General features: G+C 30.6%; 125 protein-coding genes, 1 pseudogene and 1 riboswitch. Of the genes and pseudogenes, 9 read left to right on the top strand and 117 right to left on the bottom strand.

The features are described from left to right. Positions 1–171 precede the first annotated feature (171 nt). The 8 genes and pseudogenes from GXK57_RS17395 to GXK57_RS17365 form a co-directional block, all read right to left on the bottom strand. On the bottom strand, positions 172–1,335 hold the full coding sequence (locus GXK57_RS17395; protein ID WP_160678797.1) for a D-alanyl-D-alanine carboxypeptidase family protein: 1,164 nt from the start codon (positions 1,333–1,335) through the stop codon (positions 172–174). 309 nt (positions 1,336–1,644) lie between these two features. Further along, positions 1,645–1,791 carry a hypothetical protein gene (locus GXK57_RS26375; RefSeq protein ID WP_202127740.1) on the bottom strand — a complete coding sequence of 49 codons (147 nt, stop codon included), beginning with the start codon at positions 1,789–1,791 and terminating at the stop codon, positions 1,645–1,647. Positions 1,792–2,064: 273 nt separating this feature from the next. Then, the gene (locus GXK57_RS17390; RefSeq protein WP_160678795.1) at positions 2,065–2,934 is read right to left on the bottom strand and encodes a tyrosine-type recombinase/integrase; all 870 of its coding nucleotides are present in this window, start codon (positions 2,932–2,934) and stop codon (positions 2,065–2,067) included. An 11-nt stretch (positions 2,935–2,945) separates the two neighbouring features. Continuing rightward, positions 2,946–3,575: a stage II sporulation protein M gene (gene spoIIM, locus GXK57_RS17385; RefSeq protein WP_160678793.1), complete on the bottom strand. Its 630-nt coding sequence runs from the start codon at positions 3,573–3,575 to the stop codon at positions 2,946–2,948. A gap of 169 nt (positions 3,576–3,744) precedes the next feature. Next, positions 3,745–4,269 carry an NUDIX hydrolase gene (locus tag GXK57_RS17380; RefSeq protein ID WP_160678791.1) on the bottom strand — a complete coding sequence of 175 codons (525 nt, stop codon included), beginning with the start codon at positions 4,267–4,269 and terminating at the stop codon, positions 3,745–3,747. A 247-nt stretch (positions 4,270–4,516) separates the two neighbouring features. After that, positions 4,517–4,873: a hypothetical protein gene (locus GXK57_RS17375; RefSeq protein WP_160678789.1), complete on the bottom strand. Its 357-nt coding sequence runs from the start codon at positions 4,871–4,873 to the stop codon at positions 4,517–4,519. A gap of 285 nt (positions 4,874–5,158) precedes the next feature. Next, positions 5,159–5,259: riboswitch (SAM riboswitch) on the bottom strand. A gap of 466 nt (positions 5,260–5,725) precedes the next feature. Beyond that, positions 5,726–5,929, bottom strand: coding sequence for a hypothetical protein (locus GXK57_RS17370; RefSeq protein ID WP_160678787.1), 204 nt, complete (start codon positions 5,927–5,929; stop codon positions 5,726–5,728). 475 nt (positions 5,930–6,404) lie between these two features. Further along, positions 6,405–6,582, bottom strand: a pseudogene (locus GXK57_RS17365) (sporulation initiation factor Spo0A C-terminal domain-containing protein); the annotation flags it as partial. 472 nt (positions 6,583–7,054) lie between these two features. Between GXK57_RS17365 and GXK57_RS17360 the strand changes: the two are divergent. Together GXK57_RS17360 and GXK57_RS17355 are read left to right on the top strand one after the other, a co-directional pair. Then, positions 7,055–7,735, top strand: coding sequence for a hypothetical protein (locus tag GXK57_RS17360; RefSeq protein WP_160678785.1), 681 nt, complete (start codon positions 7,055–7,057; stop codon positions 7,733–7,735). Then, the gene (locus GXK57_RS17355) at positions 7,692–7,988 is read left to right on the top strand and encodes a DUF1871 family protein (protein ID WP_160678783.1); all 297 of its coding nucleotides are present in this window, start codon (positions 7,692–7,694) and stop codon (positions 7,986–7,988) included. Before GXK57_RS17360 ends, GXK57_RS17355 begins: the two co-directional genes overlap by 44 nt. A 286-nt stretch (positions 7,989–8,274) precedes the next feature. On the opposite strand, the gene GXK57_RS17350 is transcribed toward GXK57_RS17355, so the two are convergent. The 41 genes from GXK57_RS17350 to GXK57_RS17165 all read right to left on the bottom strand — a co-directional run bounded on the left by GXK57_RS17350 (position 8,275) and on the right by GXK57_RS17165 (position 42,501). After that, positions 8,275–8,823, bottom strand: a complete 549-nt coding sequence (locus GXK57_RS17350; protein ID WP_160678781.1) for a hypothetical protein — start codon at positions 8,821–8,823, stop codon at positions 8,275–8,277. Between the two features lie 368 nt (positions 8,824–9,191). Further along, a complete protein-coding gene (locus GXK57_RS17345) occupies positions 9,192–9,887 on the bottom strand; it encodes a peptidoglycan recognition family protein (protein WP_160678779.1) in 696 nt (231 codons plus the stop codon). 12 nt (positions 9,888–9,899) lie between these two features. After that, positions 9,900–10,121, bottom strand: a complete 222-nt coding sequence (locus GXK57_RS17340) for a BhlA/UviB family holin-like peptide (protein ID WP_160678777.1) — start codon at positions 10,119–10,121, stop codon at positions 9,900–9,902. A 200-nt stretch (positions 10,122–10,321) separates the two neighbouring features. Next, a complete protein-coding gene (locus GXK57_RS26905; protein ID WP_279285515.1) occupies positions 10,322–10,444 on the bottom strand; it encodes a hypothetical protein in 123 nt (40 codons plus the stop codon). Between the two features lie 11 nt (positions 10,445–10,455). Beyond that, positions 10,456–12,492 carry a phage tail spike protein gene (locus tag GXK57_RS17335; RefSeq protein ID WP_160678775.1) on the bottom strand — a complete coding sequence of 679 codons (2,037 nt, stop codon included), beginning with the start codon at positions 12,490–12,492 and terminating at the stop codon, positions 10,456–10,458. A 141-nt stretch (positions 12,493–12,633) separates the two neighbouring features. Further along, positions 12,634–13,014: a hypothetical protein gene (locus tag GXK57_RS17330; protein ID WP_160678773.1), complete on the bottom strand. Its 381-nt coding sequence runs from the start codon at positions 13,012–13,014 to the stop codon at positions 12,634–12,636. A 414-nt stretch (positions 13,015–13,428) separates the two neighbouring features. Then, complete coding sequence (locus GXK57_RS17325) at positions 13,429–14,229, bottom strand: type II toxin-antitoxin system PemK/MazF family toxin (protein ID WP_160678771.1); 801 nt, start codon at positions 14,227–14,229, stop codon at positions 13,429–13,431. A 254-nt stretch (positions 14,230–14,483) separates the two neighbouring features. Next, positions 14,484–17,423, bottom strand: coding sequence for a BppU family phage baseplate upper protein (locus GXK57_RS17320; protein WP_160678769.1), 2,940 nt, complete (start codon positions 17,421–17,423; stop codon positions 14,484–14,486). Between the two features lie 38 nt (positions 17,424–17,461). Next, complete coding sequence (locus tag GXK57_RS17315; protein ID WP_160678767.1) at positions 17,462–18,178, bottom strand: distal tail protein Dit; 717 nt, start codon at positions 18,176–18,178, stop codon at positions 17,462–17,464. Further along, a complete protein-coding gene (locus GXK57_RS17310; protein ID WP_160678765.1) occupies positions 18,178–20,658 on the bottom strand; it encodes a hypothetical protein in 2,481 nt (826 codons plus the stop codon). The genes GXK57_RS17315 and GXK57_RS17310 overlap by 1 nt, the downstream gene beginning before the upstream one ends. A gap of 4 nt (positions 20,659–20,662) precedes the next feature. Continuing rightward, entirely contained in the window at positions 20,663–20,842 is a 180-nt protein-coding gene (locus GXK57_RS17305) for a hypothetical protein (protein ID WP_160678763.1), read from the bottom strand. 125 nt (positions 20,843–20,967) lie between these two features. Further along, complete coding sequence (locus tag GXK57_RS17300; protein WP_160678761.1) at positions 20,968–21,414, bottom strand: hypothetical protein; 447 nt, start codon at positions 21,412–21,414, stop codon at positions 20,968–20,970. Positions 21,415–21,488: 74 nt separating this feature from the next. Further along, positions 21,489–22,052, bottom strand: coding sequence for a hypothetical protein (locus GXK57_RS17295; protein WP_160678759.1), 564 nt, complete (start codon positions 22,050–22,052; stop codon positions 21,489–21,491). Between the two features lie 12 nt (positions 22,053–22,064). Continuing rightward, positions 22,065–22,439, bottom strand: a complete 375-nt coding sequence (locus tag GXK57_RS17290; protein ID WP_160678757.1) for a hypothetical protein — start codon at positions 22,437–22,439, stop codon at positions 22,065–22,067. An 8-nt stretch (positions 22,440–22,447) separates the two neighbouring features. Then, a complete protein-coding gene (locus GXK57_RS17285; RefSeq protein WP_160678755.1) occupies positions 22,448–22,777 on the bottom strand; it encodes an HK97 gp10 family phage protein in 330 nt (109 codons plus the stop codon). Continuing rightward, the gene (locus tag GXK57_RS17280) at positions 22,770–23,087 is read right to left on the bottom strand and encodes a hypothetical protein (protein ID WP_160678753.1); all 318 of its coding nucleotides are present in this window, start codon (positions 23,085–23,087) and stop codon (positions 22,770–22,772) included. The genes GXK57_RS17285 and GXK57_RS17280 overlap by 8 nt, the downstream gene beginning before the upstream one ends. A gap of 9 nt (positions 23,088–23,096) precedes the next feature. After that, entirely contained in the window at positions 23,097–23,420 is a 324-nt protein-coding gene (locus GXK57_RS17275) for a head-tail connector protein (RefSeq protein WP_160678751.1), read from the bottom strand. A gap of 34 nt (positions 23,421–23,454) precedes the next feature. Then, entirely contained in the window at positions 23,455–23,580 is a 126-nt protein-coding gene (locus GXK57_RS26900) for a hypothetical protein (protein ID WP_279285514.1), read from the bottom strand. A gap of 15 nt (positions 23,581–23,595) precedes the next feature. Further along, on the bottom strand, positions 23,596–24,522 hold the full coding sequence (locus GXK57_RS17270) for a hypothetical protein (protein ID WP_160678749.1): 927 nt from the start codon (positions 24,520–24,522) through the stop codon (positions 23,596–23,598). 32 nt (positions 24,523–24,554) lie between these two features. After that, a complete protein-coding gene (locus GXK57_RS17265; protein ID WP_160678747.1) occupies positions 24,555–25,115 on the bottom strand; it encodes a DUF4355 domain-containing protein in 561 nt (186 codons plus the stop codon). A gap of 87 nt (positions 25,116–25,202) precedes the next feature. After that, positions 25,203–26,072, bottom strand: coding sequence for a phage head morphogenesis protein (locus GXK57_RS17260; RefSeq protein WP_160678745.1), 870 nt, complete (start codon positions 26,070–26,072; stop codon positions 25,203–25,205). Further along, positions 26,059–27,369, bottom strand: coding sequence for a phage portal protein (locus GXK57_RS17255; protein ID WP_160678743.1), 1,311 nt, complete (start codon positions 27,367–27,369; stop codon positions 26,059–26,061). Before GXK57_RS17255 ends, GXK57_RS17260 begins: the two co-directional genes overlap by 14 nt. A 16-nt stretch (positions 27,370–27,385) precedes the next feature. Further along, a complete protein-coding gene (locus GXK57_RS17250; protein ID WP_160678801.1) occupies positions 27,386–29,104 on the bottom strand; it encodes a terminase in 1,719 nt (572 codons plus the stop codon). Positions 29,105–29,425: 321 nt separating this feature from the next. Beyond that, a complete protein-coding gene (locus GXK57_RS17245; RefSeq protein ID WP_160678741.1) occupies positions 29,426–29,842 on the bottom strand; it encodes a phBC6A51 family helix-turn-helix protein in 417 nt (138 codons plus the stop codon). Between the two features lie 58 nt (positions 29,843–29,900). Continuing rightward, a complete protein-coding gene (locus tag GXK57_RS17240) occupies positions 29,901–30,386 on the bottom strand; it encodes a hypothetical protein (protein ID WP_160678739.1) in 486 nt (161 codons plus the stop codon). A 55-nt stretch (positions 30,387–30,441) separates the two neighbouring features. Next, on the bottom strand, positions 30,442–31,080 hold the full coding sequence (locus tag GXK57_RS17235; RefSeq protein ID WP_160678737.1) for a hypothetical protein: 639 nt from the start codon (positions 31,078–31,080) through the stop codon (positions 30,442–30,444). A 123-nt stretch (positions 31,081–31,203) separates the two neighbouring features. Further along, a complete protein-coding gene (locus GXK57_RS17230) occupies positions 31,204–31,392 on the bottom strand; it encodes a hypothetical protein (RefSeq protein WP_160678735.1) in 189 nt (62 codons plus the stop codon). Positions 31,393–31,473: 81 nt separating this feature from the next. After that, on the bottom strand, positions 31,474–31,908 hold the full coding sequence (locus tag GXK57_RS17225) for a hypothetical protein (RefSeq protein ID WP_160678733.1): 435 nt from the start codon (positions 31,906–31,908) through the stop codon (positions 31,474–31,476). A 110-nt stretch (positions 31,909–32,018) separates the two neighbouring features. Beyond that, positions 32,019–32,306, bottom strand: a complete 288-nt coding sequence (locus GXK57_RS17220; protein WP_160678731.1) for a hypothetical protein — start codon at positions 32,304–32,306, stop codon at positions 32,019–32,021. Positions 32,307–32,375: 69 nt separating this feature from the next. Continuing rightward, on the bottom strand, positions 32,376–32,720 hold the full coding sequence (locus GXK57_RS17215; protein WP_160678730.1) for a hypothetical protein: 345 nt from the start codon (positions 32,718–32,720) through the stop codon (positions 32,376–32,378). Positions 32,721–32,973: 253 nt separating this feature from the next. After that, positions 32,974–33,453, bottom strand: a complete 480-nt coding sequence (locus tag GXK57_RS17210; RefSeq protein ID WP_160678729.1) for a hypothetical protein — start codon at positions 33,451–33,453, stop codon at positions 32,974–32,976. Between the two features lie 50 nt (positions 33,454–33,503). Next, entirely contained in the window at positions 33,504–33,725 is a 222-nt protein-coding gene (locus GXK57_RS17205; RefSeq protein WP_160678728.1) for a hypothetical protein, read from the bottom strand. Positions 33,726–33,918: 193 nt separating this feature from the next. Beyond that, positions 33,919–34,377, bottom strand: coding sequence for a hypothetical protein (locus GXK57_RS17200; RefSeq protein ID WP_160678727.1), 459 nt, complete (start codon positions 34,375–34,377; stop codon positions 33,919–33,921). Positions 34,378–34,752: 375 nt separating this feature from the next. Beyond that, positions 34,753–37,602, bottom strand: coding sequence for a hypothetical protein (locus GXK57_RS17195; protein WP_160678726.1), 2,850 nt, complete (start codon positions 37,600–37,602; stop codon positions 34,753–34,755). Between the two features lie 55 nt (positions 37,603–37,657). Continuing rightward, positions 37,658–38,815: a hypothetical protein gene (locus GXK57_RS17190; protein ID WP_160678725.1), complete on the bottom strand. Its 1,158-nt coding sequence runs from the start codon at positions 38,813–38,815 to the stop codon at positions 37,658–37,660. A 309-nt stretch (positions 38,816–39,124) separates the two neighbouring features. Continuing rightward, on the bottom strand, positions 39,125–39,298 hold the full coding sequence (locus tag GXK57_RS17185) for a hypothetical protein (RefSeq protein ID WP_160678724.1): 174 nt from the start codon (positions 39,296–39,298) through the stop codon (positions 39,125–39,127). 553 nt (positions 39,299–39,851) lie between these two features. After that, positions 39,852–40,457, bottom strand: a complete 606-nt coding sequence (locus tag GXK57_RS17180; RefSeq protein ID WP_160678723.1) for a hypothetical protein — start codon at positions 40,455–40,457, stop codon at positions 39,852–39,854. Positions 40,458–40,537: 80 nt separating this feature from the next. Continuing rightward, positions 40,538–40,792, bottom strand: a complete 255-nt coding sequence (locus tag GXK57_RS17175) for a hypothetical protein (protein WP_160678722.1) — start codon at positions 40,790–40,792, stop codon at positions 40,538–40,540. A 75-nt stretch (positions 40,793–40,867) separates the two neighbouring features. Next, on the bottom strand, positions 40,868–40,996 hold the full coding sequence (locus GXK57_RS26895) for a hypothetical protein (protein ID WP_279285513.1): 129 nt from the start codon (positions 40,994–40,996) through the stop codon (positions 40,868–40,870). Positions 40,997–41,021: 25 nt separating this feature from the next. After that, positions 41,022–42,005 (bottom strand): type II toxin-antitoxin system PemK/MazF family toxin, encoded by a 984-nt coding sequence (locus GXK57_RS17170; protein ID WP_160678721.1) that lies wholly within the window; start codon positions 42,003–42,005, stop codon positions 41,022–41,024. A gap of 100 nt (positions 42,006–42,105) precedes the next feature. Further along, on the bottom strand, positions 42,106–42,501 hold the full coding sequence (locus tag GXK57_RS17165) for a hypothetical protein (protein WP_160678720.1): 396 nt from the start codon (positions 42,499–42,501) through the stop codon (positions 42,106–42,108). A 159-nt stretch (positions 42,502–42,660) separates the two neighbouring features. Here GXK57_RS17165 and GXK57_RS17160 point away from each other — a divergent pair, with 159 nt between their 5' ends. Continuing rightward, positions 42,661–42,825: a DNA-binding protein gene (locus tag GXK57_RS17160; RefSeq protein WP_160678719.1), complete on the top strand. Its 165-nt coding sequence runs from the start codon at positions 42,661–42,663 to the stop codon at positions 42,823–42,825. A 9-nt stretch (positions 42,826–42,834) separates the two neighbouring features. On the opposite strand, the gene GXK57_RS17155 is transcribed toward GXK57_RS17160, so the two are convergent. From GXK57_RS17155 to GXK57_RS16975, 37 genes are all read right to left on the bottom strand, one after another. Further along, positions 42,835–43,800 carry a hypothetical protein gene (locus GXK57_RS17155; RefSeq protein ID WP_160678718.1) on the bottom strand — a complete coding sequence of 322 codons (966 nt, stop codon included), beginning with the start codon at positions 43,798–43,800 and terminating at the stop codon, positions 42,835–42,837. Positions 43,801–44,381: 581 nt separating this feature from the next. Further along, positions 44,382–44,648: a hypothetical protein gene (locus GXK57_RS17150; protein ID WP_160678717.1), complete on the bottom strand. Its 267-nt coding sequence runs from the start codon at positions 44,646–44,648 to the stop codon at positions 44,382–44,384. Between the two features lie 167 nt (positions 44,649–44,815). After that, positions 44,816–45,817 (bottom strand): tyrosine-type recombinase/integrase, encoded by a 1,002-nt coding sequence (locus GXK57_RS17145; protein WP_160678716.1) that lies wholly within the window; start codon positions 45,815–45,817, stop codon positions 44,816–44,818. Between the two features lie 134 nt (positions 45,818–45,951). Beyond that, positions 45,952–46,767, bottom strand: a complete 816-nt coding sequence (spo0A, locus tag GXK57_RS17140; RefSeq protein ID WP_160678715.1) for a sporulation transcription factor Spo0A — start codon at positions 46,765–46,767, stop codon at positions 45,952–45,954. Between the two features lie 149 nt (positions 46,768–46,916). Further along, positions 46,917–48,104: a SpoIVB peptidase gene (gene spoIVB, locus GXK57_RS17135; protein ID WP_160678714.1), complete on the bottom strand. Its 1,188-nt coding sequence runs from the start codon at positions 48,102–48,104 to the stop codon at positions 46,917–46,919. 563 nt (positions 48,105–48,667) lie between these two features. Further along, positions 48,668–50,365, bottom strand: coding sequence for a DNA repair protein RecN (gene recN / locus GXK57_RS17130; RefSeq protein WP_160678712.1), 1,698 nt, complete (start codon positions 50,363–50,365; stop codon positions 48,668–48,670). A 21-nt stretch (positions 50,366–50,386) separates the two neighbouring features. Then, on the bottom strand, positions 50,387–50,839 hold the full coding sequence (locus GXK57_RS17125) for an arginine repressor (RefSeq protein ID WP_160678710.1): 453 nt from the start codon (positions 50,837–50,839) through the stop codon (positions 50,387–50,389). 12 nt (positions 50,840–50,851) lie between these two features. Beyond that, entirely contained in the window at positions 50,852–51,691 is an 840-nt protein-coding gene (locus GXK57_RS17120; RefSeq protein WP_160678708.1) for an NAD(+)/NADH kinase, read from the bottom strand. Positions 51,692–51,703: 12 nt separating this feature from the next. After that, positions 51,704–52,513, bottom strand: coding sequence for a TlyA family RNA methyltransferase (locus GXK57_RS17115; RefSeq protein WP_160678706.1), 810 nt, complete (start codon positions 52,511–52,513; stop codon positions 51,704–51,706). 108 nt (positions 52,514–52,621) lie between these two features. Then, a complete protein-coding gene (dxs, locus tag GXK57_RS17110; RefSeq protein WP_160678704.1) occupies positions 52,622–54,484 on the bottom strand; it encodes a 1-deoxy-D-xylulose-5-phosphate synthase in 1,863 nt (620 codons plus the stop codon). A gap of 21 nt (positions 54,485–54,505) precedes the next feature. Next, on the bottom strand, positions 54,506–55,378 hold the full coding sequence (locus GXK57_RS17105; protein WP_160678702.1) for a polyprenyl synthetase family protein: 873 nt from the start codon (positions 55,376–55,378) through the stop codon (positions 54,506–54,508). A gap of 41 nt (positions 55,379–55,419) precedes the next feature. After that, entirely contained in the window at positions 55,420–55,644 is a 225-nt protein-coding gene (locus GXK57_RS17100; protein ID WP_160678700.1) for an exodeoxyribonuclease VII small subunit, read from the bottom strand. 8 nt (positions 55,645–55,652) lie between these two features. After that, positions 55,653–56,852 (bottom strand): exodeoxyribonuclease VII large subunit, encoded by a 1,200-nt coding sequence (gene xseA, locus GXK57_RS17095; protein ID WP_160678698.1) that lies wholly within the window; start codon positions 56,850–56,852, stop codon positions 55,653–55,655. Next, positions 56,818–57,690 carry a tetrahydrofolate dehydrogenase/cyclohydrolase catalytic domain-containing protein gene (locus GXK57_RS17090; RefSeq protein WP_160678696.1) on the bottom strand — a complete coding sequence of 291 codons (873 nt, stop codon included), beginning with the start codon at positions 57,688–57,690 and terminating at the stop codon, positions 56,818–56,820. The genes xseA and GXK57_RS17090 overlap by 35 nt, the downstream gene beginning before the upstream one ends. Positions 57,691–57,709: 19 nt before the next feature. Beyond that, positions 57,710–58,114 (bottom strand): transcription antitermination factor NusB, encoded by a 405-nt coding sequence (gene nusB, locus GXK57_RS17085; RefSeq protein WP_160678694.1) that lies wholly within the window; start codon positions 58,112–58,114, stop codon positions 57,710–57,712. 203 nt (positions 58,115–58,317) lie between these two features. After that, positions 58,318–58,710, bottom strand: a complete 393-nt coding sequence (locus tag GXK57_RS17080) for an Asp23/Gls24 family envelope stress response protein (protein ID WP_128212856.1) — start codon at positions 58,708–58,710, stop codon at positions 58,318–58,320. An 84-nt stretch (positions 58,711–58,794) separates the two neighbouring features. Then, positions 58,795–59,322, bottom strand: a complete 528-nt coding sequence (locus GXK57_RS17075; RefSeq protein WP_160678692.1) for a SpoIIIAH-like family protein — start codon at positions 59,320–59,322, stop codon at positions 58,795–58,797. A gap of 38 nt (positions 59,323–59,360) precedes the next feature. Continuing rightward, positions 59,361–59,954 carry a stage III sporulation protein AG gene (spoIIIAG, locus tag GXK57_RS17070; protein ID WP_160678690.1) on the bottom strand — a complete coding sequence of 198 codons (594 nt, stop codon included), beginning with the start codon at positions 59,952–59,954 and terminating at the stop codon, positions 59,361–59,363. Between the two features lie 7 nt (positions 59,955–59,961). Beyond that, a complete protein-coding gene (spoIIIAF, locus tag GXK57_RS17065; RefSeq protein ID WP_160678688.1) occupies positions 59,962–60,516 on the bottom strand; it encodes a stage III sporulation protein AF in 555 nt (184 codons plus the stop codon). 2 nt (positions 60,517–60,518) lie between these two features. Continuing rightward, complete coding sequence (spoIIIAE, locus tag GXK57_RS17060; RefSeq protein WP_160678686.1) at positions 60,519–61,679, bottom strand: stage III sporulation protein AE; 1,161 nt, start codon at positions 61,677–61,679, stop codon at positions 60,519–60,521. Between the two features lie 2 nt (positions 61,680–61,681). Continuing rightward, entirely contained in the window at positions 61,682–62,071 is a 390-nt protein-coding gene (spoIIIAD, locus tag GXK57_RS17055; protein ID WP_128212851.1) for a stage III sporulation protein AD, read from the bottom strand. 8 nt (positions 62,072–62,079) lie between these two features. Beyond that, a complete protein-coding gene (spoIIIAC, locus tag GXK57_RS17050; RefSeq protein WP_128212850.1) occupies positions 62,080–62,277 on the bottom strand; it encodes a stage III sporulation protein AC in 198 nt (65 codons plus the stop codon). A gap of 14 nt (positions 62,278–62,291) precedes the next feature. Next, a complete protein-coding gene (spoIIIAB, locus tag GXK57_RS17045; protein WP_160678684.1) occupies positions 62,292–62,810 on the bottom strand; it encodes a stage III sporulation protein SpoIIIAB in 519 nt (172 codons plus the stop codon). Next, positions 62,803–63,717 (bottom strand): stage III sporulation protein AA, encoded by a 915-nt coding sequence (gene spoIIIAA, locus GXK57_RS17040; RefSeq protein WP_160678682.1) that lies wholly within the window; start codon positions 63,715–63,717, stop codon positions 62,803–62,805. Before spoIIIAA ends, spoIIIAB begins: the two co-directional genes overlap by 8 nt. A 673-nt stretch (positions 63,718–64,390) precedes the next feature. Next, complete coding sequence (locus tag GXK57_RS17035; protein WP_160678680.1) at positions 64,391–64,768, bottom strand: CD1247 N-terminal domain-containing protein; 378 nt, start codon at positions 64,766–64,768, stop codon at positions 64,391–64,393. A 100-nt stretch (positions 64,769–64,868) separates the two neighbouring features. Continuing rightward, positions 64,869–65,426 (bottom strand): elongation factor P, encoded by a 558-nt coding sequence (efp, locus tag GXK57_RS17030; protein ID WP_128212846.1) that lies wholly within the window; start codon positions 65,424–65,426, stop codon positions 64,869–64,871. A 247-nt stretch (positions 65,427–65,673) separates the two neighbouring features. After that, complete coding sequence (locus tag GXK57_RS17025; RefSeq protein ID WP_160678678.1) at positions 65,674–66,192, bottom strand: shikimate kinase; 519 nt, start codon at positions 66,190–66,192, stop codon at positions 65,674–65,676. Further along, the gene (locus GXK57_RS17020; protein WP_160678676.1) at positions 66,185–66,610 is read right to left on the bottom strand and encodes a hypothetical protein; all 426 of its coding nucleotides are present in this window, start codon (positions 66,608–66,610) and stop codon (positions 66,185–66,187) included. The genes GXK57_RS17025 and GXK57_RS17020 overlap by 8 nt, the downstream gene beginning before the upstream one ends. Then, positions 66,610–67,041, bottom strand: coding sequence for a hypothetical protein (locus tag GXK57_RS17015; RefSeq protein WP_160678674.1), 432 nt, complete (start codon positions 67,039–67,041; stop codon positions 66,610–66,612). The genes GXK57_RS17020 and GXK57_RS17015 overlap by 1 nt, the downstream gene beginning before the upstream one ends. Beyond that, positions 67,031–67,642 carry a hypothetical protein gene (locus tag GXK57_RS17010; RefSeq protein ID WP_160678672.1) on the bottom strand — a complete coding sequence of 204 codons (612 nt, stop codon included), beginning with the start codon at positions 67,640–67,642 and terminating at the stop codon, positions 67,031–67,033. The genes GXK57_RS17015 and GXK57_RS17010 overlap by 11 nt, the downstream gene beginning before the upstream one ends. Further along, positions 67,639–67,809 carry a hypothetical protein gene (locus GXK57_RS17005; RefSeq protein ID WP_160678670.1) on the bottom strand — a complete coding sequence of 57 codons (171 nt, stop codon included), beginning with the start codon at positions 67,807–67,809 and terminating at the stop codon, positions 67,639–67,641. Before GXK57_RS17005 ends, GXK57_RS17010 begins: the two co-directional genes overlap by 4 nt. After that, positions 67,788–68,258, bottom strand: a complete 471-nt coding sequence (locus GXK57_RS17000) for a hypothetical protein (RefSeq protein ID WP_160678668.1) — start codon at positions 68,256–68,258, stop codon at positions 67,788–67,790. The genes GXK57_RS17005 and GXK57_RS17000 overlap by 22 nt, the downstream gene beginning before the upstream one ends. Then, on the bottom strand, positions 68,255–68,728 hold the full coding sequence (locus GXK57_RS16995) for a hypothetical protein (RefSeq protein WP_160678666.1): 474 nt from the start codon (positions 68,726–68,728) through the stop codon (positions 68,255–68,257). Before GXK57_RS16995 ends, GXK57_RS17000 begins: the two co-directional genes overlap by 4 nt. Continuing rightward, positions 68,712–69,068, bottom strand: coding sequence for a hypothetical protein (locus tag GXK57_RS16990; RefSeq protein WP_243156460.1), 357 nt, complete (start codon positions 69,066–69,068; stop codon positions 68,712–68,714). Before GXK57_RS16990 ends, GXK57_RS16995 begins: the two co-directional genes overlap by 17 nt. A gap of 77 nt (positions 69,069–69,145) precedes the next feature. Next, a complete protein-coding gene (locus tag GXK57_RS16985) occupies positions 69,146–70,174 on the bottom strand; it encodes a type II secretion system F family protein (RefSeq protein ID WP_160678662.1) in 1,029 nt (342 codons plus the stop codon). After that, entirely contained in the window at positions 70,171–71,574 is a 1,404-nt protein-coding gene (locus tag GXK57_RS16980) for a GspE/PulE family protein (protein ID WP_243156459.1), read from the bottom strand. The genes GXK57_RS16985 and GXK57_RS16980 overlap by 4 nt, the downstream gene beginning before the upstream one ends. Before the next feature lie 470 nt (positions 71,575–72,044). Then, positions 72,045–73,046, bottom strand: coding sequence for a hypothetical protein (locus tag GXK57_RS16975; RefSeq protein WP_160678660.1), 1,002 nt, complete (start codon positions 73,044–73,046; stop codon positions 72,045–72,047). Positions 73,047–73,127: 81 nt separating this feature from the next. On the opposite strand from GXK57_RS16975, the gene GXK57_RS16970 reads away from it, so the two are divergent. Further along, entirely contained in the window at positions 73,128–74,843 is a 1,716-nt protein-coding gene (locus GXK57_RS16970; RefSeq protein WP_160678658.1) for an NFACT RNA binding domain-containing protein, read from the top strand. Positions 74,844–75,025: 182 nt separating this feature from the next. Here the strand turns inward: GXK57_RS16970 and GXK57_RS16965 are convergent, their stop codons facing one another. The 21 genes from GXK57_RS16965 to ychF all read right to left on the bottom strand — a co-directional run bounded on the left by GXK57_RS16965 (position 75,026) and on the right by ychF (position 96,367). After that, positions 75,026–76,141, bottom strand: a complete 1,116-nt coding sequence (locus GXK57_RS16965) for a class I SAM-dependent RNA methyltransferase (RefSeq protein WP_160678656.1) — start codon at positions 76,139–76,141, stop codon at positions 75,026–75,028. Positions 76,142–76,168: 27 nt separating this feature from the next. Beyond that, a complete protein-coding gene (pyrR, locus tag GXK57_RS16960; protein WP_160678654.1) occupies positions 76,169–76,705 on the bottom strand; it encodes a bifunctional pyr operon transcriptional regulator/uracil phosphoribosyltransferase PyrR in 537 nt (178 codons plus the stop codon). A 54-nt stretch (positions 76,706–76,759) separates the two neighbouring features. Continuing rightward, positions 76,760–77,662, bottom strand: a complete 903-nt coding sequence (locus GXK57_RS16955; protein WP_160678652.1) for an RluA family pseudouridine synthase — start codon at positions 77,660–77,662, stop codon at positions 76,760–76,762. Between the two features lie 33 nt (positions 77,663–77,695). After that, entirely contained in the window at positions 77,696–78,307 is a 612-nt protein-coding gene (locus GXK57_RS16950) for a TraR/DksA C4-type zinc finger protein (protein WP_160678650.1), read from the bottom strand. 416 nt (positions 78,308–78,723) lie between these two features. Further along, complete coding sequence (locus GXK57_RS16945) at positions 78,724–79,326, bottom strand: DivIVA domain-containing protein (protein ID WP_160678648.1); 603 nt, start codon at positions 79,324–79,326, stop codon at positions 78,724–78,726. Between the two features lie 14 nt (positions 79,327–79,340). Further along, positions 79,341–80,105, bottom strand: coding sequence for a YlmH/Sll1252 family protein (locus tag GXK57_RS16940; protein WP_160678646.1), 765 nt, complete (start codon positions 80,103–80,105; stop codon positions 79,341–79,343). 375 nt (positions 80,106–80,480) lie between these two features. Beyond that, complete coding sequence (gene sepF, locus GXK57_RS16930; protein ID WP_160678644.1) at positions 80,481–80,930, bottom strand: cell division protein SepF; 450 nt, start codon at positions 80,928–80,930, stop codon at positions 80,481–80,483. Between the two features lie 15 nt (positions 80,931–80,945). Beyond that, complete coding sequence (locus tag GXK57_RS16925) at positions 80,946–81,599, bottom strand: YggS family pyridoxal phosphate-dependent enzyme (protein WP_160678642.1); 654 nt, start codon at positions 81,597–81,599, stop codon at positions 80,946–80,948. A gap of 80 nt (positions 81,600–81,679) precedes the next feature. After that, on the bottom strand, positions 81,680–82,417 hold the full coding sequence (locus GXK57_RS16920) for a DUF881 domain-containing protein (RefSeq protein ID WP_160678640.1): 738 nt from the start codon (positions 82,415–82,417) through the stop codon (positions 81,680–81,682). Positions 82,418–82,429: 12 nt separating this feature from the next. After that, on the bottom strand, positions 82,430–82,768 hold the full coding sequence (locus tag GXK57_RS16915; protein WP_128212825.1) for a DUF1290 domain-containing protein: 339 nt from the start codon (positions 82,766–82,768) through the stop codon (positions 82,430–82,432). A 13-nt stretch (positions 82,769–82,781) separates the two neighbouring features. Continuing rightward, the gene (locus tag GXK57_RS16910) at positions 82,782–83,495 is read right to left on the bottom strand and encodes a DUF881 domain-containing protein (protein WP_160678638.1); all 714 of its coding nucleotides are present in this window, start codon (positions 83,493–83,495) and stop codon (positions 82,782–82,784) included. Between the two features lie 11 nt (positions 83,496–83,506). Next, entirely contained in the window at positions 83,507–84,256 is a 750-nt protein-coding gene (locus GXK57_RS16905; RefSeq protein ID WP_160678636.1) for an FtsQ-type POTRA domain-containing protein, read from the bottom strand. A gap of 551 nt (positions 84,257–84,807) precedes the next feature. Continuing rightward, positions 84,808–85,926: a stage V sporulation protein E gene (gene spoVE / locus GXK57_RS16900; protein ID WP_160678634.1), complete on the bottom strand. Its 1,119-nt coding sequence runs from the start codon at positions 85,924–85,926 to the stop codon at positions 84,808–84,810. Between the two features lie 20 nt (positions 85,927–85,946). Beyond that, on the bottom strand, positions 85,947–86,909 hold the full coding sequence (gene mraY, locus GXK57_RS16895) for a phospho-N-acetylmuramoyl-pentapeptide-transferase (protein WP_160678632.1): 963 nt from the start codon (positions 86,907–86,909) through the stop codon (positions 85,947–85,949). 37 nt (positions 86,910–86,946) lie between these two features. Further along, the gene (gene murF, locus GXK57_RS16890; RefSeq protein WP_160678630.1) at positions 86,947–88,311 is read right to left on the bottom strand and encodes a UDP-N-acetylmuramoyl-tripeptide--D-alanyl-D-alanine ligase; all 1,365 of its coding nucleotides are present in this window, start codon (positions 88,309–88,311) and stop codon (positions 86,947–86,949) included. After that, entirely contained in the window at positions 88,305–89,777 is a 1,473-nt protein-coding gene (locus GXK57_RS16885) for a UDP-N-acetylmuramoyl-L-alanyl-D-glutamate--2,6-diaminopimelate ligase (RefSeq protein WP_160678628.1), read from the bottom strand. The genes murF and GXK57_RS16885 overlap by 7 nt, the downstream gene beginning before the upstream one ends. A gap of 205 nt (positions 89,778–89,982) precedes the next feature. Beyond that, positions 89,983–92,187 (bottom strand): stage V sporulation protein D, encoded by a 2,205-nt coding sequence (locus GXK57_RS16880; protein WP_160678626.1) that lies wholly within the window; start codon positions 92,185–92,187, stop codon positions 89,983–89,985. 650 nt (positions 92,188–92,837) lie between these two features. After that, entirely contained in the window at positions 92,838–93,350 is a 513-nt protein-coding gene (locus GXK57_RS16875) for a septum formation initiator family protein (RefSeq protein ID WP_160678624.1), read from the bottom strand. 23 nt (positions 93,351–93,373) lie between these two features. Further along, complete coding sequence (gene rsmH / locus GXK57_RS16870; protein ID WP_128212816.1) at positions 93,374–94,312, bottom strand: 16S rRNA (cytosine(1402)-N(4))-methyltransferase RsmH; 939 nt, start codon at positions 94,310–94,312, stop codon at positions 93,374–93,376. A 12-nt stretch (positions 94,313–94,324) separates the two neighbouring features. Further along, positions 94,325–94,753, bottom strand: coding sequence for a division/cell wall cluster transcriptional repressor MraZ (mraZ, locus tag GXK57_RS16865; RefSeq protein WP_160678622.1), 429 nt, complete (start codon positions 94,751–94,753; stop codon positions 94,325–94,327). A gap of 516 nt (positions 94,754–95,269) precedes the next feature. Beyond that, a complete protein-coding gene (gene ychF / locus GXK57_RS16860; protein ID WP_128212814.1) occupies positions 95,270–96,367 on the bottom strand; it encodes a redox-regulated ATPase YchF in 1,098 nt (365 codons plus the stop codon). A 297-nt stretch (positions 96,368–96,664) separates the two neighbouring features. Here ychF and pdaA point away from each other — a divergent pair, with 297 nt between their 5' ends. The 4 genes from pdaA to GXK57_RS16840 all read left to right on the top strand — a co-directional run bounded on the left by pdaA (position 96,665) and on the right by GXK57_RS16840 (position 100,359). After that, positions 96,665–97,432 carry a delta-lactam-biosynthetic de-N-acetylase gene (gene pdaA, locus GXK57_RS16855; protein WP_243156461.1) on the top strand — a complete coding sequence of 256 codons (768 nt, stop codon included), beginning with the start codon at positions 96,665–96,667 and terminating at the stop codon, positions 97,430–97,432. 239 nt (positions 97,433–97,671) lie between these two features. Next, positions 97,672–98,784, top strand: a complete 1,113-nt coding sequence (locus tag GXK57_RS16850) for a glycosyltransferase family 4 protein (RefSeq protein ID WP_160678618.1) — start codon at positions 97,672–97,674, stop codon at positions 98,782–98,784. A 9-nt stretch (positions 98,785–98,793) separates the two neighbouring features. Further along, a complete protein-coding gene (locus GXK57_RS16845; protein ID WP_160678616.1) occupies positions 98,794–99,711 on the top strand; it encodes a glycosyltransferase family 2 protein in 918 nt (305 codons plus the stop codon). 12 nt (positions 99,712–99,723) lie between these two features. Beyond that, a complete protein-coding gene (locus GXK57_RS16840) occupies positions 99,724–100,359 on the top strand; it encodes a cyclodeaminase/cyclohydrolase family protein (protein ID WP_160678614.1) in 636 nt (211 codons plus the stop codon). A gap of 145 nt (positions 100,360–100,504) precedes the next feature. Here the strand turns inward: GXK57_RS16840 and GXK57_RS16835 are convergent, their stop codons facing one another. The 10 genes from GXK57_RS16835 to GXK57_RS16790 form a co-directional block, all read right to left on the bottom strand. After that, positions 100,505–101,242: a WecB/TagA/CpsF family glycosyltransferase gene (locus tag GXK57_RS16835; protein WP_160678612.1), complete on the bottom strand. Its 738-nt coding sequence runs from the start codon at positions 101,240–101,242 to the stop codon at positions 100,505–100,507. Between the two features lies 1 nt (position 101,243). Further along, on the bottom strand, positions 101,244–102,374 hold the full coding sequence (locus tag GXK57_RS16830) for a glycosyltransferase family 4 protein (protein ID WP_160678610.1): 1,131 nt from the start codon (positions 102,372–102,374) through the stop codon (positions 101,244–101,246). 296 nt (positions 102,375–102,670) lie between these two features. Further along, complete coding sequence (locus GXK57_RS16825) at positions 102,671–103,888, bottom strand: O-antigen ligase family protein (protein WP_160678608.1); 1,218 nt, start codon at positions 103,886–103,888, stop codon at positions 102,671–102,673. Positions 103,889–103,978: 90 nt separating this feature from the next. After that, a complete protein-coding gene (locus GXK57_RS16820) occupies positions 103,979–105,373 on the bottom strand; it encodes a sugar transferase (protein ID WP_160678606.1) in 1,395 nt (464 codons plus the stop codon). A gap of 499 nt (positions 105,374–105,872) precedes the next feature. Then, complete coding sequence (locus GXK57_RS16815) at positions 105,873–106,640, bottom strand: CpsB/CapC family capsule biosynthesis tyrosine phosphatase (protein WP_160678604.1); 768 nt, start codon at positions 106,638–106,640, stop codon at positions 105,873–105,875. Between the two features lie 8 nt (positions 106,641–106,648). After that, complete coding sequence (locus GXK57_RS16810) at positions 106,649–107,329, bottom strand: CpsD/CapB family tyrosine-protein kinase (protein ID WP_160678602.1); 681 nt, start codon at positions 107,327–107,329, stop codon at positions 106,649–106,651. Between the two features lie 12 nt (positions 107,330–107,341). After that, positions 107,342–108,004: a Wzz/FepE/Etk N-terminal domain-containing protein gene (locus GXK57_RS16805; RefSeq protein ID WP_160678600.1), complete on the bottom strand. Its 663-nt coding sequence runs from the start codon at positions 108,002–108,004 to the stop codon at positions 107,342–107,344. A 3-nt stretch (positions 108,005–108,007) separates the two neighbouring features. Beyond that, positions 108,008–109,096, bottom strand: coding sequence for a hypothetical protein (locus GXK57_RS16800; RefSeq protein WP_160678598.1), 1,089 nt, complete (start codon positions 109,094–109,096; stop codon positions 108,008–108,010). Between the two features lie 448 nt (positions 109,097–109,544). Beyond that, the gene (locus GXK57_RS16795) at positions 109,545–111,275 is read right to left on the bottom strand and encodes a phospho-sugar mutase (protein WP_160678596.1); all 1,731 of its coding nucleotides are present in this window, start codon (positions 111,273–111,275) and stop codon (positions 109,545–109,547) included. 494 nt (positions 111,276–111,769) lie between these two features. Next, positions 111,770–112,354 carry a 50S ribosomal protein L25 gene (locus GXK57_RS16790; RefSeq protein ID WP_160678594.1) on the bottom strand — a complete coding sequence of 195 codons (585 nt, stop codon included), beginning with the start codon at positions 112,352–112,354 and terminating at the stop codon, positions 111,770–111,772. Between the two features lie 147 nt (positions 112,355–112,501). Here GXK57_RS16790 and GXK57_RS16785 point away from each other — a divergent pair, with 147 nt between their 5' ends. Then, the gene (locus GXK57_RS16785) at positions 112,502–113,965 is read left to right on the top strand and encodes an aminotransferase class I/II-fold pyridoxal phosphate-dependent enzyme (RefSeq protein ID WP_160678592.1); all 1,464 of its coding nucleotides are present in this window, start codon (positions 112,502–112,504) and stop codon (positions 113,963–113,965) included. Positions 113,966–114,057: the final 92 nt, after the last annotated feature.

Below are 114,057 nucleotides of genomic sequence, written 5' to 3'. Positions count from 1 at the left end.
GCATCTGCCTTTTCTGAACGTATGTGAAGAAATTCTGGCAGGCGACTTAATTTTTTCTTTTTTTATTCTTTCTCCGATATATACATTTAAGATATCTGCACGTACTCATCAACGAATCTATCTAAAATATAACTTCAAAAAGAATAAAAAAAGAAGGATGTAAAATCCTTCTTATACTCCACCTTTAAATAGGTTTTGAAAATTATATTTTATGTTTTCTAGGAAGTTTGCTCTCTTTATGTCTCTATCAGCATACAACTCAACTGAACCTACTAGCTGTTCACCTAAAAAGAATTCACATTTTCCTACTGTCTCGCCCTTTTTATATTTAACTTTATCAGTATTTAAAGTTATCTTCTTAGCAATCTTGTCTGATGAACCTTTTTCACAAGTTATTATTGCATCATCTTTAGCTTTTGCTATAAAGAACTTTTCTCCGTTCTTACTCATACTTATCTTTTCCACATCTTGATCTTTTGCAAATATCTTTTTACTTTCAAATTTTGAAAAACCAAAGTTTAAAAGCATGCTAGCATCTCTGTTTCTTATCTTGAAGGTTGGTGCTCCCATTATTACTGATAGCATTCTTACTCCATCTCTTGTAGCTGTTGCTGAGATGCAGTACTTTGCATCGTTAGTAAATCCAGTCTTCAAGCCGTCACAACCTTTAAAAAATCTAACTAACTTATTATGATTTACTAGCTCTATAGGTGACTTTCTGCCCTCAGAAATATTATCCATATATGTACCAGTATACTTTAATATTTTAGGGTGCTTTAGTAATTCTCTTGACATTAGAGATATATCATAAGCAGTAGAAAGATGACCATCTGCTGGAAGTCCAGTACAGTTTTTAAAAGTTGTATCCTTCATTCCAAGCTCTTGAGCCTTTGCATTCATCATATTAACAAAGCTAGCTTCTGTACCTCCAAGATACTCAGCCATAGCAACTGCAGCATCATTTCCAGATGCTATTGCAATACCTTTAAGTATTTCCTCCACAGTTCTTATTTCACCAGTATCAAGAAGCATTGTGCTTCCACCCATTTTTTTAGCATTTTCACTAGCTGTGATCTTGTCGCTAAGCTTTATTTTTCCGCTATCCACAGCTTCCATGGCTAAAAGCATTGTCATTATTTTTGTTACAGATGCTGGAGCAAATTTTTCATGAGAGTTTTGCTCAAATAATATTTTTCCGCTTACAGCCTCCATAAGTATTGCTGACTTCGCTTCTACCTTTATTTGTTCTTCTGCAAATACAGGGAATGAAAATAGTCCTAAGAAGATAATTATTGATAATAGAAAACATATTAATTGATATTTATTTTTTTTCATCTTTACTCCTCCTTTCGACATTATTTTTACCAAAATAAAATAAATTATGAAAAAAAACATTAATCATATTCATATAAATATTTTTTCAAATATACCTTTCATAATGCATAAAAGGAAGATACAGAAAGTAAAAAAAAATAAACCCTAGGTAACCCTAAAGTTTATTTTTTACTCTTTAACATAAATCTAGCTGTATTACTAGGTAATAAAATTAATATTTTTTGCTCTGTTTAGCAACAATGTTGAAATTACAAAGACAACTAATTAAGGATGCCTTTAGTTAGTTTAATAAGAAGCCTCCGAAGTACCTTAATTTTCTATTTCTCTTTTTAAATAATGCCAAGCCCACCATATACATACTAATTCCCACCCTTGCTGTCCGTATTCAGTTAATGTTCTTGATGTTTTCTCTGCACCACCCCGTATGCAAACACATTTATACTCGTATTTTTTCATATAGATGCCTCCAGTTAAATTAATTCATTATAAATTACTATTTGTTAAATAACCTAATTATACACTATATGGATTATATTAACAATTAAACTTATCTTATTTTCAACAGTATTCTTAAACAGAGTCTTATTTTTAAATTCTTCTCTCAAAATACAGAGGAATCTTTAAAACAAATTTTGCTTTAAAGCTGCACATCTTTAGCTAGTGTATCACATTTAAACCACTAGGTTTAACCAATAAATAATTTTATAATTTTCTTAGATTTTAAAATTTTTATGCTCTTGGGTGAAAATTATTATAAGATATATTAACCTTATCTTTTGAAACATACTCAAAATATAAGTCCATATAATTCATTACATGAGTTCCCATAAGCTGCTGGACAGTCTTAGGGTGAGCGCCATTTTCCAATAGATGTATGGCAAATGAATGTCTTAAGGTGTTTAAGTTTATATCTTTTTCAATATTTGCTTTTTCACTGTATTCCTTAACTATTCTCCATATGCCTTGTCTTGTTAGTCCCTTGCCATTTAGATTTAAAAATAACATATGACTTTCTGTACTCAGCTTTCTTCTTTGTGGAAGATAATCAACCATTGCACTTCTTGCTGCTCTCCCAAAAGGGATTATTCTTTCTAACCCCTTACCGTCTTTGCAATTAATGAAATTTAAGTCTAGGTTCACATCTTCTAAGGTTAAAGAAATAGCCTCTGTTGCCTTTATACCGGTGCCGTAAAGCATCTCCAAAACTGCCCTATCCCTTATACCCTTTATATTGGTAGTGTCAATGGATTCAATAATCTGTTCAACCTCACTTATGGTCAATATAGGTCCTATATTCCTCTTTTCATTTCTATCTAGCTTCGGAAACTTTGGTATTTCCTTCACAAGATTTTTATCACTTAGAAACCTATAAAAACTTCTCAGCGCTATAATGCACCTCTCTATAGATTTTGTACTTTTAACATCAGATATAGCTTGTACATAATAATTCACTGAGTAATCATTATCAAAAGGTTCTACCTTGTTTTCTATAAGATAATTATAATATCCTACAATGTCAGTAACATAAGCCTCTACTGTGTTATTGCTTTTATTTTTAGCTATTAAGTTTTCTTTATATAAGTTAATAAATTCATTCATATCATAACATCCTATACATAAAATTTCTTAATTATTATTTTCATTAGGTTAGGAACTATATATGTTTCCAAGAAAATTCCAGCAACTAGAAATACCGCTGAAAACAAGTAGAAGTTAACATAACTAACTATTGCTTCATTTGACATAATTGATTTAGTAAATTTGCTTTTAAGCTTTGCCATAGAAAACTGTATTGAAAGACTACTACATATTATTATAAATGGAACAATTACAATATTTTGAGGAAGCAGCGCTATGAGAGCTAGTCCAATTCCTCTATTGCCAAGTACATTAACTAATAGCGAAAATGAAAATCCAATTAAAAAACCTTTTCCAAGAACTATAAGAAGAACAAAAGGTGCTCCTATAAAAATAAGTCCTAGAAGCAGTATTGAAACAAAAAATATTAAATTGTTTTTTACAGATTCTATTACCAAGTCCTTATAATTAATCTGCTTGTCACTAACCGAAGAAACAAAACTGTTAAAATAACTTGTAACATCACTTTTACTTGATTGGCTCATATACAAGGTCGAATACACACCTAAAATCAAACCAATTATAAAAGTAATTGTAATTATGATGTAAATCAGTTTATTTTCTCTTAAGTTTTCATTGATCTTATTAATAAATGCGTTCATCTTTTTATCCCCCTTTTTTTCCTTAATAAATATTATGTTCAAATCTTCAAAGATATACTTAAAGAAATTATGTAAATGGTGAATATAAGATGAACTTTTTCCTTACTTAAGATTTTATACATTTAAATATATAACCGATTGTAGTATATATTTTATAAAGCACTAAAGCTTATAAGAACTGAAGCGATGCAATAGTCTTGCCATCCTCAATTTTTCCTTCTCTTATCATTATTTTTAAGTCTTCTAAACTAAATTCTTTAAGATTAATAAACTCATCCTCATCAAATTCCGTGTTTCCTTTAGTTAATCCTGTAGCCTTATATATAGATATATATTCATCACAGAATCCAGGTGCGGTGGCTATTTTACCTAAGTACTGAATATCCTCACAGCTATATCCAGTTTCCTCTTTAAGCTCCCTTTTTGCAGCTTCCAAAGGATCTTCTCCTTTATTAAGCTTTCCCGCTGGAATCTCTAGCAATTCTTTCTCAACTGGCTTTCTAAATTGCTCAACTACTAGTATTTTTCCATCATCCTTAATAGCCACTATAGCAACTGCACCAGGATGCCTTACTATATCTCTATGCCCTTCCCTTCCATCAGGAAGAGTTACTTTCGTTCTTACAACTTTTATAAAATCTCCAGTATATTTTAATTCCTCTTCTAAAGTATTTTCATTCAAATTATATTCCATAATAAACCTCCATAACTGCTTAGCTATTATATAGACGCTCCACTTATTAAGCAATCTATATTGTCAAGTTGAAGTGCCTCATCTTTATAGAGTTCTTAATTCAACTATTAACATATACATGTCCTTCCCCTAAGAAGCTAAGCTTTTAGAGCAAGCATAAGTTACTAAATGTAATGAAACCCTATATACTTTTAAATTCAATAATATACCAGATATTCACAAAAGTAAACAGATTAAATCCTTCTAACTACATAGAAGCTTTTCTCAATTTATCATAATAATTGTTTCTCTTATTTAGCTCAAAACCATTAGCGGACAATATTTCTATTATAAACTTGTCAAAGGCCAATATTCCTGACTGCCTAAAGCTATCTATATATTTTTGTGAAAGATTTAAGATTTCATCCTCGCCATGATATAAATATAGATTTTCCGAATCCATTAGATAATCTACAATATCCTTTCCACTGAATAAATAATTATTAATCAGCGAAATAACATATTCTACATATTCTTCTGTACTAGCAGTATTCCTTATCAAAGAATCTGTAAAAGTTCCTCCTCCGACTACTACTCTTTTATTTGCTGCATTTAGTCCCTTCATATATATTTCTCTCCTTTATAAAATCTTCAATCTCATATATACCCATAGATAATTAAACTTCCCTAAAATAACTTTCTTTAGTGAATTTTTTTGCCATCTGCCTTTCCCCATGCATATGAAAAAAATTGGGCAGGCTCCATAATTTTTCTTTCTTATTCTTTCTGCCATAATCTATATTTAAGCTGTCGACACATACTTTTACATATATTTATATAAAATATAATTTCTTAAAGAATAAAAAAACTTCCTTTGATCTATCAATCATAAGGAAGCCATAATCTATTAATCTTATAGTCCCATATGAAATATGGTAGGTATTAGCACCACACCTTAGTAGGTTGCTGTAAGTTCATCGAGCCCATTCTCTCCCTTACTCTTTATAAGCAATCTTATTCAATTATAATTTTTCTTTATTACTCTTTATCATATATATGCCTTTAAGTCATATAAGCATATTTATTAACAACTTTATTTAAAATATACTTTTTTAAAACCAAAAATTAAAAACCTCTATCAAAAGATAAGAGGTATTGAAGACCAAAACCTACTTATCATTATTAGTTTTACCACCTTGCATTAAGCTGCAGGTTGGTGCCACGGTAATAGCGAGCTAATCCTCTTCCATGACTCTTGATAAATATTATTAACTTTTCTTAATTATATTATTTTTATACTAGTAAGTCAATAAAGTTATATAGCTTTTCAAATTATTAACAATTTATTATTATATCAACTATCTTATAAATCATATAAAATAGTTTTCAAATAATCTCAGTTTCTGAAGAAGCCCATCCATATATATTATTGATAGCCTTTAATAATCATACACTAACCTACTACTAAAAAACTACTTTATCTAGATTCATTACATAAAACATTAAAAATGAACTCTACGTTTCCACATGCAATAACAAGGATACTAATCATAAATTGAAAATTAAGCGATATTACATCAAAACCATATATAGTTTCTATGAGAAGGCATATTACTCCAAACCCTAACTTAATTAATTCTTTAATCAAATTGCAATCATAATATGATAACCGCTTCTTCATAATACTCCCCTTCTAGATAAAATTTCATTATTTATATATTAACTCTATTCCTCTTATAACCATATTATACAACTATATGCAAACAATATCACAAACTTCACTTCTTATGCAATCAGTTCTGAGTCTATCAAATTCCTTTGAATTAATTTATATAATAGTCTCATAATCCTTATTGATCTACTTTTAAAAGACTTTAATAATTAGGCTTCATTCAAAAACAATCCTTCTCACTACTCTTTCTTATCTATTCTTTTTTATAAATATCCCCAGTTTTAATTCAATGTTCTATTCAAAATATTACTATGATACTTCTTACAAATAAAAAGCCTTCTATAATCATATCTCTATGAAAATAGAAGGTTTTTATCAAAACTTTTTAAAGTTTATAAATCATAATTAAATATACTATAAGCTATTGTTATCTTATTGCAGCCTTATAAAACTTTATAATGAGTGTTATAGAACCAATTTATGTTTAGCTAACCTTATTCTTAAGTCTTAATTTATCTGCGACCATAGCAATAAATTCACTGTTTGTTGGCTTGCCTTTATCATTGTGAACAGTGTAGAACCGCTCCGTTGTGCCATTTATTTAAACTATTTAATCTACTCAAACTGTATAAATATTTCTTAATCAGTTGGTATATATCTTTACAATTTATTGGTATATGAATATTATACTTTATAATATCTTACCTTGTAAAGTTACTATACTATATTTTACATTAAAACTATTAAATAAATTATATTTTAAACAATATATCATTTACGAGTATATTACTTAAGATATAATTTATAAAAATCCCTTCATATTATATGTATTCTTTTTCTGCACCTTGTCCATAATCATAAGTGATGTGAATTATATGAAATCTAAAAATAGTTTTATAACAATAGATGCTAACATAAAAATAGCTACAATACTTTTGCTTGTAATTGTAGCTTCAATAATATATAAATAACTAAAAGGTACAACTTTCTATGCTAAAACCAGTTCTAATTTATTAACATTTTTTTACTTGTTTTAAAAAAAATAACTTTTTGTCTGTTTACATTTATACTCAAAAGAAGTATCATATTTATATTGGATATCCAAAAAAAAATTTTTTTTATAGGAGATGTGTTATGAAAAAAATTATAACTTCCATAATAATAGCAAGTACATTAACACTTAGTCTTAATAGCGTTGCATATGCAAAAACAATTGATAGTTCTCAACAATCTACTTCAATCGCACAATCTTCCCAGAATTCTAACTATGAGAAGATAATGGATTCTGTCGATAAATATATCGAAAAGCTACCTAAATCAAAATTAGACGAGTTATCAAAGGATCCAAAACAATTTGTTGAACATGACAAATTCTTAAAAGATCAACTATCAAAATTACCTTCTAATATTCAAAGTGCTTTTTATCCATCAGTTAAAGAATTCTACTCCACTCATTCACCTTCAGATGGCTCAAATACTAATGGCGTAATGAAACCATATATGAACACAGATCCTGGATTATGGTTACTTGAAGCTGAATTGCTTATCGCTGGATATCTTAATGTTCAAGTTGATGTAAGCTACCACGCTGCTCAAGAAGCAATAGCAGATTCACTATCAGAAGAAACAGTTGCTGAAGCAATGGAGGATGGTCGTCACTATGAAGACTTATTTACTGATGCTAGAATTATTTGGGACAAGACTAGAGACATAGCAGTAGTTGTTGATAAAGAAGTCAATAATGTAATTACTATATATAAAAATGTAGATTTTGGTAAAACATGGAGATGGGGTACCAGCAATTGGAGGTGGTAATATTATTAATTTTAAAAACACAAAAAAAGTAATTGATAAATGGGATCCATTCAAACTTATAGACTTTACAACTCCAAACGAATACGACAGAGAAATAAAAAGAATCGTTGACCTCGCCAATTCTAATCAAGATATTAGTACAGAAATACTAGGACAAATTATATTTGACGTTTTCAATTTTAGTTTTTCTGGAATTTTTAGACAAACTGAATCTGACTGCTTAGAAATAGCTAAGCAAATAATTCAGCTCTAAAACCAAAGTTCAAACTATAATTCATATTCTGACTGCAATATGCAAAGTAATTATATATTTCTTGAATATAATAATATTGACTATTGCATATTGAACCCAATAATGGATACAGTCAACAAATGGATTATATCCAGCACAAAAGGTCAATAAATAGCATTTGTTTTATTATATAATAAGCTATTTATTGACCTAATAAATGCTCATAGAATGACAGCTCTATTAAGCTATCCCATTTATGACCATATTTCTCAGTCTTTTTATTATTGTATTTCTGTTTCTTCATATATTATGCTTGAACTGCTTGTTGTACATTATTTAACTTACTTTGTAGTTGCATATTAGACTGTTGTAAATCCTGTACCTGAGCCTGAAGCTGATTATTGCTTTGTTGTAATTGAGCTTGTAGAGTCTTATCTTGCTCAGATTGATGAGGTAGAATACAACATACTTCATTTATAGTCGCATCAACAAACTCTTTCACCGCATCAGTCTCTTCTATACCTAAATCTTTTAGCATATTTGATACTTGTTGCTTAACTACAGCATTTCTAGCATCCTTATCCAGCTTATTGGCTTGATATAATTGCTCAGCATTTTTAGTATACTTTACCGCAACTTTTTCTACTAAATCCATAGCGTTAACTATCTTATTATCAGGAAATATTGACTTCGCTATGTTTATTCCTTCTCCAGCAACATTCTCTATTTCTTCTGCTGTATCAATTACTTTCTCAACATTTACACCTTTCTTCTCTAAGTAGCTCACTACCAAAGCGGAAATTGAAATTAAGCAACTTACCATTAATAAAACATCTATAATTATTTCTATATTCATATATATACATCTCCTTGTAATTTAAAATTTATTTTGTTGATGAGGTGGATAGTATCGACCACACCGAGTGACACAGAACTAATCAAAGATATCGCTAAGAACGATAACAATGTCCACAATGTACACACCGTACACCAAACTCAATACCATTTCGGTAACCAGTTAATCGCGAAATCGCTAAAAACTCAATCGGAATTATCTATCGAGATTACTCGGAAAACTCCGAAAAACTATTCAAAAAATGAATGTTGGGACAGCCCCAATATTCGAGTATCAGAGATTACTCAATCGCTTTGGGAAATCCCAAAATATAAACGATAGCGAAATCGCAAACATCAATTTAAACTCATTGGTATTTCCCCAATCAGTTATAGTCCTCCACGCCACACTACAAACCCTGTCTTTTTACATGCTCTTTTATTAGCATCTACACCATTATATATAACTACCATTCTATTTCCTAAATCAGCTATAGCTTCAGCTTCTTCATGTGGATCAATAATCCCAATTTGATTAGTTAAATTATAATCATTATAAACTCTTTCTTCACTATTTCCATTTCTCCAAACCTTAGCCATATAATCACCTTCTACATTATTATTTTGTGTTACTGTATTAACTTGTGCTTGACCATTCTTTATATTATCCAAAGGAAAATTAATACCAGGGCAATCTGTTTGCCATAACTCCCTATGTCCATAACTAGGCATATTTCCATATAAACCTTGCAAGTATGCTTTAACTTCTAAGCAAGCCTGTAATTGAGTTGCTGGCATTTGTTCAGACATATATTTACCTTCACAACACACTCCAATACTATTGTAATTTGCAGTAGGACAGTGACTTCCCCTCCAACCAAATTGTCTTCCTTGATATACTGATCCATCTTTCCTAATAAACAAATGATACCCTATACCAGCCCATCCATTAGCAAGATGCCAACTATGTATATCTTCTACAGTGCAACTTGAAGCATCAGCATTATGCCATACTATTTTGTTAGGCTTGTTTTCACCATCAGTGAAAGTACCATTCCAAGCAAAATTATTTTGTATTATATTCAACCTAAACATCTCCTATCTAAATATCTTGTCTTTTATACCTTTTATATCTTCTTTTATATCTTCAACTATATTGAACTTCTCAGTTAGCTTTACAATTATATTTTGATTTTCTGTTATAGTTTCGTTTAACTTTTGCTCTCTATCCTTAGTAGTTTTTAATACATATATCAGTAAAAATACAAAAAGCGCATAGCCAAGACCTTGACTAATCGCTGCTTTCATTAGTTCATCCATTTCACTTCACTCCTTCCTTGGCAAAATAATAAAAGCCACCCCTTTAACGGAAGCGACTAATTATACTTAATATTAAATTGTTCAGCTTGTTTTTTCTCTAGTTGCTTAGTTTCTAAATTCACCTTATAATTACCTCGAATAATTTCATTTAGAAAACTATTTTCTTGATCTATATTTTCTAAGCTAAAAGATAAAGAATCTTAAATCAACTTCATTTCTTCAGCTCTCACACCGAAAACACTATCAAAGATTTGCTCTGTGCTACTTACAATGCAAGGAGCCGTAATTTCTCCATCCTTTTTATAATATGTTATGTATATCATGTTCTCCCCTCCTACTTTTGACCTATAACCATCCAGTGCACATTTATTTGTCCATCTGTAACCCAAGTATCACTTCCATTTTGTACTAATTTATGGGTTACTCCACCTTTAAGCACAAGCTGATTATTCTCTATGTAATAACTATTCAAATAAAATTCTCCTAGAGCGTTGTAGCTATTTCTGTATGTGCCTATAATACTTACTTTTATTGTTTTAAAGCTACAATTATTAAAAGCATCATCCAAATTAATCCTTACTTCTTGATTGGTAGTTATCCACACATTTCCCCATTGGACATTAGTAGCAGCATAATAGTATTTATCACCTACTTTGTGCAAGAAATCCCCTTTAGCAGAAACATCTTTATACAAAGTTATTGGATAAGCATTTCCCAGCGCTCCCATGTCGAACTCAACATAATCTTCACTTGTGTTTTGTCCTGTTGGTAGAGTTCCTGTAATTTTAGATATAGCAATAAATTTTTCAGAAGGTGCCATTATAGCAATTCCACTTTTGCTTGTGTCTGTGTTATAATATCCACTTGTTACTCTTCCAACTTCTTCGTTTTCAGCACTATTAAAATTAAAGAATTTTATAATTTGATTTACCATTTTAATAGCTTTTTTACCGTTGTAATCATATGTTGTAAGACTTCCACCACCTAAATCTAGCCTAAATGTGCCATCAAGAGATTGTATTACTCCAGTTCTAACCATATTACCATTTATAGTACCATCAATCATAATAGCAACATTGGGAGGATTATTAAAACCATTAGAATATCCTAAAAGTCCATCCTTAGTTAGTTGTAACCCTTCGGTTGCGGTAGCTTTATCCTTAGTATTCATAGCAAGTATTTCATTCTGTTTACAAACAACATAGCTATTACTTAAACCAGATTTCATTTGTTCATATGCTTGAGATAGGAAACCACTTTGAGGATCTTTGAACTGATTTATAGTATTTATAACTTTATTTATTGTAGCTATATTACTTTGAACTGCATAGTTGCTTAGTGTAATACTAGTATGCTCCTGTCTTAATACATTCCAGTATCTTTCTACTGCTCTAACCTTAATGTTTATATCAAAGTTTTCTTCGTACACATTTACAAAGTCACCTAGGTTTATTCTCTCTAGTACTGCATAATTCTTATATTCCTCTGTTTTACTAAGTTCAACAAAATTAATTTTATATTGAGCTTTTAATATATCAACCTTATCTACACTAAATTTCTTTTGCGCTTCTTCAAGTAATCTTTGCTTTGCTATTGCTTCAGTTATCCCATTTTCTTCATCTACTCCAATATTAAATTGAATTTCAGCAGACTTGATCTTTGAGTAATTGCTGATGTAAGGCGAATCAATATATTTAGCATCAATAGTTAGCCCATTATTGCCCTTTGGATATATTCTAGTAATCACTGTATCTATATCAGTGTAAGCTTCAAACCCAGTTAAATTCTTTCTACTTCTTATGCTTACTCCATTGTCATAACCTATCTGATTATTAATAGTAATATTATATTGTCTTCTAGCTACTTCTCCACCTAGAGTATTTAAGAAACTATTATCGGAATCAAAAATAGCATTATAAATACTTTTATTTAAAAAATAGCTTGTACCTTCATTTGTAATATTACTATTATAAGTAAAATCCGAGTTAGGATTAGTGGTATGAGTAAATAACCAATCTAAGAAGTGATATCCATTTTGTCCTGTTGGTCTTACATCTTCAAGCCACATATCATTGGTATCATATGTTATATGCCTAGCATAAATTTCTATCCTACCATTTAATGTCTTAGTCAACTTGGCAATTCTAAATACTTCATCTCCATATATATCACCACATTTAATAATAGTTTCTTGCTCTATATACTCATGTCTATTATGTTCTTGATCTATTATAAATGTTGCATTTAATCCATACTCCCCGTTCATTTTCTCAGTTATTCTTGCATTTAAGCATATGGTGTCAAGTACTGCTAATCCATTTGTATTAATCACCGTATTTTTATTTGCCAATTTATCATAAATATTTATCAATATATCACCTCATCTTCTATTTATTTTTAGACATAAAAAAAGAACCTAGATTTTACTCTAAGTTCTTAATTTTGATTGCAATATTTTTCTACCTGTATTCATCAATTTTCAAAAAATATTATTAACTTATTACTTCCTAAATTAATTATCATCTACAGAATTCAAGCTATTAGCTTTATTATAATCAACATGGAAATATCCCAATATTGCTTTATCAATACTTTTAGATGGATTGAGATCATTAAAGTACTCTTTAAGATCGCCAAGTTCTGCATTTGAAGAATCAGCAATTCGTTTTTGATAATCATTATAGCAATTATGTAATACTATGCTTATAACTATAATTATAACTAAAGATATTATTCCAGAAACTTTAAGAGACTTATTGATATCCATTTTTAATTTCAAAGTTAAAGCCAATAAAAAGATAAAAGCTATAATAATGAATGTGAATATAAGACTTGCCCAAAACTCCAAATGTTGGTGTAAAATAAAATAGCTAAACGAACTTGTTTTATTCATATATTTCCCCCTTATCTATTAAAATTCTATTAAATTTAAATAAGTATTACCAATATATATAATTATATTAAGAATATACATGTTTTTCAATCGTTTTTAATAATATTTTTAATTATATTAAAACCAATATTATATTTTAAATGAAATGGTTGTGTTTTTCTACCATAAAACTTTTATTTCATAGCATTAAAAAAGACTCTGAAATTAATCAGAGTCTTTTGATATGTATATTTTATAAAATTATTATATATAGTAAAAAGCCCATTGAAAAATCCAACAGGCTTATACCGATGTCTTCTGTACAAGAAGTCATCTATCACATTTTATTATATTATGAGTTCAACTAGGAACTCGATCAAACATCATTATGATATTATAATATCATGTATCTAAAATTTATGCAATAGTTTTTTACTATTTTATACCACATTTTTTAATAGCTGTTGATATAGAATCTAATATTTCTCCACGAACCTTACCTATGGTAGAATCAAAATCTACTCTTGCCATACTTATTGGCACTATTCTATGAATATTAATCCATCTGGATTTTTTTACTGTAAAATTATCAACTCTATTTACTTTTACATGATAATCTTTTATTTCTTTAGGTTTTTTACTTGATAAAGGTGCTACTACAAAGCCATCAGATATATTTTTTAAGATTAAAGCAGGATGCTTACCACCAAATTCATGACCTATATTAAAGCCAAATTCAACCCAAATTACAGATCCTCGTTTTAGTACTAAAGCTTCTGCCAAACTCTTTACTTCAGATTCTAAAATTTCTTTATTTACATCAAGCTTATACATAAAATCCGCATCAGAAATTTTAATTTTAACATATAATTTTTCAATAAGTTTTTGAATATCTAATTTAAGTTTTTTATATACATAACTGTTTATGGTTGATGGTATAATATTTTTAGGAATTTTTATATCATTTTCTTTTAATATCATATCTATCTTTATTGTAGTCCAAGATAAAAAATTATATGTTTGTTTTAGACTTTTTGTATTAGATATATCCATGTGTTCGGTATATTTACTTATGGATTTTATGGTATTTCCAAGCTGGCTATAAACGTCTGTGATTGTTCTTACTTTTGTTGTCGATTCCGTTTCAGAAAGCTCTACAATTTCATGTTCTGAAAGCTCAGTTTCTATATCACAGATATCTGTTGTTTTCTTTGTTTCAATGGAATCTTCCTCCATCTCCCTCACTCCTCTCACAAATACTTGTCCATTATACCACAATATGTAATATAATTAAATATATTGTAAGAGAATGAAGAAATTTGTATCTAAGTAACAAAGAGTTCAAAACTGCAAAACTTACAATTTCAAACTCTCTGAATCTCTTTAATACTCTGTTTTACTACTGTTTTCAAAATCAATTTTCTAAAATCTTATCATAAAATATCTGTTTTATATTGGGTGGTTATGTCGTAATATTTTTCTAGTATAAATTAACTCATTGGATTTTTTACCTTAACAAAACCTCCACCAACACTCATGCCAATTTTATTTGTTGCACTTGCAGATAGTGCTCCGTTATCTACGCCGTACTGTATACCAAATGTTAAATCTGTAGTATATCGATAATATCCATTTGTGATAACTGTGGCATAATTGCCCGTTGCTGTATCCCCAATTGTATAACCAGCAAATATATTAGCACTATCTGTATTCAACATTTTACGAATTTTTGTAATATCTCCATCGAAACACACCAATGTTCCAGCAGGGATAACTGCTCCAGTATTATTCAGTAAGTGCTTTGTATATTCTGTATATAATGCTGATGAATTTGTTGCAAAATATGTTGTTGTACTACTTGGTACTTGAGTTGAACCGCTAACTATACATTGAATTGTTAAAGCGTTTGTACAATATATATTTCCATCAAGAAAACAGTTTTTAATATAAACCTTGTCATTTTGAATACTATTAAGCCCCTCACATCTTACAGAACCATATTGTTTAGAGACTAATTCACAATCTTCCAAAATATGAAGCATTGGTTTCGTAAATCCAGTATTATTATGAACGCTCCATGCAGCCCCACCAGCAGCATTTGCAACAAACTTACATCTTGTGAATTTAGCATAAGAACCACTAGAGGCACCTTCAATCCACGCTCCTGGGGATGTCCATACTCCACTATAGTCTAGATTATTTGCAATTCTATAATTAATAACATCTTGGTTTCCATAATGTTCTAAATAACAATTGTCAACTATTTGCGTCCAATCTTTATAAAAGTTCGCCGACTCTGAGTGTATTACGTATCTCATATTTCTTGCCGTTATGGTTAAATTTTTAATTGTATTTGACTGTTGTAGATTGATAGTTGATATGTTTGTTATATCTGTATCATTTGCAGTATTAGGTAATGAACCGTTAATTACAACATTTTCTCTTACCCCACTATAGCCAATAAGATTAACGTAATTTGGAATATATCCAGAAATATTCTCGTTATAAACACCATCATGAATATATACATTTACTTGATTATTTACAGTCTGATCTGTCAACGATGCAATAGCAGATGAGATAGTTGTAAAATTCCCTGTACCATCTTGTTTTACATGAATCTCTGTATATTTTACCAATCCAGAACCAGTCGCATAACCTTGAAGATCTTGTGCAGAAGCATAATCAGTGAGGTTATCAATTTTTCTTTTATATACCACATTATAAGGCTGAAATGTAGAAGGTAAGGTTCCTTCTACCAACATAATTGTATTATGAGATAAATTTGTTGCTATTGTCAAATATAGACAGCAATCCTGCGTTGTTGTAAAACTACCATTAGTAATAATATCTGATAGCTTTGCAATTTTATTACCATTTGAATCACCTATAAAAGTATATGTTCCCTGATATTTGCTTAATGAATATGTCGTATTTGCCTTTAGTTTTATAGCTGGAAAATTTCCTAAGTTTGTTCCAGTTCCACTGCTATTAACAATAGTAGTGCTAGGGCATGTGTAGTAATTGTCGTTTACTAAAGCAGCATCATTATACATATTATAATATGTTTTCACAAAAGATGTTTTTGCTTCTGTTATAGAACCGTCATTGGGTTGATAGTTTGATAATTGCGTTTGTGTAACATAGTTAAGCAAGTTGCTTATATCTCTTTTATAAACAACGCCATATGATTGAAATGTAGAAGGTAATGAACCTTCAACTATCATTATAGTACTATGTGAAAGTGAAGTGTTAACTGTGAAATATAAATAACATTCTTGTGTGGTTGTAAAAGAACCTCCACTTGTTGAAAACGATAATGTTGAAATCCAGTTCATACTTGCATCTCCAAGATAACAATATCCACTTGTCTGTCGGCTAATACTATATGTAGTATTAGCTTTTAAATGTATCGCAGCGTGTTTTGATAAATTGCTTCCACCACTATTAGAAATTATAGCAGAGCCACTTAAACTATAATATCCTGTAGTTATACTTGAATCATTATACATATTATAATATGAATTTATAAAAGTTGTCATAGCCTCATTAACTGAGTTAAATGCAATTCCCGTACTTTGGTAAGTTCCACCTCTAGTCCATGTGCTTCCATTCCAATAATACCAACCACCATCTGCCGAAATTACATATGTTTTTGTTTTACCAGAAGTAGTGTTTGCATTTGCATCAGATTGCAAAGCGGTCAAAGTTAAAAATACATTAGCTGGACTTCCACTTGCTAATGATTGTATTTGATTTGTATGTACTGATATAGCGTTAGCATTATTGGCTATGCTTGTATTTAAACTATTAATTTGAGTCTGTTTATCTGCTAATTGTGTTGTATGTGATGCCAATTGCGTTCTGTTATTTTTTATAGCTTCAGAAAGACTTGATTCTGTTATTCCATTCGCAGATAAATTGCCTATTTTATTTGTATTTGATGTTAGTTGACTAGCATATTCAGCATTTAACCCATCATACTTGCCTTGAAACTGCTGATCCCATCCGTTTAACTTGGTTATTCCTTCGGTTAGTGCTGTAAATTCATTTGTGCTCTCTATTGCACTATCATTTCTTATGCTTGCAAGTACATTAATCATAAACACCTTACTACTTAGTACGCTATTGTCTGTTCCGTAAATATCCAACTCACATTGTAATTCTCCTACAACTGCTAAGGCTTGAGATGTCAATTCTACTAATACCTTACCGTTTGTTGCATCTGTTATTTGTACATTATTAAAAATGATAGTATTATCAACTTTTAAAGCAAATATCTTTACTGTATGTCCAGTTAAATCTACTGCTACTCCATTATTCGTTAGTGTAAATTCTATGTATCTACTTTTTATATCGTTTTGTTTTGCGTCTATTCTTGTATATATTTCATTATTCAAATCGAATATTATTTTCCTAGTTATATTCAAATCATATCATCTCCTTGTAATAAAAAAGACAAGATATATTATCTATACCTTGTCCTCAAATTAATCTCTATTTTACTTACATCACCAGTTATTTCTATATTATTTTCACCTTTCTGTAGATGCAAAAATTCAAATTTACCAGTCATATTATTCGTGTAATTATAAATATCTTTCCAGCATAAGTATAAATTGCTATCTAGTTCTATGTATCCACTAACACCTGTTATGGTTATGTTATTATTATTAACTTTAATAGTTATATCCCCGTTGCCAGTAAGTTTATAGTAAGGTTCACAATAGATATTTCCTGTGTTATAAACCTTAAATATCTTATCTGTAGTTTCAAAACTATCCTCATACAGAGGATAACTAAAAGGTTCATATGTAAATGTAATCTCAAATTCTCCATACCACTCTAGTTGTCTTTTTATATCCGTTGCTTGTATACTCTTTACTATTAATTTTCTCTCATTATAAAAGCTAAATATCATTGTTTTATCTTCTACAACATTCATCCACTCTTCAATTTCTTGTATTCTGTTATAGTATAGTTCATCCTTAGTATTCAATCTAAACTTAATTGGAATAACCTTATCTTTATAAGTTCCTAACTTTCTCGTCAATGTACCGTTTCTTCCGTCAACTTCTATGTTTTCAACATTTTCCAGACTAATAGGAATAGAAGGAGTCTCTACAAAAAGTAAATCTAAGTCCTTCCAACTATCCTTATTATTAAAATATAAGCTATTTACCATTATGCAAAAACACCTCCTAAATCATTGCTATTATATCTATCTAATATATCTTGGTTTTCGGCTACTACGTGAGCTAACTCTCTTCCATCTACATTTAAATGCACATGTATTATTTGTTGATTATCTTTTTGTGCATTATCTCTTGCAGTGTCATTCTTTCTATCTTTTGTAATTGTACTATTAGCTTTAACCGGTTTTACGTTACTGCTTAGGGTTAGATTGCTACTAGCATTTATCCTTGTATTTAAATCAGTGTCAAACTTCATATCGTCACTAAGTTGCTTTAACTGATCATTAATTACATCACCATTTTCTGATATACCAACAGCTATACCAGCAGGTATATATTGTCCTATTTCATCCCTAAATTTACGGGAAGGAGAGTGTATTCCTAGAAAACTTTTAACAGCACTTAAAGCTCCACCAGCTACATTCTTAACACTATTAGCTAAACCACTAGCCATAGCCTTAACTCCTTGTATAATACCATCTATAATATTTCTACCAATACTCCCCCAGTCCATTCCTTTTAGTCCATTCCAAATAGCAGAAAATATCTGAGGTAAAGATGCGATTAGCTGAGGAATAGCTCTACTCAAACCTTGAATTAAAGCAACAAGTATCTTAATGCCAGCTTCTATAATAGCAGGTAAATTCTGAGCTATAACTTGTACTAGTTTAATTATTATATTAGTTATTGTATTTACAATTTTATCTGTGTTGTTACTAATCCCTTGTACTAATGCTACTAATAAATTTAATCCAGCCATTATAATCTGTGGTAGGTTGTTTACTATAGCAATTAGGATAGTTTGAATCAAATCCAATACCATAGGAATTAATCTAGGTAAGTTTTGACTTACTCCATTTACTAAGGATGTTATTAAAGTCGCTGCTCCATTTATTAAGGCTGGTGCCGATGCTATAATCGCTTCTAGTATCTTCATTAATAAATCAGTACCAGTCTTCATCAACTCAGGTATTTTAGCAACTAATCCATTTATAAAATTGTTTATAACAGTCGGTGCTTTAGCTGTAATACTAGCTATTGTTGCATCCAATTGAGTACCTAACTGCTGGTGCGCTAACCCTAATCCAATAAGCAAAAGTCCAATTACTGCCGCTGGAGCAATTAACTTCATAGCTATTCCAATAACATTGCTAAGTCCTGTTACAGCAGTTCCCCCTAATGTACCTAAAACTCCTGTTACTCTTGTAAATGTATTAGTTAAAAATTCAGGTATAATACCACCAACTCGTCCTAGAAATCCAGTAAAGCCATTGCTTAGATTATTAAAGACTCCAGTAATAGGAGTTAATCTACTACCAATCAATTGACCCAAAGGATTCAACTTAGTTGTAAATCCACCAATAGCATTCTTAGCTTCTCCAAATTTACCAACTGCACTACCAGCAAACTTACCTAATGATCCTATACCACTAGTTAATCCTTTATCTAACGCCATTATTACTTGTGTTCCCTTGCCAAGTCCAATTAGGGCGGGCCCGACTGCTGCCAAACCTAATCCAAGCTTACCTAAAGTAGCTATTTTGTCTGGTGTAAGTTTAGATATCCCATTTGCAATATTATTTATAAATCCACCTAATGTTGCTGATTGATTTTCTCCACTAAGAGCTTTATTTAAAGCAACAGCATAGCTATTTAATCCTTTTGTACCTTCTAAAACAGATGGTAAGAACTTGCTACCAATAGTTGTTGCTAAGTTTTCTAAATTTAATTTTGCTACTCTGCTTTGGTTAGCAAAAGAACTGTCTAAAGTTCTTCCAAAGTCTCCTTGTGCATCTTTAGTTACACTAAGCAAATAATTATATCTTAACGTTGTTTGCTCAGCTTGGCTCATTTCCTTATATTGCTTCTTAATTCCAGTAGATAAGGCATAAGCTTGTAAATTCGCAACAGACATATTAATCCCTAATTGTTTTAGCGGTTCTGTTTCTCCAGATATACCAGAACGAATCTTTTCCCACATATCATTAGTAGATACATTGTAAAAAGAACTCATATCTCCAGTAAGCTGTACTAATTTCTTAGACATATCGCCAGCGGATTGCTCTGTAACACCACTTGATTTAAGCATTGCTCCCATGAAGCCAACCCATTGAGTTGAAGCAGTTTGCGAGATACCAGCACTAGTAGCTGTAGTTTTTGTCCAATCTTCTATCGCTTTTGAAGACTTTTTAAATGTGTTTTCTACAACATTTTGGGCTTCTCCCAGATTGCTCGCAACATCAGCTAACTTTATTATGCCAACACCAGCCGCTGCAAGGGGCAATGTTAATTTTTTAGTTAAACTTTCACCTAAAGATGTTAGTTTTTCTCCAAACTTAGAAAACCTATCACTTAAACTATTTAATTTGCTATCAGTATTCTGAGCTTCAGCTTGTATTTGCTTTAGTCTATCTGTTACTGTATCGCGTAAGTCTACCGTAGCTTGTAAGTCAAAAACATCATATCCCATCCATCTATTCACCCCCTTGCTTTTTGGATTTTATAAAGCTTAGTAAAATATCTTCATTTCTTTTCTTTAATTTCTCTGTATCAACAATATCTATAGTTTCAATTGCCTTATTGCCGTACAATTCTTCCTTATATTCTTTAAAAGTTTTAGATTCTTCCATAAATAAAGATTGTAGGCTATACATACCATACAATCTCGAATCGTTATATTCTTCTAAAGCCGCAACTATCTCATCTATACAATCATCTAACTCCTCACTTAAAATGCAGAAATAGCAATTTTGTTTAATTAAAATTCCTCGTAGATTTTCTACTTCTGCACTAATGTAAAAAGTTTTATAAAACTTTCACTAAAGATTATTTCTTTTAGCTTTTCAGCAACATCACCTAAGTCTAGAGCTTTTACTTCATTTTCTTTCAGTTCATATATTGTTGATAAAGCTTTATAAAATTCTGTTTCAGCAGAAGGTATCTTTTCTAAAATCGTAAATACTAATTCTAGTACTATTGAAACTTGATCCTCTCTTGCATTTTGTAATTTCTCTGCTATATCTAAATGCTCATTCAAAAGTTTCTCTGTTAATTCGTTTGTCACTTCTTCTCCTTCTACAACAAAGTTCAATAATTCAGAGTATGCTTTCTTGCTATTTATTTCAACTTTACTTATTTCTCTTAACTTGCTTATGATATCTTGTTTAATTCCCATCTTATTAACTACTTTTAATAAGCTCATGCCTTGTTTTAAATCTATATTCATCTATTTAAATCCTCCTCTAACTAAAAAAGGACTAAGCCTAATATTTGCCTAGTCCATAAAATTCCTATATTAAATTAAGATACTTTTGGATTGTATATCTTGAAAGGTACTTCCTTCAAAGAATTTATATCATAACGAGGTTCCAATGTTAGTTTATAACTTGCTTCATCCTTATCTTTGGCTTCAAAACTAAATCCATCAGCGTTAAGCACATTTTTAAGCTCAATTATGCATGGATTATTAGACTTAGCTAATGTTCCTACTAGAATAACATTGTGGTAAACGCTGTCTTGTAGTATCTCATTTACAGCTTTCCACACATCATATTCTGTGCTAGTAACTGTTGTATCCTTTTGCATTAAGCATAGTCCTAAAACCTTATCACTTAACTCCAATGCTTCAGTTTCAGCCTTTATATCCCAACCAGTAATTCTGTCCATTCCCTTTACTTTCTTATCTAATTTCCCATCGAAATCAACTTCTCTTATCTTCGGTTTAGCTTCAAATTTACATCCGCCCTTTGTTAATCCTATAAACTTTTGTGCTACAGTAGCACTTGTTAAATCTAAAGTATCTATATTAGTTAAATCTACATCATAGTAAATACTACAACTATCTAACAGTAAATTTTTATCCATCTAATCACTCTCCTAAAATTTATAAATGTAATAAGACAGAACTATGTTATTTAGATTCATATCGTCAATAAACGAACTAAAATAACTGTTCTGCCTTACTATTCTGCAATGTTCTAACTTAACCTTATTTAATCCTGTATCAAAGGTATTAGCTAAGTCTTGTATTGCTATTTTATTCTCTTTTGCACTAACCAGATTAATAGTTAATGGTATCGTATCTTTATATTCAGTATCAATAACTGAAGGCATACTATAAAACATCCCTATGTTATTTACATAATCAAAATCATTATTTTCGTTACTACTCTTGATCTCATCAGCTTGTATATTTTCATTTATACCAGCTAAATAACTATATATTTCAGCTTGTATGCTATTAAAACTCATATATACACCTACTTTCCTATAGTATTAAGGTGCTTTATTAATATTTTCTTAAATTCCTCAACCTCTGACTGTAATGCTGGTCTTAAATGAGGTCTTCCCCCATTACTTTGAGGTTTTAGTTCCAAATATATTGAGTAAGGTATATTAGTTCCAAACACCACTACAAAGTGCTTATTTTCTATAAATATCTTATATGTATAGCTTCTTCTCAAATTACCCGTCAAAACAGGCGTATCCAGTTGTATTTGTGCCAGTCCAGCTATAGCAATTTCCTTTATAGCATTTTCTAAAGCTCTATTATATTCTTCTATAATTTTATTTGTATTATCTTTAAGCATTCTGTACCTTCACATTAGCTGATTGAATAGCATAAATTTTGTACTCAATCCAATCAACACCTTTTTTAACCAAGTAAGGTTTATTGTTATAAACAACAATATCTCCTTCAGCAATAGCTTCACTGCAAAACACTATAAAATTACAAATAATATCATCACCAAAGCTCTTCTTCACTAAAGTCGCATCACTTGGCTGAATATCACAATTAATGCTTATTGCCTTTACATATACATCTATAAGCTGCCCTAACTCATTTTTAACCCTTGTTTTAGTTGTTCTATAGATAGTAAAATCATAAAATAAATCCATATCCATCACCTACATTAAACCAATCAAAGGTAGCGGTAACATAGATTTTACTGTATCTTCTATAGAAAATAAGTTTACATTATCTCTATATATAACGTTTCTCTGTCCTTGTTGTATTTGCTTTATACCATCTTTTGTATTATTTTTAGTGTTATAAGCCTTTTCTACAAGATAAATTATAGCTGTACTATAAAGCTCCTGTACTTCATCTGTAGTTTGTCCTCTGTTTAAGTACTGTTGTATTACTAAAGTTGCTCTATCAATATAAATATTCAATAAAGTATCCTTACTGTTATCCTCTATATCTAATAATTGTTTTAAAGTTTCTAACAAAGTATACCACCACCCTAATGTAAAAAGGGCAAGGTTATTTTGCCTTACCCTTAGTTTCTTTTATTTGTTCAGAGAGGTCAAAACCTTCTTTTAAAAGTTCATCCCTTTCTCTTTCTGTTTCTACTATTCTAACTACATTTAGTTTTTTCAAAGTAAACATTATGTATCACCCAAATTAAGATAATGCTTCTTTAACATTTACAAAACAACATCCTGCAAGTTTGTTGTCTGGTATAAATAGGTCATGGTACTTTCTATAATCAACCTTCCAAGCATTAGCAGATTGGTTTGTCTGTGGATCGAATATTCTCATATTATCTGTTTTAGATATAGCCACTGGTGCATCTAAACTACAAATTATCCAGTTAATATTCTTTGCTCCAGCTGCTGCAACAAAGCCACCTGATGTTTGTCCAGCTGTCTTACCATCATTAAAAACATAAGCAGTTTTAAGTCTTGCCGAAGGTACTGGAATTATTACATTTTCATCAATCATTGTAACCTTAGTAGAATATTTACCACTTGTAAAATCATCAATTCTTAATTGTTTAGCTATTTCAGTTGAGCTTTCTAATATATTCTTAGTTATTGTTGACATCGTTATAACTAATGGAACATCACCAATAACATCTTTAATTGCTGCTATATCAGATCTTAATTTAGTAAGTATATCTGACGCCGAAGGTGTATAACCACCACTTGCTTTATTTGCTGCTATAGCTAAAGATGCGATCTTACTGTATCTGTAAGCATCTATCTCAGGAATAACTTGAGTCTTTTGGAATGTAGACATAACACTTGAAGCATTTACTACAAATCCAGTCTCATCCACATCCATTGCATCTATTGTAAATGACTTTGATCTATCTTGAGTCATTGTAAATGTTTCATATGTTAGGTTTACTGAACCACCATTATATCCATTTACTCTATCATAGTTACCAAGTCCATCTACTGTCATTTTTGGTATTTTAATGTCCTTACCACCGCTATAAATTACTTGTCCTGCGTTAGCTTCCATCCAACCAGATGTAGCTCCTTGAATCATTTGTTCATCTAATGCCTTTTGAAATAAAGTTGTATAAGCTAATGTATTTGCCATATTAATATCTCTCCTCGTTTTCTATTTTTTTATTATTTAATTCCCATAATTTCATTTATCTGTGCTTGTAACTGTTGTTCTTCAGTTAAACCTGTTTGCTTATCGCTCGGAGGTGTATATCCTCCAGAAAGTTTAGTTTGGACTTGTTGCTCTAAGCTTGTATTAAATACACTTTCAAACTTTTCTAAGTTCTTAGTTGTACTTTCTTCATCTTGTCCAATAAGAAAATCAATCATATCTAATGGAAGTTTCTTTTCATTAGCAATCTTTATAGCCTTATTGGTTAAGTCTTTTCTTACAGTATCTTTTTGCATTTGTTCTATTTGTTTTTGTAATTCCTGTAGCTTTAAGTCCTTTGGATCAGCTTGTGGAAATCTCTTAGTAATTTCATCATCAATTAACTTATTAAGATTATTGCTCTTCCAAGTCTCGAGTGCCTTAGAATGATGCTTATCCTTTTCACTGTCTAAAAAAGACTTAAATGTATTGTCGTTTAATAAGTTGTCCTTTACTTTATCAAAACTAAATAAAGAATCAACACTATCCTCATCTTGCATATTTTCTATCAATTTTAATAACTCTGTTTTTTTCATGTTAAACCTCCTATGCCCCTATAACCTCTCGACTACAGACGCAATTAATTTATTTTATTGCATAAAAATAACACCATATTAAGGTGTCTATAAATCTTGATTATCTAACCAATTTTCATAAGTTGTATAATCTATTATTTCATTGTTTGCTTGGTCTCTCCTTTGCTTTGCTTTCCAATCTGGTGATGGAATGTTTATATACAAACTTCTCTCGAAAGGATGATGCGGTAATTCTGGTCGATTATCATCATCAATTCCATACCTATTCCCATCATGTTCTCTACAGAAATTTGAAGTTCTACCATCTAAAGTAGCTGTAAACATCATATACTCAACACCTTCATTTTCTGCAAAGAGTTCATTTGCTTGAAGCTGACATCTAGCAACTTCAGTCTGCGTAAGTCTCCTTGTATTAAAAGCGTTTTGTCCAAACCTATCTTTTATAACTTGGCTAATTTTATTAACGTCAGTTTTACCTTGTAGAAACTTTTCAACTTCAGCTCTTAAATTTGCTTCAAGTTCTTTTTTATTAGTCCATAGTCTATCGCTCCAATTCTTACCATCAATTGCACTGTTAACTATTTTTTGTATCTCTTCATCAGTTATTTTCTGTAGCTTAAAGCTATAGCCAATATCAGTTGCATAGGCATTGGTGTAATATTTATCTTTAGTTGCTGTAGTAAGAATATCATCAATAATTGCATTTTCATTTTTATATTCATCTTTTGCAATTTTAACTATGATATTATTGAAATCAGATATAATAACCTTCTGATCCTTACTACTAACATTTAAGCCACTATCAATGATAGTATATTCAAGCAAAATTTTTGCTATAAAATTCAACACTTCTTCTCTATCTTTCTTTTGCAATGTATAAGCTTTCTGCTCTTCCTTTTCAGAATTGTCAAAAATAAACTGGTTAAATTTTTCTTGAAGTTCTTTATACTTGTCCACTATTATCACCTACCACTGGTGCATTATCTAGTAAACTATTCCCCTGTGAAACTTCTTCTTGTTCTTTATTCCTCTTCTCAATCTCAAGTGAAGGATTATCTACAAAAGAGAATAGACTTGCTTTAGTTTCATCACTAAATAAATCGCCAACTTTACTTACAATATCAGCCATTGCAGTATCGTCTTGAGGTATATTAGCAGTATATTTTATCTTGATATCACTAGCATCATAAGTTAAATTCAGCTTACTTAAATATGTAAATAGCATTTGTAATCTAGTCTTAATACAATCTGTCATGGATTGCTGATTAAGCTTACAACGTTCTTCTAAGCTTATTAATCTGCTTCTCAAAGCAACTCCAGATAAATTGCTCTGCATTTTTTCATTGTGATTAATGTGGCTTGATAGTTGATACATCTTATCTTCTAATGTATTCAATGTGTTTTGAATAAAGGTATCATTAATATTCTTAATTAACCAATCGGCATTAGAATCCTTATTCTTCATTTTAAGAATACCCATTTCCTTCATTTGTGTTGCTTGCTCATCGGTTATATCAACACCAGTTAGCTTTAAATAAGCTTGTCTAAAATCACTTATTTCATTACTTATATCAGATAGGTTAGTCTCATATGCATCTTGCAAAGACTTTATATCTCCATAGATAGTATCATATTGCAATTCATCACTAAGCTTTGCAATCCCAACTGGAACCTTACCAAAATAATGAAAGTCAGGATCAGCTAGTTGTACTCCAAAGCTATCATCGAAATGATATATGTACTTATCATCATATATATCAATATAAATCTTATTTATAGCATCAAACTGCTTTGTAAATCTTCTAATAAAAAACATAACTTTATTATTTTCATCTACATAAGCATATCCATTGCGAGGACTTATGACTTTACTGCTAAATCCATTGCTATCAGTGTAGTATATCTCATAGCCAATAGAATATAGAAGCATATTTTTAGCTAAATCAGTGTCATGTTTTTCGCTCCAATGCCAAGTATTCTTATATATATCTTTTATAGACTTATTATTGCCATTGTTGCTAGTATAGTTTATTGCATTACCAAAGCTATAACTCATTTCTTCTTTAATAAACTTCTTTATAAAATTAGTACTAATCTTATTATTGCTTCTACTAGTAACCATCTTATAATTAGCCAGTGCATCAGTATTCCCCTTGTAGTACTCATACATCTTCTCATATATGTAAGAACTGCTAGAGAAATAAGTATATACTCTCTTTATTAAATCCATATCTTTATTTAAATCTAATATCATTCAATCACTCCTTCCATTAAAATAATAAACTTCTCGGTAGTAATTCTAGTTTACTTACTACTTCAATTGTTTTAATTCTTATAGCCCACTCTGCTACACAGTCTATAGCATCATCATGAACAGTCCATTTTTGTCCCTGGAATTCTAATATTTGATTTATAAATTCTTTGTTATTATCAACAAATATTATCTGTCCATTATTAACACTATCAACAATCGTAGATATCTTTTCGTCCTTATTCTTTCGCTGCATTTCATTTATAAATTCAATAGTTCTATTTCTTAGACTTGGTTCATTCTCAATTAATTCTTTTATCTTAATTACATCAGCAGATTGATATGTATTTTTTTCTATAAAAATATGATTTATATCATCATATTGCTTCAATAACTCAATAACCTTTTCACAGTATTCATTAAATGTATATCTTTCAAGTACCAATTCCCTCATATAACTAAAATCATTATCAGATTCAGAAGCGACAACCATAGCTGTAAAGTCACTTTTCTTGCTTGTAGTTGAAGCTGGATCTATACAAAGCATTGTCTTAACGAAATAATGATTTTCAATCTCTTCTTTACATTGAGTTGCAATGGATTTAAACCACTTAACACCAATGGAAGTAGCATCATTCATCATTTCAGACATAAACGCTTGTCTATTTTCCCAATATGAAACTGCTATATCATCAAAACAATTCCATTTTTCTTCCCATAGTACAGGAAATATCATATTATCTTTATTATCAAAATAGAATTGTCTTGCCGTTTCCTTTGCATTTGCATCTTTATCATTAAAATACAGCTTTTTACATTGAAGCCATAACTCAGACTCTAAAATATCCTCTACAGTTTCATCAGGCTGTAGTAATATAGCCCTTTTTAACACAGTATAATAGTCCTTATTTCTTGTAAGCCTACTTATCAAACAGTCATTATGTAATACAGTACCGATACTAATTATCTTTGTAGCTGCCTTTACTTTCTTATTATTTCTATATACTGCTGTATCTCCAACCTTCTCAATTTCCTTACAGAATTTATTCCATTTCTTTTCTCTAGCCTCTTCAGTAAGAATATCTTTCTCGTCTTGGAAATCATCAAGTAATACTACTTGAGGTCTAATACCTTTAAAGTTAGCACCTCTGACAGAACTTGCAGAACCTACAGCTCTTATATATGTACCATTAGCAAATTCAATTTCATTAGAGTTTACTTTGTAATGTTTTTTATCTATAAGTAGGCCAAAGTTATCTATTATTTTCTTATTCTCAGTAATAACCTTTTTGATAGAATCTATAAATTGCTGTGCATCATCATCTTTCTTAGCTCCTATCAAAGTAAATTTAGATTTCTTGTAGCATATAAGCCATATGACCAAGGATAGGTTATTAACTGTTGTTTTAGCCATACCTCTTGGACATACTACATTCAACTTATCTATTTCATCTAATACAAATGATTTGTTTAGTAAGTCCCACATTTCATAATGGGTTGAGCTTAGCTGTCTTGCTTCATTATTATCTTTAACAACAAAGATATCTTGTAAATAATATAAACAGAAGAAGGCTATATCTCTTTCCCCTAGAGCTTTAGCTATCTGAGGTAGTTTATCAACATTATTTTTAATAATAGAAATAGCTTTTTCTTCTGTATAATGTATTGATAGGTATTTTCTTAATATGTAAGTATTGTATTGTTGATTTGTAAATTCTCTATTATCAAAATAAATTATAATAACCACCTCCTTCATCGAATTTTAGATATAAAAAAAGAAGGTATTGATTACCCTCTTCATTTGCTTGAGATATAAAAATATAATATAATTTTTTAATGCTTACCGATGGGTTTCCGAGAATTCCATTTTCAGAATACCCCCACCCCCTATATTTTCAACCATATCAAATTATTTCGTCAAACATTTATTTAGCGAAATAATTTAAAAATACACTATATATAGTAATTAATAACTCAATAAGTACTATATATAGTTTTATTCATTTCAATAAGTATACACTTATACTATTGCAAACTATAAAACTAAGGTTTTATTATACTAATTAGCCTTTATATCTAACTCTATTACATTATCTAGATCATCTAAACTAAAGTCATCAGCCTTCTTTTCTTCCTCGCTTACATCAGCAATTTTACTGGTTGGAGTACCTGCAACCCTGTTAATAGCGTATATTATAGCATCTAAGCTAGTCTTATCGCTATCACTTTTCAGCGCTATTTTCATTAATTTATCTAACAAAGGATTCAGATTAGTTAATATTTTCTTCTCTATGCCAGATTTTAGCTCTGCAACCTGTCTGTCCAGCTCAACCTTAAACTTCTCCTGTTTTTTCCACTCAGTTATTGTCTTCCTATTAACACCTACTAACCTCGCAGTTTCACTCACCGTTTCGCCTGTTACCAACAACTCTAAAGCCTTTAATTGTTTATCAGTTAGTTCACTTCCAAATGCCATTTTTCATCACCTCACCTTCCCACTCAAATATTTTTAAGCAAAATAAAAAAAGACTATCTTAAGATAGTCCAAAACTTTTATCTAAATCTTCCAATGTAGGATAATAGACACAATCATATTTACTCAATTTTATTCCATAGTAATTTTCGATTTTTCTACTAAACATATCTGACAATTTATCTGCTTCTTCATCTTCTACCCTCCCATACTTTTGGAAGTTTGTAAAATATATAGTTAGTTTTTCATCTAATGAACCAGTATCATTATTACTATTTTCTTTTATATCATTTATAACTTGTCTCAATTCACTACTGCTCATTTTTACATTTGTTTTTGCAAACTGTACGTTCTTACCACTATATGAAATTACAAATTCAAAATTAATGACTGGTTCAATAACAAACCTTTGGTTTACTTGATCATAATTTATACAAATCGAATCATCATCTTCAAGAATAATATTATTACTAATTAACTGATCCTTAATTATTTTATCAATTCCAACATCCATTAATTCATTAAACTTTATAGTATTATTTTTCATTAAAATTCACCTCAACATACCATATTCGACATATTAAGGCAAAATCCTGTTAACTTCATCTCTTTATTTTTCTAAAAATTCTTCTAACAATGCTATCTTTATCTAACAATGTTGCTGCAATTTCTAATACTATTGGATTAATACCACTCTTAGAATTAACATCGCTATTTATATCTTCAACCTTAGCTTCTGCTTTATTATAGCCTTTAACTTTTTTAAGTTCTATTTCTTTCTCGATACAACTTAAAACCTTTAAAGATACATTATAAACTACATCTTTACCCTTATCTGAATCAACGCTTTTAGATAGCTCTCTATATACAACTCCAAATGCTACTAATGTAGATAGAATGTATATTATGGCTTTATTACTTGGATTGAGTTCAACGAATCCTTGTATATAAACAGGAGTTAATGCACAGAAAAATCCAAGCATTATAGAAATATTCGCTTTATATTTCTCTCCATTATATTTTCCAGCTCTTTTTTCTAAAAGTATTCTTTCAATGCTAATGTCAAAGTCGTTCTCTTGCATTCTCCCTTTATAAAATTTGTATATTTCACTGTAAAGATTATTTAAAGCTACATATTCATTATTTTTATCTATACTATCTTTGAAGTCAATAAATTCTGAGATATATTTATTATAGTCAAAAGCCTCATTTTTCTTTTTACTTCGTTTTAATATTTTCATCCAAATCACCTCAATACGTCTATTCTACATATTGAGATAATTTCCTTTTTATATTTATTAGTGTTAATTTTCTACAAATAAAAAGGACTATCCTAAGATAATCCTTAACCTTACTCATAATTTTTAGTGTGGTATAATCATATTTCTAATTGCTCTAACATCTTCCTCATCCCATCCACGAATAGTTAGTCCATTCAATGATCTTTCTATACTTGCTTGAAACTCTTGTGGAGTTATCAGTCCTTTTTCCATTAATAATGCTGATAGACTTCCGACTTGAATCCATGTAGCATCCTCTCTTGTAACCATCATCTCACCCCCCTCACAAACATATTTCTATATCTGTTAGGAAGTTCCTTCATATTTCATTCGACATATCAATAAATAATTTACTTAACACAACCCTTGATCTTTCCTATACTTATATTCATACTCAACGCTAGCAAAAGCTCCATCCAAACTATACTCAATCATCCAATCTATCATGCTTTCCTTGAACTCCTCAACATCCTTGTATAAATCCTTATCTCCATACCTCTCATAATTTTCTTTCCAATATTCCACGTCATTGTCATACCTTGCCATAATTTCAGCCTCTGTAAAATCCCAGTCATCTTCATTCAATCTCTTATTATTCTCCAATTCATCTGCCAACATATCAACAAAAGTATCAAATTTATAACCAGCTATATCACCAGTAACCTCACTCAATCTCTTAATCATATCATCATAATTAAGTCTCTCAGACTTCTCACAAATACTTTTTAATCTCTCATGTGCTTCATTATGTTCTCTATCTATTCTTCCCATCATTTCTACAATACTCATTTTACAAATCCCACCTTTAATTATTATTTTTAGATAACTAATTGTAATTAAAGACAATCAATGATAATCATTGGTTCTCAAAGACTATCAAAGGTTATCATTAATGATCATTATTCAGAATATTTAAATTCCATAACCATTTGCTTAAGACAGCTATAAATATGATTAAATTCTATAATATCCACCTGTATTGCTGTTCCATTCTTAACCGCTTGTACATAATGTTTATAAGCTTCAAGTTCTTCCATAGAATAATCACTTAACACAAACATTCTCTTGCCTGTCTCATTATCTAACACAACTTTAACCCTATTTAAGTCCACATTATTCCTCAACACACTAAAAGCCAATGCACTACTATTGCAAGTAATAATATCTTTCTTATAATTAAATTGCACTCTCTATCCCCTCCTATTTTATTTTTAAGCATGAAAAAAGAGTCGCTGGTTAGTGACTCTAAAAAGTTATTATAAATTCTGAAATTTTGTAATTTTATCAGTAACTATTTCAATATCATTACTTTTATAATCTATTTTTACATTTGTTAGCTTATAACATGGTTTTTCATTATCTAATTGTATATCAACTAATTGATTTCCAATTTGTTGTTTTATTGTATCTGCAACTCCATAAATTTTTATAAAGAAAAGACGTTCTTCTCCAATCATTGAAAGTAGGGGATTCCCTTGCCCAGCTCTTATTTCAATAGGGTTTTTAGCATTCTTCGAACATATTTCCACTTGAATATTTTTAATAACACAAAGATCTGCGGTTTCATAACCGAATACAGATAAAGTTTTATACAATTCCATTACAAACACTCTCCTCCATATATATATTTACCTAAATATTCCACAGAAGCATCCTAATCCCTTTCCCAATTACAAAAATTAACTTAACTTTATTTTACAATTTAATATTGCATTTTCCAGCTTGTCCAATTATAATGTTAAGTGAAGTCAAAAAGTTACTATTTTTTTGATTTTCATTTTCCTAAAAAGCTTGTCTACAAACTGCTTAACCACGCTTTTTATTATGTATGTAATTAATCTAACTATGTATGTATTAAATATTTGGCCAACGTCTATTATTTCTAATACGACTAATCTGTGTAGCACTTACATTATACAACTCTGCAAGTTCTCCGTTCTTTTTACCTTCATTTATAAGCTCTCTGATTTTTATAACATCTTCTGGATCAAGACTTCTTTTATAGTTACTTACATATGCTTTAACCTTATTACATACTACTACCCCATCAATTTTCTTAAAGTAATCCATATAGAAGTTTTCTAAATCTCTAGCTTCCAAATCTGTTTCTATATCATGTTCCAAAATTTCCAATTTAACAAATTGATGTATATTATAAGCATCCTGTAATTCCTTATTAGCGTGTACCCCTCTTTTTACCTTGCTTAGGTTTCCAGATAACCTTTCATAGTAACCAGAACCTATGTACACGAAATCCTTCACCCAAATCGCATAAACCACTTGTTTATTAATATCAATGCCTTCAAATTTTTGTTTTCTTCCTCTCTTACCCATATAAAGCCCTCCATATCATTTAATATATTTTTTTGTAATAAAAAAGAAGCTTATTTTCTAAGCTCCTGATCAATCTCTTCCAACTTTTCTAAAATATCATTTTCAAATTTCGAATCAATCTTATTTAGATCATTTTTAAGCTTTGCAAGTAACACTTCGATATTATCCAAACTTCCCTTAATGCGCTCTTTCCTGTCCTTAGCGTTAAAGTATATAACAGTAAAGAACATAATATTTAGTGTAATACTCATCGCTAATAATTCTTTTACCATACAAATCACCCTCCATATTATTTATTAACACTTTATTAATATTTTAATTGTTGTATTTACAAAACAATAGTGTATAATATAATTGGATATATTATAATTAAGTTTTAAAAACATCTTTACATACCCTATACAATATGATATAATGTATATATAAGATATTTAAACAAAATAAAAAAGGATACTAATATATCCTTTAAGCTGCTATTTCATATTTATCTTTAATATGATAGAACATCTTTATAAACTGTTTATTATGAGCAACCACATCTTTGGCTTCTGCAAATCTTTTATACTGTTCTACTAATTCTAGTTGAATTTTGTTTACTCTATCCATGTTATTTCTAATAAGCCATGTATTTATGGACTTAACCTTTCGAGCTGAGTATCCACTCCATGATCTTATGATCCTATTATAGTGGTTTATGTAATCCTCATAAAATTGACTAATCATATTCTTCAGTAATTGATCCATATCATCAACTATTGGAATATTCAAATCCCAAACCAATTCCTTAGTATCACCATCGTAGCAAATTACACTGACTTCTTCTCCTTGATCCTTCACTTTAAAGCTATACTCTTCCTGAAGAAAATCAAATCCATAGTATCTGTTCATTCTTTCTTCTAATTCCTTTAAATTTGTATTAACCATAATATCCTCCTGTTGCTTTTAGGATCAAGCATAACCATAATATTTATTTGACGTTTGGAAAAATCCAATCGTTTTTTTATTTTAAATTTTAGTTTGACAAATCATAGTTTTAGGTTTACTATAAAATTAGGATAATTATATAGTAAAATAATCAAAAAATATTGTATCTAAGCAGTTACTTATTTAAAGTTGCTAACTGCTAGTACAACTCACAATTTGTATGTTTTACCACATTCATTGCTAGACATATACCGCCATGGTCGGCTATATCCATGAGAGTTATTACTACTCTTTACTCTCTCCTATAGTGGTGTCAACTCCCCCCTTCAACATTAGCATCCAAGCCACTCTCAAAAAATATCGGTAGGAATTTATCTATTTTTTTATGATTTTGAAATATGTGTTATATAGCTTAATTGTATCTAGTTTTTCAATATCATCATTTTTACCTATGTACTGCAATACCTCTAAGGATTCTTTCTGCTCTTCAAATATCTTTAAAAATTCAGCTCTATGTGCATTATAAAGTACAGTTAATAAAAATCTACCAATTGCAAATATTTCATATTTTTTAGTTTCGTCAACTACCTTACCACTAGCTTTTTTATTTTCATTTCTTTCTTTTACAATCGCCTTGGTCTCTTCATCTAAGTCTTTTATAATTCTTTTTATATCTTCTGCTTTTACTTTAAGCTTTGCTATTTCTTTAATACATTCATTTTTTGTATTTAGAGAATCTTTATATTTTTTAGTATTAATTTCTTTTATTTCATCTTCTGTTGCACCTTCTGCTATATCTTTACCCCATATATTTTTTATTTTTGCTTTGTATTCTTTGTTAATTTCCAATATTCTTTTAACCCTGTCTTTATCACATTTAGAAGTTAAAATTTTAGTTTCAGTTTGAAAAATTTCTGTAAAAGTTAATATATTATTTTCCCTTTGTGCCTTTATATTCTTAAATTCTTTATCTACAATATCTTCTAAAAAATCCATAGATGTTTTATATTTAATAAATTCAACGTTTTTATTTGCTTCAGACATTTCCTTCTGCTTCTTTTTACTACCTGTAAATTGCATAAAATAAGGTTTAACATTTTTTGTATAATATCCTTCTAGCCCATTTTCTTTTTCAAAGTATTTATAATCTTGTTCATCTTCTTTTAAAGCTACCATTTCATTAAAAAGTCTAATTTCTTTCATCGTAGCTTCTTTTCCTTGTGCATTATACAATACTGTAATTTTATATTTATTCCTAAGTTCTTCAAGTTCCAATACACTATCAATGCTAAATTCCTTCTTGGCTTTATCTATTTCGATGCAACTTAGTATGTCAAGTTGTGCTATATCAGCATATAAATCTTGTATCTCCTTGCTATTTATATCAGCACCATTATTCACCTTGTCCCATAGGATTGTATTAAGTTGTTGTGACAGATTTATAATCTCTCCAATTTTATTAACACTAGTCTTTATATCTAAATCCGCTTTATCTTTAGCTGTATAATATCTTGGAACCTTTTTAGCTTTAACAAAACTTGTAGGAACTAAGAACTTATTGTAATTCTCTTTTACCTCGTCTATAATTTGTCTATCTGCTGTTAGGAGCATCTGATCCGAGTCGAAGTCAGCCGATGATAATCTTTCCAATATGTTATCCTTTATACTGTTCACACAAACTATTTGCTTACTAAGATTAAAATATTTATCTATAGCTTTGCAAGCTACGTTTTTAGCTAATAAAAGGTTTCCCATGGTCACATGAGGTGAACGACATCCAAGAATCTCGGTCTCATATGCAAAATTACTACAATGTATTTCCCCTTTAGATAAAATACTATTACCAGTAAAATAGAACTCATTACTTTTATCTTTTATAGTAGCCTTAAGCATTTCCATTCCATTTCCAAATAGAACTGCATATGTACCTTCTATCAAAACATGACCTTTTCTAATATTTTTAATAAAGCTCTCTCTGATATCTGTCCTGAAATCAGAATACATTTTTGTCTTCGAAAATTTGTCATTTAACTGTAGCATATTAAGCATAAAACTATTTGTTGTACTTATATCACCCATATCTAAATCTTCATCTATTTTCATTTTTAAGTGATTACGCATAACTCTAGTATCATTCAAAATCTTATCCAAATAATCCACGCTTGGTTTCAAAAGTTCCAGCATTTCTTCACGATCAAAATTTATTGTTTGCAAAAGTTGATAGTGAGTTTGTACATATCTGCCACCAAAATAATGAGTTGGTTTTTCGTATTTAACTACGCCCCATTTATCTTCTAATTCTTTAAGCCATTTTTCTACACTACTAAACTTTGAATACTTAATACAACTCTTTGTACAAATCATTTTAATTTGCTTAATATCTTTTGCTAAGGTAAAACCATTTAGTTGTGAGACTTCAGTTATGCCTGCATCCTCAAAGAATTTTTGAATATTTGTATTAAAACATGCCGCTTTATAATACCTGTTACGAAGCAATAACATTCCTTTATCAGCATACTTTTCCTTGAAAATTTCAGCAGAAAGCAAACATTGACCATCCCAAATATTATTTGATATTTCTACTTTTTCTTCTCTGGTCTGTAATCTATCTACTCCATCCTTATTGATAACTCTAGTAGCCATTACTGTATCATCAAATACGCTATTATATTCATCTATAACAAGTATATTCTCCTTGCTAATACCACTTATAGTATCGATTATTGCACTTGTCGTAAGAGCTATATAAGCTTCTAGTGCTGCTAAATCTACTTCGTCACCTTCATTTATATTCAGATTCATAAAAGACCATTTTATAGCTTTCTCATACAAATCCTCTCTAATAAAAAGGCATTTACCTACTCTACTAGACCCACTCGATCTCTTATATCTAACAAAATGAATCTTACTAGATTTTTTATCAGTACTAAATGTTATATCAAACCCATTCGCATATAACTCTTCTCTTAAAGCATTTGTCTTCACAGTAGTCTTACCATCTTCATCCTTTACACTATATTTAAATGTTACGCTAATTACACTGTCACAATACTGTTTATTATCAACTTGATAAAACTCATTTTTTCTACTAGATATAAAGTCTATTTCATCAGAATCCAAGCTATAATCTAATGTAGCTTTATATCTTTTATAATTGCCTTTCTTTATTGTAACTCCTGTTAAAATATCCTTTGCTTCTAGTTGTAATATATTTGTATTCATCATAATATCCTCAATCCTCCATAATCGTAATTTAAATTTTTCAATTGTACTAAATTGTTTAAAAAGGTAGTCCATCACTTTCATCTAACCCTAAATCAAAACAAACTTGCATTGCATCATATATATTTCTTTGTTCTGGATTAAGCTCAAAATATTTATAACCTTGTGCTAATAGTTTCTTAACCTCATCTTGTTTTTCTTTTTCCGTTTTGGTTTTAAATGGATCATATTTAAATTCAGGTGGTGGAGTAGAATTATTATTATTAAAATTAGCATTAACAGCATTCGTCTTATCTGCTTGCCAAATCTCATTATTGTTCTCTTCTCTTTCAGCAATAATCTCAGCTTTTTCTTTTTTAAGCTGCTTAATTTTATCTTCATCTGTTTCCTCAGCAATCTGCTTGTCCTTATTGTTTAATTGCTGTTTAGAACGTCTATTATTATTGCTTTTTTCTTTATCCTTTTTAATCAACTTACGCTCTTTAACTGTATCTGCAAGTTGCTTATCAAAGTTTTCCTTGTCATCATATAAAGAAAAATATGTACTGCAATATCTAAATTTCTCTGTCACGTAGTCATTGTTGTAACGAATAATATGTAAATCTTCTTGTAGAATGTTATTATATGTAGTTATTGTCCTGCTGTTCAAAAATTCGACTGATCCTTGTGTAAGCCATCCAAACCTTGAATCGCAAGATATAACTCTTAACACACAACACAAGTATCTAACCAAGCTAAACTTCTCTAGTTTCTTCCCTTTGGAATAATTAAATATTTCATATAAAAATTTTTCGTGAATCTTGAAATACTGTTCTTCAGGTAAATCCAGTTCATAGTAAAAGCTATCTATATTACTAATGCCTTTAACATTAGTTGTTTCTTTTCCTGTTTCTTCATCTTTTTTAACTTCAAGTCTTATTTCTATCTCTTCAAAATTTATTGTATATATATTAGAAACAAGTCCTTTTACTATAAGGTTGTATAAAGCAATTCTAATATCACCAATAATTCTTTTACTGTCTCTCCTTAGACACATAATATCTAATAGAGTAATAACAGAAGTAATTCCCCTGCCTTTAGATATGTTATAGTTTAATTGCAATAGTAGATATAAAACTAATTCCTGATCTGGAAGAGTAATATTTTCATCCTTAAATAAAGGAATATTGTTGTGTAGTATAATGTAGTTGTTATTGTCATATAATTGTTTGTTCATAGTAATCTCTCCTATCATTTAATTGTTATTAGTTGTAGTTGGCGTTTCTTACTTACGCAAAGCTTTTTTGAATAGAAAAAGTTTGTGGAAGTATAATTCTCTTTATTAATATTTTCTCTTTATATATTGTTTTCTCTTTATACACTGCACATTTGTCCCTTTTTATTGGCATATATGTAATATGTATTTGCAAATATATCCCTTATTCTTGGTATATTTACTTTAAGTGTTGTAAATATGTCACCTATTCTTGGCATATATGTTTTAGGCTATGAAATAAATATGTCACCAAATTTAGGTATTTTTGCGTTAGTTATATGTACCGCATTGTTTTTTAAGCTGAAGCAATGATGCATAAGCACTGCTAAATTCTTCAGTGTTTATAAATGCATACTCATCTCCTATCTTTTTATAATTAAATCCCATCCAGCTAAGTGCTTGTGCTAGATATTTGTTTTTAATTAAGTAAATTGGGTTGGTCATAAAACCTTCACTCTCCTTCTCATAAAATCTTGTTGTAAAATGTTGACTTGCACTTGAAATATGCTATAATAAGTACATAAGTTAAAAATAGTCTACATAATAATATGATTATCACGACTATTTTGATTGCATACTTATCCTATAATGCAGTATAGGATACTATTTAAATAGTGATATGTGTATATAATTTTAATAGTTGGTTATAATTAAGATATGAATCAATATTTAATTTTCAAAGAGCATAAATATAATTAAAAATAAGTATAGAAAATATAAACTACCCCAATATCCTAAAAAAGGATATAAAAAGCCCAAGGACTCAAGGTAGTCTATTTTGTGTTTTCCTATGTACCTTTAATAATACCACGAATCACTATTGTTAATCAATGCTCATATTGGTTTATTTTAGGTCATATTCAGTTAAATATTGGAATTATATTAGATTAGCTAAGAATTGCTAGTCTTTTTTAGTTTTCTTTAGTTTTTTTGAGGCTCTCCTTTGATATGGTATAACGGATTTATCTTTTGTAAAGTCAGTCGTATATACATATTTCTAATTACCTATTTCTATTTTCTTTCTTAATCTTTCCCTCACTTCTTCCGTAAGAGGTTTATCAAAATAAATTTCATCTATAACTTCAACTTCTGAAGCTAATACTTCGTTCTCATTTCTATCATTAAAAACTGCCAGTATATCATCCTTATGAACTTTAGCTTTAAGCAGTCTCGGCTCTTTGCTTTGTTGTCTTATTCTTAGTCCGTGGGCAAATAGAATCGCAACTTCTTCAGAAGTAGTCCAACTTAATCCTAAATGTAAGGCTTTTTCATGTTCTCCTCTATATAGAATTGTATAGCCTTCATTATCAAATTCTAAGTTTTTAAAGTCTACCTCAACTTCTGCATCTTCAATCCATTCTCTTATTGTATCTTTAATCTCATAAAATTTCTCATGACCTACATCAATAGAATCCCACCACTCGCAAAACAAATAATAATTCAACTCTCCCCATCCATAACCATCATTATCTGTTAAAGAATTATACAAACAGTAACCTCTTTCTACGGAACCAAGATATAGAAGTTCTCTATTAAAATATTCTGTATTTTCCTTATCATATTTATCATTCATAATTTTTTCTACATACTCTTTATATTTCATAGCAATACTCCTTTGATGAAATTATCCTATATATTAAATTCTAGGTTGATGTACTTAAATCCTTTTTTTAAGCAAACTGCTTATATAATTTGTGCTAAATGTTCTGCTCTTTCCTTTTTCTTAACTAATATTTGTATAGTATTTGCTATTGCTAATTTGTATATCTTATACTCCATATTTGTATGTCTATCTTTATATTTCTCTATATACTCCTCTGTTGCCGCTATTTCGTACTCTAATCCTTTTATCTGGTCTTGTAAAGCATAATATTCTTCGAGTAATTCTTCATCGTCATGATCCTTTTTAGCTTGTTTAAATTGTATTACTTTGCCCATAATAATCCTCCTTGTATGGTTATTTCTTGGTACAGAACTAGACTGAATTGTCTAGCTTGTACCTATGTATTGTGGTTATTTTATAAGATATATGCCATTGATTGGCACTACACCTCCACCTCCAAAAGGTGTTATAACTCCAGCTCCTATTGCTAATATCATAGCAACTGCAAATATAATAGCTTTCTTCTTCAAGTTCTTCAAATCAATCACCCCCTTTCGTGATGAACTATCTTATGTTAAGCTTGTCTCCAAGTCTTTTAACCTCACTTTTCAAATCTTCTAATACATACATTTTGTCAGCCTCCCCGTACCAAACATTATCCTTGTGGTTTTCAATCATATTAATAATTTTATTCATTTTATTAAAGTTCCTGTTGCAAAAGGCAATATTAAACACACAAACATATCTTTCTTTTTGTAGGTTGTTATTCTTATAATATTTGCTTAATTGTTCAAATACCTTTGAAGCTTCAAATTCTCTATCAACTTCAGCAAAACAATTACCCAAGCACCACATTGCGTTTGCATAATTATGCTTATCATCCACGTCATTTATATACTTTAAGCTTTTTTCTATATTTTCTATTGATTCATTAATATTTTTTACATTATAATTTGACATAGCAATCATATAATAAGCATTAAAAAGAAAATTGTTTTTTCTAGCTCTTGGTATATTGGTTTTCTTTGTAGCTTCTACAAGCTTATTGCACAATTCCTCAACATTCTTATAATCTTTACTAAAGTAATTATCACGGATATCCTTCATTATATTATTTAATTTTTCTAGTTCAGCTTTTTCCTGTAGCTGCATGTTAAAAGTAGAAATTACATTATCTAAGTTAAGCTGACTTTCACTATCGACTAAAATTACTTTCTTAATCATTGCATCTATTGCTTTGTTGGTTTCTACATCTTCAACTTTGCCAAGCTTCATAATTATTTGATCTCGATGGAGTGTAGTAACTTGCTCAAAAAGAACTTTGCTATCTTTATCTAGACCATAGCCATTTAACTCAAGATGACTTCTAAGGAGTCTTTCTGTATTAGATGTTACTGGAGCGACCTGTATTAAATCTTGCTTTCCTAATGTCTTATAATCGTTTAGAATAAGGACAGGATGGGTATCTTTAAGTAATACACCATTTGCATTTTTATTTTCTTTTAAATCCGCTAACCATATTTCCCTCGGAAATACATTTTTCTTCATTCTCGTAGCCCCCATTTTATATTTAAAACTTAAATAAATTTATCTTTAGTTTTTTAATACTTTATCTTATTAGGCACACTACCTATATAATGTCATTTTATTAGTCCAAAATATTATTTGTTATTTCTATTAGTACATTGTTGGGCATTTCAATGCTATATTTAAAGTAATCAATCATAGAATCTTCTCTTTCTATACCTATTACATTATCAAGATCAATCTCTGCCGAACAACACAATTGCTCACCTATTACTGTAGTTATAAGTATAGAATTATCTACATCTTCATCTAATTCAACTACAGGATTATCTATCATCAAATTATTTTCCAATATCAAATCTCCTCGTCTTGTAAGTAATTTAGTATTTATAAAGATTCTTTCTGCCGCTTCAATTTCCTCAATCATGTTTTCTTTTATTTTTTTCTCTTGTTTTATTAACTCATTTATCTCATTGTCTGCATCTTCAACCATTTTGTTTACTAATTCTTTGTTCATATTAATTATCTCTCCCTTTCATTTTTATTTTTGTAATGCTTGGATTTATTTACCTTATGCATTTATAATACATTAGGTGATATCACTTGTCAACACTTAATAAAAATAATATTCACTTTTTTATCACTTATTGATATAATGATATCGAGGTGATATATAGTGCCTATTGGAGAAGATAAGACAAGAATTCTTGTAACTGTTACTAAGGAATTAAAAGAAAAATTAGAAAAACAAGCCAAAAAAGAAAATAGAACTGTAGCCAATTTATTAAATACTATCGCAATTAAGTATTTAGAAGAACAACAAAGAAGACTAGGAGATTAAATCCTAGTCTTAGATTTGTAAAAAAGTATTTCCTTCTACTGCTTCCATTATTAATATAAGTACATAGTAATAAACCACATCCATAATGCAAGTTAATCTATTAGAAAAGATTTTAACTTTCAATACTCCACTTTCTTGGTTATTTGAATAACCTAAATAAGCATTGACATAATGAGCTAGAAAGTTATTTTCCGTTCTTATTCTTTTATAAATATTATATATAAGATCATCTGATTCAATATCTCTCTCATGTCTCAATTTATTTCTATCAAAAATGTTTTTACGTTTTTCCTTTCCTAGTATATCATTCAATATAGACAATCCTATATAATCAAGTGGCATTTTTATAAAATTATCATACTCATGATTATACTCATTAAGAAAATCGAATATTTCTTTACTTTCACACTCTTCAATCCATCTAAATTCTTCTTTCGATTTAATCTCCATTCCAAATTTCATAGCATTATTCAAATACTCCTCAAATTTGACTATCAGTATCTTTTCCTTTCCAATGCACTTCCATTTCTTGTGTTCTTCAATTATTATCCTATACATATCTGGAATTCCGTTCAACATTATTCTTTCTTTTTCATTTATCCGTTGCCATTCAAATCTTGTAATTGAGCCTCTATTATTTATTGTCTTTAGTCCGTAATTTTCTATGTACGCACTCTCTGTATATTTATTCATAAATTCAGCACATATATATATTGGGATAAATTCCAGGTCATCTTCACCATATTCATTATATATCTCTTGTAACTTTATATTGCTATGATTACCTAATCTTAAATGATATTTATGTTTTGGATATCTTTCTTTAAAAGGGTTTTTAGTTTCACCAACATAACAAAAATCTGTCGAACAACTATATATCAAATATACCCCGCTTTCGTTTTTATCTATATTGTTGGTAAATCCATGTTTTTTTTTAAAATCTTGCACTATTTTATTCTTTATAAATTGATTCATCCGATCTCATCCTTTATCTTTAGTAAAAGCTTTTATATAAATATCGATTGACTTCAGTACAAATTAAGAGTAAAGTTTTGGAATGCTAAGCAATTGCACATAGTTGGCCCTGTTTTTCAAGGGCGTAAAGTTTTGTTTATGCTGAAGTTTCTTGCTTTGTGCTGTTATTGTTATCTATATTTTAATATACACAATACTACCCATGTATACGCTTGTAAACTTATATAGAAAGCCGCATTTCTGCTAGTATAATCCTACCTACTTAATTTGTTAAACGGTCAAGTACACCCGTTTCAGGGGCAAGTAATACAATAACAGAAATACTGCTTGTCCCAAACGATTTTATAGCATCGGCTCGTCCACACCTACTGGATTTTTTATACTTGCTCCAGTGCATCTCAAGTAACCTATTGCTAAAAAAGGCAATAAGAAACTAGACCTCTTTACAACTCAATTTTTTTATTTTATAATATAAATATCGTTACATGAGTTGAATAAAGGTTTCATTAATCTATATTCAATTTTCGGAAGAGTGGAGATACTGCGAATATCACTACTCTTTTTTGTTTGTCATAATTTTTTTAATTAGCTACATATCCAAGAATTTCTGTGTTAGTATAGTTTCTTATCTCATAGCAACATTGAAATTCAGTATTCATATATGGTATCTTGTCCACTTTCACGATTCTATCTAGATACACATCTAAGTTTCCAGAGTTTAGAACTACATGCAAAGTGTTATTGTTAAGTTTAATAATGCTACTAATCTTACTATAGATATTAAGACTATAGTTTTGCATATAAAATGTAGATTGTTTAAATTGTTGTATTATTTCTTCTATATCCATTTGATTACCTTACTCCTTTGATTGATTTAATAGCTTTTGCAGTATCCCAAACAATACAAAATAGAGGTCTGACAAGTATATCTATCATTGTATAAAAGGCTGCTAATAGTATTATGAAGATCAGAGGTATTATAATTATATTTATTAACATTGCTTTGATCTCCTTCCTATTTCATGTTTTCTAGCGGACTAAATTGTTGGTAATTCTTTCTAATATCTTCTACTGTCAAATCTAAGTATGCTTGCTCCGTCACGGTAACTGAGCTATGTCCTAAAATTCTTGATAATCCATAGATATCGTTTGATGCTAATAAATATCTTCTTGCGAAATTATTTCTAAACACATGGGCTGTAATATTCTTGTTTATATTAGTTCTAGCAACATATTTCTTTAAGTTTTTTTCAAAGTTTGATATATCAAGCTTGTTATTTCTGTTCGATACAAATACTAGATCAGTATCTAAATACCTGTCTTTATAAGCTAACCATTTACTCAGAACCTTTTTCATTGTTATACTAAAGAACACATACCTATCCTTTTTTCCCTTGGTAATATCAGCAGGGATAAATATAGCTCTTTTATCTAGTAAGATATTATCCACTTCAAGCGCTAAACACTCACCTATTCGCATTCCTGTATCAGTTAAGAGCTGTATTATTACATAGTCTCTATACTCGGCAAAAACTGTAATATCAAGACTACTAATCAATTTCTTAAAATCAGCATCTGTAATCTCAGCTTTAGGTTTATGACTATTTTTGTATTGTTTTACTTTCGATACAATATCTTTAGGAATCAAATTATTCTCATATAAAAAATTAAAGAAAACTTTTATATTTCTTATATAGTTATTTAGTGTACTAATACTAATGTCTTTACCAAAATCTTTACGTGCGGAAGGATTGTTTAAATCAATAGAGTTATTACTTGATATAAAAGAATATTTTCCTCTTTCTTTAGTGAATTCGATATACTCTCTTATGTTTTTCTCTACTACAGATTCTACATTTGTAATATTACATTCTTCTTCTAAAAATTTAGAAAACAGCTTTAGAGTAGATTCGTAAGATTTTCTTGTCTTAATACTTAAATTTTTGTTAGTGCAATAAATTAAGAAATCCTCTATTGCATCTTCTACAGTTAAAAATTTCTTCTGTATTTTTGGCAAAACAAAAAACACCTCCTAATCCATCTGATTAAGAAGTGTTTTTGAGCAAACCTATATAGTTTGTTGGTATAAAAAATAGTTTATTGGTATATGTTTGATAAAATTCATTATCAAGAATAGCTCAACCAAGCCACTTAGCTAACCTTATTCTTAAGTCTCAATTTATCTGCGACCATAGCGATAAATTCAGAATTTGTTGGCTTGCCTTTATCATTGTGAACAGTGTAGCCAAATAGTTTGTTTATAGCATCCACTTGACCTCTTCCCCAAGCAACTTCTATAGCATGTCTTATAGCTCTTTCAACTCTACTTGCAGTTGTGTTATATTTTTTTGCTATGGATGGGTATAATTCTTTAGTAACCGCAGATAATAACTCCATATCATTAACAACCATGCTTATAGCTTCTCTTAAATACATGTATCCCTTAATATGTGCAGGAACACCAATTTCATGAATTATATTTGTGATTTCGGATTCTAAATCAACAGGTTCCTTCTTTGACTCTATCTTGATTTCAGGTGTTTCCATCAATGGTACAGTTTTTCTAGAAGAATCTCCTGATATTGTATTATTAAACATTTGTCTTATTCTCTTAGTGAATACGTCCATATCAAATGGCTTAACAACATAATAGTCTGCGCCTAAAGTGATAGCTCTTTGTGTTATTTTGTCTTGCCCTACAGCAGAAAGAACTATTATTCTTGGAATCGGATCTAAATTCATAGAAGCTAGTTTTTCTAGAACTCCAAGTCCATCTAAATGTGGCATAATTATATCTAGTACGACTAAATCTGGTTTTCTTTCTTCGATTAATTTTAAAGCTTCTAAACCATCTTTAGCGATTCCGGTAACTACTATATCTCTTTGATTTAGTAAATAGTCATTTAATATATTACAGAATTCCTTATTATCATCTGCAATTAATACTGATATTTTTGATTCTTGCATAAAATTCTCCCCTTCGCATATGATTCCATTTATTAACAATTAACTAATTCGACAAAACTTCTTCAATTCCTTCTTTAAAAAAGATTTTAGATAAAAAAGATATCATTTAAGATATCTTTTTTAATTATACCACAATATTACTTTTTTTGTTAGTTAATAATACCTGCATCTTTTAGCATCCATTCTATATAAATACCATATCCTACATCTGGTTTATTTATAAGAACATGTGTAACTGCGCCTACTATCTTATTATTTTGAATTATAGGACTTCCACTCATTCCCTGTACTATCCCACCTGTTTTTTCTAAAAGTTTAGGGTCAGTAACCTTAATAATCATACTCTTTGGTCCTGGATTATCTTGACTTAATAACTTTACAATTTCTATATCATACATTTGTGGACCACTTTCATCAATTGTAGTTATTATTTTTGCTTTTCCTTCTTTGATTTCATCCCTAAACCCTACCTTTAGAGGTTTATTGCTTCTAGTATTAAGTTTATTATCTGAAGTACCAAATATCCCACAAACTGTATTATTTCTTATTTCTCCTAGGGGATTATCTTCTTCTACAAATACTCCTTTTAATTCACCAGGATTTCCTTTTTGGCCTTTTCTTACGCTTATTATTGAGGTATTAATCAATGAACCATCTTTTATACTCAAAATTGTATTTGTGTCATTATCTGTTATTGGATGTCCTAAGGCACCAAACTTTTTAGTATTTGCATCATAAAAGGTTAAAGTCCCCACACCAGCTGTTGAATCTCTTACCCATAATCCTATCTTGTATTTTTCATCAGTAGATGACTTTATACTAACAATTGTCTTTTCCATTATTTCGTTATTATGACTTATTGTCACCTTCACATCAGAATTAGTCAAATTATTCAACTTTTTAATTAAATCTTTTGAATTTTCTATTTCTTGACTATTTACTTTTAGGACTACATCTCCTAGCATTATTCCAGCTTTTCTACTAGGACTTTCTGCTTTTCCCTCATTTGTTTCTATATCTGAAAAACCTACTACTAATACACCTTTTGTTTGTATCTTAACACCAACACAGCTTCCTCCAGGATATATTTCTAAGTCTTCTGATTTAGAAGAAAATACAGATTTCATTGGAGCTGTTGCTATGTTTTTACCCTGAGTCTGCCTTTCTTTGCTATTTACTTTTTTACTATCAGTAGACGCGAAAATATTATATCCCTTCTGCACTATATTCATATAACTTCTAGTGGGTGTTGTTGCATTAGAAGAGAATATGTAAAAGCTTACGAACAACACTAAACTTATGGTATAAAATATATTTCTGATAAGCTTCGTATTCATTTTATCTCCTCCTTTTCTTTACCCTTAAGTTACCCACAAATATAGTTGCATATGCTATATTAACTCTGTTATAAAAGACAATAAAATTTAAAAGCTACTAATTTTATCTTCTTTTTTTTAAATTTTAACTTGTAAGCTACGAGTAATTTTCTTTCATCTATTTTTCTTTAATATGCTGTCAAGATTGTTAAAGCTACCTTTATAATGTTTCTAAAAAAATAGGTAATATTAAAGCATAGCTATGCTAAATATATATGAAACAATAAACTTTAAAAATTGAAAGCTTTATAAAACCAATTAAATACTACCAGCTTGAATTTAGAAATTTAATTTCTACATATATAATTAAATTTATTTAAAAAGAATAAGATAGGTAAGTGATTAATTATAGAATACTTTAAGGATCTTACTCAAGTAATTAATATATCTTTATTTATATTAAGGATTTATATCTATTATTATGGTATCAAAAAATTGTTTAAAGGAACTTTTACATATTATACATTTATAAATAAAAAAAATAGAACTATCATATAGTTCTATTTTTCCTAAATCTTCATTAATTATGTATTATATTTCATATGATTTTTTTTAATATCTGCCATCTCAACCATTTCTTTTGCATTAGTAAGTGTAGCCGAGGTTACTTCTACTCCACCTATCATTTTAGCAACTTCTAGGTTCTTTTCTTCAATGTTTAAAACTTTTACCTTAGTAAAGGTCTTATGATGATCAACATGCTTTGAAATAAGGAAATGATTATCTGACATTGATGCTATTTGCGGAAGATGAGTTATGCAAAAAACTTGATGTTTAACAGATATCTCATACATCTTTTCCCCAACAGCTTGTGCTATCCTTCCACTAATACCGGTGTCTATTTCATCAAATATTACTGTAGGTATCTTATCCTTATCTACAAAAACTGTTTTTAAAGAAAGCATTATTCTAGAAAGTTCTCCTCCAGAGACTACCTTTTCCAAGGATTTTAATGGCTCTCCTGGATTTGTAGATATTAAGAATTGAACTTTATCTATTCCATTATAGTTGAACTCTTCTGAAGAGACTATTTCTATACTAAAAGTACTCTTTTCTAGTCCTACATACTTAAGTTCTCTACTTATTCTGTCTTCAAGTTCTTTTCCTATATTTACTCTTATATGATGAAGTTCTTCGCCTACTACTCTCATTTCATCGTATATCTTATTTTTTTGTTCTATAAGCTTATTGATGATCTGTTCAGAGTTAACTATTTGATTATATTGTTCTTCTAACTGTTTTCTATACTCTAGGATACTCTCAACAGTTTCTCCATACTTCTTTTTATAGAGACCTATCTCGTAAGTCCTTCTATTAACCCTGTCCAATTCATCCTCATCAAAGACATATTCTTCACTAATATCTCTAACCTCATTGGCAACCTCGGCTAGATTATAGAATATTTCATTAAGACTTTCATAAGCTTTCTTTATTCTATCAGAATACTTAGTTATGTTAGAAAGATCGTGAGTAATGCTAGCCAGTTTATCAATTATGGAGCCTTCATCACTTCCACCTCTTAGTCCATTATATGTATGAGACAGTGCTTTACTTATCTTTTCAGAATTTGATAATATTGAAAAAGTCTCATTAAGTTCTTCTTCTTCGTTTACATTGAGCTTTCCTTCATCTATATCATCAATCTGATACTTAAGGTAGTTTACCAGCTTTTCATTATCCTCATTACCTCTTAGTTCTTTTATTCTATTTTCTACAGCTGCTGCTTCTTGATAAAGCCCTCTGTATTTACTTAAAGGTTTGAGTATTTTTTCCTCCCCGAAACTATCAAGATAGTTTACATGACTGGATTTATTCATAAGATTTTGATTTTCGTGCTGTCCATGAATATCTATAAGTGTCTCTGTAAGTTTTTTTAATGATGTGATGATTAAGCTCTTACCATTCACCTTGATTACAGACTTGCCATTCTGAAAAGATTCTCTCGATATTATTATAAGATCATCAGTATCTATGTCCAGCTCCTCAAGAGCCTTCTTAGTTCTACTATTTTCAATATCAAATATAGCTTCTACAAAGGTCTTATTTTCGCCAGTTCTTATAATATCTTTATTGAACTTTCCACCTAAAACATAATTTATAGCATCTATAAGTATTGACTTACCTGCACCTGTTTCACCAGATAATATACTGAATCCCTTATCAAAGGATAAGCATACTTTTTCTATAAGTGCAAAATTTTCAATAGTAAGTTGTAATAACATCCTAACCCACCTTACTCTTAATTAAGTATTTATCATTTTTCTCATTTTAGATACTAACTCTTCTGCGGTTTCTAAAGTCCTTACAATGATAAAAATAGTATTGTCTCCAGCTATAGTTCCTGCAATATCAGCGAAATGTAAAGTGTCTATAGCTTCAGCAGCAGCTGGTGCAGATCCAGACAAAGTCTTTACAACCACCATCTTATCTACATTCTCAACACTTAATACAGTATTAGTAAAGATACTTGCCATCTTATCTGTCATGTCATTTGTGCTATTATTGATAGAAGCATATTTATATCTGCCTCCATCACCAAGTACCTTTATAAGTTTCAAAGTCTTTATATCTCTAGAAACCGTAGCCTGAGTTACATCGAAACCTTCCTTCTTAAGTATTTCTGCAAGCTCTTCTTGAGTTTCTATAGACTTATTATTAATTATTTCTAAAATTTTTGTATGTCTTCTTGACTTCACGTTTCCCTCACCCTACCAATCGCCATCTTGGCTTAAGATTTTTTTTCTAAGAACGTTAAAATAATCGTAATCGTCCAATAATATTAAATTACAAGATTTATGATTTTTACCTACCATTATTTTAGAATTTTTACTTAACTTTATAGACTTTTGACCATCCACTGTTAAAAAAGTTTCTTCTCCAAAACTTTCAGCTTGTATTTCAATAGTGCTGTTGCCGTTTACTATAATTGATCTCATTGTAGGAGTATGCGAGCATATCGGAACTATGGTTATGATTTCTAAAGAAGGCATTATCAAAGGTCCTCCAGCAGAAAAAGAATATGCAGTGGAACCAGTAGGTGTTGATATGATAACACCATCTCCTTTAAAAGAAGAGTAAAACTTATTATCTACAAAAATCTTATATTTTACCATTCTGGAAAGAGTACCTTTTGCAATAACTATATCGTTTAAGGCTATATTATCATAAACTCCACTTTCGCATGACACATTACATTTAAGCATCATTCTTTTTTCATATTTAAAGCGTTTATTTTTAAGACACTGTAGTGCATAGTCAGTGCACTTGCTGTCAACACTAGTAAGAAACCCAAGATTGCCTATATTTATTCCAAATATAGGTATATCCTCAGGTATAGCAAGGTCTCTTGTAGCACCTAGAATTGTGCCATCACCGCCTAAAACAATTAGACAATCCGTAGCTTCCTTCCTACTTTGTATATCTTTATGACTCTGAACTGTAAAAATACAGGAGTCTGGAAAATACTCTTTTGTCTTTTTAGTTATTGTATCTAATATAGAACCATCTTTATCCTTGGATGGATTTATAAAAACGCCAATATTTTTCATAGTTCCTCCATGTTACATATTATTATGAGAGTCTTGAACTACTTTTTCAATTCTTTCTTCAAGGTCAAAGGAAGTTTCGACCTTATCCTTAGTGAAATACACTAAATATTCTATATTACCTTCTGGGCCTTTTATAGGCGAGAAGTCTAATCCTTTAATAGATAAATTTAATGAAGCTATGAAACCAACAATTTTTTCTATGACTTCCTTATGAGTGCTCGGGTCTCTAACTACACCTTTTTTACCAACCTTTTCTCTTCCAGCTTCAAACTGTGGTTTTATAAGTGCTACAACCTCACCCTTATCATCCAACAGATTAATAACTGCTGGAATTACTTTTGTAAGAGAAATAAATGATACATCTATAGAAGCAAAGTTAGCTTTTTCAGCTAATTGATCTTCAGTCACATATCTTACATTAGTTCTCTCCATACAAACTACTCTCTCATCTGTCCTAAGCTTCCATGCAAATTGTCCATAACCAACATCTATTGCATATACCTTCATAGCATCATTCTGCAGCATGCAATCTGTAAATCCTCCAGTTGATGCTCCTATATCTAAACAAACAGTACCTTTTAAATCAATATCAAAAGCTTTTATAGCTTTTTCTAATTTGAAACCACCTCTGCTGACATAAGGTATATCATTCCCCTTTACTATTATCTCAGCATCAACTTTTACCTTTTCCCCACTTTTATCTACTCTTCTGCCATCTATAAAAACACTACCAGCCATTATGCTAGTCTTTGCTCTTTCCCTAGATTGAAAAAATCCTTTTTCTACAAGAAGGATATCTAATCTTTCCTTTTTATCTGCCATCCTTATCTCCTCTATACAGGTCTTCAAACTGAACTTTTAATTATTAATTTTCAACTCTAAACTCTCCATTTTAAACTCTTAACTAACAGTTCTCCACTCTCAACTATCTCAGCCCTCAACTATCTCCACAATCTTATCTCTTATGGAATCAGTATCAAGCTTATTTAGTTTATATAAAGTAGCTAAATCACCATGTGTAATAAAGCTGTCTTCATATCCCATATTTATAATTTTGCCATTAAAGCCAGTGTTGTTCAAATAGCTTAATATTTCTCTGCCAAGTCCACCATTAAGTACGTTATCTTCAATTGTTATTACATTTTTGTAGTTGGAGGCTACTTTATCTAAAATAGCTTTATCAATAGGTTTAATAAATGTAGCATTTATGAGTCCTACACTATACTTATCCTCTACTAATTTAATTGCTTCTTCAGCATGCTGAACCATTTTTCCAGTTGCAATAACTACAACCTCTTCCCCATCTCTTAACTGATCCCACTTGCCCTTCTTTATGTTATCAATTGGTTTTAAATCTATATCTTTTTGATCTCCACCTCTTGGATATCTTATAGCAATTGGCTCATTTTGCTTTAATGCCCAAGTTAATATTGGTTTAACTTCTTCAAGCATCTTCGGTGCAACTATAGTAAGATTAGGAATATGAGACAAATAAGAAATATCAAATACTCCTTGGTGTGTCTCTCCATCTTCACCTACTATACCAGCTCTATCAATAGCAAAAACTACAGGTAAGTTTTGTACGCATACATCATGAAGCACTTGATCATAGGCTCTTTGCAGGAATGTTGAGTAAACAGCAAACACAGGTTTAAGTCCTTCTTTTGCCATACCTGCTGCAAGAGTAGTTGCATGCTGCTCCGCTATACCCACATCAAAAAATCTATCTGGAAACTCTTTTGCAAACTTTTTAAGTCCAGTTCCATCTGGCATAGCTGCTGTTATTGCAACTACTTCCTTCATTTCTTTAGCTATATCTATTAAACTTTCTCCAAAGGCATTGGAATAAGTTCTAGAATTAGATGGATTTAATACTCCGCTACAGCAATCAAAAGGTGCTATGCTATGAAACTTATTAGGATTTTCCTCTGCAAAATTATACCCTTTACCCTTTTGAGTTATAGTATGTATAATTACAGGTCCATCTTGTTTCTTTGCTTTATAAAGCATATCACTTATTTCATCTATGTTATGTCCATCTATAGGACCTAGATACTTTAAGCCCATATCTTCAAACAACATACTTGGAACTACCAGCTGTTTTATACTATCCTTTATCTTACTTAAGGAACTAGCAATATTCTTTCCCATTGTCGTGTGGTTTAGTGTATTATTAATTTCATTTTTCAGCTTATTATAATTAGGATCTAATCTTACTTTACTCAAATAAGTAGATAATCCACCAACGTTATCTGAAATAGACATTTGATTATCGTTCAAGATCACTATTAGATTTGTTTTACTATAGCCTACATCATTTAGCGCCTCAAAAGCCATTCCACCAGTTAGTGCTCCGTCACCTATAACAGCAATAACATGCCCATCCTTTTTAAGTAAATCCTTAGCCCTAGCAATACCTAACGCTGCAGAAATAGATGTGCTGCTATGTCCTGTGTCAAATGAATCATATTTACTTTCACACCTCTTAGGGAAACCACTTATACCACCATATTTTCTCAAGTTATCAAACTTATCTTTTCTTCCTGTTAGAATTTTATGTATATAACTTTGATGCCCTACATCCCAAACTATCTTATCTTTTTCCAAATTAAAAACTCTAAATAAACTTAAAGTTATTTCTACAACTCCCAAGTTCGATGCTAAGTGTCCACCTGTTTTAGAGACCTTATCAATAAGGAACTCTCTTATTTCATTTGATAATTCATTAAGTTCAGTTCCATTAAGTTTTTTCACATCATTAGGACAGTTGATTTTATCTAAATATTTATACATATTTTTCATTCCTTTTATATTTTATGATTCTCTATGTAAAAGCTCTAGAGTTAACTCCTTAAGTTCACTTGTATCACTATTCAATCTATCTAAAAGAGCTATACACTGTAGAGTAATCTCTTTACATAGCTCAACTGACTTTTCTATACCATAAACAGATATAAAGTTAGTCTTATTATTGTTTTCATCACTTTTCACATTTTTACCGAGCTTTTCTGTACTTCCCATAACATCGAGAATATCGTCTTTTATCTGGAATGCAAGACCTAACTTATACCCATATTCACTTAATATCTCAATATCCTTACTAGAGGCCTCTCCCAAAGTAGCTCCTGCTACTATTGAAGCTTTAATAAGTTCTCCGGTCTTTTTTTCATGCATATACTTTAGTGTGGCTTCTGATATTTCTTTACCTTCATAAATTATATCTACTACCTGTCCTCCAATCATTCCTTCCGCACCTGCAGCATCTGTTATAACCTTAGAGGCCTTCATAGCTTCAAGCTTGTTTTTCGATATGGAATAATCAATCATTATAGAAAAAGCCTCGTTTAATAGGCCATCTCCTGCTAAAACTGCTATAGCATCACCAAAGACTTTATGATTAGTAGGTTTACCACGTCTCAAGTCATCATTATCCATACATGGCAGATCGTCATGTATAAGTGAATATGTATGAATCATCTCTATAGCTGCTGCCATCGGCAATATATCTTTAATATCTTTTTTATAAAGATTATAAGCTAACATCATCAATATAGGACGTATTCTTTTGCCCCCTATATTTAAGCTGTAAGCCATAGCTTCATAAATAAGCTTATTTTCTCCCTCTCTTGACTCAAAATATTCTTTAAGATATTCGTCTATGAGTAATTTGATATTTTCAGTGCTCATAACTTGCTCCTTTTATCTATACGAAATTTTAAGACTTTAACCTACTTTCCTTCCACTGTAAAATCTTTAATTTCTTCCTTACCATTAATAATCTTTATTTTACCCTCCATATCATTGAGCGTTTTATAAAGTTTATTAACTAATTTTACACCTTCTTCGTATGCCTTTAAAGACTCTTCCAGGTTTAATTCTGAACTTTCAAGGTCTTTTACAATATCATCAAGTTTTTGTACCATATCATCATAGGATTCATTTCTTTTAACCATAAAACACCTCACCCTTTAGGTTCTATTTTAAAGTCAGCACTTCCATCTTTCATTTTCACGTTTACTTCCTCTAAAGTTCTTAGAGTATCAATATTCTGAATTACATTTCCATTGTTATCCTCTATTATAGCATATCCCTTGTTTAATACATTTATTGGATTAAGCAATGTTAACATATTATTTATATTAATTAGATTCGATCTATTATTTTCAATTTTCTTCATCATAATATTAGTTAATTTTTCTTTTATGCTGTCAATATCCCTATATCTATTTATTATCATATTTCTAGGGCTATTATTTTCTAATATTCTGCTGATGTAGTTTATCTTTTCTTTTTCATTTATCATCCTAGTACTTATAAATTGATCTAAGTACGCTTTATGCCTGCTTAAATTATTATTCAGCTCTTCTAACTTAGGAGCAGCCACTTCAGCTGCTGCAGATGGTGTCGGAGCTCTCAAGTCGCTAACAAAATCTGTTATTGTAAAATCAATTTCATGCCCAACTCCTGATATTATAGGAAGTTTAGACTTAAATATTTCATATGCTAAGTTTTTATCATTAAAAGCCCAGAGTTCTTCTATAGAACCTCCTCCACGGCTTATAATTATTACATCTACGTTTTTTTCTCTATTAAAATACTTTATCCCCTCTATTAGGCTTACTGGTGCATCTTTCCCCTGAACTAAGGATGGATATACCATTATATCTACATAGGGACTTCTTCTTTTTAACACATTTAGTATATCTCTTAAAGCTGCTCCTGTTTCTGATGTTATAATACCAATAGCTTTAGGAAGATAAGGAATAGGCTTTTTGTACTTTTCATCAAAAAGCCCCTCATTAAATAACTGCTTTTTCAATTGTTCAAACTGAGCATGCAAGTCACCTACTCCATACTCATTTATTTCTTTACAATAAACCTGGTAAGAACCGTCCCTAGTGTATACGGAAAGCCTTCCTCTTACCTCAACCTTTGTTCCATCTTTAATATTAGGTGATACATTTACGGCATCGCCTTTAAAAATCACACAGTTCACTTTGCTATTCTCATCTTTAAGCGAGAAATATATATGTCCACTGGAATGTATCTTATAATTAGATACTTCACCCTTAACCTTCAAATTATTTAAGATAAAGTCATTATCTGTAATTTTTTTTAAATAGTTATTAACTTCTGTTACTGAAAGAGTCTTTAGAATCATATTCTTCCATCGCCTCGCATACATTTAAGAATAGAAGAGTAGTAGTTAGTGCTCCTACGCCTCCTGGTACTGGGGTAGTCATTGCTGCAACATCTACTACATCATTAAACAAAACATCTCCGGTAATCTTACCATTTAGTGAAGAAGTTCCAACATCAATTACTACAGCATCTTTTTTAATATAGCTCTTATCTATAAAGTGTGGTTTTCCCATAGCTACAACTAGTATGTCTGCTTCCTTGCAGATTTCTTCAAGATTATTGGTTCTTGAATGACATATGGTTACTGTAGCATTCTTCTGAAGCAGCAACTGAGCCACTGGTTTACCAACTACATTACTTCTTCCTACTACTACTGCTCTTTTTCCAGATATCTCGATGTTATAATACTCTAGAAGCTTCATAACACTTCTAGGTGTGCAAGGGATAAATCCGTCACTTCCACTGTAGAACTTTCCTATGGATACATCCGTTAGGCAGTCAATATCCTTTGATGGAGATATTGAAGAAATAATCTTTTTCTCGTCAAAGCCTTCTGGCAATGGAAGTAATAAAATGATTCCATTAACACTGTTATCATTATTTAATTCTGATATTACCTTAATAGCCTCTTCTTCACTACAGCTAGAACTTAGATTTATCTTTTTGTAGTTTATTCCTAGACCCGCTGCAATTTTGCTCTGGCTATTTTGATAATATATGGAACCATCATCATCACCTATAAGAACAGAAGCAACTGTCGGAACATTTTTCCCGTCCTTATTTCTGCTATCTACAAATTCTCTTATGTGATCCTTTATACTAGCAGCTACTTTTTTGCCATCAATGATTTCCCCCATATTTTCGCCCCCAAGCAATCTATATTTCTTTTAAAGCCTTGTCTAAAACTCCATTTATAAACGCTACAGATTTCTCATCTGAGAACTTCTTAGCAACTTCTAAGGCCTCATTTATTGCAACTTTGTTAGGTATATCTTCCAAGTGAAGCATTTCGTATATAGCTACTCTAAGTATAGCAAGATTAACCTTAGAAACTCTATTTAACTTCCAATTTACTAGATATCTTTCTACTATTTTATCAAGTTCCTCTTTAGTATCTTCTATTCCTTTTAAAACTTGTTCTAAGTATGTAGAATCTAAATCGTTTATGTCATCAGTATGAGCTTCTTTATAGCTTTCTATAGCCTCGATCGGCTCTTCTTTATTGATCATCATTTGGTATGTAAGCTGTACTGCAATTTCTCTAGTTTTTATTCTATTCATATGTCCTCCTAGACTTAAAAAAAGGTAATATATTTTATAAAAATTAAATTATATCATTATTATATATATAGATAAACCATTTCGCTTTATTAATTATTGCCTCATAACTAATATATAAGTATTTATCTTTATTATAGTCGCAAAATCAAAAGCTTAAACATCTATAAACAAGGAAATACCCTCTGTAAACAGAGGGTTTTTAATTACTCATGAACTTCTTCTGACTTTTCGTCGTTTTTAGGAACAATTATGTTTTGTATAAAAATATTAACTGCTGCAACAGAAAGTCCTGTCATTGCTTCAACAGTTTTCTTAACATTGTCTTGAACTTGAACAACTACTTCAGGAATTCTAGTTCCATAAAGCACTGCCAATGTTAATTCTATCTGTGCTTCTCCATTTTCAATTGATACCTTTACACCTTTTCCAGTGTTTTTCTTGCCTGTGAATATTTGAGTTATCCCACCGGCAACACCTGGATTACTTTCTACAACTCCATTAACTTCTGATGCTGCTATACCAGCTATAACACTAACAACTTCATCAGAGATCTTAACCACTCCGATGTTTGTCTCTTCTCTATTTAATTCCTCCAAGCTCACTACCTCCTTAAGCTTTGCACTAGCAAAACCTGTTAATCATAGGTACATTATATCAAAAGATTAATGTGAATACAATTATTATTGTTTTGACTCAATTACTATATCCTTTATCTTTGCAACGCTAGCTACAGAATCTTGTATCTGTATGCTTTGCTTTTCATTTATATTAGCCTTAGACTTGACTATTACTCTTGCCTTATTTCCTTCTATGAGACAAAGTGCATCATCAAAGCCTTTTCCTTTTACGCTAAGTTCTATTCTAGTCTCATAATCTCTAGCCATAGTTAATGCTGTAAGTTTCTTTTGTGCTTCTGTTTTTTGATCTACTGAAGTATTTTTATCTTCTATGATTGACTTTAAGCTTTGCATTGTTTGAGAATCCTGTTGTTCTCTATCATTCCTCGAATCATAGAAATAATCCTTTGTGTTTGATGTTTGCTTGTCCTTATCTTTGTCTTTATCAGAATCCTTTGTGAATGATAATGATGAACTTAGGCTACTGCCTGTCCCATCGTCAACTTGTCCATTAACCCTCGCTGCCAAAATACCAGCACATACTATAAGTGCTAGTAGTGTTAAAATTATACCTGCTTGTTTTCTGTTCATATACAAAAACCTCCCATCTGTTTCTATAAAATTATATGCTACTTTTTCATCGGATATACATTAACTTTATCCATTGGCAAATCGTATAAATTCGACACAGCTTTAGAAATGTCGTATTTTACCTTACTGCTTTCTGAACCTTCTGCTACCACAATTACACCAACAACCTTTGGTTTATAAGTCTTAACAATTAAAGGTTCACTACCATTGTTGTTAGAAGTAACTACTACCTTACTTGAATCTGTTTCCTGACTGTTGCTCTGCTTACTTCCTTCCTTATCAGAATTTTCATTAGTGTTCTTCTGAGAACTGGTGTCTACAGCTGGCACCTTGGTCTCATCACTCTCAAAAGTTATCATCACGTCTACATTTCCAACCCCCTCTATCTGTTTTAAAATCTGTCTAAGCTCACTCTTTTGTTCATCTTCATATTGAGTTCTCAATTGTTTTTCTGCACTGCTTTGCTGTGTATTGTTTTGGTTTGAAGAAAATGTAGGTATCATGGGTTTATTGGTAAAGAAAGTGAATACTATATAAATAAAAATAAAGGTTAAACATATTAATAATAAATATCTTATCTTAGCATTATCTGAAGAGTTTTTTAGCTTTTGGATTAGTTTTGAAAGATCCATTTTCTACTCACTCACCTTTATAAACATATATTTTTTTCTCATCTATATTTAGCTCCTTACTTAATATGCTTTTGATTTGCTTACTTGTGCTTGAATTTAGCTGCTTTTTAGTTATGTCATTAGAATTTTTATTTATATCATCAGTGCTTCCCTCACTACCTACATATACCTCTAAATGGTCTATGTCAACTTTAGTGTCCTTCATATCTAGTTTCCCAATAATTTTCACATCAGTATTGGTTCCGTTTAAGTCTTTCTTTATAAGTTCCTCACAATTTTTCTCTAGATTAGAAAAAAATCTTTCCTCTGTGGCACTTGAAGACCCAGCATTATCTGACTGTACATTAACTGCATTTTCATATTTAGTTATAAAGTTATCTACATTAATGCTATTTTTTGTGAATAGCCTTATGAATGGATTTATGATCACAGCAATTAGAATTAGTCCAAGAACAAATTTTACATACTTTTTTGTGCTGTTATCTGGCAAAATCATCTCTACTGCTGTCATGAAGATCAGTGTTGCACATAAGGAAATAACCCAACCTCTAAGTACATCCATAGCTAACCTCCTACAACAAACTTTCCTGCACTTGCCATTAGAGCTGTCATAATAAAGAACATAACTGTAATACTTATAAGACTGGACATTATTAGCACTAATGAATCTCCTGCGGTAGTAATACAGCTAACTATTCTTTTGTCAGCTACAGGCTCAATGACAGCTGCAGAAATCTTGTAGATAAATACCATTACTACAATCTTTATGATTGGAAATAACATCACAATTATCATTATTAAAAGTCCTACTGAACTTATAGCATTTTTTAATAATAGTGAATACCCCGCTACGGTTGCAATGGCATCTGACAGCGCCTTTCCTACTATGGGAATAAAGTTATCTACTGCAAATTTAGCTGTCTTTAAGGTTACAGCATCTATTGTATTAGAGGCTATTCCTCTTACAGTAAGCAGTCCTATAAAAATTGTAAGCACAATACCTTGGCCCCAAAGTACAAACTGTTTAGCCACTTTCACTAACCCATCAATTTTATGTTCATTTGATATATTATTTACAAAGCCCAAAACAAAAATCATTAATATGGCTGGTATTAACACATCAACATAAAATCTAGGAGTCAAGCTTACTGCACCTAACACAATAGGATCCATAGTAGTAGCTTGCGCTATTCCTCCAGCTGTTGATAAAAGCAATACAAGTGCCGGCAATAAAACTGCAGTAAAATCAGATAAAGTTTGAATAGTTTCTTTGGCTAAATTCACCGATACTAAAAAGCTTTTACTAAGCACTAATATCATTACTGCATAGCATGCATAAAAAGCTATATTGCTAATACTTTCATTGGAAAATGCTCCTTGCAGATTTTTTAAAAGCGTACTTATTATAGCCAGTATTATAACTGATATCATAAGCTTTAAAGTAGCTTGTACTTCTTTTATAAAAACCCCTATGAAAGCTTTCACAAGCTTATCCAAACTTATAGGATCTTTTCCATCCTTCAGATAACTTTCTACATAATCCTTAGGATTCAAACCATTCATTATTTCCTCATTAGTTTTCATATTGTCCATATACTGATATAATCTCTGTATCTGGTTACTATTATCTATCTTTTGCTTGTCCACTCCATCATCTGCGTATACTACTTTACTGGTCATTATAACCAGAAAAAAACTTATTATTAACGTACACCATTTTTTCATATTCACACCTGCATAATATTTAATATTGAGTCCAGTACTGCCATAAGAACTGGTATAGATAGTACCAATATCATTATCTTCCCTGAAAACTCAACTTTTGTTGCTATGCTACTGGCTCCTGAGTCTTTACAAATTTCACTGCAGAAAGATGTAAGGTAGGCAATAGCGACTATTTTCAGCACAATTCCAATATAAAGTATGTCTACATTGGCTTTATTGGCTATATTCTTTATAAAATCAATTATCTGTGTTATTTCTGGAACAAGTACAAGAAATATTAATATTCCTGCAACCACTGATATAAATATTGAAACTTCACTTTTTCGTTCTTTTAATAGCAGATATAAGAATAAAGATACAAAACAAAATCCAACTATCTTAACAATAAGCATGTCCACACCTACAGCATAAACATAGTCTTCACTGAATCAAATAATTTACTTATTAGGTTTATAACCATAGTAAGTATTATTACTATTCCAGCGATATTAGCTATTGTAGCTACATCATCTTTTCCGCTACCTTTCAAAACTTTGTCAATGATCAGAAGTATTATACCTGCACCTGCAATTTTAAAAATGAGAGAAAGATCTAACATTTACTCGCCTCCTACTAAATCAAGAAGATAACTAGCATAAATCCTACGCAAACGCCTAAAGATTTATACATTTTAGAATATTTATCGCATTCTTTTTCTGCTTTTTCTGTATTATTTTTCATCCTATCTACGGTAATAGAAAATATCTTTTTTTGCCCTTCTATACCAGTAGTTCCTAAAGACTTAGCTAAATCTAATAGTATGCTAGCATCATCTTCATTGATATTTACCTTTTCTTTGCATTCTTCCAGGCTTTTTTTGGTAGATAAATAAACATTTTCTGCTTCGTTATTTTTAAGCTTACTTCCTATAGCTTGAAAAAGCTCTCCTACAGGTTCTTTAAGCTTACTGCCTGTACTTACAAAAGCCTCAGGTAAAGGCGTGAAAGTATAGGTCATTTCATTTTCAAGGTTTATATAACCATTCATAAGTTCCTTTAAACAAAATACCCTCTTTTTATACCTATCTCCATATAAGAAACCTGACGCTGATGATAAGCCCATAATTATCAGTAGTAGAAAATACTTAAACAACATCTACCACCTGCCTATCCAAGGTAGTGTCCACTATCTTTTCTATGGTTCCTACTCCGTTTTTATTACTCAAAACAATAATTCTTTCTATAACTTTATTTTCTAAAAGCTTGTTAAATACCGGCCTATTGTAGAGGTCATTTTCGTCATTCCCATGAATAGTAGAAATAATTTTCACTCCGCAATTAAATGCAGAAACAATAGCTTCCACATCCTTTTCAGTACCTATCTCATCGCATATAATAACGTCTGGTGACATACATCTTATAGCCATCATAAGACCTAGATACTTCATACAATTGTCATAGATATCTGTTCTTACTCCTACATCCATCTGAGGAACTCCTAGATGACAGGCTGCTATCTCACTTCTCTCATCAATAACACACACTTTTTTACCTGTTAAATCATATTTTAGATATCCATTAGATATATTTCTCGTAAGATCTCTTAATAAAGTTGTCTTTCCACACTTTGGTGGAGAAACTAAAATTGTATTATATAACTTGTCCTCTTTTATAACATGTTCTAATAACTTATCCGAGCATCCAATAATTTGGCGTGCTATTCTTATATTGATAGAAAATACTGACTTCAAGGACTTAATTACTCCATCATCATTTACCCAATGTCCCGTAACCCCAATCCTATGACCACCTTTAATGGTTATAAAGCCTTGCTTTATATCCTCTTCAAAAGCATAGATTGAAAAATTACTTATCCTATTAAAGATATTGTTAATTTCCTCTCTGCTGGTGGTATAGTTTAGAATCACCTCTTTGTTATCGATATTTAGCATAACTGGTTTATTACACTTAAGTCTTATCTCCTGTAACTTACTTAAATCAGGCCTATCTTCAATGAGCTTCAATAAATTCATTGGTAGAACATTTTTTAAATCATCCATAAAATCCCCCTCTCTCAACTTTTGTAATCTTATATAATATTTATTAGGTTAACTAAAGAAATATTACATAATATTTAAAAAAGTTCTTATCCCTTTTTCAAAATACACATCTGACCTTCACAAATGTACATGAGGAAATTCCTGCACAGAGCTATTAAATTTCTTTAGGCTCTACTGTAATTGCTTTAATACTCTAAGAAAATTCAGTTTATTTAATTCTTAATTAACATAACAATTCCCCCAGAAACTCAAAAATCTCTAATACGTTTTTTATTAAAGATTTTTTGCGCATCTGCCTTTTCTGAACTCATGTGAAGAAATTCTGGCAGGCGACTAATCACTTTCTTTTTGCTCTACCGTAATTGCATTAATACTCTAAGAAAATTCAGTTTATTTAATTTTTAAATAACATAACAATTCCCCCAGAAACTCAAAAATCTCTAATACGTTTTTTGTTAGAGATTTTTTGCTCATCTGCCTTTTCTGAAAGTATGTGAAGAAATTCTGGCAGGCGACTAATCACTTTCTTTTTGCTCTATTGCAATCACTTTAATAACTCAAGAAAATCTTTACTTATCCTAAAATTCAAGAAATATATCAACACGCAAAAAGAAGCAAGCAAATTATTAAAAAAATAATTTGCTTGCTTCTTTTTAAGCGATGAATCCCAAATTTAGTTTTTAGTTGATGTATATATATCTGCCCCACAATACGGACAAGGAATTTCAGTATTATTATCTAAGGCTGACTGCTCAAAGAATATACCTTTTCCGCATTTATTACAAGTGATTTCAACATACTCTTCATCACCACAATCCAAGTCATCCACTGATACATCCTCAAATAAATCCTCTTGTATGTCCGATATATCATTATTTAAGAATTCTATGTTTTCTGTTAGATTTTCTTGATTTACTTGTAATGCTTCAACTTCATCACAAATATCGCTCAAAATATCTAATACATTAACTTTAAAATCCCTGTTATCAGTGTTCGAATCTTCACTTATTAATGCACTTAGCTTTGATATTTTCTCTCTTAGTTCCTTCATTATTTACACATCCTTCAAACATAGGAATAAAAACTCTTCAATATGTTTTTCTTATGAAATGAATATGCTAAGTCCATATTGAACTTAGCATATATTCAGCCTATACTCTTTCCATGTATTCCCCAGTTCTTGTGTCTATTCTTATAACGTCACCTTCATTAACGAATATAGGTACGTTTATCACAGCTCCAGTTTCAACAGTTGCAGGCTTTTGAACATTTGTAGCTGTATTTCCTTTAACACCTGGTTCAGTTTCAGTAACTTGTAATTCAACAAAGTTTGGAGCTTCAACTGAGAAAGCTTGACCTTTGTAGAATTTAATTACTGCAAACATATTTTCCTTTAAGAACTTTATTGCATCTTCAACCTTTTCATGGTTAAGAGGAATTTGTTCAAATGTTTCTTGATCCATGAAGTAGTATAACTCTCCATCTGAATATAGGTATTGCATTTCTTTTCTTTCAATTACAGCTTCTTGAAGTTTTTCAGTTGGGTTAAAGTTTCTATCTACAACTCCTGCTGTCATTACGTATCTTAATTTTGTTCTTACAAATGCTGCTCCCTTTCCCGGCTTAACATGTAGGAAGTCAACAACAGTATACACTTGTCCATCTAATTCAAAAGTTGTACCTTTTCTTAAATCTCCTGCTGATATCATAGTGGTATCCCTCCAAAATCTATTAATTCATTATATATTATAACCCGTTCAGGTATTTTAATACCAACAACCTTAAGCTGTGAATTCAAAATCGAATTCTTTATGGGCTATTGAGCGTAGTGCATAAATCTCTATAAAATATCTAATATCGTTATATTTCGTTTTAAAAATTCAATGATCATTACCCCTCACTCACACACAACAATGATATTTTATCAGAAGGTGAGCTTAATTGCAATTATTTTAATTAAAAATGGATGTTCATACTATTTATGGACACTAGAATCTTTTCGCAGATTTCTTCTGGTGTTGCACTAGCACAATCAATTATAATATCAGCTTTTTCATATATTGAGTTTCTTGTATTTAAAAGTTCTTCTAAAGTTTCTATTGCATTAGGATCTTTAAATAGCGGTCTGTTTTTTCTATCTAATCTTTCATTTAAATTTTCTACAGTATTTTTAAGATATATTACCATACCGCATTTTTTCAATCTTTCCATATTATCAAACTTTGTAGGCATCCCGCCACCAGTTGAAACTATTGTGTTATTGAAAGCAGAAATTTCATCTAAAATAACAGCTCTTTCTAATTCTCTAAAATAGCCTTCTCCATATTCACTAAAAATATCCTCAATGGATTTCTGAGTTTTTAATTTTATGTAATCATCACTATCAAAAAACTCCATTTTTATCCTCTCTGATAACATTTGCCCTACAGTAGTTTTACCAGAACAAGGCATCCCTACTAAAATTAAATTATCCATTTGCTTCCCCCTTATATTGCCCCAAAATATTGCATAATAAATTATTATCTTTCTCTTCGATATCATATCTTATAATTATAATATCATTGTCTTCCAAAAAATCAAATATTTTAAGTAATTTCGAGGCTTCAGTATGGATATTGAAATTAATTTCTTTGTATCCTTCTTTGGTATTAATACTTGTTATATTCAATCCTTCTATATTTTTAAACTTATTGATAGCTTCGTAAAAGGGAATTTTGTCACTTTCATAACTATTGGATTTATTTCCTTCTGGCTTCATATTAGTAGGGTTAGTAGAAACAGGACTATTTTCATTTGTATTATGTCTAAAATAATCCAAATTGAAAAATATTTGTGATATCAAAACCAATAATAAAATAATAATTATATACATTTTTACAAAAAACTTTTTCATTACATCCTCACTACTATTCTCAATATGTTATTTTGATTTTCTACAGATATAACTTTAATTTTATTTTCCGAGAAATATTTAAGATATTTATTTATGTCAGCGTAATTGCCACTAAAAGTCAAATTGTTATCAGCATAAGAAAAATCCTTAACTGCTAGTTCATCTATAAGCTTAGTTATCTTATTTATAATTGTTTTATCTATATGTTTCTTTTCCTGACTATTAATCACTATAGGTTTTGGCTGGTTAAGTAACCTTCTATTTTCCAACTCTTTTTGTACCTCTATATATTTATTGTAGGAGAAAGGTACAATCACCAAATTTACTATTATTATATATATTATTACTCTACCTAAAGTACTCAACAGCTCTTTGTTTTTTTCTTCAATTATATTTTCAGGCCAAAATTCTTTATATTTTCTAAGGTACATTAATAGTCTCTCTTTCTATGCTCTTAAATTCATATACATCCTCAATATCTACAATTACTTCATTCTGTTGTTTTATCACATAAAGAGGCTTTTTTCTGTCATACTGACTATAATTCAGTAGTACTCCAAGATCTATTTTATCTTGTTTATACATTTTGAATAATCTGTTGTACTGTATATGTCCATGTTCTACATCTACTATATATAAACTTTCCTTAAGACTATATATAACCACAAATCTACTTTCTTTTGAGACCTTCTTAACTGCATAAACTAAAAGATACTGTATAGGTAATACCTTTTTCACCTTATACTTTTGCCATATCTCCTTAAGCTTATCAGCAGCATTTATACCATATAATATCAACTTTATTTTATTTCTTGATTTAATTATTTCGTAATGAAATAAGAACTTTGCTGTCTCAAAAGCTACTTTTATGTCCTTATGAAAAAAGTTTTTAAGTTGTTTACCACTAGTAAACTCAAATTCCTTTACAAACAATTCCTTATCAATGATTACAACCTCTACTTTTTTACTTTTATCAAAATTCACACCAAAATGTTCTTTATAAGAATCCACAAGCAAAAAATTATTTTTCATCTTACCTCGCTCATCTCGTTAATTATCTCCTGTTCCTCTAGCTTATCTATATTATATATTCTCTCTGTGCTAGCTATTGCCATGGCACTTAAAGAAAGAGCTAAGGACAATATTATCAATATTTCTAAGGATGCATATCCTTTTTTTAACTTCTTAAAGGTAAACATTTCTTTATCTCCTCTTCTCCAACCTTTATATAGATATACATTAAGTTATTCTTTTTATAGAACTTTGCATCGCTAACTCCAGAAAGCAGTGTTTTACTTTCTTTTAATACAGCTGTTTTAGAGGCACCGCTACTAATATAATCAATTCTTAAAAATTTCAACTCACCTGATGTAAAATTTAATATTTCGTCCTCATGATCAGTATTGTTTAGAGATATTGTAAGTTTGGTATCTGTGATGGTAAAGCTCTTGCTTATAGGTTCTCTAATTGCATTATCTATATAAGTGATTAAATTTATCATATTATCGTAGGCTATCTCATCTCTTTTTCCCTGCTTTAATTCCTTCAAGGACAAAATCAGAACATTAAACGCAAGTACTACAATCACCATAGCAATAGATATGTATAGTAATAACTCTGCCAAAACATATCCTTTCTTTTTCATCATATCTTTACCTTTCTCATGGAATAGCACTTACTTATATTTACTCCGTTTTTTATACTTTCCAAATTTATATCAATTTTTATAAAAGCTCCGCTTATATCTTCTTTCATTTTAAGTTGAATATAGTTATTACTACATTCTTTATCTAAAGAAAAAATTTCTCTTTCTTTGATATTATCTATATTTAGATCTGCTACAGGAAATTTATAAATTCCAGACTGCTGCATAGCTTTTGCTTTTATTTCATCATAGCTGTAATTATATTTAAGTTCTTTTACAACATAGTCAAGGACTTGAATATTCAAGGTACTTTGCTTATTCAGAGCTAAATTCTTTTCATTTACCTCAAGTGTAAAAAAGACAGCTACAGACATAGATAATAAAATCGCTGTTCCTACTACAGCATCAATAAGTATGTTTCCTTTTTTCTTTATTTTCCTAAGCCTTGTATATTTATTATTTAACCTTAACATATAAACTATCTACTGAAATACTCATTGTAATTCTGCTCTTATCTGGCACATTTATTACTATAGTTCCGGCGGTATAGATCTTGCCGTTATTATTTATGACCATAAGATTATTTATTGAGCTAGCATTAAAACTTACAGTATACCCCTTTCTTAAATCTATTTCTTTCTTCTTGTCCTCACCTATCTTTAAGATAACTCTATCCTTATCGAAAATTATCCTTCCATCTTGTTTATTGATTTTACAGGCGTAAGTAGAATAGGTTATTAAATTGTGAATTTGATTTTTTACTTCTTCTTTATATTTATCTTCATCTAATTTCTTTACGCCCCTGTAACACATATCAAAGACACTTAGAAAAATAAGCAATATAGCAATGTAAACCACAAGCTCAATTAAGGTTAAGCCCTTCTTTATTCTTAAACATTTAGACTTGAATAAATAGGAACCATCATTATTAGAATGAGAAAACATACTATTACTCCAATTACTAATATTAAAATTGGTTGGATAAGGGCAGTTAACCTATCCAATGCCTTTCTGAAGTTGTCCATAAGCATATCTTTCAATCTTTCCAAGGTATACTCAAGTCTTCCTGACTCCTCTCCAACAGTAATCATGCTTAAGGTTAAATCCGAAAAACTTTCCGTGCTAGCAAAGGCCTCGCTTAGAGTTACTCCATTGTTTATTGATGCTTTTATGTCGCTAAAACCGTACTCAATATTTCCATTACTGAAGGTATCTATTAGTATTTCTAGTCCATGTACCAGAGGAATGCCACATTTTATTATAAGTAGCAAGGCTTCTATCTCCAAAACCTCTTTAAATCCTCTAATTAATCCACTTCTACTAACTACTGCTATTACTGCTTTATTTTTTGCTATAAGATATAGTAAAAAAATAGTTCCTATTCCCCAGCAAATTAAAGCTATCATAACAAGAGCATTATTTTCCCTTATGAATTTACAGCTAGATAATATTTTTTCAGTATACCATGGGATTTTATTGTCCATACCCTTTACAAATTCTCCTATGGACGGTGTTATAACTTGAATATAGAAAACTATCATTGTCATTAATGTACCTAACAGCATCATTGGATAGATTGATAAATTAAAAATCTTCTTTCTAATTTCGTTTTTTATTTTATAAAACGTACTAAGTTCTTCTAAGGCAGTAACAAGATTACCACTACTTTCTCCTATAAATAGCATCTGTATAAATAACTTTGGGAAATAATCTGTAAAGCTTCCAAAAGCCTCAGATAAAGTACTTCCTTCACGCACCTTTTCCATAATCTTTTTCAAAATATTTTTATATTTTTTATTACTTATAGAATTAGCTAATATCTCAAATGAATTGAAGATAGATATGCCAGAACTTAACAGTATGGCTAAGTCTGAGCTTATCCTAATTATTGAATCATAATTTATCTTATTTTTAATCAAAATGCTTCTCCTTTTATAAACTCTAAATAATCCTGAAAAGAGATTACACCATTCATAAGCATCATCTTGCACTGAAGTTTAAGTTCCTTTTGTGGATCTATGGCTTCTTGGTTATTTATAAAAGTCTTAATTCTGCTTTTGCTTTCAATATCTACAGTTAATATCTCGCTTATCAAAACTCTTCCAGAATACCCTGTTCCCCTGCAAATATCACAGCCTTTAGCTCTATATAGCTTTGTACCAACCTCAATCTCTCCATGGATTTTCTCATGTTCTTCTGAAGCATATTCTTCTTTACAGGTACATAGTTTTCTGACTAACCTTTGAGATATTACACCTTTAACAGCGTCCACAAGCAGATACTCCTCTATACCCATATCCTTAAGTCTAGAGAATACCTCTATGGCAGAATTAGTGTGTATGGTAGAATACACCTTATGGCCAGTTATCGATGCCCTTAATGCAATCTTTGCAGTTTCTTCATCTCTAATCTCTCCAACCATGATAATATCTGGGTCTTGGCGGAGTATACTCCTCAATCCGCTTGAAAATGTTATGCCAGCCTTATCATTTACATTGATTTGACTTATTCCATCTATAAATATCTCCACAGGATCCTCTATGGTTGTAATATTTACATCATTTCTATTTACACTGCTTAACATGGAGTACAAGGTAGTGGATTTTCCACTTCCAGTTGGGCCGCAGACTAATACTAAACCATGCTTCAATTCAACTATCTTCTTTATATTTTCAATTTGATCTTCACTATAACTTAAGCTACTTATATCAAAAGGAAGTATCCTATTATATAATATCCTTAAAACTAGCTTTTCCCCGTAAACAGTTGGAATAGATGAAACTCTAATATCATATCTATTACCTTTCTTAGAAAAAAGTATTTTCCCATCTTGAGGCTTTCTTTTTTCCGTTATATCCATATTTGATAAAAGCTTTATTCTAGTAAGAAGTGAATTATATATAACTTTATCTGTCTTTCTAAAAATATAAAGCTTTCCATCAACCCTTACTCTTATAACAGCCTCTGCTTCCATTGGTTCAATATGAATATCGCTTGCCCCTTTATCGATTCCATAACTTATATATTCTTGCATTATGTCTGAAACTATAATATCTTTGTTTAATTTATTGCCTTTATTACTAACTGCAAGGTAAAATTCATTTATTAACTTGTCAAATTGATCCTCTGATATCTTCTTATATTTTATAGATTTTTCAAACACAAATCGTAAATATTTACTGTTTTCAATAGAATCCGTTACACATAAGACATAGACATTTTCCTTATCTTCTCTGTAAGGTAGTATCTTCATAGACACCGCCGCATCCATAGAAACTTTCTTCAAGGTATCTATATTTAATTCATCAATATTTATCATAATAGCCCTCCTAGCTTACATTGTATCCTAGTTTTAGTAACCTTAATCACTTTTTTTAGTAACACACGAATATTTTTTATCTTTTTTAGGTAAATAATCTAGCTATTATGTAATATTACGAATGTTTAAAAATATATAGGGTTCACGGCTCGAAGTTTAAGTTATACTTACCATTAAAGTCTTGCAAAATCTATTGCAAGTAAAACTCATAACTTAAAGTTTGATATTGTAACCCTATATATCCATACTACTTCAAAATAATATATATAAATAAAGCTTCATAGATTCATCGAAAGCTCTATTTTCAATCTAATCATTGAATTAGTATGTCTGGTCAGAGGAATAGATAGCTAAGTTCTATAATCTTAAAAAGCACTTGAAATCATTCTAACTATTAATGGAACTTTTATTAATTTATATATATACTAAAAGAAAAAAGCATGCACTTAAATTCTCATTTAAATACATGCTTAGAATAATATATCGTATTGTCCTATATTATCAACCAATATCTCAATAGCTTTATCAGGTATATTATATTTTGCTACCAATTCGTTATTATCTTCATCCTTGCCTACTAAAATTATCTTACTTCCCAATTTTAATATTTTTTTATTCTCAGCTACTTTGCTTGGCAAGTCATAAATTAATCTTAATGGCTTCTCTTGAGCCATGGTTATCTTATATAAACTATATAAATTATCTTTTATTATTCCAGTAAAGTACAAATCTTTTCCATCATAAGTCATATCCCCAATACTTTGTATCTTGTCAGAAACTAATTTATTCTTGAAGGTATTAGCATCCAATAGATAAGTTTTTCTCTTGTCATCTTTATTTAAGATATAAACTATTGATCCCTTATCTTGCAAAAACTTTTCTACAAATCCTTTTAAAATCAGGCTAGATTCTATTTTCTTAGTATCTAAATTATACTTAAATATTCCTCCTTTGTTTTCTCCATCAATTCCATAAAAGATTATACTATCTTTATCTTTCCAAAAATACATATCACCAGAAATCATTAAATCACTTAATTCTAGGCTTTTATTTTTTTCCACATCATAAAGAAAGTAACTTACTGAACCATCCTCTTTTTCTACACTATAAAGTATCTTTTCACCATCAGGACTAATTTGACAGCTCTTTATTTGTTCTTTTATGCTTAATTTTATATTTTTTTCATCCCTACTTAAATAGTATCCCTTTTTATCTGTATCCTGATATAACAATATATGTTTATCAGCATTGACACCTAATATATTTCCCTGTACCAGCGCCTCTGTTTTTCTAACACTCTCATCAGTTATGCTATAATAAGTATTATCATCACCACTAGAATAGAGCATCATATGTTCAGGCCACTGAACAGCAACCTTTTCATTTGTTGAAGGCTCTTTAATGTCATCATCACAGCCAAATAAAATTACGCTCATGACTACAAGCATTAAAGCAGCTATTATTTTTTTCATTTTTATCACCAGCTCATTTTATTGATATAAAATGGTGAAAAATGTTATACTATTTTTAGTTAAGTATGAAAGGAAGATATTATGGCTTTAGACGGAGTATTTTTATCAACCCTAATAAAGAGTTTAAAAGAAAACTTATTAAATTGCAAAATAGATAAAGTCAATCAGCCTGAAAAGGATGAGGTTATTCTAACGATTAGAGGCTCAAGCCGCCAAAAATTGCTTATTTCAGCAAGCGCCAATAATCCACGAATACATTTTACTAAAATCTCAAAGGAAAACCCGAATCAACCACCGATGTTTTGTATGGTTCTAAGAAAATACCTCATTGGAAGTAGAATCTTAGATATTAGCCAATACAAAGGAGATAGGATAGTCTTAATAGACTTCGAATCTACAGATGAACTTGGCTTCGATAGTATCTATAGCTTAGTAGTTGAAATAATGGGAAGACACAGTAATATAACTTTAATTAGAAAAAGAGATAATAAAGTTATGGAATCAATTAAACATATAACTCCTGATATAAATAGTTATAGGGTACTTTACCCAGGAGTTAAATATGTTCTACCTCCAGATAGTAATAAAATAGATCCTTTTTCCTTTGACAAAAATGCTTTAGAAAACTTTTTATCTGATAACAAAATTGAATTTAATGAAAACTTCTTTTCAAAGCTCTTAACTGGTGTTAGTAAAATTTTATCAAAAGAATTATATAATATGTTTACAAAAAAGTATATATTTGATATTAATAATTTATACCAGTTTACAAAAGATTTTTTTGAGTCCTTAGATAGTAACAAAACTTTTGTCTCCTATATGGATAAGGATACTAAAGCACTAAAGGATTTTTATTGTTTAAGGCTAGATTTATATGATGGTTATGAGGAAACTGAGTATGAGGATGGTTCTAGTTTACTTGAAGGCTTTTACTCAGCTAAAGATAAGCAAGATAGACTTCATGCCAAATCACAGGATCTTCAAAAGCTCATAACCACAAACATGGACAGATGTTCAAAGAAAAGAAGAATCCTAGAAAGTACCTTAGAAGAATGCTCTGAAAAAAATGACTTTAAGGTAAAAGGAGATATTTTATCAGCCTTCATCTATAATATAAAAAAAGGTCAAAAGGAAGTTTCTCTATCTAACTTTTACAGTGAAGAAGGAGAAGATATCCTAATAACTCTAGATGAGAATAAAACTCCTTCAGAAAATATTCAGTATTACTATAAAAGATATAATAAACTAAAAAAATCTGAAGAATCAGCAATACTTCAATTAGAAAAGAATGAAGATGAATATAGTTATCTAAATTCAGTACTTACAAATCTTCTTAATGCTGAAAATTATACTGAAATACAGGATATAAAATCCGAGCTCATTGATGAAGGATATATAAAATTCAAAAAATCAAAAGGAAAAGCTCCTAAACCATCAAAACCTATACACTTTATCTCTTCAGAAGGAGTAGACATTTACGTTGGTAAAAATAATATTCAAAACGACTACTTAACTTTAAAATTTGCCGACAAAAATGATACTTGGCTTCACACAAAGGTTATCCCTGGATCTCATGTTATCATCAAGGGAAAAGATTTTTCTGATGTTACTCTTAATGAAGCTGCGAACTTAGCGGCCTACTATAGTAAAGGCAAAGATTCAACAAAGGTGCCTATAGACTACACTATAGTAAAAAACGTAAAGAAGCCTTCTGGTGCAAAACCTGGAATGGTAATATATTATACTAACAAAACCCTATATGTAACTCCTGAGGAACCAAAAATAAAAAGAGTGTAAAAACACTCTTTTTTTACTGTTATGAACATTATATATCTTTGTTATCTGCTTCTAGCAATATCAAGGGTTTACAGTAGCTGTTTAACGTAAACAGTAAAAAAATAAAATTATGTCGCCTACCAGAATTTCTTCACATACGTTCAGAAAAGGTAGATGCAAAAAAAAGTCGCTTAAGCGACTTTTTATTTTGCAAGATATTGATAATAGTAACATTTTATTTTACCATTATATAATTTTCTATTTTTGCTGGCTTTCTCACCAAACAATGCTTCAAAGCCTTCAAAGGAGGTAAGAATATTCATATCCCAACTAGGAAGATTCTCATGAAACTCTCCTAACTTTTTATAAAGACTCTTTACTTCATCTAACTCTCCAATTCTCTGTCCATAAGGAGGATTTGTTATAATAAAGCAATTTTTCTTTCTAGATGACAATTCATTAAAGTCTAGTTTTTGGAAATCTATATATCTATCAATTTTAGCCTTTTGAGCATTTTCTCTTGCTTTTCTAAGTACAGGTCCATTAATATCATAACCTATAAGCTTCATATCATTGTTTTTTATGGAACTTTGTGCACCTTCTCTTACCTGCTCCCAGGTTTCAGCATCCATAGTAGGCCAATTTTCACACTCAAATCTTCTATATAGACCTGGTGCCTGATTAATACCTATCATAGCTGCTTCAATAAGTATTGTACCTGAACCACAGAAAGGATCTATAAGCAAGCTCTCGTTATTCCATCTAGAAATCAAAACTAAGCTAGCTGCTAAGGTTTCCTTTAATGGAGCTTCGCCTGCGTTTTCTCTATATCCTCTCTTATGAAGTCCTGGACCAGTAGTATCTATTGTTAATGTTACAATATCTTTAAGCAGTGCAACTTCAATCTTATAAACTGGGCCATCTTCTGGGAACCATTCTGTATTGTACTTGCTTTGCATACTCTTCACTACTGCCTTCTTGACTATTGACTGGCAGTCTGGAACACTAAACAAAGTAGATTTTATTGACTTACCTACTACATGCATCTTTCCATTAGCAGGAATTAAGCTTCCCCAATCAACTGCAAGAGTACCTTGGAATAATTCCTCAAAAGTTGTTGCTTTAAATTCAGCCATTTTTATCAATACTCTATCGGCAGTTCTAAGCCAAGTATTAGTGATGGCTATATCCATTTCATCCCCTGAAAAAGTTACTTTTCCATTCTCAATCACTAAGTCTTCATAACCTAGCTTTTTTAATTCCTTTGCAGTAATCGATTCTATCCCAAAAGTACTGGTAGCTATCAAATCGTAATCCATTTAAAAACTCCTATCCTTAACTTAAGTTTATCTTTCATATATTTTAACAGAGTCAATACCGTCTATCTCAAGTATTTCCACTCCTATATTTTCTGTTTTTGCTGTTGGTACATTTTTCCCTACAAAATCAGCTCGTATAGGAAGTTCCTTATGTCCCCTGTCTATTAACACTGCTAATTGTATATTCGTAGGTCTTCCAACATCCATAATAGCCTCAATTGCAGCTCTTACTGTTCTACAGGTATACAATACATCATCAACAATTATAACCTTTTTATCCTTTACTGCAACCCCAATATCGCTCTCCTTAACTGTTGGTTTGTCCCCAATATCAGTTAAATCATCTCTATAAAGAGTAATATCAACGCTTCCTACTGGAACTTCTATGCCTTCTATCTTTTTTATTTGTTCTGCAATTCTTTGGGCCAAAGGAAATCCTCTTCTTTTTATTCCCACCAAAACAACTTCTTCTACACCTTTATTTTTTTCAATTATTTCATGAGATATTCTAACTAGACTTCTCCTAATAGCTTCTTCATCTAAAAGTATTGCCTTTAGATTCATGTTATACTCTCCTCCAAAATTATTTATTTACCTTCAATTTACTATTATCAATAATTAAAGCTTACTTAAAACCTCTAAAAAGTAATCTGGCAGATCTGAGTTAAACTCCACATATTCATTTTTAGTTGGATGAACAAAACCTAAAGTCTTAGCATGTAGCATTTGTCCTTCAAGCTTAAACTTTTGCTTCTTATATCCATATACCGGATCTCCAACTAAAGGATGTCCTAAATATGCCATATGAACTCTAATCTGATGAGTTCTGCCTGTTTCTAAGGAGCATTTAACTAAAGTATTACTTTTATATCTCTCTAAAACCTCATAGTGAGTTACCGCTCTTCTTCCATCCTTAACTATGGCCATCTTTATTCTGTCCTGCGGATGTCTTGCAAGAGGCTGATCCACCACTCCACTATCACTTTTAAATACTCCTTCTGTAAGTGCATAGTACTCTCTTTTAATCGAGTGAACCTTGAATTGCTCTGTTAGCTTGCTATGTGCCAAATCATTCTTCGCAACAACTATTATTCCAGAAGTGTCTTTATCGATTCTATGAACTATACCAGGACGGATTACCCCATTTATACCAGATAAATCTTTACAATGATATAAAAGAGCATTCACAAGGGTCCCATTATAATTACCTGGTGCAGGATGAACTACCATTCCTTGTTTTTTATTGACAACTATTATGTCTTCATCTTCATACACTATATCAATTTCTATATTTTCCGGTTCAACCTTTAGTTCCTCTGGTTCTGGCATGTTCACTGTAACAACATCATTTTCTCTTAATTTATAATTACTCTTTATGTTTTTACCATTGACCAAAACCGCGTCATTGTCTATTAGATTTTGGATATGTGATCTTGATCTATCTACAATTTTTTCCGATAAAAACTTATCTATCCTTATACCTTTTTCATCTAAATTTATTTGAAAAATTACTTCATCCATATCGTTTATTTAAATATCCCCCATCCATAAAAATTAATCTGGTAGTTGACTTTTATATTGTTCGTTACTTATTTTCTCCACTGGATCTACGTACATATCGTCATCATCATAATTATCAAATACATTATTTATTCTGTTAAAGCTATTTACAGACTGAAAAGAGTCCTCTGCATCAAACCCAACCTTTTCATACTCATTAAAGTCATTATAGCCATATCCAAAAGGATTACCTATAACAGACTCTTCAACCGGTCTCCTATTGCTTCTATACTCTTTTATAGATCCAATAACATTTTGACACTTTATACAATATTCTGCATATGGAAGAAAGTCAAGTCTTTCTTTGCTTATTTCTGTACCACATCTTTTACAAACACCATACTTGCCTTCATCAATAGCCTTTATGCCGTCATCAATTTTTCTTAAAATCTCTCTTTCATTTCCTTTAAGAGCTTTACCTCTCTCAAAATCAAAAGTCTCCGTAGTCAAATCCGATGGATGATTGTCATAAAATGAAAGCTCTGATGCAATTTCAGCATAAGAGTCTACAGCCTCATTTTCTTTAAGCTGCTTGATTAAGCTTAAAACTCTTTCTTTTTCACTGTTTAATTTAATACGATATCTGTCTAAATCCCTGCCATCCATAATATCATTCCTTTCAAAAGAATTTTGAAATATATTATTATTCTTTCAAAAGAAAATATTTTTATTACATTGAATATAATAAACCAATAGTGTAAAGAAATTCTGGCAGACCACATATTTTTTATTTCTCCAAGAATATACAGCTCTAAACCATCCTTGAATACTTATCCATAGCTTTATATAGACTATAACTTCCTAATGAATAAAAACAAACCACTTCCTGTATATAATATATTAATTCTAATCATTGAAGATATGCCACTTTAATACTGAATATATTTTCAAAGCTCCTATGGCTTCTAACAAAATGTTGGAAAAATATATTCTAAAAAACGAAGTGGTACATCTATATAAATCAATGAAAATCAAAAATATTATATAACTATGAAGTGGTTTAATAGTCTAACCTTTATAGTTTACTTATTGGCAAAAAAGCTCTTTATTTCATCCATGTTATTGCTTTCAACTTCTTCTTCTTTATAAGTATTAATGGTATTATCTTCCGGAACAATATGTATATCTTTTTCTACTATATCGTTAATAGGGTGTGATATGTTATAGTTCTTTACAAGATCTTTCTCCAAATCGTCAAAAGTTTCTAATTGAGTTTTCATAAAGTTTCTGAATTTAGCACGGAACTTTACAAATTCTTGCTTAACTCTGTCAAATTCATCATTTATCTGTATTACATCATTATGAGCCTTATCCAATATCCTTTGCGCTGTCTCATTAGCATTACTAACGATAAGTTCAGCTTCCTTCTGTGCATTTAACTTAGCCTGTTCAGCGGTATTCTGTGCTAAAAGCAAAGTATTTTGTATAGTATTTTCTATCTTTGCATAATGCTCAACCTTTTCACCTACAGCAGCTAACTTTTCTTTAAGCAGTCCATTTTCTTTATATAAATTCTCATACTCTTCAACTACTTGCTCTAAAAACTCATCTACTTCTTCTGAATTGTATCCTCTTAAGCCTCTCTTGAATTCCTTATTTGTTATTTCCATGGGAGTTAACTTCATATTAATCACCTCAGCTATTTATATTTTTTTACCATTAGTTTTAAATTATCGCTCTTTGTCTTTCCCACTGTATCAACTATGATAAACTTTCCTGTCCCTCTTATTGTAATTGTACTATTTAATTTCACTTCCGTACTCTTATTACGATTTTCTTTATAGTTCAAAAGCACACTCCCATTAGAAATTAGATCCATAGCATCATTTCTACTTTTCCTACTTATCGACGCAACTATGGTATCCAACCTCATAGAAGCGACTTGTATAATAATTTCTTCAAAATCAACTGCTGGAATATCTTCTGGATTTGCAACGGTTTTAACTGAAACACTATGCCTACCTATTTTTGTCACATTAGAAGTTATATAATCCTTTATATCGCTGTGTATAGCAACAAAGCAACTAAAGTCTTTTACTCTTAAATCACCAATTTTTTCACGCTTTATTCCAAGGGATAAAATTGCGCCTAAAAAATCTCTGTGTGCCAAAGTTCCAAACTTACCATTATAGCCTAATTGTATTATTTCAAAAGGCCAGTCTACACTATAACAATTTATAGCCAAGACCCTTCTTTCGCTATCTGTAAATCCACCTTCGGCAACAGAATTTATGCCTATTCCCTGTAAATATTCAAGCAATTTAGTCCATACTACAGGAGAGTAAAACTCATTTGTGACTATAGGTATTTCTCTTTCTAAGGATAGTGATATTTTATTATATAAATTACTATACTCGCCTATGTCATCTACACCTAATATAGAAATAAATTCTTTCTTGTTCATGTTAAATAAAACTTAAAAGAATATTTTGCACTAAGGATAAAACTATTATAGCTATCATTGGTGAAAAGTCTAAAGGTGAATTTGGTGTAATCTTATTTTGTAATTTTTGAAAAGGCGATAGTATAGGTGCTGTAATTAGCTTTATATAATAAGTTACTTTATTTTCCTTCCCCATAAAGAGAACGGATGAAAATGCATCAATTAAAATCATAAACTCAATAAAATTAAATAATATACTTATAAATTCTCTTATAAAAGGTATAAAAATCTCCTCCGATCTTTAAATATACCACTCTATAACTAAATTTTAGTTTTAGGATGTCTTTGTAACATCTTAAATCTTACAACTTAATAAACTTACAAAATGATATATCTCTACTTAGACCAATTGAAAAGTCCTTTAGTTGAAAGTTCACTCTTAAGTTCATTAGTAACCTCAACATTAGATGGTGATAGTATGTATACTCCTCTTTCAACTTCTTGAAGTTCTCCAGCTAGAGCAAAACACGCACCACTTATGAAATCTAAAAGTCTTTGAGCAATTCTGTTTTCTAAACTGCTAGTATTTACAACTACGATTTTTCTGCTCTTAAGTGCATCACATATTTCAGTTGCATCCTCATAAGCTGTTGGCTTAGTTATCATCACTTTCGCAGAAGCTGCGGTATGAATGTTCACAACCTTATTATTCTTCTTTCCTGCTAATACAGGTTCAATATTCTCATCTACTGCCATTTCCTCTGCTTCATCAAATTCATCGTACTCTTCATCATATTCCTCAAAGCCTAAAATCTCTTTCATCTTGCTAAACATCTTTGCAGCCATAGTTAATCCTCCTATTTATATTCTCTTACCAAAAATACCCTCACCTATCCTTACTAAATTAGCACCTTCTTCTAGTGCAGTTTTATAGTCATGAGTCATGCCCATAGATAGTATTTCCATAGTTACATTTTGGTATTTCTGTTCCTTGATTTTTTCATAAATATTTTTTGTTCTCTTAAAATAATATCGGTTACTTTCTTCATCACCTTTAGGAATTATAACCATTATTCCTTTAATTTTAACACAATTACATTTTTCTACCTCAATAAAAACTTCATCAAGGTCTTCCTCATAAAAACCGTATTTGCTTTCCTCTTTACCGATATTAATTTGTATAAGTGTATTTACTTGTAATTGTTGCTTATCACATTGTTTTTCAAGCTCTTTAAGAAGTTTTATGCTGTCTAAAGAATGTATCATAAAAGCCTTATCCAATATATACTTAACCTTATTAGTCTGTAAATGACCTATAAAGTGCCACCTAACATCCTTATGAAAAAGCTCAAACTTTTCCATTAACTCTTGAACTTTATTTTCAGCAAAATCCCTAATGCCTGCTGAATAAGCTTCCTCCAAAAGTTCAATAGGTTTAGTCTTAGAAACGGCAACTAAGGTTACATCCTCTGGCATTGATTCTTTTATCTGCTCTATATTGTATTTGATATTCAAAATAATCATGCCTCCACTTCTTTAAAATATTATATTCTTCATAAATATGAAAAATCCTTCAAAATATTTAAATCTTACACCTATTTTGTTTTAGGTGTAAGATTATTATAACTTATATCTCCTATATATGGATCAATTTTCAGATTATTTTCTTTTGTAATATCAACTTGAATACCTCTGTTGATAAGTGATCTTATAAAACCATCGTCTCTTTGAAGAGTGCTATCAAGAGTTTCCGGATCCCCTATAGCAGTTACTTCGAATGGAGCTGGTATTTGATGACCGTTAATTCTCAAAAAAGCCCAACTACATAATATCTCTGTATTAGGAAGAACTCTTTGGCCGTTTATGGATATAGCTTCAGCACCGGCTACTCTAAGCTCATTGACAACTTTTATCATATCATCATCATGAAGTGTCTTTAATAAAATAAGTTGAGTATTTTCCTGTTCATAGCCTTTAGGATCATCTATAGTGCCATCGTTAATAACTAATTTCACTCCATTGCCTTTTACAGCACTAAATCCTATTTCCATATTATTATCATTAAATTCATTGTCAATATCCTGAGTTAATTTTTGATTTTTAGTATCATCATATTTATATTTATTTATTTTTTCGGACATCTTTGAATTGGAATCTTTAAGGTTTGAAACCTCGGCATATAATTTATTTTTTTGGTTATAAGCATCTTGGTACTGCTTAGCGCTCATTTGAAAACTTCTTGATGTTCCCTTTAAGTTAATATTAAGAGCTATAAGAATTCCTATTATAATAGAAGCTATAAAAACAAAAATTGATGCTTCATTATTTTTCATAAATTCCCCCCTTTATCGGGATCTTGCTTTCTCTATTAAAAGCCTTCTCACAATAGCAAAATTATCGAATATTCTTCCACCAAAAACTATTACCGCTGCAATATATATAGGAATTCCAAGTTTATCTCCTAAATAAGCAAGGGCAACTGCAAGGGCAGCATTTCCAAAAAATCCAGATATGAATATATCTGCTTGAAAGTTTTTTGACAAACTTGCTCTAATAGCTCCAAAGACTGAATCTAAGCAAGCTAGTATTGCAACAGACATGTAAGGTGAAAACTTTTCAGGTATATCAACCTTCCATACTATTCCTACTATAATTCCAATTAAAAGTCCTATAAATGCAATCATTAATAATCAACTCCTACTGTACAGCTTTAATATTATCGTTATGAATTACCTGAGAAGATTTAGGGATTGTTATCTCATTACTTTTTTCTATTTTTCTTTCGTAATTGAATAAAACTCCATAATCTAAAGCTCCTTGAAAGGTTAATCCAGCTTCAAGGGTACTCTTTACACCTATTGCCTTTATTACAATCTTATCATTAGGTGATATTCTTTCATTTGCACCTATCCATATGTAGTTACTAGCATTTTTTATACCTGTCTGAGTAGTAACCCTCTTATCATTTATAGAAATCGCCTCTGCTCCTGAAAAGTTTAATATATTTACTATATGAATGAGTTCATTTTCGGATATATAATCAGCACCATTGGTAGTAAGGAAAGAAGACTTAGGAGTAAGATATAAAATTACACCTGGTCCCTTTACATCTACAGTTCCAAGTATCATTCTGGTTTTATCAAGTTGTTGCTTTATCTCAGTATTAACATCACCTTTTTTTGCAGCAGATTCCTCTATTTTCTTTAAATCATCTGACAAAGAATTATTCTGCTTTAAAAGTTCTTCTTTTTCTTTCTTTAGAGCATCTAGTTCAGCTACAACATCTGTTTTATCTACATTATCTTTTATCGCACTCTCTTTATTGTTTATAAGCTTAAATTGATAAGCCAACAAAAATCCTAATAGAGCGCATACGATAGCAACAACTATCTGAGAAGTCATCTTTTTCATTGCTTTGCCTCCTATTCCTGTTTTATAACCGGTTCTCCGTTAAAACTAACATCTATATATCCTTTTTTAAGTCCTATATTATTATCTTTTAAGATTCTTATGCAATTATTAAATTTATCCTCTAATTTTTCATCAGTACCTAAAGAGATTCTTACCTCTCCTACCATCATAGTAAGTGAAGTAGGATCCTTTATCTGTAAAGAATTAAACTTCACATCACTTCTGTTTGTTTCTAGATATTTGCCTATATTAATTGCTATCCTCTTAATCTTCTCATCATTTGATAGATATGAACCAACTTCTGTAGCTGTTGGTGTTATCCCAGTTAACTCTGTCAAACTCATCCCATCTATTTTGTCTCTTTTTTCAAGTATTTTAAGTTCTGAGTTTAATACATAAATTCCATCTGAATTTTTAAAGAAGTATACAGTTTTTCTTTCAGTGACGTCTATTATTATTCCATTGGGAAATACTCTTTTTAACTGAACGCCATCTATATAAGGATTAACTTGAATCTTAGATCTAACATCCTTCTGATTTATGTAAAAAATATTTTTACCATATAGCTCTGACCTGTCTACAATTTCTTTACTGTTTATAATCTTATTATTTTCTACCTTTATATCCTGTATATTAAAAAAAGGAGCCTTCAATAATATAAGAATAGTTATAGAAAAAAAGAACGCAAAGAACAAAATCAACTTTTTCCTAACCTTTTTTCTTTTATGCTTTTTTATATATTCATTTATCTCATTATTCATATATTACCTTCTTAAACATTTGATATAATTACTAAAAATATTATTATATTACCATATAATATAATAACACTATATCCTCAATTTTTCATTACAAATTTATTAAAACATTTAGCTTATTACTTACATAATTTCAGGTCTATCGGATAATTCCTAAGTACATTAATACTATTATTTATATTAAAGTGTTATGTTGAAATCAATTAATTTTAACACATTACTTTAATAGAACCTAATTATATTATCGTACTTCATAAGCTATAGTTAATATTTACTTTTCTCTAGACTACAATATTTTTTAGGCTGCTAAAAAATAAAAAAGTCGCTGAAACGACCTTCTTCAGGGAGCTCTTTTGCACATCTACCTTTACTAAGGTATATTATAAAAATCTGACAGGCTAATATTATTTTTTCTATTTACCATAAACATCTCCTCTAAATCTTTCATATTGCTAGATTTAGATATTGAAAAATTTTATATCCTGCTAGACAGTAAAAGAACCACTAAGCCTAAGCCTTAGTGATTCTTTTATTAAATATTAATGTTAAATATTCTATATAGCTCTCTTTCTCTCAACCTGCCTCGATATATTTAACAGCACACCCATGGCGGCCATATTTATGACCAGAGAACTCCCTCCATAACTAATAAATGGTAGCGGTACTCCAGTAACTGGCATTGATCCAGTTACAACTGCTATATTGATTATAGCCTGAACTGCAACAATAGAAGTAATTCCTGTAGCAAGTAATGTTCCAAAGGCATCCTTTGCTCCCATAGCTATTCTAATACCTCTGAAAACGAAGATTATAAATAATATTATTATCAGAGCACAGCCTATAAGACCTAGTTCTTCACCTATTATAGCAAATATAAAGTCATTATGTGGCTCTGGCATATAAAGTGTCTTTTGTCTTGACTGCCCTATACCAAGTCCAGTAACTCCTCCAGCTCCTAAAGCATAAAAAGACTGAATTAGCTGATATCCATCACCAGCTGGATCTTGCCACGGGTTTAGGAAGTTTAATAATCTTCTTCTTCTATAATCTTCACTAAATATGAAAAAGGTAGCAGCTGCAAACATTGCTGGTACTACACCAAAACCAAGAGTAGTAGACTTAGCACCTGCAACGAACATTACTATAAGGGTAACTATCATTATTACTGAGGCTATACTTAAGTTCTTTTCTAAAAGTATCATTCCAGCATAAAAACCAGATACAATAAGGTAAGGTAAAACCCCTTCTTTAAAGGACTTCATCTTCTCACCTTTTTTTTCCATGCTAGTAGCCATAAACAGTACTACAACATATTTTACTAACTCAGAAGGCTGAAACTGTCCTAATGGCCCAAGCTGTATCCATCTCTTAGCACCATTAACGTCTTTAGAAAATAAAACAGCTACTAAAAGCGGTAATGATATTATCATCATTATTCTAGTATATTTTTTCATCTTATGATAATCTACCGACATCATAAACAACATAACTGCTATTCCCAGCACTGACCACTGTAGCTGTTTCTTTAAGAAAAACATACTATCATTATTCTTATACATCGCATAGTATGAACTAGCGCTATAAACCATTACTACACCAATAGCCAATAGGAAAAAAATCGTATAAAAGGTAACATAATCGATTTGTCCCATTTTAGGCTTCTTTTTTTTCATTCAAATTCCTCCTATAATTACTACAAAGACAAAAAGGCAACAAGGCAAAGTACAACTGTACAAATAGCAAAGACTGAAACAATCTTAGTTTCGCTCCAACCTAACTGTTCAAAGTGATGGTGGATCGGTGCCATCTTGAATACTCTTTTACCAGTTAGCTTAAAAGAACCAACCTGAATTATAACCGATAGCGTTTCTAATACATATATTCCACCAACTATCACTATAATCAGCTCCATTTTAAGCATCATTGCTACTGCAGCCACAGCCCCTCCTAAGGCTAAGGAACCAGTGTCCCCCATAAACACCTTGGCTGGAAAAGCATTAAATCTCAAGAATCCTAACAAGGCTCCTGCTAAAGAAACACAGAATATTGAAAGTCTATAATGTCCCATATTTAAACTTAGTATGGATAAGAAAGTCATAACCAATATTGTTATAGAGGTTGCCAACCCATCCAATCCATCTGTCAAGTTTACTGCATTGGTTGTTCCTGCGAAGTAAACTATTATAAAAGGTATAAATAACCAACCCATCTCCCATTGATGTCTCGAAAATGGTACATTTATTGAAGTACCTATAGTGTTATATGCATAGTAAGCTAATGCTCCAGATACTATAAGAAGTAAAACCATCTTTTGCCAAGCTCTAAGTCCTAAGTTGTTTCTGTGAATTATCTTTAATATATCATCTAGAAAACCAACAAACCCAAAAGCTAAAAATGCATAAAGTACAACCATTGATTCATCAGTAAAACTTGGTATCATAACTAACATTGTTATAAGCGTGGCTAACATAAATATTAATCCACCTATTGTAGGTGTTCCAGCCTTTTTTAAATGACTTCGAGGACCATCTTCTCTTATATTTTGTCCAAATTTAAGCCTATGTAAAAGAGGTATTATAATTGGACCTATTATTGATGCCACTATAAAACTTATTAAAATTGATATTATTAATGCTGTATTAGCTAAATTCCCCATATATTGCCGTCCATTTAAAGACAGCTCACCTCCTTGGTTATAAAATATTTTTTCTAAGCTCGCTGACTATATCTTCGAATTTCATACCTCTAGATGCCTTTACAAGCACAGTATCTTTTTCTTTAATTAGATCTTTAAGCGAATTTATAAGCTCTTCTTTAGAATCAAAAACAATACAATTATCTCCTTCAAAGCCGGATTTAAACCCTTCTGAATACTGGCCACAGCAAAGCAATAAATCTATATTATTCTCTTTTGCATATAACCCAGTTTCAGTATGTGCCTTTAAGGATTCATCTCCTAATTCTCTCATGGTTCCTAGTATAGCTACCTTTCGATCTTCAGCTATATTGTTAACCACATCAATAGCTGCTTTCATTGAAGAAGGACTTGCATTATAGCAATCATTCACTATAGTTATCTTTTCTTCCTCAATTATCTCTAATCTCATGGAAGTGGCCTCTATATTATTTAAGCCATCATTCATCTCTTTCATAGAGATACCAAGTAACTTTCCTACCTGTAAGCACAACAAACAATTTTGAATGCTATGTTTTCCAAGCATAGGAAGACTAAATCTAAATTTAGTAGCTTCAGACATAACTTCAAACTCGCTATGATCCTTAAATAAAGTCACATCACTAGCAATTAAATCGTTATGACTCTCTAAACCAGTCTTTATTATGTTGTATTGTTCACTGACAACATCTTTAAGAAGATCATCATCACCGTTAACTATTAAAGTATTTTCTTCGTTGAAATAATCAACAATTTCCATCTTAGCTTTTAATATATTTTCCCTACTTTTGAGGTTTTCTATATGAGATAAGCCTATATTAGTTATTAACGCAATATCAGGCCTCGCTATATCTGCTAGAAGATGTATTTCTCTAAGATTACTCATGCCCATTTCTAGTACAGCTATATCTATACTTTTATCTAATTCTAGAATCATAAGTGGTAATCCTATATCATTATTAAAGTTTCCCTTTGTTTTAAAAACTGAATATTTTTCTCCTAGTATAGCTGCTAATATATCTTTTGTAGAAGTTTTTCCATTTGATCCTGTTATACCAACAACTTTAAGCCCAAGTTTATTTCTATAATACTTAGCTAGAGCCTGAAGAGCTTTTTTCGAATCAAGTACTTTTATTATGTTACACTGTAAATCAGCAAATTCAGTTCTTTCTTCATCTACTATACAAACACTTGCACCTTTTTTAACAGCTTCTTCAATATAGTTATTGCCATTAAAATTCTCGCCTCTTAAAGCAAAGAATATACTTTGTTTCTCAATTTTTCTTGTATCCGTACTAACTTTTACAAAGTGTTCATCTTTATTTCTTTTGATAAACTGACCATTTATGGCTATTGAAATTTCTTCCAAGGTTAAGTCTAACATTTTTCCACTCCTAATTGCTCTAGTATTTCAATCACAACTTCTCTTTCATCAAAGTGAATTGTCTTATCTTTTAGTATTTGATAATTTTCATGTCCTTTTCCTGCTATAACAATAACATCTCCGGACTTGCCAAGCTTAAGTGCTTCCTTTATGGCTTCTCTTCTATTTTCAACAATTTTATAGCTATCTGCTTCTAAGTTCTCAACTATATCCTTTATTATTGCCATAGGTTCTTCAGTTCTTGGATTATCGGAAGTAACTATAGCAACATCACTTAGTTCTACTCCAATTTTCCCCATCATAGGTCTCTTAACCTTATCTCTGTCTCCCCCACAGCCAAATACAGAAATCAATCTATTAGAAGTAAACTCCCTAGCTGTTTTTAGTATATTTTCTAATCCATCTGGCGTATGTGCATAATCAATTATAACTTCATATGGAATATTGTATTCTAACGCTGTTCTCTCACATCTTCCTGGAACAACAGCCTTATTCAATCCATCCATTATCGCATCTATTGGCAAGCTTAAAACTTTTGATAAAGTTAAAACTGAAAGTGCGTTGTATACATTGTATAACCCAGGCATTTGAAGTTTAATGTCATAGGTTGTACCTTCTAAAGATACATTAAAATGTACTCCTTTAGAAGAATTAATTATATTATCAGCCTTAATATAGCTGCTATCGTTAATAGAATAGGTATAAACCTTTGTATCTATATTCTTTTCTTCTAAGTCCTTAATTATATTTTTACCATAGGAATCATCTATATTAATTACCGATATATCAGTTCTTTCGAACAACTTAAATTTAGCCTTATAATAGTTTTCAAAGGTCTTATGAAAATCTAAATGATCTCTAGTCAAATTGGAGAATATAGCCCCAGCAAATCTTACTCCATATACTCTATCAAGTTCTAAGGCATGAGAGGAAACCTCCATAACACAGTAATCAACTTTTTCTTCTACCATCTCATTGAAAAGTTCTTGAAGCTCCAAGGATTCAGGAGTCGTACGTTCAGTTTTAATTACCCTATCTCCTATATAGTTAGCAATAGTACCTATTAATCCAACCTTATATCCACTTGCTTCAAGTACCTTCTTCATCATAAAAGCAGATGTTGTCTTACCGTTGGTACCAGTTATTCCTATAACCTTAAGCTTCTTAGTAGGATTATCATAATAGTTGGCACCTACTAAAGCCATTGCTTTTCTAGTGTCTTCTACCTTGACAATAGTCACATCCTCATCAAGATTTATATCATCCATACAGATAATAACCTTGGCTCCGTTTTCTACTGCACCTTTTGCAAACTTATGACCATCACTGGCAAAGCCTTTAATACAAAAGAAAACATCTCCTTCTTCTGCTTTTCTATTATCATAAGTAATTTTATTCACTTCTTGCTCCAAGCTTCCTTTGATAAGCTCATGTTTTACATCCTTCAACAACTCTTTTAAAAGCATTGTCCACTCATCTCCTTAAATAATATGCTATAAAATTCTCCTAAATGATGTATGGTATTTAATAATATCTACCATGTTAAGAAAGCTGTATTTTGCACATAAAGGCGGTTTTCAAGCCTAAAAACTTTTGATAAGTATATTCTCTTATATTTAAGCTTATCCTAAATATATCAAAATACTAGCATGTGGCTGAGCCACATGCTAATTAGTCATCTACATCATCACTTAAGGTAAGTCCGATTGAATCTCCTTTTTTAACAACTTCACCTGGTTGAATAGTTTGTTCATCAACCATAAGTCCCTTGCCAGAGAATTCAGCTTTTAGACCTACTTTTTCTAGAATTTTAGTAGCTCCCTCTTTAGTATAGCCTTTTATATCAGGAACAATAACATCTCTATTATAATTTCCTGAACTTCCACTGTAAAGATTAACCTTGCTGCCTTCCTTAACGGTATAGCCAGGTGTAGGCTTTATATCTGTCACATACTCTCCCTGTCCCTCAATATCAAAATCTATCTTACTATCCTTAAGTTTCTTCTTAGCCTCATCAATCTTCATACCCCTAACCTCAGGAATTATAACATCTGGGGCATCTGTATTGCTACTGGTATCCTTGGATAGAACTGAAGGATCTAGATAATTGAATATATCATTAAAAACAGTTTTAGCTACTGGAACTGCTATAACTCCACCATAGTACTCTCCAGCACTAGCCTCATCAATTGAAACCATAACAGTCAGCTGTGGATCATTGGCAGGTGCCATACCAACAAAAGAAGATATATACTTCCCTGCCTCATAGGTTCCATTAGCAGGATTTACTTTCTGAGCTGTTCCAGTCTTACCAGCAATGTGATATCCATCTATAAAGGTTCTCTTTGCAGATCCTTCCGAAACAACCTTTTCAAGATATTCTCTTAGCTTTGTTGTCTTTTCTTTACTTACTACCTGCTGGGTCTTTGGTTCAAACTTTCTATCTACTACTCTATTACCTTGATCATCTACATGGCTTACCTCTCTCATTACATGAGGTTGAATCCAAGTTCCATTGTTTGCTATTGTATTAAACCCAGCCATAAACTGTATTGGATTAACAGTATTGGTCTGTCCAAAGGATATAGTAGCAAGATCTATATCGGTTATTGTCGCCGGTGACTTTGTTATACCTTTTGCTTCACCTGGAAGATCTACTCCTGATTTTGATCCAAACCCAAACTTCTTAATATACTCTGCCAGTTTATCCTTACCAAGCTTCTTTCCAACCTCTATAAAGGCAACGTTACAAGAATTCTTTAATATCTCTCCAAAGGTTTCAGTTCCATGTCCACTTCTCTTCCAGCACTTAATTATCCTATTCAATACTTTTACACTACCAGCACAAGAATAGGTCTCTCCCTTATCAGCAACTCCCTCTTCCATGGCAGCAATTGCTGTGAAAACCTTAAATATTGATCCAGGTTCAAAAGAGTCACTTACTGCTCTATTTCTCCACATCTTTTGAAGTTTATCACTAGCTGTGGCCCCATCAAAATTTTCTGCTCCTTCGTAAGGGTTGTTAGGATTAAAATCTGGTTTGTTAGCCATGGCTAATATCTCACCACTTTTAGGATTCATTACAATTACACTTACAGCTTTTGCCTTGTTGTCACTTAAAGCTTGAGATGCTGCCTTATCTGCAAACATCTGTATCTGCTTATCTATAGTAAGCTCAACATCCTTACCTTGTATAGGTGCTGTGAAGTTTGATATGGTATATGGCAATTCTTCACTTTTTCTATTAATTTCAGCTATTCTTACACCTGGAGTTCCTGCTAAATCTTTATCATACTGATACTCAACTCCATTAAGCCCTTTACCATCTGAATTTGTATTACCTAAAACATGAGATAAGAGATTGTTATTAGGATAATATCTCTTTGTATCTGGTGATACCATTACTCCGTTTATCTGTAAAGCCTTAACCTTGTCAGCCACATCTTTTTCTATTCTTCTAACTACATGTGCGGCTCCAGCGTCTGCTCCACTGGGCAATTTAGTATTTAGCTTTTTAAGCACATCTTCTTTTGTCAAATCTAATGCAGCTGCTATCTTAGGAGCAATGTCTTCGTTTGTACTTTTATGCTTCTTTAAATATTCCCTTATAGCATTGAGGTCAAAGTCCACTCTATAGACATTACCACTAACAGCTAGTTCTGCTCCATTTCTATCTAGAATCTTACCTCTTACTGCATCAATTTCTATTCTACTTGTCCACTGTTCAGTTGCCATTTTAGAATACTCACTGCCTTTAATTATCATTACATAGGCTAATCTTAAAGTTAATCCAAAGAATAATATAGTTAGAAAAACTACTGTTATCCACATTCTCTTCTTAGTGGTAGCTTCGTCTCTGTAATTATGCTCAAACAATAACTATACCTCCAAAAACATTGCTCATACACTCAGAACCGAAGTTATTCCATATATTAACTTATAATATTACATTGTTTTAATCTATAACCTTATTCATAAATCCTATTCAATTACAAAAAAACTTCTACCTCCAGCTGTGCTAATTAATCAGCTTATATAAAAACAAACTTTTCCTATATAAACTAAAAACTAACTTGCATATCCTTAATACCTGATATATAGCTATCAAACTTCAACTATTAATTTATGCATGCCAGATAATCCCCATATGCCCGCATTATCGAACATGTATAAATTAAATCATCATAAGGATACCTACAAAGATGTACCACTTCAAACCCGCGACAAAATCTCAACCCATCATTTTAATATCCGAAGGAATTGAAAAAATATCAAAGGAGTTATGAAGTGGTACATCTTTATCAGCTCAAGCAGCTTATATATTTCGATAAATACTTTATAGTGATTAATGTAGTACTTATCAATTTTATAAAGTTTCAAAAACAATGTAAAATACTTTCATACAGCTTAGATTCCTAATATCTATTATACATGTACCACTTTGTAATAAAATTTATCTTTTCAAATTCTCCTCTAAAAACCCAGAGGAGTTTTGAAAATACATTTGGTATCAAAGTGGTACATCTTTAAAATAAAAACTCTTTTATTTTTGCTAAAAGGTTCCAAGAATCTTTATTTTCTACAGGCTTGTCCTTTGTTTCAGCAGCAAAGTAATTTTCTTTAGAACTTGTCTTTAGAATATCATCCTTTCCAGGAACAATCATTCCAAGTTTGCTTTCAGCTGTGGACTTAATACTATCTAGTGAAGATACTTTTAACAATTCTGCCTTTAATGCCTCATTCTCAGCATTGTATTCATTAATATCTGAGTTTATTTGAGTCAATTGAGCTTGAACTGTATAAACCTTAACATCTCTCCAGATAGTTGCTATGCCTAAAACAAAAATTGCTAAGATAACTTGAGTTGCTGCCCTTCTATTCTTTTTATGTTTCTCTTTTAGTCTTCTATCCCTGTCTATCTTAGACCTTTTGAGGTCCTCATACTGCTTATCTCTTTGCGGATCATTGACCTTTCTCTTAGGATCTATCGCTGTATTTCCGTTAATATAATCGAATTCCTTCACTACCAACTTATTCACATCCCCACCATAATATAACTAATTTATTTATTTTTTTGTACAACCCTTAGTTTTGCACTTCTACTTCTTGGATTTTCTTCAACTTCAGCTTCTGTAGGATCTATAGGTTTTCTAGTAAGCACCTTTACTTCAGAAACCTTACCACACACGCATATTGGAAACTCCTTAGGACATGTGCATGGATTTTCTAATTCCTTGAATACTGTTTTTACAATTCTATCCTCAAGTGAATGGAAAGTTATTATAGCCATTCTTCCATCTTCATTTAGCCTTCTAACACCATCCTTTATAGCCTTATCTAGAATAAATAATTCCTTATTTACCTCAATTCTTATAGCTTGAAAGGTTCTCTTAGCTGGATGAGGACCTTCTCTTCTAGCTTTCGCAGGTATGGCAGCTTTTATAATATCTACCAACTGGAATGTAGTCTCTATTGGCCCCTTTTCTCTTTCCTTCACAATAAAATTAGCTATTCTACTAGCAAATTTTTCTTCACCATAATTTTTTATTAATATAAATAATTCTTCACTGCTATATCCATTAACAACTTCATAGGCCGAGAATTTATTTTCTCTATTCATCCTCATATCAAGTGGCGCATCCTGCATATAGCTGAAACCTCTTTCTCCTGCATCAAGCTGATAGGAAGAAACACCTAAATCCATTAATATTCCATCAACTTTTTCAATATTTAACTCTTCAAGTATGGAGTCTATATTGTAGAAGTTGTTGTGTACTAAAGTTACTCTATCTTTATACTCTTCAAGCTTTTTTCCAGCAGCACTTAGAGCATCTTTATCTTGATCAATTCCTATGAGTCTACCTTTACTTGACAATCTTTTTACTATTTCTGAAGAATGTCCTGCTCCACCTAAGGTGCAGTCCACATAAATTCCATCTTCTTTTATATTTAAAGCTTCTATGCATTCATTTAATAATACTGACACATGCTTAAATTCCATATTTATTTCTCCTTATATTCCTAAGTCACTCATCTTTTCTGCTATAGCATCAAAATCCATATCAGAATTGTTGTAGTCTACCCATTTTTCTTTGCCCCAAATTTCTATTCTAGTTAATACCCCAATACTTACTATTTCCTTATTTATACCTGCATATTCAATAAGATTTTGAGGAATAACACCTCTTCCTTGTTTGTCTGTCTCAATTTCAGTTGCACCTGAGAAGAAGAAACGTACGAAGGCTCTAGCATCTTTATTAGTAAGTGGAAGGCTTTTAAGCTTTTCCTCTAAGATTTTCCACTCACTCAATGGATAAACGTATAAGCATCCATCTAGTCCTTTAGTCATGATGAACTTACTACCTAGTTCTTCTCTAAATTTAGAGGGCATGATTATTCTGTTTTTACTATCTAATCCATGCTGATATTCTCCAATAAACATTAAACACCTCAAAACTAGGTATAGATGTGGAAAGTCACACCACTTACCACCACTTTTCACCACTTTAACTTTAATATTCTATGTAAATTCTAAAATCCCTCTTTTTTTATATATTTTTTAATATTTTTCAAAATAATATTAATGTTTCCCAATATATTAAATACTTATTTTGGATTCTTATTCATTTTTAGTTAAATATTCAAGTTTCAGATTAGCTTATGTCTATTTGCCTTTCAAAATCTAAAAAACAGAAAACTAGTATATTTATCTGCAGTAAAAAATATCTGAAGCGACCTTCAGTGACTTTTTATTCTCATCTGCCTTTTTAAACCCATGTGAAAAAATTCTTGCAGGAGACATATTTTTACCGTTTACCCTAAATAGCTGTTGCAAATTCTTGATATAGTTAGATTTCACTAACAAAAAAATTTATATAGCTGCTCTAGACAATAAAAAAAGCTTAGGTCATTTCAAACCTAAGCTTTTAAAGATTCACCATCTCAATCCATTATATAATTAAACATTAAATCTAAATAAGATTACATCTCCATCTTTAACTATATATTCTTTGCCTTCTAGCCTGTAAAGTCCTTTTTCCTTAGCAGCTGCTTCTGAACCACAGTTAACTAAATCATCATAAGCTATAACTTCAGCTCTAATAAAGCCTCTCTCAATATCTGAGTGAATCTTACCAGCAGCTTGAGGAGCCTTCATCCCTCTAGTTATAGTCCATGCTCTAACTTCTTGCTGTCCTGCAGTTAAGAAACTGATAAGTCCTAATAGTCTATAGCTTACATTTATTAATTTATCTAAACCAGCTTGATCAAGTCCATATTCTTCTAAAAGTTCTTTCTTTTCATCATCTTCTAATGATGAAAGCTCTTCTTCAAGCTTAGCGCATATAACAACTACTTCAGCATTTTCTTCTGCCGCATGCTTCTTAACTATTTCAACATATTTGTTGTTAAGATTCCCTTCCATCATATCATCTTCTGATATGTTCCCAACATATAGCACTGGCTTTGAAGTTATTAAGAATAATGATTTCACAAACTCGTCTTCGTCTTCAGTAACCTCTAATGTTCTTACTGGCTTACTCTGTTCTAAATGAGCCTTTAATCTCTCCATTAGTGCATATTCTTCCTTGGCTTTCTTATCACCAGATCTAACAAGCTTCATAGTCTTTTCCATTCTTCTTTCAAGAATTTCTAGATCAGAGAATATAAGCTCTAGGTTTATAGTTTCAATATCTCTTATAGGATCAACAGAACCTTCAACATGTACAACATTGTCATCATCAAAACATCTTACAACATGACAAATTGCTGCAACTTCTCTTATATGGGACAAGAACTTATTTCCAAGACCCTCACCTTTACTTGCACCTCTTACTAATCCTGCAATATCATAAAACTCAACTGAAGTAAATACTTTCTTCTTTGAGTTATACATTTCTTCTAATACATCCAATCTTTTATCCGGAACACTAACCACACCTACATTAGGTTCTATTGTACAGAATGGATAATTAGCTGATTCAGCTCCTGCTTTAGTAATAGCATTAAACAAAGTACTCTTTCCTACGTTTGGCAATCCAACAATACCTAATTTCATTTATGTACATCCTTTCTAACTTTAATACCTCATAATAGTTCTAAATCTCTTAAATGTAAATTTATTTTTATCTAATTCTGAAGTTTCAAAATAATACACCTTTACTCTAGCTTTCATAATACCCATAAAATTATACCTTAGTGTAAGCAACATTTCAATAAGTTATATTATGTGGAATTTAACCCTCTATAAAACCAGTATTTCAATGGATTTTATGAAAAAAATATAATGGAGGTGATTTAGATGCAATTTTCATTTTTAAAGAGCACTTTAATAAGCTTATCGTTGGTTACATCAATGGCTACATCCAATTTAAATTTTGATCTTAGAAAATTTGATTTTTTTAAGTTTAGCAGCAGTTCAGAGCAATCTTTAAGCAATAAGGAATATAGCTGGTATTATCTATACAACAAGGGCGAAGCACCAGATCCACCAAAAGAAACAAAAGACTTTGTATTTAATTATAATTGTTATTTTCTTGGAGATACATCAAAGAAAGTCTTATATCTTACCTTTGATGAAGGCTACGAGAATGGTAATACAGGGAAAATACTAGATATTTTAAAACAAAATAAGGTCCCAGCTGCTTTCTTCGTGGTTAAGCCTTATATTGTTCAAAATCCTGATTTAGTTAAAAGAATGGAGTCAGAGGGTCACCTTGTATGTAATCATTCTTCACATCACCCTTCCATGGCGAAAGTTACTGATTCTGAAAAATTCAAAAAGGAATTTACAGATGTTGAAGAAGAGTACACAAAGATTACAGGTAAGGAAATGCCTAAATATTTTAGACCACCAATGGGAAGATATAGTGAAGCATCTCTATCCAAAACTAAAGAGTTAGGCTATAAGACAATATTCTGGAGCTTTGCCTACAAGGATTGGATTGTAGATAATCAACCTGATACTGTTTCCGCCAAAAAGAGAATAATGGAGAGAACAAGTAACGGTTGTGTAGTATTGCTTCATGCAGTTTCCGATACAAACACAAAAATTCTTGATGATCTACTAAAAGAATGGAAGTCTCAAGGTTATGAATTCAAATCTTTAGAAGAACTAAAATAAATGTTTATAAAACCATGTCTATGAGATAATTCTAGTTTTATCTCGTTGACATGGTTTTTAAAGTTGTCTATGCTCAATGGTATTGTTAGCGTTAAATTATCAGATTAGTAAACATTTGTCGACATAGTTCTTTAATATATCATTGATTTTTAATGTAACTAAATAAGGTTTTATTTATTTATTATATATATTATAATGGTAAATAAATTAATTATTTTGTGTACAAGAAGGTGAAGTTTTTGAAATACTGCGTTTTGTTTCCTCAAGCAAAGAACGTACATCTTATTAAAGATGTTGGTATGATAGCTTACAAGCTTAACAAGCTATGTTCCTGTGAAAGCTATGTAGCATGCTATAATAATGATAAATATGATTATATAGATGGACATTTAAAAGGTCTAAAACTAGACTTTATTGATAAAAAACGTAACAATGATATAATTGATGGTTCTATATACTTGAAGAAAAATGCAAAAAGCATTGATGTTCTTCAACTATTCCACGTAACCATAAGATCAGTAATTTATGCAATAGTGTATAAGCATTATAATAAAAAAGGAAAAATATTTCTCAAGCTAGACTGTACAGAGGAATTACTAAATAAAATAAAGAATCTTAATTTTGCTGGGAAATTATTGTTTAACTATTTCTTTAAAAAGGTTCACTTAATCGGAGTTGAGCAAAAGAGACTCTTTAACGAGATAAAATCCCTTCTACCTCAATTTGAAAATAAATTTATATATATACCTAATGGTATTGATTATGACTTAATTCACCTAGATGATCTTACTTGTGAAAACAAGAAAAATTATATTCTTCATGTAGGAAGACTTGGCGCTGAAGAAAAAAATAGTGAGATGATCGTAGATGCCTTTATTAAGCTCTACAAAGAAGATAACTCTATGCCTTGGACTTTAGTGCTTGCAGGGGATAGCACTTCTAAATTCAATGAGCTTATAAAAAATTATACTGATCAGTATGCCGGTTTAAGTGAAAAAATAATGCTTCTCGGACAATTATCTGATAGAGAAGAGCTATTTAATATATATAGTAAGTCAAAAATTTTCTGTTTAACTTCCCACTTTGAAAGCTTTGGTATAGTTCTCATCGAAGCTGCTGCTGTTGGAAACATAATAGTGTCTACTGATGTTGGAATAGCTAAGGAGCTTACTGAACAAGGTGGAGCTATAGTCAAGGACTCTGATATAGATGATTTAGCTTCAAAGTTATTAAATTTTATAAACGATAAAAACTCAAAGAACATTTGTAAGCACAATATTGATTTTGTAAAAGAAAATTATAATTGGGATAAAATAGTAATGAGATTGTACAAAGAGATTACTAGATATTAAGGAGAATTTATGAATAAAGAACCACTAGTATTTATAGTAATATTAAATTTTAATTCATACATGGAAACTTTAAGATGCTTAGAAAGTGTTTTAGATAATGATTACCATAACTATGAAGTTGTTGTAGTTGATAATAATTCTACAGATACTTCTAAGGAAGAATTAAGCAAACATTTAGATAAGTTTAAACTAATTACCAACAACACTAATCTCGGTTATGCTCATGGAAACAATGTAGGAATTAAATATGCTTTAGAAAATAAGGCTGATTATGTATGTGTTTTAAATAATGATGTAGAAGTTGAGAAAAACTTTTTATCAGAGCTTATAAACTACATGAATACAAATAAAGATGTTGGTATAGCTGGCCCCTGTATATGTGATTTTCAAGAAAGAGATAAAATACAGTCCATGGGTGCAAACATTAATTTATTTACAGGTCTAGCTCAGGCAAAAGGGAAGAATACTTATTATATTTCCGTTAGAGAAGACTCTCTATCTGTAGATTACTTAGGTGGTGCATGCTTTGTAGCTAGAAAGGAAATATTTGAAGAAATAGGTTTGATCCCAGAAATGTATTTTCTGTTTTTCGAAGAAACAGAGTTTTGTTTAAACACAAAAAAAGCCGGTTACAAACTTATATGTTTGAATAGCAGTAGAGTTTATCATAAACAATCTGCTACCATATCAAAATATAAAGGTTTGAGCTATTTCTTCTTAAATAGAAATAGAATTGTATTTATGAGAAGAAACTCAAAACTGTATCATAAGGTAATATTCTCTTTTTATATAATAATAGAAACCTTTGCAAGAAAGATTTTAAAAAAGGAACCTTTATCCTTATTCAAGGTATATCTCGAAGGTCTAAAAGCTGATGTTAATCATATAGATATGAACCAAGTAAATTCTTTTTTTAAGAAAAATTAGGGAGGAAAAAAGATGAATTTTAAAGATAAAAGCATATTAGATTTCGTGAACGAACTAAGTTCAAATAGTCCAGTACCAGGAGGCGGAGGTGCTGCTGCCCTTGTTGGTTCTTTATCCGCTGCATTAAGCAATATGGTCTTTAACCTTACCATAAATAAAAAAGCTTTTACAAACTTAAACAACTCTGAGCAAAGCTCAGTTATGGACGCCTTAGCTACTTGTGAAAAAAAAGCTAACGAATTTCTTGACTATATTGATAAAGATGGAGAAGCATTTTCTACATTAATGAAAGCTTATAAACTACCTAAAGACAGTGAAGAAGCATTAAAGGTAAAGGAAGAAAAAATTCAAGAAGGCTTAAAGATCGCAATGCAAGTTCCATTAGATCTTTTAACAAACTTAGCTGACATGATGTCTTATATAGATATAGCAGCCACCTACGGTAATTCAAACGTAATATCAGATGCAGGCGTATCCGCAATACTAGCATATGCTGCTATAGAGAGTTCGGTATTAAATGTAATGGTAAATCTAAACTTTATTAATGATATCAACAAGGATGAGCTTATAAAAGCTTGTACTGATTTACTAAATAAAGCTGAAAAACTAAAAAAAGAAATAATGGTTAAAGTTTATAATAAAATTTAGTTATAGATAAAGTAATCTAAAAAAATATAATTTTTAGAACTTAAGATGGTATATCCATATGCTCTTAAACTCTAATATAAAAAAACATGCAAGAGAAATCACTTTCTTTTGCATGTTTCTTCTATGTATAATTCATACTACTTATTTATATATTTTCTACACTTCTAAGTATACCTATTTTATTAAGAATTACTATTAGTATGAACTTAGGTATCTTTCCTAGTCGCTTTATTCTAAAAGGCTCTTTCCATACTCTATAAAGCCACTCAAGCCCTAGCTTCAACATAATCTTAGGTGCCCTTTTAAGCTTTCCTGCAAAAATATCGAAACTGCCCCCTACCGGCATATATACCTTACATGGCAACTCCTCCATATATTTCAGTATAAAGTCTTCCTGTTTTGGTGATCCTAATGCCACAAATAGCATATCCGCCTCTGATTTTTTTATTTCATCTACTATTTCATTAACATCCTCATTTTTAAAATACCCATCTCTAAAACCGCAAATATCTATAGTTGGATACTTATTCTTAATATTTTCACTACACTTACCTATAATATCTCTTGAAGCACCTAAGAGATACACTTTAAATCCCTCTTTGGCCGATATACGTAAGAGTTCATCCATTACCTCTATTCCAGCAATCTTTTCTTTAACTGGTTGTCCAATTAGCTTTGCTGAAACCACAGTACCTACTCCATCTGGAATGATAACAAACTCATTACTATTAAACTTATCATAAAATTTCTTATCTTTCATTCCGTTTAAAAGCACTTCTGGATTTCCTGATATAACACATACCTTATCCTTACCAAGTACATATTGAATAAGCTTATCCTTGTTTAAATTAAAAATCTTATATCCAAGTATATTACTAAACACTTTATCTACTCTCCATTGTTATATTGTAAACTTTTAATACATCTCTTATAAATAGGTCTACAGTAAAGTTTTCCCTATAATAATTATAACCTGTTTTGCCTATTTTATTAAGTATATCTTTATGTTCAAAAATATATTTTAATTTATTATATAACTGCTCAGAACTTTCTGGGGCAACAATAAATCCATTCTTGCAATCTTCAATCATATCTGTCAAAGCACCAACTCTGGTACATAGTATCGGTTTAGAAAGAGTCATAGCTTCTAAAATAACATATGGCATGCCTTCTTTTACTGATGGTAGCACAAATAAATCCATACAGTTTATCAAATCATAGTTGTCTTTTCTATATCCCAAGAACTTCATATTAGTATAACCTTTAGTTCTCTTTACCATATCATCCTTAGTAGTTCCTTCTCCTACAAAAATGCAACTAAACCTATATCCTTCATCAGTTAATTTAAGTAATGCATCTATCAAAAATTTATGACCTTTTGTTTCATAAAAATTTGCCAAAACTCCTAAGACAAAGGTATCATCAATACCTAATTGTTTCCTTAATTCTTCACTGTTATTTAAAGACTCTCTATCGATTTCATACACAGCATTGGGTATATAGTATATATATTTTTTATTTCCAAGTCCATAATCTAAGGCACAGCTATAATCCTTCTTAGATACAGCAATAAGTCTGTTTCCGAATAAAGATCCTATTTTTTCAATTGTTATATATATTCTTTTCTTAATTTTACTCATAGGTTCATTAAAAACAAAACCATGAGCTGTATATACAACAATTTTTACGCCTGCCAATCTTGCAGCAATTCTTCCTATAAGCCCTGCCTTTGAACTATGACAGTGTACTATATCGTATTTCTCCTTTTTAAATATCTTCATGAACTTTATAATAGCTTTGAAATCATTTAATAAAGAGATTTCTCTCTTCAATAATTCCACTCTTTTAAAATCTATATTTAACTGTTCTAATTCCTTATCAAGCCCTTGGCCTTCTCCCGCATATACTGTAACACAATTACCAAGTTTCTTCAATTCATCGCTTAAGATCAGAAGATGCTTTTGAGCTCCCCCCATCTCTGCCTGAGTTATTATCTGAGCTATTTTATAAGACATCTCTTCACACTCCTAAAAGCATTTTCTAATTTAATATATACTCCTCTGAACAAACATAACACTTCAATCCTTAGCCCCAAAACAAAGCTTCGCATTAATCTATGAAGATTTATTTTGATAGATTTCATATGGAAATGGTGCATCTTTAGATGTACCACTTCGCAATAAAACTTACATTTTCAAATTCTCCTCTCATAACTCAGAAGAGCTTTGAAAATAGATTTCCAATCCAAGTGTTTCATCTTTAATTATGGTTTAGAAGTTACTAAAAAATTATCATTGCTTATCCGTATTTCTTATATTTCTGACTCCTTATGTGAGAATAACATCGCTACCATAATCCAAAAGAAAGTTGAAACCTTAGGTACAAATAAAATATTATCAAAACAGTTCATAAACAAAAATGGAATTAATCCAACTAAGAATCCTTCAATAAAATAGGATGTCAAAGTTTGTGATTTATTTTTCATGAAATGTACAGCTTCTCTAAGAATAAATATAATTATCAGCCAGAAGCTTAGTTCCCCAACCATCCCCAATTCACTTGCTATTTTTAAATAGGAGTTATGACTAGGAAAAACATCTACACCTTGCTCCTTAAACTGTGGATAAAGCTTAGTATACTTAGGATACTTTACTATAAAATTACCATTTCCCACTCCAATGTATGGTTGATCCTTTATCATTTTTATAGCCACATTCCATATTCTTATTCTTGATTCATTTTGATTACTGTCAGTAATCTGCTTTATCCTACTAATACTGCTTGGAATCGCTAATATTATCCCTGCAACTGGAATCAGAATAAGCAAGAGCCTCTTTCCAGAGAGCAATAGTAACAGTACCAATCCAATTGCAAATCCCATCATAGCACTTCTAGACATAGACGTAATTAAATTTATAAAGCACATTACACTCGTTACTATAGATAATACTTTAAATACAACGCTCTTATTTTTTGCTCTAGTGATTGATATTAAAGGAAAAAACATTAGAACCTGAAACGCTCCCAAAGTATTGGGATTATCTAAAGTAGATTGTACTCTAGGCCTTACCGAAGAAACTATATGTGTTTCTGCTCCTATACCTGTGAAGTACTGCACTATACCTAATATAGAAACTGTGAATGAAATAAGTAAAATAGTAAATATAATTCTTTCTCTTTCTTTTTCTTTAAAAACCCTGTCAATCATAAACATAATTATGATATAAGTAAAAAATCTCATACTCTCTTTTAAAGCTATGGATTTATCCTCAGCATAAATTGTAGATAATAACATCAACAGTAGGAAAACAACCATTAGTATGTAAACTTTCTTACTAAAAAAACTAATTATATCTAGTTTTAATTTTATAAAGTTCTTATCTTTAATAAAAAGATAGATATATAGAATAAGTACTATAAGTAGGATCATTTGAACTGCATTATTATAATTATTTCCTCTTATTCCAAAAGGAATCAAAGGGATCAAAAAAATATATATACAAAATACTATACTTATTAATTTCTTCATAATACCTCTCTCCCTAAAATAATTAGGAGACTAAAAAGTCTCCTAAATTAAAACCAAATAAAGTACTTTCGCTAGTATTTTATACATTAATTAATCTTCCATTTTATCTATTGTTATTTCAGCATTTGTATTTTTTATAAGCTTATTTAATGGCAAATCATCCTTAAGCCCTTGTGAACTTTCTCTCATAAACATAATCTTTATAGTTTGAAGTATTAACTTTAAATCTAAAAGTATTGAATAATTCTTGATATATAGAATATCGTATATTGCTTTATCTTCCGGTGTTGTTGAGTATTTACCTAATACTTGTGCCAGTCCTGTAAGCCCAGCCTTAACAATTGTTCTATATTTGTAATCTGGTATTTCATTTTTAAATTGCTCTACAAAAAACAGCCTCTCAGGTCTAGGTCCCACAACACTCATATCTCCAAATAATATGTTTAAAAATTGAGGTAGTTCATCTATTCTAGTGGCTCTTAATATTCTACCAATCTTTGTTATCCTTGGATCTGACTCACCAGCAAGTACAGGTCCTGTAAGCTTTTCAGCATTCATTACCATGGTCCTAAATTTCAGCACAAAAAATTTTTTTTCATTTATTGTAACTCTTTCCTGCTTATAAAATATCTCTCCACCATCTGATAATTTTATAGCTATTGTAACGAATATCATTATTGGACTTGTCAAAATTAAACCAATCAAAGAAACTATTATATCCAGCATTCTCTTAAATATCCTAGCTTCAAGAGTAAGCCCAAGTTTCTTCACCTTGAACATAGGAATGTCATCTGCCCTGTTTAGTTTTGAATTTAGTATTGCAATCTCATATATTCCAGGAATTATATATACACTTTTCCTACTTGTAAGACAGTTATCAACAATTTTCTGCTTTACATTTAACTCTACGTCATTGCATATAAAAACTACATCTACATTAGCAACATATTGATCTAGACTCTTACTTTTACTTCCACATATATATTTTATGTTGTATAAATCTCTCTGCTTCATAAGTATTTTCTTAGTTAGATACTCTAGTGAACCTTCCCCAACAATGAGACATTCCTTCACCCCATGAAGCATTCTGCTTATACTCCAAATAACCACTCTCCAAATAGATAAAATTATAAACTGTACAATAGTACTAATAACAAGCACCATTCTAGGATATGCAAATCCTCTTGCAAAGAATGTTATTCCTGCAGTAGTTATAAACAAAGCTACCACAGTTAGGCCTATTGAATAAATAGTTTCACCGATTCCCTTTTTTAATAAATCACCAAGGCCGAATACATACATATATATCAAATAGGCTAAAACAATAAAGGGGATTATATTAAAAAATGGAATAATATTATATTCTGGCGGATCTGACTTAAACTGTATTAAAAAAGATAAATATACTGAAAAAACTACTAGTACTGCATCTACAAAGTAAGTTGCGAATTTAAAAAGTTCTGTTCCCATATCTTTTCTTTTCATAATATACCTCTAAATCATTTTAAACTCTTACTAATTTTACACTTATTACAATTTAAAGTCAAATTATACGCAAAAAAATTTCCAAATATAACCTTTGTCCTATTTTTGCCATCAAGTAACCTGAGTTAGACAGACATTTTTCGACTTACATATTGTAATAATTCTTAACTTTTACAATATATAGATAAAACATTCTCGTTATACTTTATAAAATTTATGCTTTCATGATCAATTATCGAAAAAAGCAAAGCATATTTCAATTATATTTTAGCTATACATGTAATTGTTAAAATTATAAAAAGTCGCTGAAGCAACCTTCTTCAGTGAGCATTTTTACACATCTGACTTTTCGAATATATTTTTACAAAACACTACAGGTGACATAATTTTTTTGCTGTTCCCCTTAAATATCTGTTCTAAGCCCCCTGAAATCAATAGGTTTAGCTAACAAATATTCTTATACTTCTTAACAAAAAAAAGAAGTAATTAGAATTTCTAACTACTTCTTCTTAAATAATCTTGATAGAAGCCCTTGTTTCTTAGGCTCTCTTATAACCAACGGATTTACTTCTTCACCATTCAAAATACTAAGCTCATTACTTTCAATCCATTTATATAACTCTATATTGACTTCCTTTATTACTTCATAAGCCTTATCAATATAAGTATTTCTTTTTTCATTGTTGTGACCATCGCTGCCAACCATGTGAACTAAATTTCTAGCTACCAGCTGTTCTGCGACACCTTTTATAGTGTTACCATATGCTCCTGTTAAGCTACCTGAATTTACTTGAGCTAAGTTTCCTTGTTCTACAAGGTTCTTTAATAACTCTATGTTGTTAGCGATTTTAAAATTTCTCTCAGGATGAGCAAGTATTGGAGTAACTCCCTTTAACCTAAGTTCATAAAACACATCCTCAGTATAAAGAGGAAACTCTCTCATAGGAAGCTCTATTAGCATATATTTTTTATTATTTATGCACCAGATTAACCCATCACTATAAAGATCAACAAGATTAGGGGTTATATATACTTCTAATCCTTTAATAACCTTTATACCTTCTTGTTTTCCAAAGTCACTCACTTCTGAGAAAATGTTATCATAATTATTCTTTTCTTGTTCAAACTCCCCAGGAATATAATGAGAAGTCGCGCAAATATGGGTTACTCCTTGACTTATAGAATTTCTTATCATATCTTTTGTAATCTCAAAAGACTGAGATCCGTCATCTACATTTGGTATTATATGACTATGAAAATCTATCATAATTTCACCTACTCTTTATCGTAGTATCCATAATATTTACTATAGTAATACTCATTTGCCTTAGATGGTACCATGTTTAACACAACACCGATTAATTTAGATCCAACTTTGTCCAGCATTTCCTTAGACTTAACAATCGCCTTCTTCTCAGTTTTTCCGTAAGAAGCAACAAGAAGAGTACCGTCGGCATTTACAGAAAGTATTTGAGCATCAGTCACAGCTAAAACTGGTGGTGCATCTATTAATACAACGTCGAATATTTCTTTAAACTCGTTTAAGTACTTAGTCATCGCCTTACTACCCAATAACTCCGATGGATTAGGAGGAAGAGTCCCACAAGTAAGTATGTACAGATTTTTTATTTCAGTACTCTTTAGACATTCTTCAATTTTATTTTCTCCAATTATTATATTAGCTAATCCTTTTGAATTAGGAATTCCAAATTTTTTATGAACTGTTGGTCTTCTAAAGTCGCAATCTATCAAAAGAACCTTCTTACCAGCTTGAGCCATTGATGAGGCTAAATTAGATATTACTGTACTTTTTCCTTCAGAAGGACTAGAAGATGTTATTACAATAACGCGCATTTTTTCATCTAACGATGAATACTGTATGTTTGTTCTTAAAGTTCTAAAAGCTTCAGCACCTCTAGATTTATTATTAACCAAAGAAATTAAGTTTTTATCCATTTTAAGCCTCCATTATTCTTCTATAATAGGAATTACTCCTATTACAGGAACTTCAAGTAGTCTTGATAATTCTTCTTCATCCTTAACGGTGTTATCAAGGTATTCAATTAGGAAAACAAGTCCCACAGATAACATGAGTCCTACAAACAATGCTACCGCAATATTTAGCAGTGGTCTAGGACTATCTGGACTAGTTGGAGCAACGGCCTCATCAACTAACTTAACATTATCTCTATTATATATCTCCATAGATTCTTTTTTTAGTGATTTAGCGATTTGGTTAGCAATTCTTGCCACTTCATTCTTATTCTTTGACTTTACAGTTATAGTTAAAAACTCTGTATCTCCTTTAGGCGTAACAGAAGTCATTTTTATAAGTTCTTCAGGTGTCATATCTAAGCCTAGCTCTTTTATTACATCATTTGCTACAACTTTAGTCTGAACAAATATACTGTAGGTCTTAACCATCTTCTGATACATCATCACATCATTATAGTTTTCTTTTGCCTGATCTGCTTTATCATTTTGACCTATTATTACTGATATATCAGCCTTATATACTGGCTTTATTACAAAATAACTTACTGCTGCTGTCAACAATGTACAGCTCAATGTTATTAGTATAACTAACAGTAGTCTTTTTCTTATAATGTTGAAATATTCTCTTAATTCCATTACTTATCCCCCTATTATATTATTTAATTGTTTTACAATTTCATCATCAGCATTTAATTTATTTGCTATATCAAGATGAAGCCTTGCTTCTTCAAGCTTACCTATATTGTAGTAACACATTATCAAATTTGTACAAACTTCAACGTCCTTTGTAGCTTCAAATGCCTTTCTAAAATACATTATAGCACTTTCAAAATCCCCAATTGCTGCATGATTAATACCCAACTCATTTACAGTTTCTACTATAGAACTATCTATTCTTAAGCTTTCATTAAGATAGTAAATAGCTTTCTCATAATTTTCTATTTTTCTATATGATAAACCTACATAATAATATATAAGCGCATTATCCTCAAACTTATCTACTAAAGGAAGAAGCTTTTTCAAAGCTTCCAAAGGATTTTCATCAATCTCTTCCTTACCTTTTTCATAGTTAGCTATATCAGAAACTTCATCAATTAAATCGTCAATATCTGAAGTTCTAGCTCCCCCTAGTCTAATATATTCATTTAGACACACAAAAGCCTTTGAGTACTCACCCTCAGCTTTAAGCAAAACTGCCTCAAACATATAAGGTATCGCACTCTTAGGATATTTGTATTTGTAAAAAGAAATATCCTCTAAGAGAACACTATTAAAATCTTTATTAGCTGATCTAATTACTTCTCCAATGCCAACAAGTCTTTCAAAAAATTCTTCTTTTCCATATACTCTACACAGTCCTCTTAAAAGTACATAGCCATCATTATAATTTTCTTCTTTTACTTTATTTGCTACTATTCCTTTAATACACTCTTCGGAATCATTTATAGAAGCTATAATTTTTATATAATCCTCGTTATATTTAAAGTCCTCATCTGCACCTATAGCATAAAACATACCTTCAATAAATTGATATATAGGTATTTCTTTAAGTTCCTTATTCTTTTTTACTTTATCAGCCAAAAACTCCATGCTGATTGGCATAAACAATTCTTTGCTTGCAAGTTTCATTCCATTATAACTAATCTTTCTCAAAAAGGCGCCGATATCTTTTATTTCAAGGAATAACAGTTTTGATAGCTTATCCTTAAAAAGTGAATTATAGTCCATAATATTCACCCCTATTTATAAATCTTTTGTTTCTAATATTGAATTTGAAATTACTCAAGTCAATTACTAAAAGTATGTGATTTAAATATGTATAGATTACCACTTCATAACTTTCAACTATATCCTCATCTTTTACTGCAATATTTACATAATGCCAATGAAAATATATATAAAGCTGAAGTGGTATCTTTGTAAAGACCTCCTATAACGAAACTTAATTTATAGTTGTTCAAAAATCACAGGTTCTATGGATTTTCTGTCATATACAAATTAATAGTTAAGTTAGGAAATCAATAGATATACTAGTTAATTAACTATTATTATAAATTTTCAAAATACATCTTTATAAGAACCAATTCATAATAATACCTTTTTGTTCACTAAGGACATCCCCCTGTACAACATAAAAATATTTACCTACTAGAACTGGCTCATTTATAATGATTTTTTAATTCAATTTGTCATTAATAATTTGCATCACATCATCAGTATACTTCTTAATCTTATTTTCTGCATCCTCTAAGCTGCTGCCAACAATGGATAAGTATACCTTCATTTTAGGTTCTGTACCAGAAGGCCTTACTACAAACCATGAATCATCTTCTAAAATATATTTAAGAACATTTGATTTAGGTAGGTTTATAGTGCTCACAGCATCTTTTTCCACATCTGTTTCTTCACTCTTTTTGTAATCAAATCTCTTAACAATTTTAATTCCACTAACACTTGAAATTGGGTTATTTCTCATATTATCTATGCAACTTGCTATTTTTTCTTGACCTTCTTTTCCTTTAAGTTCAATTGACACCAAGTTTTCTCTGTAGAAGCCATATTGATTATATATATCAATCAACCCATCGTAGAGAGTTTTACCCTTAGACTTATAGTATAATGTCATTTCTGCAATTAACATAGATGCAATTACAGCATCCTTATCTCTTACGAATTCTCCTGCTAGATATCCGTAGCTTTCTTCAAAGCCAAAAAGGTACTTATGACTACCTGATTCCTCAAATTCTCTAATCTTTTCACCAATATATTTAAAGCCAGTTAAAACATCTATAAGTTCTACCTTATACTCTGCTGTCATTTTTCTTACTGCTTCAGTCGTAACAATTGTCTTTATAATAGCGCCGTTTTCAGGAAGCTTATTAGTATCTTTAAGTGAGTTTAAAACATAATGAGTTAATAACATTCCAGTTTGATTTCCAGTTAAAACTCTATATTCACCTTCATTATCTTTAACCACTACACCTATCCTATCGCAATCAGGATCTGTACCAAATATTATATCTGGTTGCACTTCTTTTGCTAAATCTAAAGCTAACTTAAATACTGCTGGTTCTTCTGGATTAGGATAAGAAGCTGTTGGAAAGTTCCCATCTGGCTTTTCTTGTTCCTTTACTACATGAACATTAGCATAACCTAATTCCTTTAGCACTCTTCTTACAGGCATATTTCCTGAACCATGTATAGGAGTATATATTATCTTTAAATCCTTTGCTGATGATTCAACTAATTCTTTTCTAATGGTTAGTTCTTTAACTCTATCAATATATGCTTTATCAACATCTTCTCCTATATATTGAAGTAAGCCTTTTTCTAAGGCCTCTGATTCAGTTAATGACTTTACATTAGCGTAGTCCTCTATAGCATTCACATAACCGATTATCTTCTTTGCAGGTTCATCAGTAACTTGTCCACCATCATCACCATAAACCTTATATCCGTTATATTGCTTAGGATTATGAGAAGCTGTTATTACTATACCACCTTTACAATTAAGCTTTCTAACAGTATATGATAACATTGGTGTAGGTCTTAAATCTTCAAAAAGATATACCTTTATATCATTTGCACACAATGTTAAAGCAGCAGCTTTAGCAAATTCTCTTGACATATTTCTTGAGTCGTATGCTATTGCAACTGACTTTTCGTCTTTATAAGCTTCATTTATATAATCTGCTAAGCCTTGAGTCGCTTTCCCTACAGTATATATATTCATTCTGTTAGTTCCAGCCCCTATAACACCTCTTAATCCACCTGTACCAAACTCTAACTCTTTATAAAATCTATCTTCTATTTCCTTTTCGTCAGTTATATTTTTCAATTCATCTTTTATTTCATCGTTAATAGTAGGTGACTGCAACCATTGATTGTATTTTTCTAGATAAGTCATTGATATCCCTCCTTATAATTTAACATTAAATATTATACAACAAAAAAAATATAATTGAAACTTTTATATGCAAATTTATGAAATTCTGTGCATTTATATATATAAGTACCACTTATTTCACATTAATATCCTTTGAATGCTTATTATTGCTTGTATCTCAACTTTCTCAATTATATATATTTTTTTGCTAATTAACCAAGTCGTACAACCTTGTGTTAACCATCCTTATACTTTCATCTATTTAAATGTAATCACTTCTTATAACTTCATGCTAATAAAAAATCACTGAATCTACCTTCTTCAGTTAACTTTCTGCACTTCTGCCTTTCCGAATGCATCTAAGTAAAATCTTGTTGGCCAATGATTTTGCTTTTTCACTGTATACGCTACCCTAACAAGCTGGTATAATCCTTGATATTGTAAGGTTTAGCCAATAAAAGTTTTACAATTACCTTTTCAGTAAAAAAGAAACCCTATGTTATCATAGGGCTAACTTATTCTTTTCTTTCCTCAGGTTCTACAGATTCTTGTATTTTATGTTCATAGCTAACAGATCCAAGTACTGTATTTAAATCATCAATTATGGATATCTCTTGACCTACCTCTATATCACTTACTTTGTAAGTACTTCCTATTGAAGACTGAGAAATATCTACTTCCAAATATTTCGGCAAATTATCCGGAGTACAGCTAACCTTTATGCTTGATTTCTCTTTTTGAATTATAGCACCATATGAATTAAGTATTCCCTCACCTTTGAAATGTAGTGGTACTGTAGTTATAATTTTTTGATTTTTATCTATAGTTTCTAGATCCAAATGTATAACTTTATGAGTTACCGGATCTCTCTGAAGCTCTTTAATCAGTACAGTCTTCTTTTGTTCGTTTAGATCAATGTCTATTACTCCGTGTTCACCGTATTCAGTAATAACATGATTTAATTCTAACTCACCAATTTCAAACATAAAGTTCTGCATACCTTTTCCGTAAACTATGCCTGGAACCTTTCCTGACCTTCTTACTTTACCTGCGGTCTTGCCTATTTTGTTATCTCTACTATTTAATTTAATATTTTCCACTTTAATCCCTCCTGCCCTATATTATTGTCATAATAAATAAATCTTATTCATATTAATTTTTTTATTGCATTACAGTTACTCATAACATATAATTATATTGTTTTTCATAAGAGATATTTATTTGTTGAAAGAAGGTGCGGTATCAAAGTGTACAGATTTGACCAAAATGAAACTCCTTTGTTTGATGCCCTAATGGAATATGTAGATAGAGATACAATTCCATTTCACGTTCCCGGTCATAAGAAAGGCGTAGGAATAGATGAGGAATTCAAAAACTTTATAGGTGAAAACCCATTTAAGATAGACGTAACGGTGTTTAAGTTAGTTGATAGTCTACATCATCCAACAGGACCAATAAAAAAGGCTCAAGAGCTTGCTGCTGATGCATATGGCTCAGATGCTTCTTTTTTCTCGATCCACGGAACCTCTGGCGCAATTCAAGCTATGATTATGTCAGTTGTAAATCAAGGCGATAAGATAATTATTCCTAGAAATGTTCATAAATCAATCACCGCTGGGATAATCCTTAGTGGAGCAATTCCTGTATTTATGCAACCAGAGCTCGATAAGCAGTTAGGAATAGCTCATGGTGTTACCCCTGAAACTGTAAAAAAGGTTTTGGAAGAAAATAAAGATGCTAAGGCTGTGTTAATAATAAACCCAACTTATTATGGTGTTGCCACTGCTATCAAAGAAATCGCTGATATTGTTCATAGTTATGATATTCCTTTAATAGTAGATGAAGCACATGGTCCTCATCTAGCTTTTAATGAAAAACTACCTATGTCTGCAATGGAAGCAGGTGCTGATATCTGTGCACAGAGCACTCATAAAATAATAGGTGCTTTAACTCAATGTTCTTTACTTCAAGTAAAAAGCAGCTATATAGACCCGGCTAGAGTTCAGCAGGTTTTGAATCTACTTCAAACAACTTCACCATCATATATATTGATGGCAAGTTTAGATTGTGCTAGAAGACAAATTGCTTTAAATGGAGAAGAGCTTTTAGATAAAGCTATTGACCTAGCTAATTATGCTAGAACTGAAATAAATAAAATAAATGGTTTCTACTGCTTTGGAGAAGAAATCTTAGGCAGACCTGGAGTTGTATCATTAGATCCAACTAAGATTACAATAACTTGTAGAGACCTTGGAATAACAGGCTATGAATTAGATATGATATTATCTAATAAGTATCACATACAAATGGAACTATCTGATTTATACAATGTCCTTGCAGTAGGATCTTTTGGTGACACAAAAGAAAGTATTGATAAATTAATTCAAGCTCTAACAGAAATCTCTGAAGAATATTCTTCTAAAGGTAAAGTAAGACCAGACTTTTTAGATATTCCATCTATACCTGAAAGTGTTTTGATTCCTAGAGATGCTTTTAACAGCAAAAAAGAGTCAATACTTCTTAGAGATAGTATCGGAAAGATAAGCGGTGAATTTTTATTAGCTTATCCACCTGGAATTCCACTACTTTGTCCTGGTGAAATAATCACAGAAGAAATCATTGATTATGTTGAAGAACTAAAAGAAGTTGGTTTATACGTACAAGGTACGGAAGACTCAAAGGTTGAATATATTAAAGTCGTTGCTAAATAGGCTTTATATAAAAAAATCACTGAAGCGATTTTCTTCAGTGATTTTTTTTGCGCATCTGCCTTTTCTGAACGTATGTGAAGAAATTCTGGCAG

The sequence above is a fragment of the Clostridium sp. C8-1-8 genome, assembly GCF_009928445.1.
GTDB lineage: Bacteria > Bacillota > Clostridia > Clostridiales > Clostridiaceae > Clostridium_AR.
Note: the sequence above shows the minus strand (reverse complement) of the source record. Positions and strands in the feature narration are given on the sequence as shown.

What these genes read in the sequence shown, in the direction of transcription:
- GXK57_RS17200 (WP_160678727.1), bottom strand. Translation starts at nt 34,377, where the DNA reads ATGGTTAATACAAATTTAAAGGAATTAGAAGAAAGAATGAACAGATAC.
- GXK57_RS17240 (WP_160678739.1), bottom strand. Translation starts at nt 30,386, where the DNA reads ATGAAAAATAATACTATAAAGTTTAATGAATTAATGGATGTTGGAATT.
- GXK57_RS17215 (WP_160678730.1), bottom strand. Translation starts at nt 32,720, where the DNA reads ATGGAATTGTATAAAACTTTATCTGTATTCGGTTATGAAACCGCAGAT.
- pdaA (WP_243156461.1), top strand. Translation starts at nt 96,665, where the DNA reads ATGGCTACATCCAATTTAAATTTTGATCTTAGAAAATTTGATTTTTTT.
- GXK57_RS17185 (WP_160678724.1), bottom strand. Translation starts at nt 39,298, where the DNA reads ATGACCAACCCAATTTACTTAATTAAAAACAAATATCTAGCACAAGCA.
- GXK57_RS17330 (WP_160678773.1), bottom strand. Translation starts at nt 13,014, where the DNA reads ATGAATAAAACAAGTTCGTTTAGCTATTTTATTTTACACCAACATTTG.
- GXK57_RS17395 (WP_160678797.1), bottom strand. Translation starts at nt 1,335, where the DNA reads ATGAAAAAAAATAAATATCAATTAATATGTTTTCTATTATCAATAATT.
- GXK57_RS17265 (WP_160678747.1), bottom strand. Translation starts at nt 25,115, where the DNA reads ATGAAAAAAACAGAGTTATTAAAATTGATAGAAAATATGCAAGATGAG.
- GXK57_RS17150 (WP_160678717.1), bottom strand. Translation starts at nt 44,648, where the DNA reads ATGGATATAGAAGAAATAATACAACAATTTAAACAATCTACATTTTAT.
- spoIIIAE (WP_160678686.1), bottom strand. Translation starts at nt 61,679, where the DNA reads ATGAAAAAATGGTGTACGTTAATAATAAGTTTTTTTCTGGTTATAATG.
- spoIIIAA (WP_160678682.1), bottom strand. Translation starts at nt 63,717, where the DNA reads ATGGATGATTTAAAAAATGTTCTACCAATGAATTTATTGAAGCTCATT.
- GXK57_RS16820 (WP_160678606.1), bottom strand. Translation starts at nt 105,373, where the DNA reads ATGAAAAGAAAAGATATGGGAACAGAACTTTTTAAATTCGCAACTTAC.
- GXK57_RS16910 (WP_160678638.1), bottom strand. Translation starts at nt 83,495, where the DNA reads ATGAAAAAGATGACTTCTCAGATAGTTGTTGCTATCGTATGCGCTCTA.
- spoIIM (WP_160678793.1), bottom strand. Translation starts at nt 3,575, where the DNA reads ATGAACGCATTTATTAATAAGATCAATGAAAACTTAAGAGAAAATAAA.
- GXK57_RS17280 (WP_160678753.1), bottom strand. Translation starts at nt 23,087, where the DNA reads ATGGATTTATTTTATGATTTTACTATCTATAGAACAACTAAAACAAGG.
- GXK57_RS17090 (WP_160678696.1), bottom strand. Translation starts at nt 57,690, where the DNA reads ATGGGGGAAATCATTGATGGCAAAAAAGTAGCTGCTAGTATAAAGGAT.
- spoIIIAG (WP_160678690.1), bottom strand. Translation starts at nt 59,954, where the DNA reads ATGGATCTTTCAAAACTAATCCAAAAGCTAAAAAACTCTTCAGATAAT.
- GXK57_RS16815 (WP_160678604.1), bottom strand. Translation starts at nt 106,640, where the DNA reads ATGATAGATTTTCATAGTCATATAATACCAAATGTAGATGACGGATCT.
- GXK57_RS16795 (WP_160678596.1), bottom strand. Translation starts at nt 111,275, where the DNA reads ATGACTTATCTAGAAAAATACAATCAATGGTTGCAGTCACCTACTATT.
- GXK57_RS16805 (WP_160678600.1), bottom strand. Translation starts at nt 108,004, where the DNA reads ATGGAATTAAGAGAATATTTCAACATTATAAGAAAAAGACTACTGTTA.
- GXK57_RS16995 (WP_160678666.1), bottom strand. Translation starts at nt 68,728, where the DNA reads ATGTTAAGGTTAAATAATAAATATACAAGGCTTAGGAAAATAAAGAAA.
- GXK57_RS16940 (WP_160678646.1), bottom strand. Translation starts at nt 80,105, where the DNA reads ATGAACAAGAAAGAATTTATTTCTATATTAGGTGTAGATGACATAGGC.
- spoIIIAC (WP_128212850.1), bottom strand. Translation starts at nt 62,277, where the DNA reads ATGTTAGATCTTTCTCTCATTTTTAAAATTGCAGGTGCAGGTATAATA.
- GXK57_RS17295 (WP_160678759.1), bottom strand. Translation starts at nt 22,052, where the DNA reads ATGGATAAAAATTTACTGTTAGATAGTTGTAGTATTTACTATGATGTA.
- GXK57_RS16825 (WP_160678608.1), bottom strand. Translation starts at nt 103,888, where the DNA reads ATGAAGAAATTAATAAGTATAGTATTTTGTATATATATTTTTTTGATC.
- GXK57_RS17105 (WP_160678702.1), bottom strand. Translation starts at nt 55,378, where the DNA reads ATGAGCACTGAAAATATCAAATTACTCATAGACGAATATCTTAAAGAA.
- GXK57_RS16800 (WP_160678598.1), bottom strand. Translation starts at nt 109,096, where the DNA reads ATGGACTATAATTCACTTTTTAAGGATAAGCTATCAAAACTGTTATTC.
- GXK57_RS17015 (WP_160678674.1), bottom strand. Translation starts at nt 67,041, where the DNA reads ATGTACCTTAGAAAATATAAAGAATTTTGGCCTGAAAATATAATTGAA.
- GXK57_RS16905 (WP_160678636.1), bottom strand. Translation starts at nt 84,256, where the DNA reads ATGAATAATGAGATAAATGAATATATAAAAAAGCATAAAAGAAAAAAG.
- GXK57_RS16810 (WP_160678602.1), bottom strand. Translation starts at nt 107,329, where the DNA reads ATGGATAAAAACTTAATTTCTTTGGTTAATAATAAATCTAGAGGTGCT.
- GXK57_RS16980 (WP_243156459.1), bottom strand. Translation starts at nt 71,574, where the DNA reads ATGATAAATATTGATGAATTAAATATAGATACCTTGAAGAAAGTTTCT.
- GXK57_RS17315 (WP_160678767.1), bottom strand. Translation starts at nt 18,178, where the DNA reads ATGGTAAATAGCTTATATTTTAATAATAAGGATAGTTGGAAGGACTTA.
- GXK57_RS17120 (WP_160678708.1), bottom strand. Translation starts at nt 51,691, where the DNA reads ATGAAAAATATTGGCGTTTTTATAAATCCATCCAAGGATAAAGATGGT.
- GXK57_RS16970 (WP_160678658.1), top strand. Translation starts at nt 73,128, where the DNA reads ATGGCTTTAGACGGAGTATTTTTATCAACCCTAATAAAGAGTTTAAAA.
- GXK57_RS26375 (WP_202127740.1), bottom strand. Translation starts at nt 1,791, where the DNA reads ATGAAAAAATACGAGTATAAATGTGTTTGCATACGGGGTGGTGCAGAG.
- GXK57_RS17290 (WP_160678757.1), bottom strand. Translation starts at nt 22,439, where the DNA reads ATGAGTTTTAATAGCATACAAGCTGAAATATATAGTTATTTAGCTGGT.
- GXK57_RS17005 (WP_160678670.1), bottom strand. Translation starts at nt 67,809, where the DNA reads ATGTTTACCTTTAAGAAGTTAAAAAAAGGATATGCATCCTTAGAAATA.
- spo0A (WP_160678715.1), bottom strand. Translation starts at nt 46,767, where the DNA reads ATGCAAGAATCAAAAATATCAGTATTAATTGCAGATGATAATAAGGAA.
- GXK57_RS17195 (WP_160678726.1), bottom strand. Translation starts at nt 37,602, where the DNA reads ATGATGAATACAAATATATTACAACTAGAAGCAAAGGATATTTTAACA.
- GXK57_RS17115 (WP_160678706.1), bottom strand. Translation starts at nt 52,513, where the DNA reads ATGGCAGATAAAAAGGAAAGATTAGATATCCTTCTTGTAGAAAAAGGA.
- efp (WP_128212846.1), bottom strand. Translation starts at nt 65,426, where the DNA reads ATGATATCAGCAGGAGATTTAAGAAAAGGTACAACTTTTGAATTAGAT.
- sepF (WP_160678644.1), bottom strand. Translation starts at nt 80,930, where the DNA reads ATGGCTGCAAAGATGTTTAGCAAGATGAAAGAGATTTTAGGCTTTGAG.
- GXK57_RS17180 (WP_160678723.1), bottom strand. Translation starts at nt 40,457, where the DNA reads ATGAAATATAAAGAGTATGTAGAAAAAATTATGAATGATAAATATGAT.
- GXK57_RS17025 (WP_160678678.1), bottom strand. Translation starts at nt 66,192, where the DNA reads ATGGATAATTTAATTTTAGTAGGGATGCCTTGTTCTGGTAAAACTACT.
- spoVE (WP_160678634.1), bottom strand. Translation starts at nt 85,926, where the DNA reads ATGAAAAAAAAGAAGCCTAAAATGGGACAAATCGATTATGTTACCTTT.
- GXK57_RS17350 (WP_160678781.1), bottom strand. Translation starts at nt 8,823, where the DNA reads ATGAATATAGAAATAATTATAGATGTTTTATTAATGGTAAGTTGCTTA.
- mraZ (WP_160678622.1), bottom strand. Translation starts at nt 94,753, where the DNA reads ATGTTTATTGGAGAATATCAGCATGGATTAGATAGTAAAAACAGAATA.
- GXK57_RS17300 (WP_160678761.1), bottom strand. Translation starts at nt 21,414, where the DNA reads ATGAATATAGATTTAAAACAAGGCATGAGCTTATTAAAAGTAGTTAAT.
- ychF (WP_128212814.1), bottom strand. Translation starts at nt 96,367, where the DNA reads ATGAAATTAGGTATTGTTGGATTGCCAAACGTAGGAAAGAGTACTTTG.
- GXK57_RS17010 (WP_160678672.1), bottom strand. Translation starts at nt 67,642, where the DNA reads ATGAAAAATAATTTTTTGCTTGTGGATTCTTATAAAGAACATTTTGGT.
- GXK57_RS17230 (WP_160678735.1), bottom strand. Translation starts at nt 31,392, where the DNA reads ATGATGGTTACAAGAGAGGATGCTACATGGATTCAAGTCGGAAGTCTA.
- GXK57_RS17225 (WP_160678733.1), bottom strand. Translation starts at nt 31,908, where the DNA reads ATGAGTATTGTAGAAATGATGGGAAGAATAGATAGAGAACATAATGAA.
- spoIVB (WP_160678714.1), bottom strand. Translation starts at nt 48,104, where the DNA reads ATGAATACGAAGCTTATCAGAAATATATTTTATACCATAAGTTTAGTG.
- GXK57_RS16885 (WP_160678628.1), bottom strand. Translation starts at nt 89,777, where the DNA reads ATGCTTTTAAAAGAGTTGTTGAAGGATGTAAAACATGAGCTTATCAAA.
- GXK57_RS17390 (WP_160678795.1), bottom strand. Translation starts at nt 2,934, where the DNA reads ATGAATGAATTTATTAACTTATATAAAGAAAACTTAATAGCTAAAAAT.
- GXK57_RS17020 (WP_160678676.1), bottom strand. Translation starts at nt 66,610, where the DNA reads ATGAAAAAGTTTTTTGTAAAAATGTATATAATTATTATTTTATTATTG.
- GXK57_RS16990 (WP_243156460.1), bottom strand. Translation starts at nt 69,068, where the DNA reads ATGTGTTACAGGGGCGTAAAGAAATTAGATGAAGATAAATATAAAGAA.
- nusB (WP_160678694.1), bottom strand. Translation starts at nt 58,114, where the DNA reads ATGAATAGAATAAAAACTAGAGAAATTGCAGTACAGCTTACATACCAA.
- GXK57_RS17210 (WP_160678729.1), bottom strand. Translation starts at nt 33,453, where the DNA reads ATGGGTAAGAGAGGAAGAAAACAAAAATTTGAAGGCATTGATATTAAT.
- GXK57_RS16830 (WP_160678610.1), bottom strand. Translation starts at nt 102,374, where the DNA reads ATGTCTTATAAAATAGCTCAGATAATAACTCAGGCAGAGATGGGGGGA.
- GXK57_RS17310 (WP_160678765.1), bottom strand. Translation starts at nt 20,658, where the DNA reads ATGGGATATGATGTTTTTGACTTACAAGCTACGGTAGACTTACGCGAT.
- GXK57_RS17165 (WP_160678720.1), bottom strand. Translation starts at nt 42,501, where the DNA reads ATGAACAAAGAATTAGTAAACAAAATGGTTGAAGATGCAGACAATGAG.
- GXK57_RS16955 (WP_160678652.1), bottom strand. Translation starts at nt 77,662, where the DNA reads ATGGATGAAGTAATTTTTCAAATAAATTTAGATGAAAAAGGTATAAGG.
- dxs (WP_160678704.1), bottom strand. Translation starts at nt 54,484, where the DNA reads ATGTATAAATATTTAGATAAAATCAACTGTCCTAATGATGTGAAAAAA.
- rsmH (WP_128212816.1), bottom strand. Translation starts at nt 94,312, where the DNA reads ATGGAATTTAAGCATGTGTCAGTATTATTAAATGAATGCATAGAAGCT.
- GXK57_RS17235 (WP_160678737.1), bottom strand. Translation starts at nt 31,080, where the DNA reads ATGAAAATATTAAAACGAAGTAAAAAGAAAAATGAGGCTTTTGACTAT.
- spoIIIAD (WP_128212851.1), bottom strand. Translation starts at nt 62,071, where the DNA reads ATGCTTATTGTTAAGATAGTTGGATTTTGTTTTGTATCTTTATTCTTA.
- GXK57_RS16840 (WP_160678614.1), top strand. Translation starts at nt 99,724, where the DNA reads ATGAATTTTAAAGATAAAAGCATATTAGATTTCGTGAACGAACTAAGT.
- GXK57_RS26900 (WP_279285514.1), bottom strand. Translation starts at nt 23,580, where the DNA reads ATGTTTACTTTGAAAAAACTAAATGTAGTTAGAATAGTAGAAACAGAA.
- GXK57_RS16950 (WP_160678650.1), bottom strand. Translation starts at nt 78,307, where the DNA reads ATGGATGGCAGGGATTTAGACAGATATCGTATTAAATTAAACAGTGAA.
- GXK57_RS26905 (WP_279285515.1), bottom strand. Translation starts at nt 10,444, where the DNA reads ATGATATACATAACATATTATAAAAAGGATGGAGAAATTACGGCTCCT.
- GXK57_RS17285 (WP_160678755.1), bottom strand. Translation starts at nt 22,777, where the DNA reads ATGCTTAAAGATAATACAAATAAAATTATAGAAGAATATAATAGAGCT.
- GXK57_RS17170 (WP_160678721.1), bottom strand. Translation starts at nt 42,005, where the DNA reads ATGAAGAAAAATGTATTTCCGAGGGAAATATGGTTAGCGGATTTAAAA.
- GXK57_RS17375 (WP_160678789.1), bottom strand. Translation starts at nt 4,873, where the DNA reads ATGAAGGGACTAAATGCAGCAAATAAAAGAGTAGTAGTCGGAGGAGGA.
- GXK57_RS17325 (WP_160678771.1), bottom strand. Translation starts at nt 14,229, where the DNA reads ATGGAGGAAGATTCCATTGAAACAAAGAAAACAACAGATATCTGTGAT.
- GXK57_RS17245 (WP_160678741.1), bottom strand. Translation starts at nt 29,842, where the DNA reads ATGGCATTTGGAAGTGAACTAACTGATAAACAATTAAAGGCTTTAGAG.
- GXK57_RS17305 (WP_160678763.1), bottom strand. Translation starts at nt 20,842, where the DNA reads ATGTATAGCCTACAATCTTTATTTATGGAAGAATCTAAAACTTTTAAA.
- recN (WP_160678712.1), bottom strand. Translation starts at nt 50,365, where the DNA reads ATGTTATTACAACTTACTATTGAAAATTTTGCACTTATAGAAAAAGTA.
- xseA (WP_160678698.1), bottom strand. Translation starts at nt 56,852, where the DNA reads ATGATTCTAAAGACTCTTTCAGTAACAGAAGTTAATAACTATTTAAAA.
- GXK57_RS17175 (WP_160678722.1), bottom strand. Translation starts at nt 40,792, where the DNA reads ATGGGCAAAGTAATACAATTTAAACAAGCTAAAAAGGATCATGACGAT.
- mraY (WP_160678632.1), bottom strand. Translation starts at nt 86,909, where the DNA reads ATGGGGAATTTAGCTAATACAGCATTAATAATATCAATTTTAATAAGT.
- GXK57_RS16945 (WP_160678648.1), bottom strand. Translation starts at nt 79,326, where the DNA reads ATGAAGTTAACTCCCATGGAAATAACAAATAAGGAATTCAAGAGAGGC.
- GXK57_RS16845 (WP_160678616.1), top strand. Translation starts at nt 98,794, where the DNA reads ATGAATAAAGAACCACTAGTATTTATAGTAATATTAAATTTTAATTCA.
- GXK57_RS16920 (WP_160678640.1), bottom strand. Translation starts at nt 82,417, where the DNA reads ATGAAAAATAATGAAGCATCAATTTTTGTTTTTATAGCTTCTATTATA.
- GXK57_RS17035 (WP_160678680.1), bottom strand. Translation starts at nt 64,768, where the DNA reads ATGAAGGAACTAAGAGAGAAAATATCAAAGCTAAGTGCATTAATAAGT.
- murF (WP_160678630.1), bottom strand. Translation starts at nt 88,311, where the DNA reads ATGTTAGACTTAACCTTGGAAGAAATTTCAATAGCCATAAATGGTCAG.
- GXK57_RS17370 (WP_160678787.1), bottom strand. Translation starts at nt 5,929, where the DNA reads ATGAAGAAGCGGTTATCATATTATGATTGCAATTTGATTAAAGAATTA.
- GXK57_RS17100 (WP_160678700.1), bottom strand. Translation starts at nt 55,644, where the DNA reads ATGGTTAAAAGAAATGAATCCTATGATGATATGGTACAAAAACTTGAT.
- GXK57_RS17155 (WP_160678718.1), bottom strand. Translation starts at nt 43,800, where the DNA reads ATGAATCAATTTATAAAGAATAAAATAGTGCAAGATTTTAAAAAAAAA.
- GXK57_RS16915 (WP_128212825.1), bottom strand. Translation starts at nt 82,768, where the DNA reads ATGATTGCATTTATAGGACTTTTAATTGGAATTATAGTAGGAATAGTA.
- GXK57_RS17255 (WP_160678743.1), bottom strand. Translation starts at nt 27,369, where the DNA reads ATGATATTAGATTTAAATAAAGATATGGATTTAATAAAGAGAGTATAT.
- GXK57_RS16975 (WP_160678660.1), bottom strand. Translation starts at nt 73,046, where the DNA reads ATGAAAAAAATAATAGCTGCTTTAATGCTTGTAGTCATGAGCGTAATT.
- GXK57_RS17270 (WP_160678749.1), bottom strand. Translation starts at nt 24,522, where the DNA reads ATGGCAAATACATTAGCTTATACAACTTTATTTCAAAAGGCATTAGAT.
- pyrR (WP_160678654.1), bottom strand. Translation starts at nt 76,705, where the DNA reads ATGAATCTAAAGGCAATACTTTTAGATGAAGAAGCTATTAGGAGAAGT.
- GXK57_RS17075 (WP_160678692.1), bottom strand. Translation starts at nt 59,322, where the DNA reads ATGAACAGAAAACAAGCAGGTATAATTTTAACACTACTAGCACTTATA.
- GXK57_RS17190 (WP_160678725.1), bottom strand. Translation starts at nt 38,815, where the DNA reads ATGAACAAACAATTATATGACAATAACAACTACATTATACTACACAAC.
- spoIIIAF (WP_160678688.1), bottom strand. Translation starts at nt 60,516, where the DNA reads ATGGATGTACTTAGAGGTTGGGTTATTTCCTTATGTGCAACACTGATC.
- GXK57_RS17340 (WP_160678777.1), bottom strand. Translation starts at nt 10,121, where the DNA reads ATGGATGAACTAATGAAAGCAGCGATTAGTCAAGGTCTTGGCTATGCG.
- GXK57_RS17000 (WP_160678668.1), bottom strand. Translation starts at nt 68,258, where the DNA reads ATGATGAAAAAGAAAGGATATGTTTTGGCAGAGTTATTACTATACATA.
- GXK57_RS17380 (WP_160678791.1), bottom strand. Translation starts at nt 4,269, where the DNA reads ATGGAATATAATTTGAATGAAAATACTTTAGAAGAGGAATTAAAATAT.
- GXK57_RS16965 (WP_160678656.1), bottom strand. Translation starts at nt 76,141, where the DNA reads ATGGATTACGATTTGATAGCTACCAGTACTTTTGGGATAGAATCGATT.
- GXK57_RS17360 (WP_160678785.1), top strand. Translation starts at nt 7,055, where the DNA reads ATGAAAAAAATTATAACTTCCATAATAATAGCAAGTACATTAACACTT.
- GXK57_RS17205 (WP_160678728.1), bottom strand. Translation starts at nt 33,725, where the DNA reads ATGGTAAAAGAATTATTAGCGATGAGTATTACACTAAATATTATGTTC.